The following is a 115,343-nucleotide window of genomic DNA, read 5'->3' on the forward strand; positions in this document are numbered from 1 at the left end:
GCGTCGTCACCGCCCCGCCTCCGGCCCGGGTGGTGGACCGGGGCGAGTACGGCCCCGGCTTCCTGGCCCACGTCGTGGTTTCCAAGTGCGCCGACGCGATGCCACTGCACCGGCTGGCCCAGCGGATGGAGCGCGGTGGGGTGCCCATGAGTCGCAGCACCCTGACGGACCTCTTCCACCAGGCCGCCTCGGTGCTGCTGCCTCTGTCCCAGCACCTCTTGCAAGTCATTGCCGCCGCCGAGGTGGTGTGGGCCGACGAGACGCCGCTTCGCGTGCTGGACGTGAAGAAGACGCGCCAGGGCTACCTCTGGACTTTCCTCACCCAGACGCCCGCGGGCGAGTGGCTGCTGGGCTACCGCTTCAGCCTGGGCCGGGCCAGCACGACGCCCAAGGAAGTCCTGGGCGGCACCCGGGGCGCCCTCGTGGTGGATGCCTATACGGGCTACAACGCGGTGACGCTGCCCGAGGGGCGCGTCCGCGTGGGCTGCTGGGCCCACGTCAGACGCCGCTTCTTCGAGGCGCTCCCCACCGCGCCCGAGGCCCGCGAGGCCCTGGACTTCATCCTCGCCCTCTACCGCGTGGAGGCGCTGGCCCGCGACGCGGCCGTCGTGCGCACGGACGCACACCGCGAGCTGCGTCAGCAGCGGAGTCTCCCCGTCCTCTGGGCGCTGCGTGCGTGGATGGAATCGCAGACTCCGCGCCACCTGCCCAAGGGCCCCATGGGCCAGGCCCTCTCCTACGCCCTGAAGCAATGGGACGCCCTGACGCGATTCTCTTCCGACGCGCGCCTGCCTCTGGACAACAACCGCTCGGAGGCGGCGCTGCGCAAGGCGGCCCTGGGCCGGAAGAATTTCCTCTTCGTCGGCCACGAAGCCGCGGGGGAGAATCTCGCCGGCCTCTACGCCCTTGTCGCCACCTGCGAGGCCAACCAAGTCAATCCCGAAGACTACCTGGCCGACGTGCTGCTGCGTGTGCAGACGCATCCCCACTCGTGCATCGGTGAGCTGCTACCTCACGAGTGGAAGCGGCGACGCACCGCCGACCCGCCCGAGTCGCCCCTCCAGCTCAGTCCCTGAACAACTCGCTCCTCGCGGCGCCCGCCGAGCACGGCCGGGGCCTGTCTTCAAGCGTCCCGGCACGACGTCCACCGGACGGTTACGGGCTACGACACGGCGGACTTCGTCGCTGACTGTCGGCGCATGGGAGTCACGCCTCACATTGCGCAGACGACGGACCCTCGGCGCCGCTCGGCCATCGATAAGCGTACGACGAGGCCCGCCGGCTACGCCATCAGCCAGCGGGCACGGAAGCGAATCGAAGAAGTGTGGGGCTGGATGAAGACGGTGGGCGGCTTCCGCAAGACGCGTTTCAAAGGCAGGGAGCGGACGGAGTTGGCGGCCTACCTGGTGGGCGCCGCGTACAACCTGGTGCGGATGGCACGGCTGGCCGCCGCATAGGCGCTCACTGCCCGCCGCCTCCCCCCGATGACAAGGTTGAGATTGAACTCAACGAGAAGCCCGGCCTCGTGCCAGCAAACCGGGCTTCTTCAACAGACTGCTAGGGGCTGTCCCTGATCTCCGGTCCGAAAATTCAACCTGCCGGATCGAGCATTGGGGTTGGACCCGGCTTCGAGGTGTATCAAGAGGTTGCCAGGCAGCGTCGGGCATGATCAACGCTGGCTGTGCGCCGACATGAATTGAGCGATGCCCAGTGGAGCCGCATCGAGCCCCTGCTGGGCTCCCGCAGCGGCCCGCCCTCGAAGCGTGGGGACCGCGACTTCATCAACGCCGTCATCTGGCGCGTGAAGACGGGTGTGCAGTGGCGGGACCTGCCCGAGAGGTTCGGCCACTGGAAGACCGTCTACAACCGCTTTCACCGCTGGGCGAAAACCGGACGCTGGGAAGCCATCTTCACAGCGCTGCGACTCGACGTGGATGAGCTCGGCTCGCTCGCGGATGCCTCTGTCGTCCGGGCACATCAGGATGCCTCGGGCGGAAAAGGGGGGTCCGAAGCAATGCTCTGGGGCGTTCTCGAGGAGGTTTTTCAACGAAGGTTCACGCCGTCACAACGACGGGCGGTAAGCCGCTCTACCTCGCGCTGACGCCCGGCCAGCAGCACGAGTCCACGATGGCCGAGGAGCTACTGGTGCGCGCCGAAGGCAACGCCTTCATCGCGGACACGGGCTACGACGCCGAACGGATTCGCGGCAACGTTCGCAATGTGGGGATGACTCCCGTCATCCATCCACACCCCAGTCGCAACCAGCCGCCACCCCTGGACCGCACCCTCTACCGGCTGCGCTACCGGGTGGAGTGCTTCTTCCACGACCTCAAGCGCTTTCGCGCCGCTGCCACCCGCTACGATAAGACGGCGACCTGCTACCTCGCCGTCCTCCACGTCGCCTCCATGCTTCTCTGGCTGCGTTAATCAGGGACAGCCCCTAGGCAGTCGACTTCACCGATTCGGCTCAACGCCTGAAGAAAAGCAGCAGGGCCGAAGTGAATCCAAGCAATCGAAATCCGCCTAGGGCAAGCCGATCAATTTTTCCAAAAATGCCTGCCCGCCCTTGGCGAATCAGGACACCACGCCTTGCCAAGTAGAACACAAAAACAGCGACATGCGCGGCCCATGCATACCAGAAGAGGTGAACCCCGCTGAAGACCCTGCTGCTCGCAATGCCCGCTGCAACAGCAGCGGTACCAATCATCGCGACAGCCAATCCAGCCCACTCCCCGAATGTGGAGGGCGCCATTGGAATTCGCCTTGCGGTCATTTCCAGATCTCCTCCGCGGTAGTCACGCACGCCAAGGTGCCGCCACCTATCGGGAAACCACCACCAACTCCCACGACGAGACCAGCGGTATCTGGGGTCAAGGGATCATGACCTTCGACAAAGAGAGTGGCAGGCCCCACGGTCACGAAGCCTCCAAAGCTCCATCCCTTGAAGTCATCCACGTCCTTGGTGTTAATCGCCCCTCCAGCTCCCACCTCGCAAGCTTGATGAAGCCCGCCGCCCTTGGCCTTTGCAACCGCAGCTGGCTTGAGGTCCTTGATTCCCGCCCCAAACAAGCAAACGCTGCCAACAGCTACAGTGACGGGGGCAGAAGTGCAATTGTAGATTCCAGCAAAAACGATTCCTCCAAAAGCACCGTAAGACGCTTCATAAAGAAAAAGGGGAGCGCCAACCCAGTTGCCTCCCGGACAGCGGGCAGCAAGGCCATCTGGGTCAACAAAGGCAACCGGATTATTGAACGCATAGGAATAAGCCGGAGCCATACCAGCATTTCGAGCTGCCTCAACGACGTAGCTTGGCTTTGACAACAAGGGCTCTGGCTGAAGGTAGCGACCCACACTCGGGTCGTAGTACCTGTTCCGGTTCTCAAAGAGATCGGTTTCCGCGTCGTAGTAGTGCCCGGCGAAGCGCAGCGGCGTCCAGAACGGCTGAGCCCCTGTCTGATATCGTTGGTACTCGTAGCCCTCCAAGGCCATGCCACTGGAGGCGTTCGGCCCCGAAGCATCCGCTGGACCTGCCACAAAGTTCAGGATGATGCGCCCGGCTGCCGGATGCAGCCAGGGCGTCGTCACGCGGCCAAGTTCCTGCCCCGTTACCCGGGCCAGCAAGGTGTCCGTATCTGGATCCCAGAGTTCAGCTCCGTCGTCGCTGTCATGCGTATCCATGTACTGGAACAACGGCCGCACTCGGACTTGAACCTGTGCATTCTCTGGTGGCTGAACGAAGCTGGAGATCGTCTCACCATCATCGTCGTTGTACGGATGCAGCGTATTGTCCTTGACTGAGAGCCTGTTGACATGACCGAAAGGCTGGTAGTCCGCGACTCCTGACACCCGTCCCGCACCATCCAACATCACGACCGGCTTACCCACGTTGTCCATGATGGGGAAGTAAATACCGCAAGCGGCGGCCTCTCCGTTGCGACGGCAGTCCGCGGTAGCATCGGACGCACGAATGTCCGTGGTCGCATCCAGCCTGCCTCGAAGGAGGATGATCGGACGGCCCCCCAGCCAGACGTAGTCGTCCACGACCCGGAAGGTGGATTGGAAGACATCACTCCATCCCTGATCAACCAGGAGTTCGCTTCGAGTGTCATGAAAGAACTCGTCGCGCTGGTTGAAGGGATTGACTTTCGCGCGCCGCCGCCCCAGTGCGTCGTAGAAATAGCTATAAGTCGCACCATTGACGCGGACTGCACGGAAGACGGACTCGCGAGCGGATCCCTGTCCCTCGGAAGCATCGAAGGGGCTGTAGCGCAGGTCCATCACGTTGGCTGGAGTGCCTGAGACATAAAGCCCCATCTGCTTCCCCACGACTCGCCCGTCAGCATCATAGGAAAAAGCGACCTTCTGGGACGGATCAGACTGGGGCTTCGTATATAGCAAGCGATCCGCAAGCCGTCCCAAATCGTAAACAAAATGATTGACTTCAGATCCATACCACTGAGTGAGCGAACTCCGATTGCCACGCGAATCATAACCAAATGTCTGATCGTGGAAAGAGCCCCCCGTTGCCCCATCATTCCCCTGCGGGCGGGTCGCGGAAACCAGCCGCAGCATCGAGTCATAGTTGAAGAGCTCGGTCCTGGGCGTGGTCGCCCCCAGCACGCACGTATCCGTGCGAACCACCTGATCCGCCATCCAGGTGTACGTACGTTTATAGATGTCACCACTTCCGGTGCCGGGCGTGAACCCACCTGAGGACACCCGGAGCGAGCGCAGCCGCCCTGTCAGGTCCGAAGCGGACGCGGACGGGAACCCTACGGAGCAGTCCGTAGGGGGCTGTGCCCCATTGTCCCCCAGAGCATACTCCACCGCGCGCGAGATAGTGTCCGTGGGATTGGCTTGGTAGCCTCGAAGGCCGCCAAATGGCTCCCAGACAATGTTGCTCACAAGTCGTCGCGTCTGGATGCCCGAGCCTGTGAACAAGCCCACATCAATGCTGGACACACGATGCGCGTTGGCCCCCACGCCATAGATGTAAGTCACGAGGCGGCCATACGGATAGCGGACCATCGACAAGCGCCCTGTACTGTCATACGAGTATTGCGTTTCGAGCGCAGGGGAGCAGTCCGACATGCCTTGACGCTGTCGCACCTCACCCACCAACCGCCTCTGTGTGTCGTAACGATACCAGGTGCGCCCGAATGAGTCTTCCCGGAAGCGCGGAAGGCCATAAGAGTTCAGCTCGTTGTTGCCGCAGGAGCCCCCCATGACAGCATCCGCATCATAACCAAACTGGTAAAGCACCTCGGTCGCGGGAGAGCTTCCTCCCGTCCGGCGCGCAGCACTCTTCGGCCGGCCTACGAGGTCGTAGCCATACTCCATCCACTCCCCCGACTGACGCATCATCGCCGACTGCTTAATATGCAATTGACCCGCGGCATCGTATTCCAGCATGATCGGGCCCGTCGCATGGGGAAGCAGGATCTTGACAATACTGCCAAAATCATCATGCTGATACGAGTTGTCGATATCACATCCACCCTTTGACACTTCACAGCCAATGCGGATGTCATCCACGTTTCCCTGACCGTCGTAACCAAACTTCGAATACTGTGTTTGCCCTGATAGGGTGCTTGAAACCCGCGTGAGTCGGTCCGCCGGGTCATACTCCATGGATGTACAAAGGCTAGAAATGGCGAGGTTCGGATCTCGGCAGAAGTCCGGCGGGCTGTTGAATGGGCGCCCGGACGCAACGAGGTTGTTGTTGACATCGAACCCCTTGACCGAGGCCATGCTTCCCAGTCCCTGTCCAATCCTGGAATAGGTGTCCCGGCCCTGGGGATCTGGGTGGCGGGTGATGAGCGTCCGGCTCTCCTCAGCGCCATTCCGGCGCGAACGCGTCTCTTCTGACTTCGGCGAACCGTTTGGCCAGTAGGTCCGGATGATTTTCTCGCTCCAGTCGACCCCCAATTCATCGCTGGCGATCGCACTCCATTGAAGGAGCGTGGTCTTCTGTCCTCCGGAACATCCCTGGCCTGCGAGAGTCCCCGTTCTGTAGCAATTGACCGTATAATTGCCTGTCGGCAACCGTGAGGCTCGCTGTACCGCCCCATCATAAAGATAGGTTGTCTCCAACCCCTGGCTCATCGAACTGACAACACGACCGCCCTGGTACTGAAGCGTCGTCACCACGCCATGCGGCGACGTAATCTGTGTTGCGTTGCCCCGCGCGTCGTATTGACTATAAGTTGTTGTAAGTCCAGGATATCCAGAGCATCCAAAATAGAACTTTGAAACCGACTGCAGTCGCCCAGCACTGGCGCTCTGTTCGGCGGACGGGGGCCCATAATACTGGTAGCGGGTGAGTGGATACTCACTGCTCGAACAATCCGTCGCATCCGGTCCGTCCACGAAGCATGGGCCATGGACCTCCTTCAGGCGGGTATCCCCATTATCTGGCTCGCCAAAACATCCACCATGGTTGAAATAGAAGACTCCTACATGGCGAAGCACGTTCGACCATGTCCCGCTCGTGGAATTGAAGACCTGGGTATAGCCTGATCGGATGACTGATTTCTGGAACCGAGTTGTTTCGTCATACGCAGTGCGAGTCACCGCCACGGCGCCCGACTGAATGACAGAGGGAACTGTATCCGTGGTGTACCGCACCGGTTTCCAGGGATTGGCTGTCGCCCCCGATGGAAAGCTGGCATAGACGTAATCCGTTGTTACGCCTGGAATGCCATTGCTACCAGACAGGTCCTGGCCGACGACTCGTGACACATGGCTCTCGGGGCTGACAACTCCTGGAACCGACTGCGTGCCGGCCGCAGCAAAAGACTTGTTGGTGACAGCATAGCGCCCCAACTTGTTCCGAGCGGACTGGAGATACAGAGTCCCGTCCGGCGGTGTCGCATAGCTATAGGCGATGTACCCCTCAGCAAAACTGATGCAGTTACCCGTCTCCGGCAGGCAGATATCCCGAACGGAACTCAAAAGGGCATGAGGGGCGTAAGGAGAAGAGCGCGGAACGAATGTACGGCGGTATTGCACTGAACTTCCCGACGAGTCTCCCGAAGGGGCCGTCAAGGCTTCTGCGGCAGGAGGAGTGCAGCCACTACCGGACCCCATCGCATCAGGCCCATCACAGTTCCCGGTCCCCGCGCTCATCGCCACAGCGGAAGTCGACCCGCCGCCCATCGCGGTAATCTTCCCTGCTTGGTACTGGTGCTCTTTCAGGATCAACTGATTGACCGAAACCTTCCAACTCGTTGACTGCGCCGAAGAGGTGGTGGTGTCCGTGTAACTGACACTGTCACCAGTCTCAGGGTAGTCAACCCCCGCGAGAAGGCCTGCGGTCTCCAAATCAGGCAGCAACGGGTACTTGTATTCAGCGACAACCGACTCCTGTGGACTCTCGACAGAGTCGGCGTTCGGGTTCGTCCTCAGGACGAGCTGCTTGATCACACACTCATAAAAAGGACCGGGAAGCTTCGCATCGATCTGTCGATAGACCAACCGAAGCGTGCCGCCCTCCTCCGTAGTCACCGTCGACAGATAGGGCACGCCATTGCCCAATGCACTCGCGCCGGGGCAGGAGATGGCGACGTTCGTAGGCGTTGCGTACCCCAAACTGAACCGGACACGAGGAGTCCCGGCCAGGCGGTCTTCCTCTACACGTGTCAGGAAGTACCGGCTCACGACTCCATTCGCCATCCACTTAGAGGCATAGACGAAGCGGCCTTCACCCGGCTTTACGAGGACGAACGTGCCATCCGCCGCTCGGTAGAGGCTTGCATTGGACCAGCGGCTCGTAACTCGCGGCGCAGCAAAACACCCAGCCCCAGAGGGGTTGCATGCGGCAAACTCCAACACCTCTCCTTCGGCATCGCGCACCGCCCAGGTGCTGACCCCCGGAATCGTCCCCTTGACGTAGATAAAGCTATAGAGTGTGTGCCACCAACGGAGCGAGGTGCGTCGACTTGGACTGGAGCCGAAAGGCTTCGGCAAGAAGGGCTCATTACCTTCGCCCAACATGGATTGATATGACCAGAAGTTGTCGGTGGAGACGTACTTACGCACGAAGTTCATTCCACCGAGATCGCCATGAAGCCCCACGTCCGTGTGGGTGTATCGCGTCGTAAAATCCTTCAAGTTTACGCGCGGAGACGCCATCGCGGAAACACCGGCTCCGGCAACTGAGCTAGCAGGTGTCTTGCAGACATCTTCTGTGGGGTCTGGTTCTTCAGTAGTGTCATCGTCATTATCACTGCCACTACTCCCGCCACTTCCGACTCCTCGCCCTCCGCCGGCTCGGCCTGGCTCACCTGAGCCTGGCAGGTGCTCACGAGGAGGCACTGCCAAGGTGAATCCGGGGATCGGAGTCCCTTCTACGCGTGGAGCACCACCACAGCCGTGGATTCCCGCGATAGGAGTTCCATCTGGGTGAGTCTGACTCCCGCAGTCATCATCCTGGGCGCTTGCACTTACATTCGATCCAGGACTACCAAACCCGCCTTGAGCATTGGCACACACCGAACCTGCCGCACAGTAGGCACCACTGACGGTACGCGCCCCCGTCAGCACGTTGATCATGGGCTTGATTCCTACGCATGTATTTCCGCAAGCGTTGCTGTCGTCACAGGATGAACCCGGCGTACATTCAAAGTTCTGGGAATCCAAAGAGGCGCAGTGCAATCCACCTGTGACGTAGCCCTCCGTATCGCACGACTTGCTCGACACGCAGCACTGATAATTGCCTCCCGCCTGGATGTTGCCGTAGGCGCCAAACATGGGCGCTTTGAGGCACCCATTCGGGCTGCTGCAGGACGCTTGCGAGTCACTGGATCCCAGGCAGTAGCCGACGTTCAGCCCGTCACCGCAGCCACATGTCCAGCGAACATAGGCACCGCTTGGCTGACGCTCGCAGTAGTCGAACGTGGAACTTCCGGCGCACCCTTCATCAATCTCGCCGTCGCGGTCATCGTCACATGCATTGCCGCAGACATCGATTGCCTGCGCAGTGGCGGGCTGGCAGGGCCCCAGGTTCTCACCATCCAGGCACATTGCAGTACCACCCGCGCCACATGTGCCGCAGGCCTGGGGCTGGGTGCCGGCCATGCATTCGCCCCACTCTCCTACGTCTCCAGGAGGCGCCGAGCACTGCTTGATGCCCATGCACCCCCCACTGGTGGTGCATGAAGTGGTGTCACCAGAGGAGCACGTGGGAGCAGCCTCCGCCACTCTCCAGGAAACCAAGCAAAGGACACACAACAATATCCGGACAGACAAAGACATCGCCGCCTCCGGCGGAAAGGGCTCTTCAGAAATGGAAAGACATTCAACTCAGCCGCGAGAGGGAATTGACAAGGGATTCCAGTCCACGGGCGGAACGCAGACGCGTGCCTCAGCAGAGGGATGGACCTGTGCGCACTTCCATCGGGCAGGACACTCCGACGCAGCAACGCACTTCTGGCTGCAAAAGTAGCCTTCATCGGGCGAGGCGCCTGAATGCAGGCAGAGGCCGGACTTGCATTCGGAAGCGCCGTACCGATTGCATTCCTCGCCAACCGCCTTCAAAGCGGCCTCGGCAAGTGCCGTGCGATGCTCGCCCAGAACGGGCGATGGCGCTTCGACAGGGGAAGGAACCTGCTCCGCACTACACGCCAGGAGGCCTGCCAATGCCCCCCCCACAAGCCAGGATGCAAGGGGCTTCACACGCCAAAGGACTTTCAAGACGCCTTCCTGGTCAGAAATGGATTCGAGGGCGCCGACAGTTCGGAATGTCACACCCTCAACAGATCGACTTAGAGGAAATCCAAGTTGACTGTCAAGAACATGGACAGACACTGCCGGCGACAGAAAGGCTCACGGCCAGTCCTGAGTCCTGCCTCTCCTTGACCCCAGGCGATCCGTCAGTGCGTCACTGGCGGCGGACCGACCATGCGCCGGACCATGCCAAGCAATTGCTCGATGTCGAAGGGCTTGGGCAAAAAGCCCGCGCACGGCAGGTGCTGCCAGAAGTCCGGCGGGCTGGCACTCATCATCACCACCGGGACGTCGCGCAGCGCCGGGTCCTTCTGCATGGACTCCAGTACCCCGGGCCCGTTGAGCACCGGCATCATGTAGTCGAGCAGGATCATCGACGGGCGCTCCTGGCGCATCCTCTCCAGGGCCTCGCGGCCATTGAGCGCCGTGGCCGTGCGGTAGCCTTCGTCGGACAGGAGGTCCCGGACGGCCTCCACGATGCCGAACTCGTCGTCGACGATGAGGACGGGCCCCATGGTCAAGTGCCTCGGCGCTTGCGGACGTTGCGGCGCGGCTTCGACGGTGTCCCCGCCTTGGCGGTAGACCTGTTGCCCGCGCGCGGTTTGCTGCGCGGCTTCGGCAAGGGGGTCGGATCCGGAGTCCGCGTACGCGCGAGCCCCGTCATCAACATCTGCCCTTCCGCGAAGGGCTCGCCGACCTTGAGTCCCTTGTTCGTGATCTCCAGCTCGCGAAGGGCGGGATCGTAGGCGCTGTTGCGCACCTTGAGCGCCGCGATGAAGCGACGCAGCCCGGAGTGCAGTTCCACCATGCGCAGGAACAGGATGTTCTCCGCCACCATGGAGATGCCCTTGAGCGGGAACTTCACCTCCGGGCCGAAGGCGGAAGTGGCCTCGGCGGTGTAGACGAGGGTCACCTCGCGCACCCGGCACTCGTTGACGAGCGCCGCCAGGAAGCGCGCCACCCGCGAATTGCGCGTGGAGGCGCGGCGGAGCGCTTCGTAGCCGTCCAGGAAGATGCGGCGCACCCGGCCGCTGCGCACGATGGTCAACAGCTCCGTGCCCAGCTTGTCGAGGATGTTCTCCGTGGGCGGCCGGAAGCTCACCTCCAGGTCCCCGCGCTCCATCAGGGGCTGCAGGTGCAGGCCCACGCCCGCAGCCTGCGCGAGCATCCGCTCCGGCGCGTCGTAGAAGGCGAAGTAGTGGCTGCGCTCCCCCTGGCGGGCGCCTTCCGCCAGGAAGCACAGGCCCAGCAGCGTCTTGCCGCTGCCCGGAGGCCCCAGGAGGATGGTGGTGGAGCCCGAGGGCACGCCCCCCTTGAGCATCGAGTCCAGGCCGGCCACACCGAAGGCGTCGCGATCGCGCTTCCCCGCGCCGGGCACCAGGTTGCCGTCCACCATGGACTCCAGACGGGGATAGACGGTGAGGCCGTCACCGGTGATCTCGAAGCCGTGCTGCCCCAGCTTGTACGCGCTGCCCCGGAACTTGCTCACGCGCAGCTCGCGCAGGGTGCGCACTCCGAAGTTCTTCTGCTGGAGCACCAACAGGCCGTCCACCATGGTGTGCTCCGCGCGCAGGCCCTTGTCGCCCCCGGTGGTGAGCACCACCGTGGTGCAGCCGATGAGGCCCGTCACGACCTGGAGGCCGTGGATGAACTTCTTGAGGGCCTGCCGCGACGGCGCCAGCTCCTCCGCCGCCAGCAGTCCATCCAGCACGAGCAGCGAGGCCTTGTGCGCCTTGATCTCCTTGCGGATCAGCTCCGCGAGCGCTTCCAGCCCGCCCTGCTCCAGGATGGTGAAGGCGCTCAGGTAGCTGATCTTCCCCGGCACGCAGGCCGGGTCGAAGAACGACAGCGTCTGGAGGTTGCTCACCAGCTCCGTGTGCGACTCGGCCAGGAGCGTGAGGTAGAGGACCCGGTGGCCCTGGGCCGCCTGATGGAAGCAGATCTGGTTGGCGAGGATGGTCTTGCCCGCGCCCGGCAGGCCCAGGACCATGTACATGCGGCCCTTGCGCAGGCCGCCGCACAGCACGGTGTCCAGACCGGGAATGCCCGTGGACACCCGCTGCTCTTCACGTGGACCGCCCGGCGTCATCACGCGCTTCCTTCCTGGGCGCCAGGCGCCGAGCCGGACCGAGAGAACCGGCCCCGGGTGGACTCCATAGTCCAGACCTTGATTGAAGGCTCAACAATCTGGGCAGCGTGCGTTCCTGGACAAACACGCATGCCCCGGCCCGCCGGCCGCTCAGCGGGCGGCGTTGGCGTCCGCCGCCGACACGGAGGCCGAGCCCCCCGTCAGCGGCTTGAGCGAAGCGCGCAGGGCTTCAATCTGGGCGCGCGCCTGGTTCTTGAGCGACTCCACGTCGTCCATCGTCATCCCCTTGGTGGAGATGGGCGTGCCCACCGTCACCAGCCCGCGCGACGTGGCGAAGCGCCACGAGTGCTTGGGCAGCGCGAGCCGCGTGCCGCTCACCGCCAGGGGCAGCACGTCCGCCTGCATCTCGATGGCGAGCCGGAAGGCGCCGTCCTTGAACGGCAGCAGCTCATCCGTCTTGGAGCGCGTGCCCTCCGGGAAGATCATCACCGGCATCCCCTTGAGCATCCACTCCTTGCAGCGCGCCATGGCGCCGGTGGCCGAGTCGCGGTCGCCGCGCTCCACCGAGACGTCCCCGGCGAGGCTCATCATCCAGCCCACCACGGGCACCTTGAAGAGGCTCCGCTTGCCCAGCCACTTCATCTCCCACGGCAGGAAGGAGATGAGGAAGCAGTCCGCGTTGGACTCGTGGTTGCTCACCACCACGGTGTTGGGCGCCACGCGGTCCGGCACGTTCCCATGCACGCCAAAGCGCCAGAACGGCGTGAGCTTCGCGGCGGTGACACCCACCAAACGGAAGCAGCGGCCCGCCACGTAGCGGCGCTTGTCGAACAGGAACGTGAGGATGAACAGGGTGAGTTGGATGAAGAAGCCCACCAGGGCGACGAGGGCCACCTCGAGCCAGGTCCAGATGGAGAGCAGTGCGTTCATGAGGGGTGTCCCTTGGGCATGAGGGGGTTCAGGTGAGGACCGCGGAGTCCAGATCCACGCTCACCGGGCAGTGATCCGACCCGTGGACGTCCGAGTGCACGGAGGCCTTCTTCACGAAGGCGAGCGCCGCGGGGGTGGCAAGCACGTAGTCGATGCGCCAGCCGATGTTCTTCTCGCGCACGCCGGCGCGCTGGCTCCACCAGGAGTAGTGTCCGCCCTCCGCGTTGAAGTGGCGGAAGGTGTCCACCCAGCCCGCGCGGATCCACCGGTCGAACTCCTCGCGCTCCTCCGGGCGGAAGCCGCTCGTCTCGCGGTTCTCGCGCGGGCGCGCCAGGTCGATGTCGCGGTGGGCGGTGTTGAAGTCCCCCATCACCAGCACGCGCTCTTTGTCGCGCAGGGGCTTCTCCAGGCGCGCGAAGAGGCGGCGGTAGAAGTCCAGCTTGAAGGGGATGCGGGAGAGGTCCCGGTCCTTCCCGTTGCCGTTGGGGAAGTAGCCGTTGACCACGGTGAGCTTGCCGTAGCGGGCGAACTGGAGGCGGCCCTCCGCGTCCATCTCCGGCGCGTCCAGGGTGGTGGTGAGGTCGTCCGGTTCGTGGCGGCTGAAGAGGCCCACGCCGCTGTAGCCGGGGCGCTCCGCGGCCACGAAGTGGGTCTTCCAACGGCGGGGGGCGCGCACCTCCGCGGGGAGTTGCTCCACGCGGGCGCGCACCTCCTGCAGCCCCACGATGTCCGCCCGGGCCTTGGACAGCCACGGGAGGAAACCCTTGCGGTGGATGGAGCGCAGACCGTTGACGTTCCAGGAGACGACTCGCACGCCCCCGCTTATGGCGAAAGCGCGCGGGTATTTCCAGCCCCCACCGTTCCTGGACGGACGGTGGGGGCCGTTCACTGCTCAGTGCGTCAAGGCGTTTCCGTGCCGCTCGCCTTGTTCTGCGGGCCGCGCGTGGTGCGGAGGATGAAGTCCGCGCTGTTCACGTCCGTGTCCTGGCTGTTGCCCTTCGTCGCGTCCACACCGCTCTCCATGGTCGCGGCGGACGAGCCGGCGTTGGCCCTGCGCTCGTAGCTGCCGGCCTTGGCGGGCGTGGTCGTGATGGCCTCGCCTTCAGGATTGTCACCCGTGCCGTAACCCAGCTTGTCCACGACGTTGGGATCCGCGAGGGCTGCGGTGAGCGAGTTGGGTCCGATGCGCACGTGCCCGCCACCCGCGGCCATGGTGATGCCCGTGCCCCACTTCGCGTCGGGCGTCACGGTGCCCTGGTAGGTGTCCCGGGCGATCAGGAAGAAGCCATGGGCCGCGATGCGGGCGGTCGTCGGCAACGTGTAGCTGCCGGTGTAGGTGCCATCCACGGCCTTCTTGTACTGGAGCTTCCAGCCTCCGATGTTCACCTCCGCGTTCGTCGGGTTGTAGAGCTCGACGAACTCGTCGTTGTCGCCAGTGGTGCCGGAGGCCGGGCCCGCGGCGGCGACCTCACTGATGACGACGTGGTTCGTCGTGGGGGCGGCGGTGATCTGCGCCTGGGCGGACACGGACTGGCCGTTGAGCGTGGCCACGATGGTGCCCGTCGAACCGGCCGCGCCGGCGGTGAAGACGAACTTCGCGGAGAGCTCGTTGGCCGGGATGGTCACGGTGGCCGGCACGGAGCCCACGTTGCCCGTCGTGGACAGCGCCACGGACGTGGCCGCCGCGGCAGGGATGTCGAGCGTCACGGTGACGTTGGCCGTCTGACCGGCGGCCAGGGACACCGTCTCCGGCGACAGGAACGCCAGCGAGGCCGCTTCCGTCGCACCGAGCACGCGCACGGTGGCGGTGCGCGAGTCACCCCCCAGCGTGGCCGTCAGCGTCGCCTTGGCGGAGCCCGCCGCGTCGTTCGCCGTCACGATGATCGCCGCAGAGCGCGAGCCCGCGGGCACCGTCACCTGGCCGTTGTTGGCGATGACGATCGAGGGGCTGGACGAGGAGACCTGGACCACGACGTCCGTGGTGGCCTCGGCGCTCAGCGACACCGCGAGCGGCTCCGGAATCGTCTCACCCGTGGTGCCCGAGCGCGCGAAGACCGCGGCCGGCTCCAGCGCGCTCAGCGTCGCCGTGGTGCCCGCGTCGGTGCCCGTGCCCGCGTCGGTGCCCGTGCCCGCGTCCGGAGCCGGGCCGCCGTCCGTGGCGCCGCCGTCCGTCTCCGTGCCGGCATCCGTGCCCGCGTCGATGGTGCCCGCGTCCGTCTCCGTGCCGGCGTCCGTGCCCGCGTCGATGGTGCCCGCGTCCGTCTCGGTGCCCGCGTCCGTGCCCGCGTCGACCGGGCCGGAGCCGCCGTCCGTCACCGTGCCGGCGTCCGTCTCGGTTCCCGCGTCGGTGGTCGTGCCGGCGTCCGTCTCAGTGCCCGCGTCGGTGGTCGTGCCGGCGTCCGTCTCCGTGCCCGCGTCGGTGGTCGTGCCGGCGTCCGTCTCAGTGCCCGCGTCGGTGGTCGTGCCGGCGTCCGTCTCGGTGCCCGCGTCCGTCTCCGTGCCGGCGTCCGTCTCGGTGCCAGCGTCAGTGTTGGTGCCCGCGTCGGTTGTGGGCGTGGTCACCTGACAGCTGTTGTTGCAGCGGTCGCCTTCGACGCGGTTGCCGTCGTCGCACGCCTCGCCACTCTCGATGATGCCGTTGCCGCAGACAGGGTTCTTGTCGTCATCACCACCGCACGCCGACAACACCAACAGCACCGCTGACAAAGGGACCAGCAGGTGCCGGGAAGACCAGGACATGGAGACTCCGTGTTGAGTACTGAGCCTCCTCACAAACCACAAAATTACAGGCCGACGCAAACCCCTCCCGGTGACTTCTGGCTCACGGCCATGGAACCTTCCGGGTCACGGATTTCTCAAGACCTGGCAGTGCGGATGGGTCATCTGGACCAGCCCGGCTTCAGCCAGGAGTCCCGGGGGTTTGCGGGGAGGCTGAATCCTCCAATCCATGCGCATCCAGGAAGCCCCGAATGGACTGGGCAATCTCCGTCCCGGCCTCCAGGAGGCCCGCGTGGCCGGCGTCATCCACCTGGAGCCAGGAGGCCTGGGGCAGCGCGCGGTGCAGCCGCTGCACTTCCGACAGGGGCACGAGGACGTCATCGCTCGCGGCGATGATCAGCACGGGCACCCGGATGGAGGGGAGGACGTCCCAGGCGTGGCCCTCCGTGAGGCCTCGCAGCGTGCGCCAATAGGCCTGCGCGCTCATGTGGTAGAGCGCGTCCAGGAACTCGGCGATGTCCTCGCGCGGAGCCCGGGGCCGCAGCGCGCCCACGGCCCGCGCCAGCGGATCCGCCAGCGGGGTGGCGAGGAAGGCCTTCACCGCGGGCGCCACCACCGGCACCCAGGGCGTCCCCGCGGCCAGCACTCCCTTCGCGGCGGACAACACGAAGCGGGATCCCCAGCGCGGATCCGCCGAGCCCGGCACGCCCGGCGTCCCCGCGATGAGCGTCATGGACGGCACCAGGTCCGGCCGGCGGCGGTAGAGCTCCAGCAGGATGCGCACGCCCATGGAGAAGGCGATGTGGTGCGGGGGCTTGCCGTCGCCGCGCGCCATGGCCGCTTCGGTGACGCGCTCCAGGTCGTCCACGTGCACCTGGACGCGGTAGTCGTTGTCGCGCGACTCCTCGCTCATGCCGTGGCCGCGGTAGTCCCAGTGCACCACGCGGTGGTCCTGCTCCAGGTCGGCGACGATGTGGCGCCAGAAGTTCTCCGACGTGCCAATGCCGTTGGTCAGCAACACCGTGGAGCGGTCCGCGAGCGCGGCATCGCGGCCTTCCTCCGGCTTGCCCGAGCTGTGGGTGTGGACCGCCACCCGAGTGCCATCCGGGGCGGAGACGAGGTGCGTGGCGCGACGGTAGGGCATCCCTGCCCACCATGCGGCCGGGCAGGCGCGGGTGCAAGGGCCGACAGCCCCTCCCACGAGTGCGCCCTCTCCTGTCCGCGCAGGCCGGGCTGGACGCGCCCGGTCCTCCAGGCAATGGTGCGCGCGATGCTCAGCGTGGAGGCGGAAGGGTTGGACGTGGCGGCCGTGCTCGCCCACTACGAGGCGCACGGCTTCGCGCGCCTGGGCCGGGTGCTGGACGACGCGGGCGTGGAGGCCCTGCGCGAGCGGGCTGACGACCTGATGCTCGGCCGCGTGGTGTACCCGGGGATGTTCTTCCAGCCGGACGCCACCACCGGCCGCTACGAGGACGCGCCCCTGGGGCTGGGCTGGCAGGGCCCGTCCCTGGACTACCGCAAGCTGGAGAAGCTGGAGAAGGATCCGTGCTTCCTCGAGTGGATGGAGAACCCGCTGTTCGAGCGGATCACCCGCGCGCGCATCCCCGGCGACATCGTCCTGTACCGCGCCATCCTCTTCCACAAGGGCCCCGCGGGCGGCAGCAACCTGCCCTTCCACCAGGACGGCGGAAAGCTGTGGGGCCTCACGCGCGAACCGGACCTTCAAATCTGGACCGCGCTGGATGACGCGCCGGAGGGCGGCGGATGTCTGGAGGTGATTCCGGGCAGCCACCGCGCGGGACTGGTGACGTCACTGGGCGGAGTGATTCCTCCGGACCGCGTGGAGGCGGCGGACGCGGAAGGACACGTGGTGCCCCTGCCGGTGCGGGCCGGAGAGGCGCTGCTCGTGCACAACCACGTCTGGCACCGCTCCGGTCGCGGCAGGCCCGGACAGCGGCGGCGCGCGTTCTCCGCCTGTTACATGAGCGCGGACACCACCTGCGTGCGCAAGAAGAAGGCCCCGCGCGTGTTCCCTCCGATGTTCCGTCACCCGGTGCGCGGCGGCTGAAAGGCCCTATCATCCCAGGCGTGTCCGGACACCCTGGAGTCCTCGTCGCCGAGCAGCCCCACTACCTGCCGTGGGTGGACTTCTACGAGCAGGTGGCCCGCGCCGGTACGCTGGTGGTGCTGGACGACGTGCAGTGGCTCCGGCGCGGTTGGCAGCGCCGCACGCGCGTCGCCCTGCCCCACGGCGTGCCCACGCCGCCCCCGTCCGAGCCGGGCTTCCAGTGGCTGTCCATTCCGCTGGAGGATCCGCACCGCGACACGCGCATCCGCGACCTGACGGTGGATCAGAGCCAGCCCTGGGCGCGCAAGCACCTCCAGGCGATGGTGACGCTCTACGGAGGCCGGCCGCACTTCCGCGCGCAGGTGCTGCCGCTGCTGGAGCCCTTCTACGACGCCGCCGCGCGCGAGTCCGGCCCGGGGTCGCTGTTGCGCGTGCTCCTGTCCAGCATGGCGCTGTTCCACGCACCGCTGGGCCTGGAGCCGAACCTGGTGCTTTCGTCCACGCTGGAGCGCCGGGGCGAGGACAAGACGCAGCGGCTGGTGGAGTACTGCCTCCAGACGGGCGCGCACACGTACTACTCGGGGACGGGCTCCACGGTGTACCTGAAGCCGGAGCGCTTCCGCGCGGTGGACGTGCGCCTCTTGTGGCAGCGCTTTCGCCACCCGGACTACGCGCAGGGGCGAGAGGGCCGCTTCGTGACGGGGCTGTCCATCGTGGACGTGCTGGCCAACGTGCCCGTGGAGACGGTGCGCACGTGGCTCCAGCCGTCGCCGTGGGGGCCGTTCGCGGGGGACGGCCCCCAGCCGCTTCAGCGGGCGGACGCGGCGGTGGGCGAGGAGTCCGCCGGCTTGTCGAAGCGCACGAAGTAGCTGCGCACGGCGGCGTCCAGCAGCGCGGGATCCAGGCGCGGCGTCTGGCCCTGGTAGTTCGCCATGTCGATGACCTGATCCAACAGGTCGCGAGGCTGGCACGCGGCGAAGGGCCGGTGGTGCGGGCGATAGTGCTCGTCGATGAGGTAGTCCACGGCGCGCGCGTCGTAGGGCACGCCGCGCTTCCTGCACATCACCTGGAAGATCTCGTGGAACTGCTCCTCGTCCGGGCGCTGCACCTCCAGCTTGTATCGGACGCGGCGCAGGAAGGCGTCATCCACCAGGGCGCTGGGATCCAGGTTCGTGGAGAACGCGGCGAACACGTCGAAGGGCACCTGGAGCTTCTTGCCGGTATGGAGCGTGAGGATGTCCACGTCGCTCTCCAGCGGGACGATCCACCGGTTGAGCAGGTCCTTGGGGGACACCTTCTGCCGGCCGAAGTCGTCGATGAGGAGCATCCCGTTGGACGCCTTCATCTGGAACGGCGCCTCGTAGTACTTCACCTCCGGCGTGTAGACGAGGTCGAGCATCTCCAGCGTGAGCTCACCGCCCACCACCACAAGCGGGCGGCGGCAGCGCACCCAGCGGCGGTCATACGACGGCATGCCGGGTTCGTCCTCCACCGCGCGGTGGATGTTCGCGTCGAACATCTTCACGACGAAGTCGTCAACGAGCAGCGCGTGCGGAACGAAGATGTCTCCCTCGTAGCAGTTGACCATGCCCTGGCAGATGGCCGTCTTGCCGTTGCCCGGGGGGCCATAGAAGAAGATGGCGCGCCCGGAGTTCATCGCCGGACCGATGCCGTCGAAGATGTAGTCGCGGATGATCAGGTCGCCGAACTTGTCCTGCATGCGATGGCGGGTGATGCGATTGCCACGCACGGTCTGCTGCTTCACGGCGGCGACCCACTCGTTGAACGGCACGGGCGCCGGACCGTTGTAGCGGTTGCGGTCCAGGATCTGCCGCAGCACGTCCGTCACGAAGGTCGTGAGCTGGTAGATCATCGTGGACCGGCCCACGCCGGATCCACCACCGCCACGGATGTCGATGTACTTCTGTCGGCGCAGTCCTTCGATGACCTCGTCCACCAGCGCGCTGGGCAGTTGCAGGCGCGTGGCCACGTCCATGCCGCGCATCTCGCCCGCGAAGAAGATGGCCTTGAGGACCAGCTCCTCCACGAAGGTCGCGTTGAGGCCGGACTCCTGGAGCGTCTTGGGTTGGGCGGGCCAGAAGCGGTTCGTCGCCGAGGCGTCCGAGCCATCGGCGCGCCGGACGCCGCGCCGCTCCGGGCCTGCGTAGCCCTGCTGCGGCGCCGGGGCGGCACCACGACGGTCAGGGCCCGCCGGGGGGCCACGGCGGTCCGCCTCTGGGGGACCGCGGCGCTCCATGCCGGGGGCCGCGCGACGTTCGGGCTCCTGCGCGGGGGGAGGCGGGCCGGGGGGCGCGGTGCGCCGCTCGGTCTGTACGTCGAGCATCTCCTCGCTGAAGGGCGGCGGCGCACCCGGCGGGGCCACGCCCGCGGACTGCGCGGGAGGCACGCGGGGACGCGGCATCGGATCGAAGATGACGGACGGCAGCGGCGCGGACTGTGCCGGCCTGGAGCGGGTGGGCTCCGGACGTGGCTCTCCGCCCAGGGGCGCCCCGGCCGGGGCGGGCGGGCGCGGACGCGGCGGCGCGGAGAAGACGGAATTCGCCGTCGCGGCGGGCGTCTCCAGCGGGGTGATGTTGCGATTCAGGTCCTGCTCCGCGTCGTGGGAAGACGGACCTGGGCCAGGGGGGGGCCTGCGGGTGAAGTCAGCCATCACGGCTCCGGCGGGAGGGAGAGGCCACTGTACCCCACCGTCGTGTCAGCGGTGTTAACTTCGGGCCATGAGCTTCTTCCAGGCGCCCCCCGGTCTTGGCAACCAGTACGACGACGACGCGTTCCTGCAGGGCTACCTCGCCCGTACCCTTCCGGAGGACATGTTTCGTTCGCTCCAGGATGACTTCCGCGAGCTGGGAGAGCTGGGAGGCAAGTACTTCTACGAGTTCCAGCAGCGCGACCGGCTGAACGAGCCCGTGCTCACGCAGTGGGGCCCGTGGGGTCAGCGCATTGATCACATCGAGGTGTCTCCGTTGTGGAAGGAGGCGGAGGCACTGACCGCGAAGAAGGGCCTGGTCGCGGTGGCCTACGAGCAGAAGAGCGGCGCGCTCAGCCGCGTGCACCAGTTCGCGTTGAACTACCTGGTGCAGCCATCGCTGGACGTCTACTCGTGCCCGCTGGCGATGACGGATGGCGCGGCGCGGTCGCTCCTGTCGCTGGGCAACCAGGCGCTCATCGACCACGCCCTGCCCCACCTGACGTCGCGCGATCCGGCGACGTTCTGGACGTCGGGCCAGTGGATGACGGAGCGCACGGGTGGCTCGGACGTGGGGCTGACGCTGACGGAGGCGCGGCAGTCCCCCGAGGGCTGGCGGCTGCACGGCACGAAGTGGTTCACGTCCGCGACGACGGCGCAGATGGCGCTGACGCTGGCGAGGCCCACGGGCAACGGCCCCGGCGGCAAGGGGCTGGCGCTCTTCTTCGTGGAGACGCGGGACGCGCAGGGCCGTCTCAACGGCATCCAGATCAACCGCCTGAAGGACAAGATGGGCACGCGCAAGGTGCCCACGGCGGAGCTGACGCTGGACGGGACGCTGGCGGTGCCGGTGGCGGGGCTGACGGACGGCATCCGCAACATGGCGATGATGCTGAACGTGACGCGCACCTGGAACGCGATGGGCGCGACGTGGAGCATGCGCCGAGCCATGGCGCTGGCGCACGATTACGCGAAGCGCCGGGTGCAGTTCGGCGCGCCGCTGTCGGAGAAGCCGCTGCACATGGACACGCTGGCGGGGCTGGAGGCGGAGTTCCAGGCGGGCTTCCTGCTGGCGTTCCGCGGAGTGGAGCTGCTCGGCAAGCTGGAGACGCGCACGGCGACGGAGCAGGAGATTCTGTTGCAGCGGCTGGTGACGCCGCTGGCGAAGCTGACCACGGGCCGGCAGGTGGTGCACATCACGTCGGAGGTGACGGAGTCCTTCGGCGGCGCGGGCTACGTGGAGGACACGGGCCTGCCGCGCATCCAGGCGGACGCGCAGGTGCTGTCCATCTGGGAGGGCACGACGAACGTGTTGTCGTTGGACTCGCTGCGCGCGCTGGCGAAGGAAGGCACGCTGGAGGCGTTCTTCCACGAGGTGGAGGGCCGGCTGTCGAAGGTGACGGACGCGGGCCTGCGGCCGTGCGTGAAGACGGCGCACGACGCGCTGGAGCACGCGCGGGCCTGGGTGTCCGGCGCGATGGCGAACCCCACCACGATGGAGGCGGGGGCGCGGCGCTTCTCCCTGACGCTGGGCCGCACGCTGGAGTTGGCGCTGCTCAGCGAGCACGCGCAGTGGTGCCTGGAGCACGGGCACGGCCCGCGCAGCCGGGCGGCGGCGCGGCGGTTCCGGCAGAACGGCGTGGACCTCATCCAGGATGAAATCGACCTGGATGATTCGCGGCTGCTGAGCTGAGGCATCGCGACAGGTGCATGCGGCGGGCGCCGCCATTAAGAAGCGGGCGCCATGTCCGTCCTGAGCCCCGAGCAGTGCCAGCGCTTCGCCAACGATGGGTATCTCGTCCTGCCGTCCTTCGTGGAGGGCGGGACGTGTGAGCGGATGCGGGCCGTCATCCAGGAGCAGCTCGCCTCCGGTGACGGCCCGGTGGAGTACGAGGCCGAAGTCGCCTATCCGGGCTCACCGGCGAGCATCGATGCCGAGGGCGGGCGGACGGTGAGGCGGTTGCTGAAGGCGCATGGGCGCTCTTCTGTGTTCGGGGCGTGGTTCGACGACGCGCGGATGCTGGAGGCGCTGGGGCAGTTGCTGGACGGTCCGGTGGTGCAGGCGCGGGCGCACCACAACTGCGTGATGACGAAGCAGCCGCGCTTCTCATCGGACACGGGGTGGCACCAGGACGTGCGCTACTGGGCCTTCACGCGGCCGGAGCTGATCTCCACGTGGTTGGCATTGGGCCCGGAGACGCCGGAGAACGGTGGCCTGAAGGTGCTGCCCGGCACGCACCGGATGCAGTTCGCGCCGGAGCGCTACGACGCGCGGCTGTTCCTGCGGTCGGACCTGCCAGAGAACGCGGCGCTCATCGAAGGCGCGCAATACGTGAGGTTGTCCCCCGGGGACGTGCTGCTCTTCCACGCGCGGCTGTTCCACGCGGCGAGCCGGAACCACACGGCGGACACGAAGTACTCCGTGGTGGCCACATACCGGCGGACGGACAACCTGCCGGTTCCGGGCTCACGCTCCGCGAGGGATTGAGGGCAACGTCAAGGCACGTACTGATAGCGCTCGATGATCCGGCCCTCAGGCGAGACGGCATAGAGCTCAAACCAGTCGAGCTCGAAGTTGCCACCAGATCCGATTCCCTCACAGTGGTCGACGCGCCGGTTCACCCGGACGATGTAGATGCCCTTCCCCTCGCCGACGACGACCTCCAGGGCTCGCGCCGTGAAGATGCATTCATTCCGGCGCGCCTTGGGAAAACGGCTCACGACATCCTGGAGGGCCGCATGGGATGCCAAGATGGCAGGTCCATCCAGCGTCGCCATGGGCTCCAGGTTCTCTGGCCAGTCCAAGACAGCAGAAGGAATGGCTTCGCTTGAGTCAGCCTGAGTCTTCGGCTGAAGCCCAGTCGTGGCGCAAGACACCATGCAAGCCATCGCTGCCCATGCCCAAACACGGCGGATGCCGTGCTTGAGTGGGCAGCGTAGACGCGGCATCTGGCCCGGCAGGAGCTACTTCGCGGCCTGCGTGAGGGCGTCTTCCACGTAGCGGACGCCCTTGGCGGTGATGGCCTTGCCCTTCTTGGTGTCCTGGGCGTAGCCGGCGTGCAGGCGCAGCGCCTTGGCCGCGTTCGGCGCGGCGTACGTCACGCCCAGCCCGCTCCAGAAGCGCGACGTCGTTCCGGACGTCACCTCCACGTCCAGCGACTTCGCCAGGTAGAGCGGGATCAGCGAGCGCAGGAGCTGGTCCTTCTCCTTACCCGCGGAGACCAGGTCCTTCTGGCGCGCGTGGCCTCGCAGCGCGGTCTCCAGCACCGACACCGCGTCCTCGCTCGCGGCTCCGGACGAGGCCGCCTTCTTCGCGGCCGGGGCCTTCTTCGCCGCGCTCTTCTTCTTCGCGGGCGCCGCCTTCTTCGCGGCCGGGGCCTTCTTCGCCGCGCTCTTCTTGCTCGCGGACTTCTTCGCCTTGGGCGCCGTCTTGCGGCGGGCGGCTTGCGCCAGCTCCATGCGGCCCTCGAAGGGGACCCCCACCACCGTCGCGTCCACCTGGCGCTCCGGAATCGCGTTGCGCAGGGACTCGATCACCTCATGCACGGACGCGCGCGGGGCCTCGGAGTGCACCGGGCGAGAGACGCGGGTCCGAGCAGGCTCGCTCACGGGCGGCTTGCCCTGCGCGTAGTACCGAACCCAATCGCTCGCCTCCTCCACCACTTCAGACAGGCCCACGCGATCGAGCAGCGACCCCAACCACCGAAGACTGTTGCGCACTGAGTACCCTCCCGTTCTGATCCACGCTACTACACTCCAGACAGAAGCAACCTATATCGCTAGCAATACGGGTTGTTCCATGCCCCCGTGGGTATTCCTGCCCATCCCTCCACGGATCACGGGAACAGACGTGCAGATGTAGCTGGGTGTTCCTACGTCTCACTGCTTCACGGACACCACGCTGCGCGTCTTCACGTTCGTCACCTTCCCCGAGCGCTCCAGCATCCCCTCCCCCACGAGGAACAGCGCGCCGTGGATCTCCTGCCTGCACCGCGCATACACCTCCGAGGGCACCACCAGGTTGGCGATCCCCGTCTCGTCCTCCAGCGAGATGAAGCAGATCCCCTTCGCCGTGGGCGGCATCTGCCGGCAGATCATCATCCCCCCCACCTTCACCGGCCGCCCCGCCGACACCCGCTTCAACCCCTCCGCCGTCACCGCCCCCATCCGCTTCAACGTGGGCCGGAGCAACTCCATGGGGTGCTTTTCCAGCGACAACCCCACCGTGTCGTAATCCGCCACCACCCGCTCCTGGACGCCCATGGGAGGCAATTGGACCGCCGTGCCATCCATGGGCATGCCGAAGAACAGGTCGTCCGCGTCCAGCGGCCCCAGCGCCTGGATCTCCCACAGCGCCTGCCTCCGCGCCCCGCACAGCGACGCCAGCGCCCCGGACAACGCCAGCCGCGTCAAGTCATGCCGGGGAATGCGCGCCCGCCGCGCCAGGTCTCCCACGCTCGTGTAGTCCCCCCGCCTCGCGGTCTCCACCGCCCGGCCCGAGGACTCGCCCAGCCCCCGCACCATCCGCAACCCCAGTCGCACCGCCCCGTCCTCCAACGTGCAGTCCCAGCTCGAACGGCGCACGTCCACCGGCCGCACCTCCACGCCGTGCCGCTGCACGTCCGCCACCAGCGTGTGCGGCGCGTAGAACCCCATGGGCTGTGAATTGAGCAGCGCCGCCGTGAAGGCCGCCGGGTAGTGGCACTTCAGCCAGCTGGACGCATAGGCAATCAACGCGAAGCTCGCGGAGTGGCTCTCCGGGAACCCGTAGTGCGCGAACCCCCGGAAGTGGTCGAACCACTCCTCCGCCTGCTTTCGCGTGTAGCCCTTCGCCTCGCAGCCCTCCACGAAGCGGCCCCGGTACGGGAGGATGCGCGCCTCCGCCTGCTTGTGGCTCAGCGCCCGCCGCAAGCCGTCCGCCTCTCCCGCGCTGAAGCCCGCCGCCACCATCGCGAGCCGCATCGCCTGCTCCTGGAAGAGCGGCACGCCCAGCGTCTTCTGGAGGATGCCGCGCACCTCGTCGCTCGGGTACGTCACAGCCTCCTGGCCGTGCCGCCTGCGCAGGTACGGGTGCACCATGTTGCCCACGATGGGCCCCGGCCGGATGAGCGCGATCTGCACCACCAGGTCGTAGAACTCCCGGGGCTGGAGCCGGGGCAGCATGTTCATCTGCGCGCGGCTCTCAATCTGGAACACGCCCACCGTGTCCGCATTGCACAGCATGTCGTAGACCTTCGGATCCTCCGGCGGCACCGTGGCCAGGGACAGCTCGCGGCCGTAGTGCTTGTGGATCAGGGCGAAGCAGCGCGACAGCGCCGTCAGCATGCCCAGCGCCAGCAGGTCCACCTTCAGGAGCCCCACCGCGTTGATGTCGTCCTTCTCCCATTGGATGACCGTGCGGCCCGGCATCGCCGCGTTCTCCACCGGCACCAGGTCCACCAGCGGCTCGCGCGTCATCACGAAGCCGCCCACGTGGATGGACAGGTGCCGGGGCACGCCCTCCAGCTCCTTCGCCACCGACAGCGTCCGCAGCACCCGCCCATCCGTGGGTGACAGCCCCGCCTCCTGGAGCACGTCCGGCGTCACCTGGAAGCCGTGCGACGACGCCACCCGCGACAGCCGGTCCACCTGATCCAACGACAGCCCCAGCGCCTTGCCCGCCTCGCGCAGCGCGAGCCGTCCCCGGTAGCAGATCACTTCGCACACCATGCCCGCGTGGCGACGGCCGTGCTTCTCGTAGACGTACTGGAGCACCTCCTCGCGCCGCTCGTGCTCAAAGTCCACGTCGATGTCCGGCGGCTCCTTGCGCTCCATGCTGAGGAAGCGCTCGAACAACAGCCCCATCCGCACCGGATCAATGGCCGTGATGCCCAGCGCGTAGCAGACCGCCGAGTTCGCCGCGCTGCCCCGCCCCTGGCACAGGATGCCCCGCCCCCGCGCGAACATCACGATGTCCCACAGCGACAGGAAGTACCCCGCGAAGTCCAACGCCGCGATGAGCCGCAGCTCGTGGTCGATCTGCTTCGTCACCGCCGGCGGCACGCCCCCCGGATAGCGCGTGCGCAGGCCTGCCTCCGTGAGCACCCGCAGGTGCGCGTCCGCCGTGCGGCCTTCCGGCAGGTCCTCCTCCGGGAAGCGGTAGTGCAGCGCGTCCAGGGACGCCTCGCAGCGCGACGCCAGCTCCACCGTGCGCGCCAGCGCCTCCGGCCGATCCGCGAACAGCCGCGCCATGTCCCCGGGCGACTTCAACGTCCGCTCAGCGTTCGGAAACAGCCGCGTGCCCGCCTGATCCACCGTCACCCCGTGGCGAATGGACGTGAGCACGTCCTGGAGCACCTGCCGGTCCCGGTGGTGCGTGTGCACGTCGTTGTGCACCACCAGCGGCACGCCCAGCGCGCGGGCCAGCGCTTCCGCTCGCGCCTCCCGAGCCGCGTCCCCCGCCGACAGCGAGCGGCTCAGGCCCACGTGGAAGCGCCCGGGAAACGCCTCCGCCAGTGGGGCCACCGCCTCCAGCGGTGCGGGCCCCGGGAGCAGCGCGAGCAACCCCGACGCGTGCTCCGCCACCTTGCGCCAGGGCACGCCCGCCTCGCCCTTGGGGTGCGTCATCCGGCCGTGGGACACCAGCCGGCACAGGTTCGAGTACCCGGTCGCGTCCCTCGCGTACACCACCACCGGAGGGCCGTCCTCCAGCGTCAGCTCCGCGGCGAGGAGCAGCTTCACGCCGTGCTCCTTCGCCGCGTGGTGCGCCTTCACCACGCCGTAGAGCCCGTCCCTGTCCGTCAGCGCCAGCGCGGACAGCCCCAGCCGGGCCGCGGTGGCCACCAGCTCCTCCGGATGGGAGGCGCCGTGCAGGAAGGAGAAGTGGGATCGGCACACCAACTCGGCGTAGCTCACGCCTGATCAGGATACTGAGCAGACGTTCAGGCGCTAGATTGGATCTCCGTTTCGCGAGCGGGCGACTTCTTGGGTTGTGCCGGGCCCGAGTCCGGGCTCAGTACGGGTCCTGGCGGGGGCACCGGGTGACGTTCAAGAAGTTGCGGATGCCCGTCAGTTCCCCCCGTAGGTGTAGTTGTAGGACTCCGTGCTGGAATAGGGGCAGACGCAGCTTTCGAAGCCCACCCGCACCGTGCGCGTGTTGTCGCTCCAGTGGGGCGCGTACCACTGCAAGGTCCCGTTGCAGGGATAGGCCAGTTGGCTCCGCGTCCCAGACTCCTCGGGGGCTTCCGCCTCTTCCTTCGGCAAACAATGGCAAATCAAACGCAACCTCTGTCGCCATCACTTGCCACCTGAGGCGGAATGCGCGGATTCAACTGTCTTCCGCATGGCAATCCAATTTCATGGAATCTGGCTTGTTATTGAAAGGCGGAAGGACTTCCCGCAGGGTGGCGGCCTCCCTTCCCCTGGAGACACGACATGAACCAGCGTTCGAAGCTGCTGCTCGCCGCCGCAAGCATGCTCCTCCTTCCGCTGACCGCCAGCGCGCGGCCGCCCGAATGTGACAACCAGTGCAGCCCCACCCGGTCCTGTACCCTGCTGTGCACCATGGGCAGTTCGGTCATCACCTGCGGCGAATTCGGCGTCTGCAGTGGCGCCCTGCCGGTGCAGCCGTCCGAACCGCAGGCCTCCGCGCAGCAGCCCGCGCCCGCCCAGGCCGACGACGCGGAAGCCGTCTGCCGCGCCCCCGACGTTCAGGCCCAGGGCTGATATCCGTTACGCTTCCTCCTCCTGGAGCGGTGTCTCCACCCGCTCCAGGAGACGCTTCCGGTCGAACCCAGGGCTCAGTTAGGAGTCCTCCGGGGACAGGTGGAGTAGTTCAAGAAGGTTCGGATGTATGTCAACTCACCCCCGTAGGTGTACGTCTCCTGGCCGGGCTGATAACAGACGCAGCTTTCGAAGCCCACCCGCACCGTGCGCGTTTGATCGCTGAAATGAGGCGCGTACCACTGTGAGGTCCCATTGCAGGGATAGCCCAGTTGTCCGCGCGTCCCGGACTCCTCCTGGGCGGGTTCCGCGCTCGCCTCCTCCTTTGACTCCACGCCGCCGCATCCGCTCAGGACCCCAAGCACCCACAGCGCTCCCATGACACGCATCCGCATGCATCCCTCCGTGGCTGGGCCGTCCAATCGGACGGCCATGCAAGGATAGACGCGGACAATGGCAAATCAAACCACGACCTCTGCCGCCATCATTTGCCGCTGCAAGCGGAAGACGCTCCTCGATTATTGTCTTCTCATCCATGGCCACGCCTGTTGCCTGATGAGGCATTGAGGCAAACGCCCGTCGAGTGGACCCAGGGCTGATATCCGTCGCGGCCCCTGCTCCTGGATCGGTGTCCCCTCCGACTCCAGGAGCGAGGTTTGATCTGTCATCGGGTTCCGGGCGAGCATGCGCCGGGCTGTCTTCGTCTCACCGACAGCCTTCAGCCGCAGTGGTGCTACTCGTTCCCGAGGTGCCTCATGACGCTGCTCCGCCGATCCCTCCTCCTGGTCCCCGCCCTCCTCCTCGCGCCGCTGACCGCCAGCGCCCGTCCGCCGGATTGCACCAACACCTACTGTGAACAGGAGTCGTGCGCCGCCCTCTGTCTGGAGGCCGGACACATCATCACCTGTGGTGATTACGGCGTCTGCATCGGCTCGCCGGTGGCGCAGCCCTCCGAGCCGCAGGCCTCCGTGCAACCCGCGGACACCGACGACGCGTCGGAAGCCGTCTGCCGCGAGCCCGAGGCCCGGGGCTAGTTCACCGCTGCTTCCTGGAGCGAGGTGCGCTCCACCTCCTCCAGGAAGCCCTGGCGATCCCTGGCGAAGGACGGTCATGTTCATCACCGATCCAGAGAAGTTCATCCATCAGCAGATCATCCTGATGGGGGGCAGCATCCAGTCGAACGACCTGTTCACCCGGAAGGGGGACCTCGTCAGCTACGAAGGACAGCTGCTCAGTTTCGGGGCGACGGAAGGCCGTCACCGGGTCTTCGTGAAGCACTGGTTCCAGGAACCCGAGGACTCGGATGAGGACGAGCCGGATCTGGAATGGGAAAAGGAGAAGGCCCAGCTCCAGGCGCTGCGTGGCTACACCGTGGTCCCGCGGACCTTCGGTTGGACGCCTCGCGCTTCCGTGACGATCGACGCCGACCCGTCCGACGGCTTCGTCTCCGCGCAGACCTTCAACCTGGAGGGCAACGAAGGGGGCCAGGGCAAACGGGCCTACCTGCTGCCCTGGCACGAGGATGGCGTCTGTTGGATGCAGCTGGGGGCTGAAGCCAATTTCTTCTTCACCGACGTGATGACGGGCTGCACGTTTGGCGTGGGCGGAGATTCGCGCAAGCCCGTCGTGCTCCACAGCAACGTCGGAGACAGCAAGCTCCGCGACGCCCAGACGCGGGAGCATCTCAAATACGTCACCCAGCGGCTGCCGGTGGGCGCTCAGGCCTCTCCCGTGACGCTCTATGGCAAGGATGCGTGGCTAACCGGACGCGCACTGGAGTCCGTCCTCCTGGAGCGAGGTGCGCTCCACCTCCTCCAGGAAGTCCCCCAGCGCGACGTTCACCGCTTGGGGCTGCTCCAGGATGCACATGTGCCCGCCGCAGCGCAGCCGCTTGAGCCGCGCGCCCCGGATGCGCTGATGCAGCCGCTCCGACACCTCCGGCACCGTCACCGCGTCCTCCTCCCCCACCAACACCAACGTCGGCGTCTGGATGCGGTGCAGCTCCCCCTCCACGCTGCGGCGGTGGATGACGCCCTGCATCGCCCGCCACACCGCGCGTGGGTTCGCCACCAGCTGCCGGCGCAGCAACGCCCGCTCCGCGGACCGCTCCGGGTCCCGCATGAACGTGCGCCCGAAGTAGAGAGACATGATCCGATCCACCACCGGCCTCAGACCCAGCCAGTGCGTGAGCGTCGTCAGCACCCGGTAGCGCGCCAGTGTCAGCGGCAGCTCCGCCGCGGCGGAGGAGTCCAGCAGCGCCAGTGAGCGCAGGAGCTCCGGGTGCCTCGCGGCCAGCCGCAAGCCCACGAAGCCCCCCATGGACTGGCCCACGAAGTGACACGGCGCCAGCCCCAGCGCCTGGATGACCGCCACCGCGTCCTCGTACACGGTGCGCAGGTCGATGACCGAGTCGCCAGGCGGGGGCTCGCTCTGCCCCTGGCCCCGGTGGTCGTACACGATGCAGCGGTAGTGGCCCCTCAGGGCTTCCACCTGCCGGTGGAACAGACGGGAGTCCCAGAGCAGCCCGTGGCTGAAAAGCACCGGCTCCCCGCTCCCCCCTGTGTCCTCGTAGTACAGTCGTGCACCACGGATGGACAGGTATGGCATCTGCTTTTCCCCCGGCTTGGACCCCCTTAGGGCCTTCCCGGAACCCACCCTCCGTTTTGATTGATTCCGGATGCCCGGCCGCCCGGTTTGACAGGGGGCTGAAGCCGCTGCCAAACAAGGACCCCATGGACACCACCGCCTGGCAGCTCTGGTTGATCGCCGCCATCGTCCTGGGCGCGCTGGAGATCAAACTCTCCGGCTTCGTGACGCTCTGGTTCGCCGTGGGCGCGCTGATGGCCTCCCTGATGGCCGGGGTGGGCCTGGGCCTCAACAGCCAGCTCTTCGCCTTCATCCTGGTGTCCGCCGCCCTCTTCGGTGCGTCCCGCACCATCTTCAAACACGTTTTCATGCGGGACGCCGTGCATTTGAAGACGGGCGTGGAGGCGATGCTGGGCCAGGAGGCCGTGGTGATGGAGGCGCTGGCGGACGGACACGGCGGCACCGTGCGCATCAACGGCGAGCTGTGGATGGCGCGCTCCCTGTCCGGGCCCCTGCCCGAGGGCGAGCGCGTCACCGTGGAGCAGATTGAAGGCCTCAAGTTGTGGGTGCGACGCCCATCGGCGTCCAACGAAGTCGCGCTGCAACCGGCGCGTCGCAAGAAGAAGGAGAACGCAGGATGGGACTGACCATTGTTCTGCTCGTCGCGGCCGCGGCCGTCGTGATCGGGCTCGTCACCGGTGTGCGCATCGTTCCCCAGGCCAAGGTGATGGTCGTGGAGCGGCTGGGGAAGTTCCACCACGTGGCCTCCAGCGGCCTCAACATCCTCATCCCCTTCATGGACAGCCCTCGCGCCATGGAGATGCGCGCCGGCAACCGCTTCACGCGCAACACCCTGGTGGACCTGCGTGAGCAGGTCATGGGTTTCGAGACCGTCCAGGTCATCACCCATGACAACGTCAACATGGAAGTGGGCTCGGTCATCTACTACCAGATCGTCGATCCGGGCCGGGCGCTCTACCAGGTGGAGAACCTGGCGCTCGCCATCGAGCAGCTCACCATGACGAACCTGCGCAACGTCATGGGCGGCCTCACGCTGGATCAGACGCTCACCAGCCGCGAGACGGTCAACACCAAGCTGCGCATGGTGCTGGACGAGGCCACGGAGAAGTGGGGCGTGAAGGTCACCCGCGTGGAGCTGCGCGAGATTGAACCGCCCCAGGCCATCAAGGCCGCCATGGCCAAGCAGATGACCGCCGAGCGCGAGCGCCGCGCCGAGGTCACCAAGGCCGAAGGTGACAAGGCCGCCGCCATCCTCCAGGCCGAAGGCGAGAAGATCTCCCGCATCCTGCGCGCGGAGGCCGAGCGCGACGCGGAGATCGCCCGCGCCGAAGGCCACAAGCGCGCCGTGATGCTGGAGGCCGAGGGCAAGGCCGAGGCCACCCGCCTCACCTTCGAGGCCATCCACACCGGCCGCGCCACGCCGGAGGTGCTCGCGCTGCGCTACCTGGAGACGCTCCAGGAGCTGGGCAAGGGCGAAAACAAGATGTTCATCCCCTACGAGGCCACCGCCGCGCTGGGCTCCATCGCCACGCTGAAGGAGGTGTTCGCCAAGGACGCCGCCCCGGCCGCCGCGCCCCAGCCCCAGCTTCCGCCCCGCGCCCCGTCGGCCGCCGCGCTGAGCGCCCAGGCCCTGGCCCGGAACGCCGCCGCGAGCGCCACCATCCCGGCCACCCGCCGGGTGCAGCCGCCCTCGGACGAGTAGCCCGCCCCTTTTCGGGGAATCGTTGTCAGGGCACCGGCGTTCTTTCCGTCGGTGCCCTGAGTCACGGCACGCGCCCGGACTTGCCATCCGCCCGGGCCGCGCCGCATGCTCCACCTGAGAAGCACCGGCTGTCGGCTTTACACGTGGGGAGATGTCACAGGTCTTCCCCTGAACGAGGTTCGCAGACCCTTGAAGCTGTTCGCCTGAAACCCCGGTCCCCAGCTGTACCCCGCCGCCGCGCGTCCTGACGGACGTGTGCGCTGGCTTCCGGTTTCAGGAGTCGCTTCAACATGCCCTCGTCCTCTTCCGTGCGCGCGCACCGCGTCTGCTTTTCGTTCACTGATGCCATCCCCGTCCTCACCGACGTGGAGTTCCACCTCGCCTCCGGCTGGACGGGCCTCGTCGGCCCCAACGGCGCCGGCAAGTCCACCCTGCTGCGCCTGTTGTCCGGGGAGCTGAAGCCCACGTCCGGGCAGCTCCAGTTCGAACCGGACTCGCCGCTCGTGTGCCTGTGTCCGCAGGGCGTGGAGGCGCTCACGCCCGACATCACCGCCTTCGCGGACGCCTGGGACGCGCTGGCGCGCAGGCTCCAGGGCCAGCTGGGCCTGGACGTCACCGCGCTGGAGCGCTGGCCCACGTTGTCCCCGGGTGAGCGCAAGCGCTGGCAGGTGGGCGCGGCGCTCGCCCGCGAGCCGGACGTGCTGCTGTTGGATGAACCCACCAACCACCTGGACGCGGAGGCACGCACCTGGCTGGTGGCCGCGCTGCGCCGCTTCCGGGGCGTGGGCGTCGTCGTGTCCCATGACCGCGAGCTGCTGGAGACGCTCACCCAGGCCACGCTGCGCGTGCACGGTGGCGAGGCGCACCTGTACCCGGGCGCCTACTCCGCCGCGAAGGGCCACTGGGAGGCGGAGCGCGAGTCGGAGGTCGCCGCCCACCAGCAGTCCAAGGCGGAGCGAGACCGGGCCGCGCAGCTGTTGGACAGCGCCCGGCGCGAACACCAGGGCGCCACCCTGTCGCGCAGCACGTCGCGGCGGATGCGCAACAAGTACGACAGCGACGCGCGCGGCCTGGGGCCCTCCACGCTGGCGAGCTGGGCCGAGTCCCGCCTGGGCCACCAGGTCACCGTGAAGCGCCGCGAACTGGAGCGCGCGGAGGCCGCGGTGGGCACCTTCACCGTGGACAAGACCGTGGGCCGCTCCGTGTTCGTGGACTACGTGCGCTCGCCCAACCCGTGGCTCTTCACCTTCGACACACCGGGCCTGAAGGCCGGCGACGTGGAGGTGCTGGGCCCCACGCGCCTGGACGTGGACCGCGAGGCGCGCATCCGCATCGAGGGCCCCAACGGCGCCGGCAAGACGACGCTCCTGAAGGCCCTGCTGGAACAGGCGCGCGTGCCTCGGGAGAAGCTCCTGTACCTGCCCCAGGACCTGGGCGCGGAGGAGACGCGCGCCCTGATAGACGCGGTGCGTGAGCTGCCCTCCGATGAGCGCGGCCGGGTGATGTCCCTGGTGGCCGCGCTGGGGGTGGATCCGCACCGGCTGCTCGCGTCCGAACAGCCGTCGCCCGGCGAGGCGCGCAAGCTGGCCATCGCGCGCGGCCTGGGCCAGCACGCCTGGGCCCTGGTGCTGGACGAACCCACCAACCACCTGGACCTGCCGTCCATCGAACGGCTGGAGGCGGCGCTGCACGACTACCCGGGCGCGCTGCTGCTCGTCACCCACGACGCGCCCTTCGCCCGCTCCTGCACCACCACGCGGTGGCTGGTGGCGAACGGACGTGTGGAGGTGGAATGAGCCACCTGACCGCCGGGATGGAGTGAAGACAGACCTCCCCGCGAAATAACGCTGAAACTTGTTTTTCGCGCCGGTGTTCCACTCCTAGGAAAGACCTGCAGTCCCGGTGGATGTCACACCGGGCCTGTATCGTCTTCTTCCCCCCATTCCAGGAGTCCGTATGTCTCGGCGTACGCCGCCATGGCGGCATTCGTGTCTCTTCATCACGGGCGCGCTCGCGCTCACTGGCTGTTCCAGCGGTTCCACCCCGGAGGAAGCGCCTCCGCTGGAGCAGCAGGCCAGCGCGCTCATCCCCGGACCGGACCTGCGCATCACGGAGCTGACGGCTCCGGACAACGCGAAGCCCGGCCAGTCCGTCACCGTCACCGCGAAGGTCTGCAACACCGGTGACCAGGCCGTGTACTCCAACACCACGCTCCAGGTGTACCTGTCCACCACGCCCACGCAGCAGGTGCCGGGGCCGGGGACGCAGCCGCCTCCCACCCAGCAACTCACCCAGGGCCAGACGGACGTGGGAACGGTGTACGCGGGCCAGTGCGTCAGCCGTTCGTTCACCATCTACGTCAGCCCTCCCTCGGGCTTCACGGGCAACGGCACCTACTACCTGGGGGCCAGCATCGACACGCTGAAGGTGGTGACGGAGTCCGACGAGACGAACAACGGCTTCGTGAAGGGCCTGATGGGCGTGGGCAACTGGCCGGACCTGGTCGTCACGCGGGTGGACGCACCGCCCAACCTGGCGCCGGGCCAGCCCTTCAGCGCGTCCGCGACGGTGTGCAACGTGGGCACGGAGTACAGCTCCGGCGGCTCCGTGGAGCTGTACCTGTCCTCGGTGAACGGGCTGACGCTGCCGCCGCAGTCCGGCCCGCCCCCCGTCCCCGTCACGCAGGTGATGGTCGGGAGCGCCCTCATGGGCAGCCTGGATCCGGGCCAGTGCCGCGCGGTGCCGCTCACCGGCTACGCCCAGAGGCCGCCCTCCGCGCCGCCGGGCACGCCGCTGTACCTGGGCACCATCGTGGACGCGTCGCGGAGCGTGATGGAGCTGCGCGAGGACAACAACACGTTCGTGCAGGGCCTGGTGGGCGTGGGCAATGGCCCGGACCTGTCCATCCGCTCCGTGACGGGGCCCGCGAGCGCGCGTCAGGGCGACTCCTTCCCTGCGACGGTGACGGTGTGCAACGAGGGCACCGCGTCTTCTCCCCAGGCCGACGTGAGGGTGTTCCTGTCCACGGTGCCGTCTCTGGCGGCACCGGGAACACAGCCCCGCCCCTTGACTGAATTCCCGGTGACGAACTTCAGCGTGCCGGCGCTGGTGAGCGGCCAGTGCGCCACCCGCACGGTGCAGGGCCCCGCCAACCGCCCGCCCGCGAATCCCAGCGAGCAGCCCCTGTATCTGGGGGCCATCGTGGACCTGCCGCAGGGCGTGGTGGAGCTGCGCGAGGACAACAACACCCGCGCGGACACGCTGATGGGCATGGGCGCGCGGCCCGACCTCACCGTCGTCTCGCTGGACGCCCCCTCCAACGCGCCGTCCTACGGGCCGCTCGCGGTGTCCGCGAAGGTCTGCAACGTGGGCACGACGCGGTCCACCGACGTGCCGGTGGAGGTGTACGTCACCAATGAGCCCTCGCTGAATGTCGTGTCCGGTCCGCCGCCCATGTCCCGCATGCCGGTGGGCATGGTCAACGTGCCGGCGCTGGAGCCCCTGGAGTGCGTCACGCGGCTGGTGAGCGGCTACTCCAACGTGCCGGGCGGGACGGCCATGCCGAACCCCGTGCTGTACGTGGGCGCCATCGTGGACCCGATGTCGTCTCTCCAGGAGCTGCGCGAGGACAACAACGTGTCTCCGCTGTCCCGCATCGGCCTGGGGTATGGCCCGGACCTCGTCGTGCGCACGCTGACGGCGCCCTCGAGCGTCAAGCCCGGCACCTCGCTGTCGACGGACGTGAAGGTCTGCAACGAGGGCACCCAGCCCTCGTCGGCTTCGACGGTGGGCCTCTTCCTGTCCACCACGGCCTCCGTGACGTCGCCCATGCAGTACCCGCCGTCACCGTCCCAGGTGATGGTGGGCACGGTGGAGGTGTCGTCGCTTTCGCAGGGCACCTGCGTGCTGTACCCGAAGACGGTGTACGCCACCCTCCCCCCGGCGGCCACGCCCACGCAGCCGCTGTACCTGGTGGCCGTGGCGGACGTGCACCAGCAGCAGATAGAGCTGCGCGAGGACAACAACACCCGCGTCGCCGGCACCCTCATCGTGGGCAATGGCCCGGACCTGGTGGTGACGGACGTCACCGGCCCCTCCAGCGCCACCCCGGGCGGCCCCCTCACCCTCAACGTCAAGGTTTGCAACGTGGGGACCGAGCCGGCGGGGCCCTCGTATGTGATGGGCGTCCTGGCCATGGAGGAGATGCAGTCCAATCCGTACCTGCCTCCCGCGTCCTCGGAGTCCTATGTCGGAATGACCTCCGTGTCCTCGCTCGCCGTGGGCCAGTGCGTGACGACGGCCGTGAGCGGCTCCGCGTCCACGGGGCCCAACGCGGACCCCGCTTCCCCGCGCTACCTGGGAGCCCGCGTGGACATGTCCAATCAGGTGGTGGAGCTGCGCGAGGACAACAACACCCGCATGACGTCGCGGATCGTCGTGGGCAGCGGCCCGGACCTGGTCGTCCGCTCGGTGACGGCACCCCCGGCCCTGCCGCAGTACGGCTCCTTCACCGCGCAGGTGCAGGTCTGCAACGAGGGCAACGTGTCCACGTACGGCTCCGTGCCGCTGGACCTGGTCATCACCACGGAGACGTCCCTCTACACGCCCGGACAGGGGCAGCCTCCGTTCACCCAGGTCCAGATCCCCGTGGGAGGCACCATGGTGCCCGCACTGTCCGCGGGCCAGTGCACCACGCTGTCGATCCCGAGCTCCGTGGTCCGCCCCTCCGCGGCCACCTCCGGACAGTCCCTGTACGTGGGCGCTCTCGTCGACGGGCCGAACTCGCTGCTGGAGCTGCGTGAGGACAACAACACCTTGACGCGGGCCACGCCCATCGGTCAGGCGCAGTAAAGGAATTCCTCCAAAAGGAAATCCCTATCGTTTGATTTGGAGTTCGCCGGCCGGAGGCCTTCATGCCTCCGGCCGGCGTTTGTCTTTTCTGGCTGGAGAATCTTCGTGGCTGGTTTGAATTTCATCGGCGTTGAGCCGTTAAGGAAGTCCCTTGGATGTCCCCGCGACGTTGAACCGGGCCCGGCGGCCAGCGCGCGTGGGGATGTTGAATCCTCACATCCATCAGGAGAATCACATGTCACGGCTCATGCCGGCATGGAGGCACGCGTGTCTGCTCGTCGCAGGCACGCTCGTCGTTACCGGCTGCGGAAGTGAAGGCGCGTCGTCCGACGCGGCTGTCATCCGGAGTCAGGGTTCCGCCCTTCAGCAGGGCGCGGACCTGGTCATCACCGAGGTGAAGACGCCGCCCGACGCGCGGCTGAACGCGTCCTTCGTCGCGGACGTGCGCGTCTGCAACAGGGGGACGGTCTCCTCGCCCCCGGCGGAGGCGGCGATCGTCATCTCCACACAGGCCACCCTGAACGCGCCAACCTCCGGCCCCATCCCGCCAACGCAGGCGCGCGTGGGACAGTCGCTGGTGCCGTCGCTCAACGCGGGCCACTGCGTGCTCATCCGCACGCAGGCGTCCGCGCAGCGGCCTCCCGACGCCTTCACGCCCGGACAGCCGCTGTACGTGGGCGCCATCGTGGACCCTTCCGCGTCCATCCCGGAGCTGCGGGAGGACAACAACACGCACGTCGCGGGACGGATGGGCGTGGGTGACGGTCCCGACCTGGTGGTCACCGACGTGACGGGGCCCACCAGCTTCCAGCAGGGCTTCACGAGCCCCCTGTCCGTGACGGTGTGCAACGTCGGCTCGGAGCGGGCGCCGGAGGTGAGCGGGGACGTGCTCCTGTCCACCCTGCCCACGATGCCGCCGCAGGGGCAGACGCCGGCCCCGGAGAGCGCGCTCACGATCACCCCCTACGTCCACACGCAGGGGCTGGACGCCGGTCGGTGCGTCACGCTGTCCAGGGCGGGCTCCGCGATCGCGCCCACCTCCTGGCAGCCGAACACGCCGCTGTACCTGGGCGCGCGCGTGGAGGAGCCGCGGTTCGTCCCGGAGCTGCGGACGGACAACAACACCTTCGTGAAGGGACGGGTGGGCCTGGGCAACGGCCCGGACCTGGTGGTCAGGTCGCTGAAGGCGGCGGCCAACGTCGCACCGGGGATGCACTTCCCTGTCGAGGCGACGGTCTGCAACGTGGGAACGGCCGACACCGGCCCCTCCGCCCAGTTGCAGCTGGCGCTCACCACGGAGAGCGCCGTGGTCTTCCCGTCGCAGTCCGGGCCCCTCGACTCACGGACCCAGGTCCCCGTGGGGGGCACGAACGTGCCGGCCCTCTCCGCCGGCCAGTGCAAGACGCTGACGGTGGACGCCATCGCCTCCCGGCCCCAGGAGGCAGGGCCGTACCAGGCGCTGGCCCTGGGCGCGGTCATCGACGCGAACCGGACCGTGCCGGAGCTGCGTGAGGACAACAACGTCTTCACCCAGGGCCTGGTGGGCATGGGCTTCGACGCGGACCTCGTCATCACGGACGTGAAGGCTCCCGCGAACCTGCGCGACGGCCAGCCGTTCACCGCGAGCTACACGGTCTGCAACGTGGGCCTCAGCCCCGCGTCCTCCACCGGCGTGTCGATGTACCTCTCCGTGGACGCGACGCCGCCCGCGGTGGCCCCCTGGCAGTCCCAGGGCCCCCTCCCCGGGTACGCGCCCCTGGGCCGGTCCTCCATCAACACGGAGCTGACGCCGGGCCAGTGCACCACGCAGAGCGGGACGTTCCATGCCATGCGCCCCATGGAGCTGGGGCCCCTGCCCCTGTCCTCCACGCTGAACCTGAGCGCGGTGGTGGACGGCCCGCCTGACGCGCGCACGGACAACAACGGCTTCGCCGTGGGTCCCGTGGGCGTGGGCAACGGGCCGGACCTGGTCGTCACCGAGCTCCAGGGTCCTGCCAGCGCGCGGCCCAACGAGTCGTTCACCAGCAGCGTGCGCGTCTGCAACGTGGGTACGCAGCCGTCGCCCGGGACCTCGCAGGTGGCCGTCTACCTGGGCACGGGCAACACGCTGCCGGCGCCCCTGGCGCAGAGCGGCTCGCCGTCGTCTCCCGACGGCACCGTGGCGCTCGTGGGCACGGTGAGCGTGCCGTCCCTGGGTGAAGGGGCCTGCGTCACGCAGAGCCTCACCGGACCGGCGGCGCGGCCGGCGCAGGCCACGCCGTTGCAGCCGCTGTACCTGGGCGCCGTCGTCGACCCGGGGGCGACCCTGCAGGAGCTGCGCGAGGACAACAACACGTTCGTCGCGGGCCTGATGGGCGTGGGGCACGGCGCGGACCTGGTGGTCACCGGGCTGACGTTCCCGGACACCGTCGCGCCGATGGAGTCGTTCACCGCCACCGCGCGCCTCTGCAACACGGGCACGGAAGGCTCGTCCCTGACCCCGGTGATGTTCGTGGTGTCCGCGGAGGCGAACGGGACGATGCCCGCGCCGGGTACGCTGTTCCCTTCGATGGACCAGTACCTGGCGGGTCAGCTGAACGCTCCGTCGCTTCAGGCCGGCCAGTGCCAGGACGCGCCGGTGACGCTGCACGCGAACCGGCCGTGGAGTGCGCCCGTGGACGCGCCGCTGTACCTGAGCGCCGTCGTGGATCCGTTCCAGAACCAGCTGGAGCTGCGCCGGGACAACAACGTGTCCCCGGGGCGGAGGCTGGGCGTGGGCACCGGGCCGGACCTGATCATCACGTCGCTGACGGGTCCCGCGAGCGCTTTCGGTCCGCTCGACCTGGGCGTCACCGTCTGCAACCTGGGCTCCCAGGCCGTGCCTGCGCCCCGGGTGACCCTGCACCTGCTGACGAAGCCCTCGCTGACGCTGCCGGCCCCGAACATGCCCGTCCCACTGGAGGAGCTGCTGGGTGAAGCCACCCTTCCGCCCGTGGCGGCGCACGCCTGCGTCACGCAGACGGTGAACGCGTTCATCTCCGGAGCCGGCATCGGGATACCGGGCACGCAGACGTTCTTCCTGGGCGCCAGCGTGGACCGCGCCCAGGATCTGCCGGAGGTGCGCGAGGACAACAACACGTTCGTCGGTCCGCGCATCGGCGTGGGGTTCGCCGCGGACGTCGTCATCACCGCCATGGGCGGGCCGGCTCAGGTCCAGCCGTGGGCGGCGATGCAGGTGCCCGTCACCGTCTGCAACCAGGGCACGATGCTCGCGCCGCCTCACTCGGTGGACCTGCTGCTCTCCACGGTGGCCACACTGCCGGCATCCGCCGTCCAGGGTGAGCCCATCGAGTCGCCCACCCTGTCTCGGCTGGGCTCCGTGCAGGTGCCGCCGCTGGCTGCCGGTGAGTGCGTCTCGGTGGAGGGATCCGTCAACGCCGTCCCTCCGCAGGCGGCACAGCCGGGCGCGGCCCTCTACCTGGGGGCCTCCGCGAGGCTTTACGACTCCGAGCTGCGCAAGGACAACAATGGCTTCGTGCGCGGCACCCTCGTGGTGAGCAACACGCCGTAACCGCGCTTCACGGCACGCAGGACACGCGGGAGCCGGCCGGGGTCTTCATGAACCCGGCCGGCGTTTGCCTTTCCAGGCCACGCATCCAACACGCTGGGTTTGAAGCACATTGGCTTTTCGTATGTCAGGGCATCCCTTTAGTGTCGTCATCGCACCAGACCTGGCCCAGCGGCCGGCGTCTGGTTGATTGAACATTCCCCCAAGGAGAACACATGCAACGGCTCTCGCCGTCATGGAGACACGCGTGTCTGCTCATTACTGGCACGCTCGTCATCACCGGCTGCGGAAGTGAAGGCGCGTCTACCCACGCGCCCTCCGCCCGCGGTCAAAGCCATTCACTGGACCACGGCTCGGACCTGATCATCACCGAGCTTCGCGCCCCTGACAGCGTTCGGGACGGGAATGACTTCACCGCCACCGTGAAGGTCTGCAACCAGGGCTCCGCGGCCGCGTACCCCCAGGGCAGCGGCACGTTCCTGCAGCTGTACCTGTCCACGACCCCCACCCAGCAGGTGCCTGACCCCAACGCTCCGCCCCCGACCCAGCAGATCACCGTGGGCCAGAAGGACGTGGGCCCGCTGGAGCCCCTCCAGTGCGTCACGCGCACCGTGACCGCCAACGCGATGCCGCCTCCGGGGCAGCCCGGCACCGCCTTCTATCTGGGCGCCAGCATCGACACGGGGCAGTCCGTGACGGAGCTGGATGAGACGAACAACGGCTTCGTCCGCGGCCTGATGGGCGTGGGCCTGGGCCCGGACCTCGTGGTGTCCGAAGTGCACATGCCCGCGAGCGTCCGGCCGGGAACGGCCCTCCTCGCCGACGTGCGCGTCTGCAACGTGGGCACGGAGGAGTCGCCCCATTCCGAGGCGGAGCTCTACATCTCCACGCTGGACACCCTGAGCCTTCCCACACCGGGCGCGCCGGTGGATGTTCAGGCGCCGATGGGCATCGTCCCCGTGCCGCCGCTGGAGGCGGGCCGCTGCTTCACGGTCCGGACGCAGGCGTTCCCGCAGAGTCCCCCGGCGGCCACCCAGCCCGGGCAGCCGCTGTACGTGGGCGCCATCATCGACCCGCGGCAGCAGCGCCCCGAACTGCGCGAGGACAACAACACGCGCGTCGCGGGCCGGCTGAGCGTGGGCGACAAGGCCGACCTGGTGGTCACCGACATGACGGGGCCCACGAACATCGGCCCGGGGCACTCGTTCTCCGGCTCCGTGACGGTGTGCAACGTGGGCACGGACCGGGCCATGGATGTACGCGCGGACGTGCTGCTGTCCACGGAGTCCCCGCTGCCTGCTTCGCAGCAGCCCGGCGCCCTGACGGAGTCCTTCGTCGGACAGGCGCAGGCGCCGGGGTTGGATGCGGGACGGTGCGTCACGCTGCCGGTGTTCGGCGTCACGTACCCGCCCCCGGCCTTCCAGCATGGCGGTCCGCTGTACCTGGGCGCGCGCGTGGACGGACTGCTGTACGTCCCGGAGCTGCGTGACGACAACAACACCTTCACGAAGGGCACCGTGCGCGAGGGCTATCGCCCCGACCTGGTGGTGCGGTCGCTGAAGGGCCCCACCCACCTCCCGGATTCCTATTCGTTCCCCGTCGAGGCGCAGGTCTGCAACGTGGGCACGGCCAACCTGTCTGGCTACGCCCACCTGGAGCTCTTCCTCTCCACGGAAGCCTCGGTGACGCTCGCGCCGTTGTACGGGCCCTACCCCACGCAGACCCAGGCCCCGGTGGGCGGAGCGGACGTGACCTACCTCCCCGCCGGCCAGTGCCAGACGGTGCAGGTGAACGCCTACCGCAACCTGCCCATGGAGGCGCAGCCGGGTCAGCCCCTGTACCTGGGCGCGGCCATCGACACGGTCCATAACGTCCAGGAGATGGACGAGGACAACAACACGTTCATCCAGGGACTGGTGGGCACGGGACCGGACGCGGACGTGGTGATCACCGACGTACGCGCCCCCGCGGACCTCCAGGACGGCCAGCCCTTCAGCGCGACCTATACGGTCTGCAACCAGGGCACGGCCCCCGTGTATAGCTACGGGGTCTCGCTGTTCCTCTCCACGGAGACCGCGCCGCCCGTGTCGCGGCCGTATCCGGCGCCCCCCGTGTTCGCGGAGCTCCCGCGGGCCTACGCCTTCCAGGGCCGCGCCCAGGCCTACGCGATGCTGGCGGCCGGGCAGTGCACGACCCAGCGCTCCACGTTCCAGGCCTCGCGTCCGGTGGACTCGATGCTCTCGCCGTTCGAGCGGCCCCTGAACCTGAGCGCGGTCGTGGACATGCAGCAGTTCGAGCCGCGCGTGGACAACAACGGCTTCGCCGCGGGCATCGTTGGCGTGGGCAACGGGCCGGACCTCGTCATCACCGAGCTGCAGGGGCCCGCCAGCGTGCGGCCCGGGGAGACCTTCACCAGCAAGGTGAAGGTCTGCAACGTGGGCACGGGGCCGCTGAGCGGCGGCTCGCGCGTGGCGGTCTACTTGAGCGTGGACGACACGCTGCCGGCGCCGGATCCGCTGGCGTTCCCGCCCATGCCCATGGGCGGCCAGAGGTTCGTGGGTGACGCGTCCCTGCCGTCGCTGGGCGCGGGAGCCTGCACCACGCGGCAGATCTCCGGGTGGGCGGATGCGCCGCCCGACGCGGTTCCGTTCCGCCCGCTGTACCTGGGGGCCGTCGTCAACCGGGAGGCGATGCCGCAGGAGCTGCGCTGGGACAACAACACCCGCGTGGCGGGCGCCATTGGCGTGGGCAACGGGCCGGACCTGGTGGTCACCGCGGTGACGGCCCCCTCCACCGTCGCGCCATGGGAGCCGTTCGCCGCCACCGTGCGCGTCTGCAACGTGGGCACCGATTCCGTGAGCTCCACCGAGGTGGCGCTCGTCGTGTCCACGGAGGAGACCTGGAACCTGCCTCCGCCGGGCTCACCGCCGCCGTCCCCCAACGATCCCAACCAGTTCATGGCGGGGTACCTGAACGTCGCGCCGCTCGATGCCGGACAGTGCGTGAGCGCCATGGGGATGGTGTCCGTCGACCGGCCCTCGGGAGCGTCGCCGCAGCAGCCCCTGTACCTGAGCGCCGTCGTGGATCCGTTCCAGGGCCGGACGGAGCTGCTCGAGGACAACAACGTCTTCGTGAAGGGGCGCCTGGGCGTGGGGTCGGGGGCCGACCTGATCATCACCGCGCTGACGGCGCCCGCCAGCATCCGGTACGGCCAGTCCTTCACCGCCACCGTCACCGTCTGCAACCAGGGCTCCCTGGCCTCGTGGGACAGCCTGCCGGTGACGCTGCAACTGCTGTCCCATCCCCAGCTGTCCCTGCCTCCGCAGGGCGGCGCGCACCAGGTGCCCCTGGATGAGTTCCTGGGCGAGTTCTTCATTCCCCAACTGGCCGGGCACACCTGCCTCACCCTGCCGGTGACCGGCAACTTCTACGGGTACACGAGCTCGGAGCCGCTCACGTACTACGTGGGGGCCACCGTGGACCGGTACTGGAGCACGTCGGAGGTGCGCAAGGACAACAACACGTTCGTCGGGCCGCGCGTCGGCGTGGGGAACGCGCCGGACCTCGTCATCACCGCGATGGGCGGGCCGGAGAACCTCGAGCCTTATGGACAGGCGCAGCTCCCCGTCACCGTCTGCAACCAGGGCACTCAGCCCTCTTCCACCCAGACGGTGGAGTTCTTCCTCTCCACGTCGTCCACGCCGCCGGAGCTGACCTTCCCCGGTGGAGATCCGGCCTCCAGCGTGTCCCTGGCGGGAGCGGTGGAGATTCCGTCCCTGCCCGAGAACGCGTGCGTCACGCGGGAAGGCACCCTCCACGCCAATCCGCCCGCTGCGGATCCGGAAGAGTCCCTCTTCGTGGGGGCCTTCATTCGCGCATGGTCTCCCAACGACGAGCTGCGCACGGACAACAACGCCTTCGTGCGGGGCCGCATCGGCGTGGGGTTCGGGCCGGACCTGGTCGTCACGGAAGTCGTCGCGCCGTTCGCCGTGCGCGGGGGTGAGATGTTCAGCACCACCGTGACGGTCTGCAACCAGGGCACGCAGCCCTCGGGGTGGAACAGCCAGGTGGAGCTCCTCCTCTCCACCCAGCCCACCCTGGCGTTCCCGGACGAGATGCCGTCCTCCTCCACCCAGGTGACCCTGGGCGCGCTGGACGTGGACAATCTGGAGGCGGGGAGCTGCACGACGCGCCAGCTCTTCACCACCGCGAACACGCTGCCCGGCTACCAGGGCTCCGGGCTGTTCTACCTGGGCGCGCTGGTGGACGCTCAGCGGTGGGTGACGGAGCTGCGCGAGGACAACAACGCCTTCGTCGAGAACTTCCTCGCGGTGCTGCCGTAGCCGCATTCCGCCGCACGTAGGACACGCGGGCGTCGGCCGGGGTCTTCACGAGCCCCGGGCGGCGCCCGCCGCCGTTTCACATGAACCTCAGCGGGTGGCGCTCCACTCGCGGAACCACGCCACCAGCCGGGCCACGCCCGCGTCCACGGACACGCGCGGCCTGAAGCCCGTCTCCGCCTCCAGCCGCGAGGTGTCCGCCCACGTGGAGACCATCTCCGCGGGCACCGAGGGCACGGACGTCACGCGGGCCTTCGTACCCCAGTGCCGCTCCAGCAGGCCCACGAAGTCCCCCAGCGCCACCGGCTCGCCGTGGCCCACGTTGAGCAGCCGGTGCGGCGGGCTCCCCGTCGGAGGGCGGTCCAACACGCGCAGCACGGCCTCCGCCACGTCGTCCACGAAGGTGAAGTCGCGCCGCATCCGCCCGTCGCCGTGCAGCCGCAGGGGCTCACCCTTCGCCAGCGCGCGCAGGAAGAGCAGCGGCGCCATGTCCGGACGTCCCCACGGCCCGTACACCGTGAAGAAGCGCAGGCCGCTCGTGGGCAGCCGGTGCAGGTGGCTGTACGCGTGCGCCATCAACTCGTTGGCGCGCTTGGTGGCGCCGTAGAGGTTGAGCGGTTGATCCACAGGCGCGTCCTCGCGGAACGGAGCGGGCGTGGCCGCGCCGTACACGGAGCTGGAGGACGCGTAGACCAGGTGCTGGACGCGCGCCTCGCGGCAGGCCTCCAGCACGCGCACGAAGCCCGTCACGTTGGTGTCCGAGTACGCCGGAGCCTCCGCGTCCGGGGCCCGCACGCCCACCCGAGCGGCCAGGTGCACCACGCCCTCCGGACGCGCGGCCGTGAACGCTTCGCCCAGCCGGGCCGCGTCGGTGATGTCCCCGGACAGAAAGGTAAAGCCACGCGCACCGGACAGCCGCTGGAGGCGTGCGCGCCGCAGCGCCACGTCCCCAGGGGCCGCGTCCAGCGCGTCCAGCCCCACCACCGTGTCGCCTCGGGAGAGGAGCCGCTCGCAGACGTGGGCGCCGATGAAGCCCGCCGCGCCCGTCACCAGGACCCGCATGCCCCCCTCGTCACGCGCGAAGGAAGGACGACCGCCGTCACGGCACCACCTGCACCGCGTCGATGACGGCCCGGCGCAGGAACGAGTTCCAGTCCGTCGCGGACTGGTAGGCGCTCACCACAGGCTGCGAACGGAACGTGTCCGTCCAGAGCACCTGGCCGGTGGGGTCCACCATGCCCAGCCGCAGCACCACGTCCACCCGGCCCAGCACCGTCGCGCCGGATACGTCCAGCCAGTCCAGGATGACCACCACCGCGGCCTCGGCCTTGTTCTGCTGGACGAAGGAGGACACCTCGTCCGTGAGCGGCACCGGGGCCTGGGACTGGCGCGTGGCCACGACCTCGAAGCCGCGCGAGAGGAGCTCCGCCTCCGTCTGGCGGGCCAGCACCGTGCGCGGGTTGCTCTCTCCGATGATGTCCTGGCGGAACGTGCCCGTGGGCAGCACGTCCACGCGCGAGCCCGCCACTACCACCACCTTGCGGATGCTCCCCTCCGGGCGCACCTGCCGTGCGGCGCAGGCCGGAAGGACGAGGGACACGAGCAGCAGCGGGAGGAGTCGTGCGGGGCGCATGCCATCACGCTAGGCCACAAGCGGCGGGGCCTCCACCCCGACCGCACCCGCCCGCCCCTCAATCGAACAACCCCTGCAGGTAGAAGTCCCCGTCCCGCCCGTCCCGGTACACCCAGGCGGGCCCCAGCCCCTCGAAGTGCACGCGGTAGTAGTCCCTCTGGTACGGGGTGTCCGTCCACCATTCGCCACCCAGTCGCTCCGGCCCCGCCATCGCCGTCACCCGGTGCCGCCGTCCCGAGATCCGCGCCGCCAGCATCTCCCCGGACGCCGTCACCTCCGCGTCCAGCCGGGCCGGCTGGGCCAGCAGCCGCGACGGCCGCTCCCGGGCGGCCCCCGCCTCGCGCCAGACGGTGATGGGCGCGGCGGACTCCGGCGCCGGAGCCAGTGGGCCCGACGGGGACAGCAGGCCGCGCCGCGCCTCTGGAGGATGGAAGGCGCGGGGCGTATGCGCGGACTCCGGCCGGTGCACGGCCTCCAGGGACGCGGCGAACAGCGCCCCCTCGCCCAGCGTCGTCGCCAGCCGCGACAGCACGCCCTCCAGGGCCGCGTCCCCCTCCGGCGCATCTCCCAGCGCCAGCTGCTGACCCAGGTCCTCGTCGTGCGCGTCCACCCGCACGGAGACCTCCGCCACCGGCCGCTCCAGCCGCAATTCACCCAGCCGGTGCCGAGCCAGGTCCAACAGCAGCTTCGCTTGCGCCGTGGGCCGCGCCAGCAGGAGCGGCACCTGGGCCTCGCCGGTGGGGTCCAGGCGCAGCACGAAGGTGAGCCGCACCGCCGCCCGCTGCCGCCCGGACAGCCGCGCGCCCAGCCTGTCGAGCAGCGTCTTGAGCGCGAACTGCACGGGTTCGAAGGTGTCCGCGGGCGCGTCCAACACCACCCGATCCTCCAGCGCCTCCTCCAACGGATCCGGCGTGAAGGGCGTGTCGTCCACGCCCCGGCACCGCGCATGGACCCGGGCCGCACCGGCGCCTCCTCGCGCCGTCACCGCCCCGGCCGGCAGCGCCGCCACCTCTCCCAACGTGGATAGCCCCAGGACGGAGAAGGCCTTCGCCGCCGAGTCCTCCAGCGCTCCCAGCGGCAGGGGCGCCAACGCCCGAGCGCCCTGCCCCTCCGACACCACCGCCACCCGCTGGGAGCCATACCGCGCCAGCACTCGCGAGGTGAACGCCTCCGACGCCACCGTCACGTGCGCCCGGTAGCCCTGCTCGCCGCAGACCTCCAGCACGCGCGCGCCCAACTCCCTTTCGCCGCCCACCAGGTGCGCCGCGCTCGCGTCGAACCACAGCCCGTCCGGCGAGTCGCGTTGGAAGCCAGGACACAGGCCGAGCAGCGACTCCCCCAGCGAGGCCAGCGCCTGGGCCTCGTCCTTCAACCGGTACGGGAAGTTCCGCAGCTCGGGCTCCAACGCGGTGGCCGCCGTCAGCGTCATCCCCGTCCGCACGCCAGCCTTCAGCGCGCGCGTGGAGGCGAAGGCTACCCGGCGCTGGCCGCGCACCTCTTCCACCAGCACCAGCGGCTGGCCCGCGAGCGCGGGCGACTCAATGACCTTTCGCTGTACCGGGAAGCGCGTGACGTGCAGGTAGCCCCTCCGCATGGCCCACCCTCTTTCCTGTCAGCGGCCGGCCGGGGACAGCGCGCCACCCAGCGAAGGCATGGGCGCGTCCCGGCCGGGGCGCTGACCCAGGATGCCCATGCCGTTGCGCACGCGGTCGGCGGGGTCCCGGTAGAAGTCCGGTCCCGCGTCCCCAGACGCTTCCACGTCCGCGTCTAGCAGCCGCGCCCCGGCATCCAGCCCCACCTCCGGGTAGAGCTCCCGCCAGGGGCTCACGACGCGTGTCCCCACGCCCCCTCCACGGCTGCGCTCCAACTCCACGGACCAGCCCTGGACGCCCCGGGCCTCCAGCCGCAGCCGCGCGAGCCCGTCCGCGGGCGCCTCCGGCGACGTCAGCAGCAACACCAGCGTCCCGCCCCGCGCCGCCGCGTCCGCGAGCTTGCGCGCCTCCGTCAGGGCCAGCCGCTCCGGACGGCCCGGAGCGCCCACGCCGAGCGTCAGATCCACCACCACCGCCGTGAAGGCACCACTGCGCGCCAGCTGCACGGCGGCCCACACCCGCTGCGCGAAGGCCTGGGGCCGCACGACGAGCAGCCGCTCCAGGTCCACGCCCAGCGCCGCCGCCGCGGGGGGATAGAGCTCCTTCGGACCATCCACCCACGCGCACAAGCGCAGCTCCCGGTGCGCGGCCGCCACCGCTCGCAACGCCAGGCTGGTGCGTCCCGACGCCGCCTCGCCGCACAGCTCCACGGAGTGCCCCAACGGCAGGCCACCTTGAGGCAGCAGCGCGTCCACCGCGTCCACGCCCGTGCGCAGCACCGACAGCGCGCGACGGGGCGCCGCCTGCAACTGGCGGATCCGTTCGCGCAGCTCCTCCACCACCGCCAACCCCGACCGTTCGATCGCCGCGCCCATGTGGCCTCCTCGCCTCGCGCACCGCGCGCATGGGGCCAGTATCCGAAGCCTTCTGACACCCAAACAGGCTGCATTCCGAGTGCATCGGACCTGTCGCGTCGGGTGCTCCACTCGACGGAAGGAGGCGGATCCGCGCGCATTCTTTTTTTGGCACCGGACATGACAGGTCACGTGCGGACCCACGAAAAAGGGCCCCGCGTCCTTCGCGGGGCCCTTCGGGTGATGCGCGGCGGATCAGCCCCGGGCTATCCGGCGCACAGCACCTTCACCTCCACCTTCGTGTCGCCCACGCGCCGGAGGCACGGCCCCAGGAAGAAGATGCGCGCGGAGCGGTCGCCACTGGGGGGCTCGTAGCGGAAGTCGCCGTTGCCCGCCGTGCACGTCTGCACGGATCCATCCGCGCGCGTGACGTTCACCACCGCGAGCCGCGGATCCGGCAGGTTCACCACGGCCACGCTCTGCGCCACCGTGGCCAGGTCCGCGATGTCCAGCAGCGTCTGCTGGTAGCTCGTCCTGCAAATGGAATCCAGGTTCGCCCGGGTCGCGTCGAACGCCTTCGCCATGTCGCTCTGCCGGTAGCCGGGCCCGTAGGACGTCGGGCAGTCGACGTTGCGCACGTAGGTGGTGCCGCTCGTCGTGTCCACGATCAGCTCCGCGCGCTTGTCCGTCACCGCCACCGGCCCGATGGTCGCCCACAGCACCTCACGCGACACGCCCTGGCTGTCACGCAGGCTCTGGAAGGCCTGGTAGTACTCCGACACCGGCGTCAGCTTGTCCCCCTGCTCCGTGCACGAGTCCACGGCCCGGTCCTCGCCCAGCGCCACCGGGGGCGGCCGCTGGGTGGAGCTGCAGTCCTCCTCGTCGGACACCACCACCACCAGCAGGCGGGCGTCGTCCCGCAGGAAGCCCCCGTTGCCCCCTTCCGCCAGGGGCTGGGTGGCCAGGGGCGAAGCGACCGCCAGCCGCACCGCCTCGAAGGGCGCTTCTTGGCCGCTGCCAGAGGTTCCCTGGTCCACCAGCCGCTGGAACTTGGGCAGCAGCAGCGGATCCGACCCCTCGATGAAGCGCTCGGCGGTGGGCTGGTTCGACTCGTCCCTCACCGGCCGCAGCCGGCCTTCCTGATCCGGGAAGGAGCGGATGACGTCCGCCCCGTCCGCGAAGCGCTGGCGTTGGTACACGGAGGTGGTGATGACCCCCACGCGGAAGTCCTGGGACACACCGTTGCCCTCCTTCAGCGCGGCCAGGAAGGCGGGCAGTTCCGTCGCGATTCCCTGCTGCTCCTCGCTCATGGATCCGGAGTTGTCGATGACGAAGAGGATGTCCGTCTTCTGGGGGGCCACCAACGGAGGGGTCGCCTCGCAGGCGTCCGGGACCGTGGAGCCATCGTCATCCACGGGGGAGTGGCATCCGAGCGCCAGGAGCGCGGACAGCGACATCAGGTGGGCGCAGGTGTGGAGCTTCACATCGTCCTCCAGTGCGGGGACGCGCGCTCGCGCACCGCATCAGGCGTGAGAGGGGGCAAGCATGCCCCACCCCTTCACCGGACGCGAGACTTCTGGGCCGTTACATAGAGGAGAGTCGTACAGCCGACGAGGCACGGAAATAACGCACATCGCGTTTGCCATGTCCCGTTTGGTTGTTACGTTGGTTCATCCGCCGCAGAAAACAACCGGATGGTTCACCGGCCCGGCCGCTTGCTGACCGGGTTCAAGCAAGGAAGAGGCCGAACTCCCATGTCTGACGAGAAGAAGAAGGGCACCGCGGCCAGCGCCATGCCCACCGCGATGGCCCCTCCGGGGCTCATCAACAAGGAAGACATTCCGCAGGTGCTGCCCATCCTGCCGCTGCGCAACAGTGTCTTCTTCCCTGGCGGCGTGCTGCCCCTGGCCGTCGGCCGCCAGAAGACGATTGCGCTGATCAAGGACGCCGTCCGTGACGACCAGGTCATCGGCGTCGTGACGCAGCGCCGCGCCGAGGAAGAGGATCCGGGCGCGTCCGACCTGTACACGATGGGCACCGTCGCCCGCATCGTGAAGCTCTTGAAGATGGGCGAGGACAACTACTCGCTCGTGGTCCAGGGCCTCGCGCGCTTCCGCGTGATGGAGCTGGTCCAGGAAGCCCCCTACCTGAAGGCCCGCGTCGACGCGGTCGAGGACAAGACCTCCTCCGAGAACGTCGAGGTCGAGGCCCTGGGCATCAACCTGAAGAAGCTGGCGCGCGAGGTCATCGAGCTGATGCCCGAGCTGCCCGCCGCCGCCACGGAGCTGGTGGAGAGCATCACGCATCCGGGCCACCTGGCGGACCTCATCGCCGCCAACGTGGACGTGCCCATCGAGGAGAAGCAGGCCGTGCTGGAGACGGTCGACCTCAAGGCACGCATGAAGCTCGTCCTGGAGCTGCTCAACCGCAAGCGCGAGATCCTCAAGCTCTCCAACAAGATCGACTCCGCCGTGAAGGGCGAGATGTCGAAGACCCAGCGCGAGTACTACCTGCGCCAGCAGCTCAAGGCGATCAAGGAAGAGCTCGGCGAGATGGGCGAAGAGGAAGAGGAGCTGGACGAGCTCCAGGAGCGCCTGAAGAAGGCCGCCCTGCCCCCCGAGGTGGAGAAGGTCGCCCAGAAGGAGCTCAACCGCCTGAAGACGATTCCGGCGGCCTCCAGCGAGTACACCGTCGCGCGCACCTACCTGGACTGGATCGCGGACCTGCCGTGGTCGAAGATCAGCGAGGACAACCTCGACATCGAGAACGCGCGCCAGCAGCTGGACAAGGATCACTTCGGCATCAAGAAGGTGAAGAAGCGCATCCTGGAGTACCTGGCCGTCCGCAAGCTGAAGAACGACATGCGCGGGCCCATCCTGTGCCTCGTCGGTCCCCCGGGCGTCGGCAAGACGTCGCTGGGCCAGAGCGTGGCCAAGGCCACGGGCCGCAAGTTCGTGCGCCTGTCGCTGGGCGGCGTGCGTGACGAGGCCGAAATCCGTGGCCACCGCCGCACGTACGTGGGCGCGCTGCCGGGCCGCTTCATCCAGAGCATGAAGAAGGCCGGGACGAAGAACCCGGTCATGATGCTGGACGAAATCGACAAGCTGGGCGCGGACTTCCGCGGCGACCCGAGCGCGGCGCTGCTGGAGGTGCTGGACCCGGAGCAGAACAGCACGTTCAGCGACCACTACCTGGACGTGGCGTTCGACCTGTCGAAGGTCATGTTCGTCGCCACGGCGAACCAGCTGGATCCCATCCCCGGGCCGCTCCGCGACCGCATGGAGATCATCGAGCTGACGGGCTACACGTTCGAGGAGAAGCAGGCCATCGCCCGCATCCACCTCGTGCCGAAGCAGCTCAAGGAGCACGGCCTCAACGGGGACCACATCGAGGTGCAGGACGAGGCGCTGCTCATCCTGACCACGTCGTACACCCGCGAGGCGGGCGTGCGTAACCTGGAGCGCCGCATCGCGGACATCTGCCGCGCGGTGGCGGTGGAAGTGGCCGGCGGCAAGATGGAGAAGCAGACCATCGGCGCGGAGCGGGTGAAGGAGATCCTCGGGCCCGAGATGTTCTACTCGGAGGTCGCGGAGCGCACGGAGGTTCCCGGTGTGGCGACGGGCCTCGCGTGGACCGCGGCGGGCGGCGATCTGCTCTTCATCGAAGCGACCAAGATGGCGGGCAAGGGTGGCATGACCCTGACCGGCCAGCTGGGCGACGTGATGAAGGAGTCCGCCACGGCGGCTCTGAGCTACCTGCGCAGCAAGGCGGAGGCGCTGGGCATCCCGTCCAACTTCCTGGAGAAGACGGACCTGCACCTGCACTTCCCCGCGGGCTCCATCCCCAAGGATGGTCCTTCGGCCGGCGTCACCATCCTGACCGCGCTCACCAGCCTGCTGACGGGCATCCGGGTGCGGCACGACACGGCGATGACGGGCGAGGCCACGCTGCGTGGCCTGGTGCTGCCGGTGGGCGGCATCAAGGAGAAGGTCCTGGCGGCGCACCGCGCGGGCATCAAGCGCGTCATCCTGCCGGAGCGTTGCCGCAAGGACCTGATCGACGTGCCGGATCAGGCCAAGAACGAGCTGGAGTTCATCTTCGCCACGAAGATGGACGAGGTCCTCAACGCCGCGCTGGAGACGTCTCCGTTCAAGGAGGGCGCCGCGATCGCCGCGCCCACCACGGACACGCCCCCGGCGGAAGTCCGGGCGTAAGACCCTGAAGTGAAGCAGTGACGCGGGCAGGTTCCCTTCATCGGGGACCTGCCCGTCGTCTTTGCGGGGCCGCCCTGCCCTGCTTCGCTTCAATGCGGGTGCAGGATGAGCGGCAGCGTGGCGGGCCCGCGCACCACCAGCGTCCTGTGCCACGTCATGGGCTCCGGGGCGGCCTGCAGGTGGCGGAAGGCGTCCAGCAGGGCCTCCAGCGCGAGGCGGCCCTCCATGCGCGCCAGCTGCGCGCCCAGGCAGAAGTGGACGCCGTGGCCGAAGGGCAGGTTCTGCGGGCCGGGGCGGGACAGGTTGAAGCGGTCCGCGTCCGGGAAGTGCGCCTCGTCGTGCGCGGCAGAGCCCAGGAGTACGAGCACCGGAGCGCCCTTGGGCAGGCGCACCCCGCCCAGCTCCACCGCCTCCGTGGTGAGGCGCGGCGCGGCCTGGGCGGGCGGTTCGTAGCGCAGCACCTCGTCGATGAACGCGGGGATGCGCGAGCGGTCCGAGCGCAGCTGGGCCCAGATCTCCGGGTGCTCCCTCAGCACGACGAGCGACGCACCCAGCAGGTGCACCACCGTCTCGATTCCGCCCACCAGCAGGAGCGCCATGAAGGCGATGAGCTCGTCCTTCGACAGGGCCTCGCCGTCCACGCGGGCCTGTTGCAGCTCGCTGACCAGGTCCGTGCCGGGCGCGCGGGCGCGGGCGTCCAGCACCTCGCCGAAGTACTGGCGCAGCTCCGCCACCGCGTCGCGGGCCTTCTGCTTGCGGTCCTCTTCGTCCGGCCGGACGGTGGTGACGCCACCCGTGATCAGATCCGCCCACTGCTTCAGGCGCGTGGTGCGCGCGGGGTCCAGGCCCAGCAGCTCGCTGATGACGGCGGCAGGAATCCGCAGCGCGTACGGCGGCATCAGGTCCACCGGCACTCCGCGAGGCAGCTCCGCCACCGCCTGCCGGCAGATGTCGCGCACGCGGGGCTCCAGCCGGGCCATGGCGACGGCGCCGAACGCCTTCTGCACCAGCACCCGCAGGCGGCCTTGTTGGGGCGGGTCCATGGTGAGCATGGACTCGGAGAAGGGATTGCCGCCCAGCCATGGCGGGTTGGTGGCCACGCGGAAGCCCTGCGAGGAGAAGCGCTGGGGGTCCTTGAGGACGCGCAGCACGTCTTCATGGCGCGACACGGCCCACATGCCACCGGGCTCCACCTGACACACGGGGGCCTCGTGGCGCATGCGGGCGTAGGTGGGATAGGGGTTGGCCTTCACTTCCGGCGACAAGAGGTTGAAGCGCTCGCTCATGCTGGGCATACGCAAGCTGCGAACGTCTCTGGCAACACACGCGAAGGAGCGGACCCATGAAGTACGCCAACCTGGGACACACCGGCCTGCGGGTCTCCCGCATCTGCCTGGGCTGCATGAGCTACGGCACTCCGAAGTGGCGCCCGTGGGTGCTGGACGAAGAGGCGGCGCAGCCCTTCTTCCGCCGCGCGGTGGAGCTGGGCGTCACCTTCTTCGACACCGCGAACATGTACTCGGACGGAGTCAGTGAAGAGGTGACGGGCCGCGCGCTGCGCAAGTACGCGAAGCTGGACGAGGTGGTGCTGGCCACGAAGGTCTACTTCCCCACGGGTAGCGGCCAGAACGAGCGCGGCCTGTCGCGCAAAGCCATCACGCAAGCGTGCGAGGCGAGCCTCAAGCGGCTGGGCGTGGACACCATCGACCTCTACCAAATCCACCGGATGGATCCGAACACGCCCATCGAGGAGACGCTGGCCGCGTTGGATCAGCTCGTGCGCCAGGGGAAGGTGCGCTACCTGGGCGCGAGCTCCGCGTACGCGTGGCAGTTCATGCGCGCGCTCAGCGTGTCCGAGCGCAACGGCTGGGCGCGCTTCGTGTCCATGCAGAACCACTACAACCTGGTCTACCGCGAGGAGGAGCGGGAGATGCTGCCCCTCTGCGAGGCGGAAGGCGTGGGCGTCATCCCGTGGTCTCCGCTGGCGCGAGGGCTGCTCGCGGGTTCACGCAAATCGCTGGACGACAAGGAGGCCACGACGCGCGCGGGCTCCGACACGCTGTCGCCCATCCTCTACAACCAGCCCGGAGACTGGGACGTGGTGGAGGCGGTGAAGCAGGTGGCGGAAGCGCGCAAGGCCCCGCCCGCGCAGGTGGCCCTGGCGTGGCTGTTGTCCAAGCCCGTCGTCACCGCGCCCATCATCGGCGCGACGAAGCCCGAGCACCTGGAGGACGCGGTGAAGGCCGTGAGCCTCAAGCTCGCGCCGGAAGAAGTGAAGGCGTTGGAGGCTCCCTACAAGCCGCACGCGGTGCGCGGCCTGTAGGCGGTGCCAGGGGTGGACGCGCTTCAGCGCTCCTTCACGAGCGCGTCCACCTTCTTCTCCAGCGGCTTCACGTCCTCGAAGAACGAATCCATGGAGTGCGCCGGAGCCACGCGCAGCACCGGCGGCAGGAGCGAGCGGGGGAACTCCAGCTCCTCGCTGAAGGGCTCATTGCCCAGCACCTCCGACGCGTTCGTGAGGATCAGCACGCCCACCGACGCGATGATGAGCCCGCGAACCACCCGCTTGCCGCTCCAGCGCGTCACGTAGCGCAGGTGCCAGTAGAGCCCCCACCCCACCAGTCCCAACACGGCCAGCATGCGCCCGAAGGCCAGCCACGAGCCCAGCGAGAAGCTGAAGCTCACGAGCGCGAACAGGGGCGGTAGAAGCGAGAAGCCCAGCAGCACCAGGGCGGCGATGGTGGTGTGCACGCGGAAGTGGAAGCGCTTGCGCGCGATGCGGCTCGCCAGCGACCAGCCCCCGGCCCACAGGAGCGCCAGTCCCAGGGGCACCACCGCGGACATCAGCAGATCGCCCCAGTCCGTCTTCCGGAACTGGGTCACCCGCTCGGAGATGAAGGACGTCACGACCAGCGCCTGCAGCGTGAACGCGAAGGCCCGAGGCCGCTCGATCAGGCGCTCGCTGGGGGCTTCGGGGGCTTCGTTGACGACCGTGTCCTCCACCACGAAGGAGCGGGGCCGGAAGCGCAGCACCGTGTCCCCCACGGACACGCGCGCGTCCGGGGTGATGACCAGCTCCTTCAGCGGCGCCCACGGCTCCACGCTGAAGGTGCCGTTGACGCTGCCCACGTCATGCAGCACCACCGCGCCGTCCTCGCGCCGCTCCAGGCGCAGGTGTTCGGCGGAGACCTTCGGGTCGTCCAGGATGATGTCGTTGGCGTAGCCACGCCCCACCGTCACCGGCAGCGTGTCCAGCCGGTGACGGGACTGGACGGCGTCCCCTTCCAGCACCTCCAGGAAGATCACTTCGCCCATGACAGGCCCTCCAGGTAGCGGCGCGCCAGCTTGCGAGCGTTCTCCGCGGAGAAACCGCCCAGCGTGAGGCTGGTGTCCACGCCGTGCGTGGATGCGTTCAGCGTGGCCGCGCGCAGCACCAGGTCATAGAGGCCCGGGAAGCGGCGGTAGGCGCGCATGCAGATGGCGGCGCGCACAGTGAGGCCGTTCACGTCCACGAACTCCGACTTGCAGCGGAAGTTGGTGACGTCCTCGCGCGTGGCGGCCACCGCGTCCGGGTCCTGAGAGAAGAGCGTGCTGTAGAGCGCGGAGAAGCGCATCGCGCCCAGCTTCTGGCTTTCCACGTGCTGGTGCAGGTAGGCCACTACGCCCGTGCGGTGGCTGGAGGACAGGAAGATGTCCTCCTCGGAGGAGCACTGGTAGCTCGTCACCGTGTAGGGCGTCTCCGGATCATGTGGCGTGTCGCCCCAGCACTTGAGGAACGGGCTCCAGCGGCCGGGGACGCGGTACTCCCCCAGCGACTGCTTCGGCAGGTCCGTGGCCATCAGCCGATCGGTGATGCGCTGCTGGTTGGCCAGCAACTGGTCCTTCACGGACGTCATCAGCGCGGCCGGATCCGGAGGCGCTTCCTGCTCCAGCGCCCGGTCGAGCAGCGCGCGCGCGCGGGCCACCGGCACCAGGAAGCCCACCTGGTTGCCCATGGTGGCCACGTTGACGCCCACGACGCCGCCCTCGCCGCTGAGCGTAGGCCCGCCGCTCATGCCGGGGTTGATGGCGCCGGTGAAGTGGACGCGCTCGTAGAGGGCGTCGCGCACCAGGCCGTTGTAGGTGCCCTCCACGATGGTGGTGCCCAGGTCGCGCGGGTTGCCCATGGCGAACAGGCGCGTGCCCTGCGGCGGTTCGTGTTCCTCCAGCTTGAAGTAGTCGCTGACGGGCGTGTCCACCTGGATGGCGGCCAGGTCGCTCGACACGTCCACCGCGAGCAGGCGCACCGGCACCGTCGCGTCGCCGCGGTCCAGCTCCGCAGTGTAGTCCTCCGGGTGGAGCACCAGGTCGGAGACGACATGGTAGTTCGTGAGGGCGTGGCCCTTCGCGCTCACGAAGAACGCGGAGCCGATGGAGGACTTCGTCCCGGAGCGGCGCTCGATGATGCGCACCTGCGAGACGCGGCCCTGGATGCGGCGGAACAGCTCGTGCGTGGCCGGAGGCAACGAGGCCACCGGCAAGGGCGGCACCACCACGTCCGCGACGCCAGCGTCGGGCGCTGGAAGGGCCGGCGGGGCTGGAGACGCCGAGGGCGCCGGAGGAGCCACGGGCCCCTGCGCGAGCACGGCGACAAGAAGAAGGGAGAACATGGGCGGCGGCACCGTATCCCACCGCGAGCCCCACCGGGGGACGCCTTGGCCCTCCTGTCAGCCCGCGCTACGAAGTGGCCGGACCCTCTCCCTGCCGGCGGCGGCGCCAGGCCGCGTACGACACCAACAGGGCCCCGGCCAGGGTGCCCGCCAGCGCCCCCGCGAGCCGCCGGGAGACGACGCCCGTCACGGGGGCCTCCATGCGGAAGGTCTCCAGCGAGGCGCGCACCCCAGGGGCAAGGGCGTCCCAGCGGGCGGCGGGCGCGCTGACCGTCACCACGGCGTGGCGGCCTTCGGAGGCCAGCCCCGTCACCAGCACCGTGCGCACCTGCCCTGCTTCACGCAGCGTCCCCAGCACCTCCACCCGGGGCACGGGCCCGCCCACGCGGTCCACCCGCTCCGGCGTCAGCGCCACGCCCAGCTCCCGTTGGAAGTGCTGGACCACGGCGGTGGAGAAGGAGTCGCGCTCGGAAGGACTGGCGGAGAAGCCTCCGTCCACCACGGCGATGAGGAACGTGGCCGCGTCCGGGCCCTCTCCGTCCGACAGCGCCGCGGACAGGGCGCGCGTGCGCACGCCGTCCTCCGACACCGCGCCCACCTGCGAGCCGGTGTAGCGCTCCCAGCGTGCCATCCGGAACGTGTCCGGAGGCCGGAAGCTGTAGCCATCCCGCCGCAGCTCCGTGCCGAGCGAACCGGACAGCGACAACCACACACCGGTGAGGACGGGCAGGAGCACGGGCCCCGAGGATAACCCCGAAGCCCGCGCCACGCCCGCTCCCCTGCCCCGCCGCTACCCGATCTTCTTCTTCAGATCGTCCACCGGCGTCGTGTGCGTGACGATGCGGGACTGGAGCTCCCGCGCCACGTTGGTGATGAGCGGCTTGCGCATCATCGTCATGTGCGTGCCCGGCATGTCCACGACCTCCACGCCGCCGGTGACGAACTCCTCCCAGCCGGTGTGCTCACGCGTGTCCGGCCGCTGGCTGGCGCGCAGCAGCACGATCTTCCCGTCGAGCGGCTTCGCGTCGTACTGCGTGAAGGCGCGCGAGGTGGACTCGAACACCCGGTACAGGTTGCGCACGCGCTCCACGCCCACGTCGGCGATCTGCGTGTCACCCTGGCTGCCCACTTCGTAGAAGTAGTTCACACGCTCCGCCTGCGTCATCTGGCTGATGCGCTCGCGCAGCTCCAACGGGTCGCGGCCCGTGGTGGCCGCCAGCATCATGGTGAGCTCGGAGGTGAGCATGTCCTCCAGCACCTGCTCCGGCGTCTTGTCCGGCACCATGTGCTGCACGGTGTACGCGTCGATGCTCGCCAGCAGCGCCACCTCTTCGCCCACGGCGCGCAGCTGCCGCGCCATCTCGAAGGCGATGATGCCGCCCAGCGACCAGCCCGCCAGGTGGTAGGGCCCGTGAGGCTGCACCTCGCGCACGGACGCCAGGTACAGCGCGGCCATCTCCGCCACGGTGCCCAGGGGCTCCTCGCCCTCGGTGCCCCGGGCCTGCAGGCCGTAGCACGGCTGATCCGCGTCCAGCTCACGCGCCAGGTCCACGTAGCAGAGGACGCCGCCGCCCGCCGGGTGGATGGCGAACAGCGGAGGCTTGGTGCCCTCCGGCTTCAGCGCCACCAGCGGAGACCAGGCGCGTGACTCGGCCTCCAGCAGCGCGGCCAACTGCTCCACTGTCGACGCCTGGAACAGCGACGCCAGGGGCAGGTTCTTGCCGGTGAGCTGCTGGATGCGGCCCATGAGCTGCACCGCCAGCATGGAGTGGCCGCCCAGGTCGAAGAAGTCGTCGCGGATGCCAATGGGCGACATCCCCAGCGTCTCCTCCCAGACTCGGACCAACTGCAGCTGCAGCGGCGTGCGCGCCACCACCAACGTGGAGCCTTCCGCGCGAGCGGTGTCCGGCGCGGGCAGCGCGCGGCGATCCACCTTGCCGTTGGACGTGAGAGGCAGCGACTCCAACGTCATGAAGGCGGACGGCACCATGTACTCAGGCAGCGTGCGCCGCAGCTGCTCGCGCAGCTCCGGGACTCCCGCCACGCTCTGACCCGGCGCGCCCACCAGGTACGCCACCAGGCGCTTGTCGCCCGGCACGTCCTCGCGCACCAGCACCACGGCCTCGCGCACGCTCGGGTGCGAGAGCAGGCCTGCTTCGATTTCACCCAGCTCGATGCGGAAGCCACGCACCTTCACCTGGAAGTCCGCACGGCCCAGGTACTCCAGCGTGCCGTCAGGACGCCACCGCGCCAGGTCGCCGGAGCGGTAGAGCCGCGCGCCCGGAACAGTGCTGAACGGATCCGGGATGAAGCGCTGCGCGGTCAGCTCCGGCCGGCCCAGGTAGCCACGGCTCAGGCCGTCGCCGCCCACGTACATCTCACCCGTGACGCCTGGAGGCACCGGCTGTCCGTGCGCATCCAGCACGTACACCTGGAGGTCCGGAATCGCGACGCCGACCTCGCTGCCGCGCCCGCCCTCCGCGTCCGCCGCCTTGAGTGCGCGGTAGGTCACGTGAACGGTCGTCTCGGTGATGCCGTACATGTTGACGAGCACCGGCGCGTTGTCCGCGTGGCGCGCGTACCACGGACGCAGGCTGCCGAACTCCAGCGCCTCGCCGCCGAACACGACCGTGCGCAGGGACAGGCCCTCGTGGTCGCCTGTGCGCTCCTCGTGTTGGATGAGCTGACGGAACGCGGACGGCGTCTGGTTGAGCACCGTGACGCCCTCGCGCTTGAGCAGCGCGTGGAAGTCCGCGGGCGTGCGGCTGACTTCGTACGGCACCACCACCAGCTTGCCGCCGTACAGCAGCGCGCCCCACATCTCCCAGACGGAGAAGTCGAAGGCGTACGAGTGGAACAGCGTCCACACGTCGTTCGCGCCGAAGTTGAACCAGTGCTTCGTGCCGTCGAAGAGGCGCACCACCTGGTCGTGCTCAATCTGCGCGCCCTTGGGACGGCCCGTGGAGCCGGACGTGTAGATGACGTACGCCAGGTGATGCGGCGCCACGCCGCTGTCCGGCGTCGTCGTGGGCGCGGAGGCCCAAGAGGCGGCATCCGAGTCCAGGCACAGGCGCTTCGCCGCGCCCGACGGCACCACGTCCAGCAGGTGCTGCTGCGTGAGCACCACCGGCACGCGAGCGTCCTCCACCATGAACTCCAGGCGATCCCGCGGGTACGCCGGATCCATGGGCAGGTACGCGCCGCCGGCCTTGAGGATGGCCAGCAGGCCCACCATCAACTCCAGCGAACGCTCCACCGCGAGGCCCACCAGGACCTCCGGCCCCACGCCCAGTGTGCGCAGGTGATGCGCCAGCTGGTTCGCCCGCGTGTCCAGCTCGCGGTACGTGAGGCGCTGTTCGGCGTAGGTGACCGCGATGGCGTCCGGAGTACGGGCCGCCTGACGCTCGAACAGCGTGTGCAGGCACGCGTCCACGGGGAAGCGGAAGGACGTGTTCCAGTCCGTCACCACCTCCGTGCGGTCCTCCGCCGTGAGCAGCGGCAACTGGTGCAGCCGCGCGTCGGGGTTGGCCCCGATGCCCGCCAGCAACACGCCCAGGTGACGGGCGAGCCGCTCGGCGGTGCTCGCATCGAACAGGTCGGTGTTGAACTCGAGCCCGCCCTCGATGCCGTTCGCCGTCTCCGTGAGGCCCAGCGACAGGTCGAACTTCGCGGTGCGGTGCTCCACCTCAACGCCTTCCAGGCTGAGGTCGGTCAGACTGAACGCCCCTTCCGGCGCGTTCTGCAGCGTCATGGACACCTGGAACAGCGGCGTGCGGCTGGTGTCGCGCGTGGGCGCCAGCTCCTCCACCAGCTTCTCGAACGGCACCTCCTGGTGCGCGTACGCGCCCAGCGTCGTCTCCCGCACGCGGCCCAGCAGCTCGCGGAACGTGGGGTCGCCGTCCAGCTTCGTGCGCAGCACCAGCGTGTTGACGAAGAAGCCGATGAGGCCCTCCGTCTCCGCGCGCTGGCGGCCCGCGATGGGCGTGCCCACGCTGATGTCATCCTGCCCGGAGTAGCGAGACAGCAGCGTCTGCCACGCGGCCAGCAGGACCATGAAGGGCGTGGTGCCCTCCTTGAGCGCCAAGGCCCTGAGCGTCTCCGTCAGCTCCCGGCTGACCTTCACCGGAACGCTGGAGCCGTGCGACGTCTGCACCGCCGGACGAGGACGGTCCGTGGGCAGCTCCATCGCGGATGGAGCACCGGACAGCTGCTGCTTCCAGTATCCGAGCTGCTTCTCCAGCACCTCGCCCTGGAGCCAGCCGCGCTGCCAGCCCGCGTAGTCCGCGTACTGCACCGGCAGCTCCGGCAGGGACGGCGTGCCGCCGTTGGAGAAGGCCTCGTAGGACGCGGCCATCTCGCGCACCAGCACGCCCATGGACCAACCGTCGGAGACGATGTGGTGCATGACGAGCAGGAGGATGTGCTCCTCCTCATCCAGCTTGAGCAGCTTCACGCGCAACAGCGGACCGGTGGCCAGCTGGAACGGCTGCACCGCTTCGTCGTCCGCGAGCCGGCGGGCCTCGTCATGGCGCTCCGGATCCGCGATGTCGGAGAGGTCCACCACCGGGAGCGGCAGCGACACCGCCGGGTGGATGACCTGCGTGGCCTGTCCGTTGTCCAGGTGGAACGACGTGCGCAGCGATTCGTGCCGACGCACCAACTCCGTGAAGCTCTGCTCCAGCGCCATCACGTCCAGCGAGCCCTTCAGGCGAAGGACCATGGGCACGTTGTAGGCCGGGCTGGACGCGTCCAGCTGGTGCAGGAACCACAAGCGCTGCTGCGCGAACGACAGCGGCAGGCGGCCCTCGCGCGGCAGCGGCACGATGGCGGGCGCCTGGGTGCCCGCACCGGCCTGGAGCGCCTGGTCGATGAGGACGGACAGCTTCTGCACCGTGGGCGCGTTGAAGACGTCCCGCAGCTGCAGGTCGATCCGGAAGATGCTCCGGACGCGTGACAGCACCTGCGTGGCCAGCAGCGAGTGTCCACCCAGCTCGAAGAAGTCGTCCGTCGAGCCCACGCGGTCCACGTTGAGCAGCTCGCTCCATGCTCCGGCGAGCAGCTGTTCGGTGGGGGTGCGCGGCGCGATGAACGCGTCGTCCTGCGCGCGCTCGTCGCTGGGGACGGGCAGCGCCTTGCGGTCCACCTTGCCGTTGGAGGTCACCGGCAGCGCCTCCATCACCACGAAGGCGGACGGCACCATGTACTCGGGCAGCGTGCGCTCCAGGTGCTCGCGCAGGCCCTTGCGGTCCAGGGACTCCACGTCACCCGCGACGTAGGCCACCAGCCGCTTGTCGCCGGCCACGTCCTCGCGGACGACGACGACGGACTCGCGCACGCCGTAGGCGCCCATGAGGGCGGATTCGATCTCCCCCAGCTCGATGCGGTAGCCACGCACCTTCACCTGGTGGTCGACGCGGCCCATGTATTCCAGCGTGCCGTCGGCGCGCCAGCGGGCCAGGTCGCCGGAGCGGTACAGCCGCGCGCCCGCGTCGGTGCTGAACGCATCCGGGACGAACTTCTCCGCCGTGAGCTCCGGGCGGCCCAGGTAGCCGCGGCCCACCTGCACGCCGCCGATGTACAGCTCACCCGGCACACCCACCGGCACGGGTTGCAGCTGCGCATCCAGCACGTACATCCGCGTGTTGGGCAGCGGCTTGCCGATGCGCACCGCGCCGGAGGCGGAATCCTCCGGGGCCACGACGTGCACCGAGCAGCCCACCACCGTCTCCGTGGGGCCGTACTCGTTGATGAGCCGCGTGGCCGGCGCATGCTTGCGCCAGAACGCCAGCTCCTCCGAGAAGAGCGCCTCGCCGCCGATGACGAAGGCACCCGTGCGCCCCGCCGCCGCGTCCGCGCCCAGCAGGTCCGACAACAACCGCAGGTGGCTGGGCGTCAGCTTCACCAGGCTGAAGCCCGTGCCTTCACGCAGCACGTCCGCCAGGCCTTCCACACCCCGCGTCTCGGACACCATCACCACGCCCCGGCCCGCGACCAGCGGCGCCAGCATGCTGGTGACGGTCAGGTCGAACGCGAGCGACGAGTGCACCGGCGCGCCCGCACCCGTATCCAGCCCGTACGCGGACAAGCACCACGTCAGGTAGTTGGACACGCCGCGGTGTTCGATGGCCACGCCCTTGGGCTTGCCCGTCGAACCGGACGTGTAGATGACGTACGCCAGGTTGCCGGCCGTCACCGCCGTCACGGGCGCGTCCTCGCGCTCGCGGGAGATGCTCCGCTTCCAGTCGCCATCCAGGCTGATCAGCTGCTGGGTGGTGACGGGCAGCTCGTCCGCCAGCGAATCCTGCGTCAGCACCACCGGCACCTGCGTGTCCTCCAGCATGAAGGACAGGCGATCCAGCGGGTACTTCGGGTCGAGCGGCACGTAGGCGCCGCCGGCCTTGAGCACGCCCATCACGGCGATGACCATCTCCAGCGAGCGCTCCAGGCACAGGGCGACCTTCACCTCGGGCCCCACGCCCAGCCGGCGCAGGTGGTGCGCCAGCTGGTTGGCCTTCGCGTCCAGCTGCCGGTACGTGAGCTGCTCACCCTCGAAGGTCGCGGCGATCGCGTCCGGGGTGCGGGCCACCTGCTCCTCGAAGCGCTGGTGGATGCAGGCGTCGCGCGGGAAGTCGGCCCGCGTGTCGTTCCACGTCGTCAGCAACTGCGTCCGCTCGCCCTCGGTGAGCAGCGGCAGGCGCTGCACGGGCACGTCCGGCTGGGACGCCACGCCCTCCAGCAGGACGCGGAGGTGCTCCAGCATCCGCTCGGCGGTGCCGGCGTCGAACAGGTCGGAGTTGTACTCCATGGCGCCGCGCAGTTCGCCGTCCACCTCCGACAGCGTCATGTTCAGATCGAACTGCGCGGTGCGGTGCTCCAGCGGGACGGCGCGCAGCGTGAGGCCCTTGACCTCCAGCTCCGGCACCGGCGCGTTCTGGAACGACAGCAGCACCTGGAACAGCGGCGTGCGGCTGGTGTCGCGCGTGGGCGCGAGCTCCTCCACCAGCTTCTCGAAGGGCACCTCCTGGTGCGCGTACGCGCCCAGCGTCGTCTCCTTCACCTGGGCCAACAGCGCGCGGAAGGACGGGTTGCCCTCCAGCTTCGTACGCAGCACCAGCGTGTTGACGAAGAAACCGATGAGGCCTTCCGTCTCCGTGCGGCCACGGCCCGCGATGGGCGTGCCCACGCTCACGTCGTCCTGACCGGAGTAGCGCGCGAGCAGCACCTGCCACGCGGCCAGCAGCACCATGAAGGGCGTGGCGCCTTCCTTCAGCGCCAGGGCCTTCAGCGTGTTCGTCACCGGCTTGCCCACGCGCAGGTTCACGCTGGCGCCCCGGTACGTCTGCACCGCCGGACGCGGACGGTCCGTGGGCAGCTCCAGCGCGGCGGGCGCGCCGGTCAGCTGCTGCTTCCAGTACGCCATCTGCTGGGCCAGCACGTCACCCTGCAGCCAGCCGCGCTGCCAGCCCGCGTAGTCCGCGTACTGCACCGGCAGCTCCGGCAGCGACGGCGCGCGGCCAGAGGCGAAGGCCTCGTAGAGGGCCGCCATCTCCCGCACCAGCACGCCCATGGACCAGCCGTCGGAGACGATGTGGTGCATCGTCGCGAGCAGCACGTGCCGCTGGGCCTCCAGCTTGAGCAGCTTCACGCGCAACAGCGGGCCGTTCGCCAGGTGGAACGGACGCTGCGCCTCTTCGTTGGCCCGACGCTGGGCCTCGGCCTCGCGGACGTCCTCGGGCTGGCCGGACAGGTCCACCACCTGAATCGGCAGCGTCGCGGCCGGGTGGACGACCTGCGCGGGCTGGCCATCGCGCATGGGGAACGTGGTGCGCAGCGATTCGTGGCGGCGCACCAGCTCCGTGAAGGCGCGCTCCAGCGCGGACACGTCCAGCGTGCCCTCCAGCCGCACCGGCAGCGGGAGGTTGTAGAAGGCGCTGTCCGGCTCCAGCTGATTGAGGAACCACAGACGCTGCTGGGCGAACGACAGCGGCATCCGCTCCGCGCGCGGCAGCGGCACGAGCGGCGGAGCCCTCACGCCCCTGCCCTGCGCCACGAGCGCGTCCACGCGCCGGGCCAGGTCCGACACCGTGGGCGCCTCGAAGAGCGTGCGCAGCGGCAGCTCCACGTCGAAGGCCTCGCGGATGCGCGACGCCAGCCGCGTGGCCATGAGCGAGTGGCCACCCATCTCGAAGAAGTGGTCCTCCACGCCCATTCGCTCCACGCCCAACAACTGCGCGAAGAGGGCCGCGAGCAGCTCCTCCGTCGGCGTGCGCGGGGCCACGAAGGTGCGCGTGCGCGACACCTCGCCCGTCGGCGCGGGCAGGGCCTTGCGGTCAATCTTGCCGGCGGGCGTCAGCGGCAGCGCTTCCAGCACCACGAAGGCCGAAGGCACCATGTACTCCGGCACCTCGGTCTTCAGATGGCGGCGCAGCTCCACCGCGTCCAGTGTGCCCGCGGCCTGGGGCACGACGTACGCCACCAGGCGCTTGTCGCCCGGCGCGTCCTCGCGCACCACCACCGCCGCCTCACGCACCTCCGCGTGGTGCAGCAGCACGGACTCGACCTCGCCCAGCTCGATGCGGAAGCCTCGCACCTTCACCTGGGAGTCGATGCGGCCCAGGTACTCGAGCTCGGCCAGGGACGTCCACCGCACGCGATCGCCCGTACGGTACAGCCGTGCGCCGGGCTCCTGGCTGAACGGGTTCGGGACGAACCGCTCCGCCGTCAGGTCCGGCCGGCCCTGGTAGCCACGCGCCAGGCCCGCGCCCGCCACGTACAGCTCGCCCGGGACGCCCGTCGGCTGGGGCCGGAGCGCGTCATCCAGCACGTACACCTGCACGTTCGCCCACGGCTTACCGATGGTGAGCCGCTCCGGGTTCGCGCCGTTCTCGGTCAGCGTCGCGCAGACCGTGGCCTCCGTGGGGCCGTAGGCGTTGATCATCAAGCGCCCTTCGCCCCACTTGCGCGCCAGCTCCACGCTCAGCGCTTCGCCGGCGGAGATGACGGTGCGCAGGCCTTCCAGCCCTTCCGTGCCCAGCTGCGCGAGCACCGACGGCGTCAGGGTGATGGCGGTGATGCGCTGCTCCTGGAGCAGCGTGCGCAGCGGTTCATCCGGCAGCAGCCGGTCGCGCGGCGCGAGTACCAGCGTGGCCCCGGCGACGAGCGTGCCGAACACCTCGCACACGCTGGCGTCGAAGCTGGACGCCGCGTACTGCAGCACCCGGCTGCCCGGCGCGTAGCGGTGCGCGCGGCCCGCCTGGATGGCGGTGTTCACCAGGCCCTGGTGCTGGAGCAGCGTGCCCTTGGGACGACCCGTGGAGCCGGACGTGTAGATGACGTACGCCAGGTTGGCGGAGGTCATGTTCACGGACGGCGCCGTGGTGGGCAGTGCCTGGAGGACACTCCGAACGTCATCCAGGTGCAGCCCGACACGGTCTTCCGCGTGCAGGCCCGGCATGGGCTCGCCGCGCGTCACGAGCACCGTGGCGCCGCTGTCCTCCAGCATGTAGTCGAGCCGGTCGATGGGGTACGCCGGGTCGAGCGGCACGAACGCGCCGCCGGCCTTGAGCACGCCCAGCATGCCGACCACCAGGTCCAGCGAGCGGTCCAGGCAGAGCGCCACGCGCACTTCCGGCGCGACGCCCAGGGTGCGCAGGTGGTGCGCCAGCTGGTTCGCCTTCGCGTCCAACTGCGCGAACGTGAGCGACGTGTCCTCGTAGACGAGCGCCACGGCGTCCGGCGTGGCGCGGGCATGCGCCTCGATGAACGACTGGATGCACGCCTCGCGCGGGAACTCCACGCGGGTGTCGTTCCACACCACCAACTCCTGCCGCGCCTCGTCCTCCGTCATCAGCGGCAGCGCCATCACGCGCTGGTCCATGTCCGTGGCGATGCCTTCCAGCATCATCACCAGGTGCTGCACCAGCCGTTCGGCGGTGGCGCGGGAGTACAGGTCGGAGTTGTACGCGAGCCGGCCCAGGAAGCCCTCGGACGCGTCCGCCAGCGACAGGGACATGTCGAACTTCGCCGTGCGCGCTTCGGCCTCGAACGTCTTCAGCGTGAGGCCGGCCACGGACACCTGACCGGACAGGTCCTCCGCCTGGAGCACGAACATGGCCTGGAAGAGCGGCGAGCGGCTGGTGTCGCGCACCGGGTGCAGCTCCTCCACCAGCTTCTCGAAGGGCACTTCCTGGTGGACGTGCGCGGACAGCACCGTGTCACGCACCTGGGTCAGCACGTCGCGGAAGGACGGGTTGCCCTCCAGCTTCGCGCGCAGCACCAGCGTGTTGACGAAGAAGCCGATGATGCCCTCCGTCGACGAGTGCCCGCGGCCCGCGGCCGGAGAACCCACGCTGATGTCATCCTGGCCCGCGTGGCGCGCCAGGAGCACCTGCCACGCCGCCAGCAGGAACATGAACGGCGTCACGCCCTTCTCGCGGCACAGCGCCTTGATCCGCTGCGACAGCGGCTGCGGCACCTTCACCGCCACGCCGCCGCCCGAGTACGTCATCACCGCCGGGCGCGGGAAGTCCGTGGGCAGCTCCAGCGCGGAGGGCGCGCCGGACAGCTGCTGCCGCCAGTACTCCACGTGCTTGCCCATGACGTCGCTGCGCAGCCAGTCGCGCTGCCAGCCCGCGTAGTCCGCGTACTGCACCGGCAGCTCCGGCAGCGGCGACGGCTTGTCCTCACGGAAGGCCGCGTAGAGCGCGGCGATCTCGCGGACGAGCAGGCTCATGGACCAGCCGTCCGTGATGATGTGGTGCAGCGACAGGAGCAACACGTGCTCCGTCTGGGACATGCGCAGGATGAGGGCGCGCATGAGCGGCCCCGTGGCCAGCTTGAAGCCGCGATTGGTCTCCGCGTCGGCCAGGCGCTTCGCCTCGGCCTCGCGCTCCGCGTCCGGCAGGCTGCTCAGGTCCACGACGTTGAGCGACGCAGGCGTGGGCGCGTGGATGCGCTGCACGGGCTGATCGCCTTCCGCGTGGAACGTGGTGCGCAGCGATTCATGCCGGCGCACCAGCTCCGTGAAGGTCCGCTCCAGCACTCCCAGGTCCAGCTCGCCCTCCAGACGGACGGGCAGCACGATGTTGTAGAACGCGCTGTCCGGCTCCATCTGGTCCAGGAACCACAGCCGCTGCTGGGCAAGACCCAGCGGCAGCGAGCCCTCGCGCGACAGCGGCACGATGGGCGGCGCCTGGAGTCCCCGCTCCGAACGCACGGACTGATCCACGCGCTGGGCCAGGTCCGCGATGGTGGGCGCCTCGAAGAGCGCGCGCAGCGGCAACTCCACGCCGAACGCCTCGCGGATGCGCGAAGCGACCTGCGTGGCCAGCAGCGAGTGCCCGCCCAGGTCGAAGAAGTTGTCGCGCACCCCTACCCGCTTCACGTCCAGGATCTCCGTCCAGACCGTGGCGAGCATCTCCTCCGTCGGCGTGCGCGGCGCGGCGAACTCCGCCTCGCTGCGCTCCGTGCGGGAGTCGGACGGCGCGGGCAGCGCCTTGCGATCCACCTTGCCCGCGGGCGTCATCGGCAGCGCCTCCAGCACCACGAAGGCGGACGGCACCATGTACTCCGGCACCTCGCCCTTCAGGTGGCGCCGCAGCTCCGCCACGTCCAGCTCCGTGTCCTCTTGCGCGACGACGTAGGCCACCAGGCGCTTGTCGCCCGGCACGTCCTCGCGCACCACCACCGCCGCCTCACGGATGTCCGTGTGGTGCAGCAGCACGGACTCGACTTCGCCCAGTTCGATGCGGAAGCCGCGCACCTTCACCTGGAAGTCGATGCGGCCCAGGTACTCCAGCTCGCCCGTGGCCAGCCAGCGCACGCGGTCACCCGTGCGGTACAGCCGCGCGCCCGCGTCGGTGCTGAACGGATGCGGCACGAACTTCTCCGCCGTCAGGTCCGGCCGGCCCTGGTAGCCACGCGCCAGCGCCACGCCGCCGATGTAGAGCTCACCGCCCACGCCCACCGGCACCGGACGCTGCGACGCGTCCAGCACGTACACCTGCGCGTTCGCCCAGGGCTTGCCGATGGTGATCCGCTCGGGGTTCACGCCGCCTTCGGTCAGCGTCGCGCAGACCGTGGCCTCGGTGGGGCCGTAGGCGTTGATCATGAGGCGCCCCGCGCCCCACTTGCGCGCCAGCTCCACGCTCAGCGCTTCACCGGCGGACACCACGCTGCGCAGGCCCTCCAGCCCTTCCGTGCTCAGCTGCGCGAGCACCGACGGGGTCAGCGTGGCGGTGGTGATGCCCTGCTCCTTCAACAGCGTGCGCAGCGGCTCGTCCGGCATCAGCCGGTCGCGCGGCGCGAGCACCAGCGTGGCGCCCGCGGCCAGGGTGCTGAAGATCTCCCAGACGCTGGCATCGAAGCTGGACGCCGCGTACTGCAACACGCGGCTGCCCGGGCCCACCCGCTTCGCCGCGGCTGCGCGCAGGGCCGTGTTCACCAGGCCCTGGTGCTGGAGCAGCGTGCCCTTGGGACGGCCCGTGGAGCCGGACGTGTAGATGACGTACGCCAGGTTGTGGGCGGACACGCCCGTGCGCGGCGCCTCCTCCGGCATCCGCTCGATGGCGTCCACGTCCATGTCCAGCTGGATGGTCAGGCGGCCGTCGGTGGGCAGCGAGTCCATCAGAGACTCCTGCGTCACCAGCACCGGCGCGCCCGAGTCCGACAGCATGTAGTCGAGCCGCTCCACCGGGTACGACGGATCCAACGGGATGAACGCGCCGCCGGCCTTGAGGATGCCGAGCATGCCCACCACGAGATCCAGCGAGCGCTCCAGGCAGAGCGCCACGCGCACCTCGCGTCCGACGTACCGGCGGCGCAGGTGGTGCGCCAGCTGGTTCGCCTTCACGTCCAGCTCCGCGTACGTGAGCGACTGGTCCTCGTACACGAGGGCCACCGCGTCCGGCGTGGCCTCCGCGTGCGCTTCGATGAGCGAGTGGATGGTCGCCTCGCTCGGCAGCTCCGCGCGGACGTTGTTCCAGCCCACCAGCACCTGATGCCGCTCCTCGGCGGACAGCAGGGGCAGCTCGCCCACGGGCGACTCAGGCTGGGTGACGATGCCCGCCAGCAGCACGTGCAGGCGCGCCATCATCCCCTCCGCGGTCGCGCGGGCGAACAGGTCGGAGTTGTACTCCAGGCGGCCCACGAAGCCGTCCGCCGCGTCCAGCATGGACAGGGCCAGGTCGAACTTCGCGGTGCGCGCTTCCGCCTCGTAGGCGCTCAGCGTGAGGCCCGGCACGGACAGCTTCGCCGCCAACTCCTGGTGCAGCACGAACCACACCTGGAAGAGCGGCGAGCGGCTGGTGTCGCGCACCGGCTGCAGCTCCTCCACCAGCTTCTCGAAGGGCACTTCCTGGTGCGCGTGCGCGCCCAGCACCGACTCCCGCACCCGCGCGAGCACCTGGCGGAACGAGGGGTCCCCTTCCAGCCGCGTGCGCAGCACGAGCGTGTTGATGAAGAAGCCGATGAGGCCTTCGGTCTCCATGCGGCCACGGCCGGCCACGGGCGAACCCACCGTGACGTCGTCCTGGCCCGCGTGGCGCGCCAGCAGCACCTGCCACGCGGTGAGCAGCAGCATGTACGGCGTGACGCCTTCCTTCAGCGCCAGGGCGCGCAAGGCATCCGACAGCTCGCGCGGCAGCGTGAAGGGCAGCGTCTCACCGCGGTACGTCTGCACCGCCGGGCGCGGGAAGTCCGTGGGCAGCTCCAGCGCGGAGGGCGCGCCGGTCAGCTGCTGCTTCCAGTAGCCGACCTGCTTCTTCAGCACGTCGCCCTGGAGCCAGCCACGCTGCCAGCCCGAGTAGTCCGCGTACTGCACCGGCAGCTCCGGCAGCGGCGACGGCTTGCCCTGACGGAAGGACTCGTAGAGCGCGGCGACTTCACGCACGAGCACGCCGCGCGACCAGCCGTCGGACACGATGTGGTGCACCGTGAGCAGCAGCATGTGGCGCACGTCCGAGATGCGCACCAGCGTGGCGCGCAGCAGCGGGCCCGTAGCCAGGTTGAACGGCTTGCCCGCGTCCTCGTCCGCCAGCCGCTGCGCCTTCGCCTCGCGCTCCGCCTCCGGCAGGTGCGTGAGGTCCACGAGCGGCAACGGCATGCGGGCCGCCGGGTGGACGACCTGCACCGGGTTGCCACCCTCCGCGCGGAAGGTGGTGCGCAGCACTTCATGCCGGCGCACCAGCTCCGTGAAGGCCTGCTCCAGCGGGGCCACTTCCAGCGCGCCGTCCAGCATCACCGGCGCGGCGATGTTGTAGAACGCGCTGTCCGGCTCCAGCTGATCCAGGAACCACAAGCGCTGCTGCGCGAACGACAGCGGCAGCGTGTTCTCGCGAGACAGCGGCACGATGGCCGGCGCCTCCAGGCCGAAGCCCTGGCGGACCGCCTCGTCCACGCGAGCGGAGAGCGTCTCCACCGTGGTCGCCTCGAAGAGCGCGCGCAGGGGCAGCTCCACGCGGAACGCGCTCCGGATGCGGGAGATCATCTGCGTCGCCAGCAGCGAGTGGCCGCCGAGCACGAAGAAGTCGTCCTTCGCACCCACGCGCTCCACGCCCAGGAGCTTGGACCACAGGCCCGCGATGAGCTCCTCGGTGGGAGTGCGCGGGGCCACGTGGGCGCGGCCCGCTTCGGTCTCCTGCTCCGGCGCGGGCAGCGCGCGGCGGTCCACCTTGCCGTTGGACGTGAGCGGGAGCGCGTCCAGCATGACGAAGGCGGACGGCACCATGTAGTCCGGCAGCCGCGTCTTCAGGCCCTGGCGCAGCGCACCGGCCTCCAGCGTGTGGCCGGGCACCGCGACGACGTAGGCCACCAGGCGCTTGTCGCCCGGCACATCCTCGCGCGCCAGCACGACGACTTCCGCCACGCCGGGCAGGCCGCTCATCGCGGCTTCAATCTCCGGCAGCTCGATGCGGAAGCCGCGCACCTTCACCTGGAAGTCGACGCGGCCCAGGAACTCCAGCGCGCCGTCCGGCAGGTAGCGCACGCGGTCGCCCGTGCGGTACACGCGCGCGCCGGGCTCCGCGTGGAACGGATCCGCCAGGAAGCGCTCCATCGTGAGACCGGGCTGTCCCAGGTAGCCCCGGGCCACGCCCGCGCCGCCGATGAACAGCTCGCCGGGCACGCCCACGGGGACGGGCTGCAGCGCCGCGTCCAGCACGTACATCCGCGCGTTGGGCAGCGGCCGGCCCAGCGGCACGGAGGCCGTGGCGGCAAGCGCAGTGCCCCGCTCCACCTTCCACGTCAGCACGCCGACCGTGGTCTCGGTGGGGCCGTAGTGGTTGAAGACTTCGAGCCCGGGCACCAGCGCGTGCACGCGCGCCACGAGCGCCGGATCAGACGCCTCACCGCCCAGCACCAGCCGCTTGCGAGGCAGGACGCGCTCGGGCGACGGCGACGACAGGAGCGCCGTCAGGTGCGAGGGGACGATCTTCAAGCAGTCCACCGCGTGGCGCTGGAAGTAGTCGCCCAGCGCGGCCGGGTCGGAGGCGCGGTCGCGGGAGATGAGGTGCAGCGTGCCGCCACCGCTCAGCGTCGGGAAGACGGCGGTGTGGCCCAGGTCCGCGGCCAGCGTGGACACCGACGCGAAGCTCGCCGCCGGGGGCAGCTCCAGGCGCAGCGTCACGCCCTCCACGTAGTGGTTGAGCTGACGGTGCTCGATGGCCACGCCCTTGGGCCGGCCCGTGGAGCCGGACGTGAAGATGACGTAGGCCAGCGAGCCCGCGTCGCCCAGGCGCTCCGGGTCGTCCTCACGCTCGCGTGAGAGCAGCCCAGCGTCGGAGTCCAGGCACACGTGTCCCCTGGAGGCGTCCGCCACGTGCTCGGCGAGCGAGGCCTGGGTGACCACGAGCGAAGCCGCCGCGTCCTCCAGCACCGTGCGCAGGCGCTCCGGCGGGTGCGACGGATCCAGCGGCACGTACGCGCCGCCGGCCTTGAGGATGCCCAGCATGCCGACGATGGCGTCCGGGGTGCGCTCGGTGAGCAGACCCACGCGCGCATCCGGGCCCACGCCGCGCGCGCGCAGCCAGTGCGCGAGCTGGTTGGCCCTGCGGTTCAGCTCCCCGTAGGTGAGCTGGCCGTCGTCGCAGACCACCGCCACGGCGTCCGGCGTGCGGGCCGCGTGAACGGCGAAGCGCTCATGGACGAAGGTGTCGCCCGCGGACGCCGCGCCCGTGGCGTTCCAATCCACCAGCAGCTTCTGGCGCTCCGCGTCCGGCAGCAGCCGCGCGTGTTCGTGACGCGCGTGCGGGTTGGCGGCCATCGCTTCGAGGGCGCGGAAGTAGTAGCCCGCCAGCGCCTCCGTCTGGTCCGCGTCGCGCTGCGTGCCGTTGGTGCGCAGCACGAGCATCAGCGCGCCGGTGTCCGGGCGCTGGAGGAACAGCGTGCTCAGCGGAAGCTCCATCCACGCGGTGGACGGCGTCTCCTCCAGCAGGCGCACGCCTTCGAGCTGCGACAGGCCTCCGGCCACGTGGAAGTGGACGAAGTTGAAGATGGTCTCGAACAGCCGCTGGCCCCCCAGCTGCTGCTGCAACCGGCCCATGGGGTAGCGGCGGTGCGGCCAGATGTCGCCGTCCGCCTTCGAGACCTGGCGCACCAGGTCCAGCCACGAGCCGTCCGCCAGCGTCACCGGGAACGGGATGCTGTTGAGGAACAGGCCCACCATGCGCTCACTGTCGGCCGTCTCCGGACGGCCGTTGGAGACCACGCCCGTCACCACCGAGCGCTGTCCCTCCATCAGCGCACGCACGCGCAGGTGCGCCGCCAGCAGCACGGTCTTCAGCGGCACGTTGACCGCCTGTGCCACGCGCTGCAGTCCTTCCTGGAGCGCGGCGGGCACGTCCACCTGCCGCATGCTCAGCACCGGCTCCTGGCCCGCGGGCAGCGGCGCGCGAGGAGCAGGACGGTCCACTTCCGACAGGCGCGACTTCCAGAACTGCTCTCCCTCGCCGGAGGTGAGCGACTGGTGCTCCAGCGCGACGAACTGGCGGTAGGTGACAGCCAGCGGCGCCGCCTCCGGGGCCGGCGTGCCGCGCAGCAGGTTCACGTAGCCGCGGAACAGCTCGGACAACAGCGTCGCGAGGCTCCAACCATCCAGGATGGCGTGGTGGAAGATGAGTGAGAACTGGAGCGTCTTCTCCGTGCGCCGGTAGATCGCGAAGCGCAGCAGCGGCGCGCGGTTCCAGTCGAACGGACGGCAGCGGTCCGCTTCCACGAGCCTGCGCAACAGCGCGTCCTGCTCCGCGGCGGGCACGTGGCGCACGTCGTGGAGCTCCAGCGGCACCTGGGCTTCGCGGTGCACGAACTGCAACGGCTGCTCGTAACCGGTGAGGTCGAACGACGTGCGCAGGATGGCGTGGCGGCGGGCCAGCTCGGCCAGCAACTGGCGCATCTTCGCCTCATCGAGCGCCATCTCCAGGTGGTAGCTGGTGGCGTCGTGGTACATGCCGGACGCCTGGTCCAGCTCGCTCTGGAAGAGCATGCCGGCCTGGAGCACGGCCACCGGGTACGCATCCTCCACATCCGAGGGCAGCCGCGCGCGGTCCGCTTCGGACAGCAGGCTGAAGGGCTCCGAGCCTGGGACGGCCTGTGCCGCGCCCTTCGACGGGGCCGCGTGAACCAGATTGCCCAGCGCGCGGATGGTGGGCTGACGCAGCAGCTCCACCATGGGCAGATCCAACCCGCGCTCACGCAGCTTCGCGATGAGCTGGATGCTGCGGATGGAGTCACCGCCCAGGTCGTAGAAGCTGTCGTCGATACCGACGCGCTCCACGCCCAGCACCTCCGCCCAGACCTCGCACAGCGCGGTCTCCTCCATGGTGCGAGGCGCGGCGTACGCGGTGGACATCTGCGGACGCTCGGTGCCTGGCACGGGCAGCGCGCGGCGGTCCACCTTGCCGTTGGGCGTGAGCGGCAGCGCGTCCAGCGCCATCAGCGCCGTGGGCACCATGTACGCGGGCAGCTTGTCGTGCAGGAACGCACGCATCGTGTCCACGCCCAGCGGCTCCGCGCCCTCTTCCGTGACGACGTAGGCCACCAGGGCCTTCTCGCCCGCGACCTCCTGCACGGCGACGGTGACGTCGAGCACGGACGCGTGTCCGCGCAGCGCCGTTTCAATCTCGCCCGGCTCGATGCGGAAGCCGCGCACCTTCACCTGCTGGTCGATGCGGCCCAGGAACTCCAAGGCGCCGTCCGCGCGGAAGCGGACCTGGTCGCCGGTGCGGTACAGCCGCGCACCCGGCACGGTGCTGAACGGATCCGGAATGAACTTCTCCGCCGTCAGCTCCGGCTGGTTCAGGTAGCCATGTGCCAGGCCGTCGCCGCCCGCGAACAGTTCGCCGGGGGCGCCCAGGGGCACGGGCTGCAGGGACGCGTTGAGGACGTGCACACGCGTGCCGTTGATGGGACGGCCGATGGGCACGGAGATGCCCAGCGTGCCCGCGTTCTCCACTGGGTAGCACGCGGTGAACGTCGTGTTCTCCGTGGGGCCGTAGCCGTTGATGACGCGGCAGCCGGGCAGCTGCTCCATCACGCGCAGCACGTGCGCGGGGGACAGCACGTCACCACCCGCCAGGAGCTGGCGCACGGGGCGCAGGCCGTCCAGGTTGCCGTCCACCATCTGGTGGAACAGACCGGCGGTGAGCCACAGGGTGCTCACGCCCTCGCGGTTGATGACCTCGCCCAGTTCGTCGAGGGTGGGCGCGCGCGGCGGGAACACGGCGAGCTTCGCGCCGTTGAGCATCGCGCCCCACAGCTCGAAGGTGGACGCGTCGAACGCGAGCGGCGCCAGCTGGAGGAACACGTCCTTCGACGACAGGCTCACCCACTCCGGGCCGCATACCAGGCGCACCACGGCGCGGTGGGGCACGGACACGCCCTTGGGCCGGCCCGTGGAGCCGGAGGTGTAGAGGACGTACAGCTCGTCCTCGCCGCTCGGCGCGGTTTCGAGGTTGGCGTCCGAACGCTTCGCGAGCGCGGCCGCGTCGTCATCCAGGCAGATCACCTGGAGCCACTGCGCGGGCAGCTCGTCCGCGATCGCGGAGACGCTGACGAGCGCGGACAGGCCCGCGTCCTCGATGAGCATCGAGAGGCGCTCAGTGGGGAAGCTGGGGTCGAGCGGCACGTACGCGCCGCCCGCCTTGGCGATGCCCAGCACCGCCACGACGAGGTCCAGCGAACGCTCCAGGGATACGCCCACGCGCTTGCCGGGCTTGACGCCCAGGGCACGCAGGTGGTGCGCGAGCTGGTTGGCGCGCGCGTTGAGCTGCGCGGCGGTGAGCGTTTCACCCTCGAAGCTCACGGACACCGCGTCCGGGGCGCGGGCGGCCTGCGCCTCGAAGACGCGCGACACGGGCTGGCCGTGCGGGTACGTCCGCGGGCGGTCGTTCCACGCGGCGAGCGTGCTGCGCTCATCCGGCGTGAGCAACGGCAGCGTGCCGATGCGGAGCTCGGGATCGTCCACGACGGCGCGCAGCAGCGACTCGAAGTGGGCGAACAGGCGCTCCACCGACGCGCGGTCGAGCACGTCCGTGTTGTGCTCCACCGTGACGGTGAGCCCGCCCTGCCACGGGAACACGACGACGAGCAGGTCCCACTTGGCGGTCCCGTTCGTCTCCGCGTCCAGGAGGCTCAGCTCCAGGCCAGGGAGCTGGAGCGGCGGCAGCGGCGCGTTCTCCAGCACGAACTTCACGTTGAACAGCTGGCCACCCGGCTCGCGCGGCGGCTTGAGCGCCTGCACCAGCGTGCCGAAGGGCAGGTCCTGGTGCTCGTAGGCGTCCAGGGTCCCCTTGCGCACGCGGTCCAGCAGCGAGCGGAAGGACTGGTCGCCCGACACCTGAGTGCGCAGGACGAGCTGGTTGGTGAAGAAGCCGACCAGGGACTCCAGCTCCTCGCGGGCGCGGTTCGCGATGTCCGTGCCCACGACGATGTCGTCCTGGCCGGTGCGGCGGTGCAGGAGCGCGTCGAACGCGGCGAGCAGCACCATGAACAGCGTGGCGCCCTCCCCTCGTCCCAGCGCCTCGATGCGGGACGTGAGGTCCGGCGACAGGTGGAAGCGGCGGCTGTCACCGTGGAAGCGGTCGCCCGCGGGACGCGGCGCATCCGTGCGCAGCGCGATGCGGGGCGCTCCGGCGAGCTGCTTCTTCCACCAGGAGATCTGCTGCTCCAGCACGTCGCCGCTCAGCCACTGGCGGTGCCAGAGGGTGTAGTCCGCGTACTGCACGGGCAGCGCGGGCAGCGGCGAGGGCTCTCCGCGCGAGAACGCGGTGTAGAGCGCCTGGAGCTCGTTCATGAACACGCCCACGGCCCAGCCATCCACCACGATGTGGTGCATGGCGAGGCACAGCACGTGCTCGCGCGCGCTCAGCTTCAGGAGCTGGGCGCGCAGGAGCGGGCCCTGCACCAGGTCGAAGGGCCGAGCGGCCTCCGCGTTCAGGTGCTTCCGGGCCTCGGCCTCCGCCTGGTCGGCGGGCAGCGAGGACAGGTCCACCACGGGCAGCACGAACGGCTTCGCCGGCAGGATGACCTGCACGGGCGCGCCGGACGCGTCCTGATGGAAGACGGTGCGCAGCGCCTCGTGGCGCCGGACGATCTCCTCCAGGCCACGGCGGAGCACGTCGACGTCCAGGTCGCCAGTCAAACGCGCCGCGCTGGGCACGTTGTAGATGGGCGTGCCCGGCGTGAGCTGCTCGAAGAGCCAGAGGCGCTCCTGGTCGAACGACAGCGGCAGCGAGCCCTCACGCGACGCGGGCTTGAGCGGCGGCGTTTTGAACTTCCGCTCGGCGCCGGTGGCCTCGTCCACGCGGGCGGCCAGGGCGGCCACCGTCGGAGACTCGAAGAGCGCGCGCAGGGGCAGCTCCACCTGGAACTCGCCGCGCAGACGCGACACCAGCTGCGTGGCCATCAGCGAGTGGCCGCCCAGTTCGAAGAACGAATCCTCCGCGCCCACCCGCTCCACGGTGAGCACGCGCGCGAAGAGAGCCGCCACGCGCGTCTCCGTCTGCGTGCGAGGGGCCACGTAGGCATCCGGACGCGTGAGCGCGCCGGTGGGGGCCGGCAGGGCCTTGCGGTCCACCTTGCCGGCGGGCGTCATCGGCAGTGCGTCCAGCACCACGAACGCCGACGGCACCATGTACTCCGGCACGCCGTCCTTCAGGTGCTTGCGCAGCGAGGCCGCGTCCACCGTCCGACCCGGCTGCGGCACGACGTAGCCGACGAGCCGCTTGTCGCCCGGCACGTCCTCGCGCACCACGACCGCCGCCTCACGCACGTCCGCGTGGCGCAGCAGCACGGCCTCGATTTCACCCAGTTCGATGCGGAAGCCGCGCACCTTCACCTGGTGGTCGATGCGGCCCAGGTATTCGATCTCGCCCTCGGCCAGCCAGCGCACGCGGTCGCCGGTGCGGTACAGCCGCGCGCCGGGATCCTGGCTGAACGGGTTGGGGACGAACTTCTCCGCCGTCATGTCCGGCCGGCCCTGGTAGCCGCGCGCCAGGCCTTCGCCCGCGACGTACAGCTCGCCCGCGACGCCCACGGGCACCGGATGGTGCAGGGCATCCAGCACGTACACCTGCACGTTCGCCAGCGGCTTGCCGATGGTCAGGCGCTCCGCCCGGACACCGCCGTGCGTAAGGGTCGCGCAGACCGTGGTCTCGGTGGGGCCGTACGCGTTGATCAGCGTCCTCCCCTGCCCCCACTTGCGAGCCATCTCCACGCTCAGCGCCTCACCGGCGGAGACGATGGTGGACAGCCCGTCCAGCCCGTCCGTGCTCAACTGCGCGAGCACCGACGGCGTCAACGTCACGGTGGTGATGCGCTGCGACTTCAGCAGCGTGCGCAGCGGCTCGTCCGGCAGCAGGCGGTCGCGCGGCGCGAGCACCAGCGTGGCCCCGGACACGAGCGTGCTGAACACCTCCCACACGCTGGCGTCGAAGCTGGACGCCGCGTACTGCAACGCACGGCGGCCCGTGCCCAGGCCCTTCGCCGCGGCGGCCTGCCGGGCGGTGTTGTTGAGGCCCCTGTGCGGCAGAAGCGTGCCCTTGGGGCGGCCCGTGGAGCCGGACGTGTAGATAACGTACGCCAGGGCGTCGGCGTTGGCGCCGGAAGCCGGAGCGGTCTCCGGCAGCGTCCGGAGGTGCGCCGCCTCCACATCCATGCGCACGACGCGCAGGCCGTCGGAGGGCAGCTGCTGGCTCAGCGAGTCCTGCGTCACCAGCACGGGCGCGCCGCTGTCCTCCAACATGAAGGACAGGCGCTCACGCGGGTAGGACGGATCCAACGGCACGAAGGCGCCACCGGCCTTCTGGATGCCGAGCATCGCCACCGCCAGCTCCAGCGAACGCTCCACGCAGAGCGCCACACGCACCTCGGGCCCGACGCCCAGCGTGCGCAGGTGGTGCGCCAGCTGGTTCGCCCGCGCATCCAACTGCGCGTACGTGAGCGACGCATCCTCGAACACCAGCGCCTGCGAGTCCGGCGCACGACGCACCTGGGCCTCGAAGAGCGTCGGGAACGTCACGTCACCCGTGACGTCGCCGCGCGTATCGTTCCACGCCACCAGCACCTGGTGACGCTCCTGCGCGCCCATCAGCGCGAGGTCGGACAGCTTCGCCGAGGGACGCGCCGCCACGGACTCCAGCATCACCCGCAGGTGCTCCGTCATCCGCTGCGCCGTCGCCGCCGCGAACAGGTCGGTGTTGTACTCGAGCGTCCCTTCCAGTCCGCCCGCCGTCTCCGTCAGCGACAGCGTCAGGTCGAACTTCGCCGACTTCGCGTCCACTTCGTACGGCGACAGCTCCACGCCCGACAGCTTCAGGTGCGGCAGCACGTCCTGCTGCAGCGCGAACATCACCTGGAACAACGGCGCATGGCTCAGGCTGCGCTGAGGCTGCAGCTCCTCCACCAGCTTCTCGAACGGCACGTCCTGGTGCGCGTACGCGCCCAGCGTCGTCTCACGCACCTGCTTCAGCACCTGCTGGAAGCTCGGGTTGCCCGAAAGCTTCGTGCGCAGCACCAGCGTGTTGACGAAGAAGCCGATAAGGCCCTCCGTCTCCGCCTGCGTGCGGCCCGCGATGGGCGAACCCACCGAGATGTCGTCCTGCCCGCTGTAGCGGGACAGCAGCACCTGGAACGCAGCCAGCAACAACTGGTACGGCGTGACGCCTTCCTGCTTCGCCAGCGCGTTCAGCGTGCGGCTCAGGTCCGCGCCCAGCTTCACCGGCACCGTCGCGCCGCGGTACGTCTGCACCGCGGGGCGTGCGAAGTCCGTCGGCAGCTCCAGCACCGCAGGAGCCCCGGCCAGCTGCTGCTTCCAGTAGCCGACCTGCTTCTCCAGCACTCCGCCCAGCAGCCACTCCCGCTGCCACTGCGCGAAGTCCGCGTACTGCACCGCCAGCTCCGGCAGCGGCGACTTCTGGTTGAGGACCTGGGCCTCGTAGAGCGCGGCGACCTCGCGCACGAGCACGCCCATGGACCAGCCGTCGGAGACGATGTGGTGCATCGTCACCAGCAGCACGTGCTTCGCGTCGCCCAGCTTCAGCAGCTTCGCGCGGAAGAGCGGGCCCGTGCCCAGCTCGAACGGGCGCGCGGCTTCTTCCTCCGCCAGCCGCCGCGCTTCCGCGTCCTGTGCACCGGAGACGTCCACCACCGGCAGCTCGAAGGCCTTCGCCGGGTGGATGACCTGCACCGCCTGACCGTTCTCATCGCGGAAGGTCGTGCGCAGCGACTCATGCCGGCGGACGATCTCTTCCAGGGCCCGCCGCATGGCTTCCACATGCAGCGCGCCCTCCAGCTTCACACCACCCGCCACGTTGTAGAAGGCGCTGCCCTGCTCCAGCTGGTCCAGGAACCACAGACGCTGCTGCGCGAACGACAGCGACTCCGTGGCGCTCCGGGGCCGAGGCGTGATCGCCGGGGCCTTGGACGCATCACGGCCTGACACGGCCGTATCCACGAACGCCGCAAGCGAAGCCACCGTGCTCAGCTCGAAGAGCGAACGCAGCGGGACCTCGGCGCCGAAGGCCGTGCGCAGCCGGGAGACCAGCTGCATCGCCAGGAGCGAGTGGCCGCCCAGCTCGAAGAACGAGTCCTCCGCACCCACGCGCTCCACGCGCAGCAGCTGCGCGAAGATCGTGGCCACCTGCTCTTCCGTCGCCGTGCGCGGAGCCACGTACTGGCCCTGCGCCGTCTGGGCCTCCGGCACTGGCAGTGACTTGCGGTCCACCTTCCCGTTCGGATTCAGAGGCAGTGCGCTCAACACCACGAACGCCGACGGCACCATGTACTCCGGCAGCCGCGCCTTCAGACCCTTGCGCAGCTCCGCCACGTCCAGAGACGCACCCGCCACGTACGCCACCAGGCGCCTGTCGCCGGGCACGTCCTCGCGCACCATCACCACGGACTCGCGCACGCCGGGCTGCGTGGACAGCACCGACTCCACTTCGCCCAGTTCGATGCGGAAGCCACGCACCTTCACCTGGAAGTCGATGCGGCCCAGGTACTCCAGCTCGCCATTCGGCAACCAGCGGATGCGGTCGCCCGTGCGGTACATCCGCGCCCCGGGCTCCTGGCTGAAGGGATTGGGGATGTACCTCTCCGCCGTCAGAGCAGGCTTCGCCAGGTAGCCTCGCGAGAGGCCCGCACCCGCGATGTACAGCTCGCCCGGCACGCCCTGCGGCACCGGACGCAGCCACGCATCCAGCACGTACCCCCGCGAGCCCGTCAGGAGACGGCCCACCGTCGGCTCCCGCGTCGCGCCCTTCTCCACGCACAAGTACGTCGAATACGTCGTGTCTTCCGTCGGGCCGTAGAAGTTGTAGACGGCCTCCACGTTCTTCAGCCCGTAGACGGCCTGCGCCAGCCGGTTCAGCAACGGCTCACCGGCGAGGTTCACCGTGCGCACCGTCTCCGGCACGCCCTGGCTGCGCAGCAGCTCCGCCATCGCGGAGGGCACCGTGTTCACCAGCGTCACCCGGCTCGCGTCCTTCATCGTCGGGAGCGCCAGTGCGTTCTCAGCGACGATGACGGAACCACCGATGCTCAGCGGCGCGAAGACTTCAAACACCGAGATGTCGAAGTTCAGCGACGTCGACGCCAACATGCCCGACAGCTGCTCCGGCGTGAAGAACGTCGTCGCCCAGTGCAGGAAGGCCACCACGCTGCGCTGCTCGATGGCCACGCCCTTCGGACGGCCCGTCGAACCCGACGTGTACAGCACGTACGCCAGGTTCCTCACGCCCGTGCGCGCATCGACGCGCGAAGCAGGGTTCTTGGAGATGTTCTCCCAATCCGTATCCAGGAACACGTTGCGCGCCGAGTGCTTGGGCAGCACGCCCAGCAACTTCTGCTGCGTCAGCACCACCGTCGCCTGCGCGTCCTCCAACATCCAGCCCAGACGATCCTGCGGGTACGCCGGATCCAACGGCACGTAGGCGCCACCCGCCTTCAGCACGCCCAGCAGCGCCACCACCATCCGTGCGGAGCGCTCCAGGCTCACGCCCACCAGCATGTCCGGGCCCACGCCCAGGCCACGCAGGTGATGCGCCAGCTGGTTCGACTGCGCCTCCAGCTGCGCGTACGTCAGCACCTCTCCATCGAAGTAGACGGCCGCTGCATCCGGCGTGCGCGCGACCTGCGCCTCGAAGAGCGCCTGCATCGTCCCGGTCACCGGAGCCGGCAGGTCCGTCCCCGACACGTCCAGCAGCAGCGTCTGCTTCTCCTGCGCGCCCATCAGCGACAGGTCGAACACCTTCGCCATGGGCCGCACCGCCACGGACTCCAGCAGCACCCGCAGGTGCTCCGTCATCCGCCGCGCCGTCGCCGCCGTGAACAGGTCCGAGTTGTACTCGAGCGTCCCTTCCAGTCCGCCCGCCGTCTCCGTGAGGAAGAGCGTGAGGTCGAACTTCGCCGTCTTCGACTCCACCTCGTACGGCGACAACTCCATGCCCGACAGCTTCAGGTGCGGCAGCACGTCCTGCTGCAACGCGAACATCACCTGGAACAACGGCGCATGGCTCAGGCTGCGCTGCGGCTGGAGTTCTTCCACCAGCTTCTCGAACGGCACGTCCTGGTGCGCATACGCGCCCAGCGTCGTCTCGCGCACCTGCTTCAGCAGCTGCTGGAAGCTCGGGTTGCCCGAAAGCTTCGTGCGCAGCACCAGAGTGTTGACGAAGAAGCCGATGAGGCCCTCCGTCTCCGCCTGCGTCCGGCCCGCGATGGGCGAACCCACCGAGATGTCGTCCTGGCCCGTGTAACGAGCCAGCAGCACCTGGAACGCAGCCAGCAGCAACTGGTACGGCGTGACGCCTTCCTGCTTCGCCAGCGCGTTCAGCGTGCGGCTCAGGTCCGCGCCCAGCTTCACCGGCACCGTCGCGCCACGGTACGTCTGCACCGCGGGACGCGCGAAGTCCGTCTGCAGCTCCAACATCGCCGGAGCCCCGGCCAGCTGCTGCTTCCAGTAGCCGACCTGCTTCTCCAGCGCCCCGCCCAGCAGCCATTCCCGCTGCCACTGCGCGAAGTCCGCGTACTGCACCGCCAGCTCCGGCAGCGGCATGGCGCGGCCCTGCGAGTGCGCCTCGTAGAGCGCGGCCATCTCGCGCACGAGGACCCCCAGGGACCAACCGTCGGAGACGATGTGGTGCATCGTCACCAGCAGCACGTGCTTCGCGTCACCCAGCTTCAGCAACTGAGCGCGGAAGAGCGGGCCCGTGCCCAGATCGAACGGACGCACGGCCTCTTCGTTGACGCAGCGCTGGGTCTCCGTCTCGCGTGCCGCTTCGGCCACGGTCGACAGGTCCACCACGGGCAGGTCCATCCGGCCCGCGGCCTGGATGATCTGCACCGCCTGACCGTTGTCCTCACGGAACGTCGTGCGCAGCGACTCGTGCCGCGCGACGATCTCCTGGAGCGTCAGCCGCAGGGCTTCCACATCCAGCGTGCCATCCAGACGCACCGCGCCCGGCACGTTGTAGAGCGCGCTCCCTTGCTCCAACCGGTCCAGGAACCACAGGCGCTGCTGCGCGAACGACAGCGGCAGCACGCCCTCACGCGACACCCGCTTCAGCGGCGGCAGGTTCGCGGCCTCCGCCTGCTGCTTCTTCCCGTCGACGAACGACGCGAGCGAGGCCACCGAGTTCAGCTCGAACAGCGAACGCAGCGGGACCTCGATGCCGAAGGCCGTACGCAGCCGGGAGACCAACTGCATCGCCAGCAGCGAGTGACCGCCCAGTTCGAAGAACGAGTCCTCCGCGCCCACGCGCTCCACGCGCAGCAACTGCGCGAAGAGCGAGGCCACCTGCTCCTCCGTCGCCGTGCGCGGCGCTACGTACTGGCTCTGCGACTGGGCCTCCGGCACCGGCAGCGCCTTGCGGTCCACCTTCCCGTTCGGCGTCAGCGGCAGCGCGTTCAGCACCACGAACGCCGACGGCACCATGTACTCCGGCAGCCGCGCCTTCAGGCCCTTGCGCAATTCCGCCACGTCCAGAGACGCGCCCGCCACATACGCCACCAGGCGCTTGTCGCCGGGCACGTCCTCACGCACCACCACCACCGACTCACGCACGCCGGGCTGCGACGCGAGCGCCGACTCCACCTCGCCCAGTTCGATGCGGAAGCCACGCACCTTCACCTGGAAGTCGATGCGGCCCAGGTACTCCAGCTCGCCCGTCGCCAGCCACCGCACGCGGTCACCCGTGCGGTACATCCGCGCGCCCGCGTCGGTGCTGAACGGGTTCGGCACGAAGCGCTCCGCCGTCAGCGAAGGCTTGGCCAGGTAGCCTCGCGCGAGGCCTGCGCCCGCGATGTACAGCTCGCCCGGCACGCCCTGCGGCACCGGGCGCAGCCACGCGTCCAGCACGTACGCACGCGAGCCCGTCAGCGGACGGCCAATCGTCGGCTCACGCGCGGCGCCCTTCTCCACTCGCGTGTACGTCGAATACGTCGTGTCTTCCGTCGGGCCGTAGAGGTTGTAGACGCCCTCCACGTGCTTCAGTCCGTACAGCGGCTGCGCCAGCCGGTTCAGCAGCGGCTCGCCCGCGAGGTTCACCGTGCGCACCGACTCCGGCACGCCCTGGCTGCGCACCAACTCCGCCATCGCGGAGGGCACCGTGTTCACCAGCGTCACGCGGCCCGCGTCCTTCAGCGTCGGCAGCGCCAGCGCGTTCTCCGCGACGATGACGGCACCACCGCTGGTCAGCGGCGCGAAGACTTCGAACACCGACAGGTCGAAGTTCAGCGACGTCGCCGCCAGCACACCCGCCAGCTGCTGCGAAGTGAAGGCCGCCGTCGCCCAGTGCAGGAAGGCCACCACGCTGCGCTGCTCGATGGCCACGCCCTTCGGACGGCCCGTCGAACCCGACGTGTACAGCACGTAGGCCAGGTTCCCCTCGCCCGTGCTCGTCGCGACCGGCGTGGTCGGCTGCCGCGCGATCACGGCCCAGTCCGTGTCCACGCAGACGGCCTTCGCGGAGTGCTCCGGCAGCACGCCCAGCAGCTTCTGCTGCGTCAGCAGCACCGGCGCCTGCGCGTCCTCCAGCATCCAGCCCAGGCGCTCACGCGGGTACGCCGGATCCAACGGCACGTAGGCGCCGCCCGCCTTCAGCACGCCCAGCAGCGCCACCACCATCCGAGCCGAACGCTCCAGGCTCACGCCCACCAGCGTGTCCGGGCCCACGCCCATGCCGCGCAGGTGGTGCGCCAGCTGATTCGCCTGCGCGTCCAGCTGCGCGTACGTCAGCGCCTGTCCATCGAAGTGGACCGCGGGCGCATCCGGCGTGCGAGCCACCTGCGCCTCGAACAGGGCCTGCATCGTCCCGCTCACCGGGGCCGACAGGTCCGTCCCCGACACGTCCTTCAGCAGCGTCTGCTTCTCCTGCGCGCCCATCAGCGACAGGTCGGACAGCTTCGCTCCCGGATCCGTGAGCAGCGACTCCAGCAGCACCCGCAGGTGCTCCATCATCCGCTGCGCCGTCGCCGCGGCGAACAGGTCCGTGTTGTACTCGAGTGTCCCGTCCAGCCCGCCCGCCGTCTCCGTCAGGTAGAGCGTCAGGTCGAACTTCGCCGTCTTCGACTCCACCTCGTACGGCGACAGCTCCACGCCCGGCAGACGGAAGTGCGGCAGCACGTCCTGCTGCAACACGAACATCACCTGGAACAGCGGCGCGTGGCTCAGGCTGCGCTGCGGCTGCAGTTCCTCCACCAGCTTCTCGAACGGCACGTCCTGGTGCGCGTACGCACCCAGCGTCGTCTCCTTCACCTGGGCCAGCAGCGCGCGGAAGGACGGATTGCCCTCCAGCTTCGTGCGCAGCACCAGCGTGTTGACGAAGAAGCCGATGAGGCCCTCCGTCTCCGCGCGCGTGCGGCCCGTGATGGGCGAACCCACCGAGATGTCGTCCTGCCCCGAGTAGCGCCCCAGCAGCACCTGGAACGCCGCCAGCAGCAGCATGTACGGCGTGACGCCTTCCTTCTTCGCCAGCGCGCCCAGCGCCTTGCTCAGCTCCGCTCCCAGCTTCACCGGCACCGTCGCGCCGCGGTACGTCTGCGCCGCCGGACGTGCGAAGTCCGTGGGCAGCTCCAGCACCGCGGGCGCTCCGGACAGCCGCTGCTTCCAGTAGCCGACCTGCTTCTCCAACACGCCGCCCAGCAGCCACTCCCGCTGCCACTGCGCGAAGTCCGCGTACTGCACCTTCAGCGCCGGCAGCGGAGAACCCCGTCCGCCACGGAACGCGTCGTAGAGCGCGGCGACCTCACGCACGAGCACGCCCATGGACCAGCCGTCGGAGACGATGTGGTGCATCGTCACCAGCAACACGTGCTTCGCTTCGCCCAGCTTCAGCAACCGCGCGCGCACCAGCGGACCCGCGCCCAGGTCGAACGGGCGCACGGCCTCTTCATCCACGCACCGCCGCGCCTCCGCCTCGCGCGATGCCTCCTCGAACCCCGTCAGGTCCACCACCGGCAGCTCGAAGGCCTTCGCCGGGTGGATGAGCTGCACTGCCTCGCCGTTCTCCTCGCGGAACGTCGTGCGCAGCGACTCGTGCCGGCGGACGATCTCCTCCAGGCTCCGGCGCATCGACTCCGCGTCCAGCGCTCCGTCCAGACGCACCGCGCCCGGGATGCTGTAGAGCGCGCTGCCCTGCTCCAACCGGTCCAGGAACCACAGGCGCTGCTGCGCGAACGACAGCGGCTGCGTGGCTCCCCTCGGCCGGGGCGCGAGCACCGCTGCCTTCGGCTCCTGCTTCGAGGCCGTGATGCGCTTGGCCAGATCCACCAGGTTCGGCCCCTGGAGCAGCAGCTCCATGGGCAGCGCGATCCCCAGCCCCTTCTCCACCGTGTGCGCCAGCTCCACCGCGCTCAACGAATCCAGGCCGTAGCGCGTGATGGGCTCACGCACGTCCACCATCTTCGCCGGCATCTTCAGCTGCTCCGCCACGCGCTCCACCAGCCACGTCAGCGTGGCCCTCGCGGCCTCCGGCACGTCCTCACGCACCGGCGCCTGGGCAGGCTCCGAGGACTCGGCGGCTTCGGTCTCCTCCGCCTCCTCGAACCCCGGCTCGCGCCACACCAGCACCGTGCGCAGCTCGTCCGCGAGGAACTGCGCCTTGCTCGCGTGCCGCTGGATCTTCCCGCTGGAGGTCTTCGGGATGCTGCCGGGCTCGATCAGCGCCACGGCGTGCACCTGCACCTCGTGCCGCTCGGCGATGCGCTGGCGGATCTCCTTCACCGCCGCCTCCGCCATGTCCACCTGCTTGCGCAGGTTGCCCGCCTTGCGCAGGTCGATCTCCTGCACCACCACCAGGCGCTCCTCGCCCGCAACCTCCAGCGACACCGCCGCGACGCTGCCAGCGCGCAGCGCGGGGTGGCTCTCCTCCACCGTCTGCTCGATGTCCTGCGGGTAGTGGTTGCGGCCCCGGATGATGATCAGGTCCTTGGCCCGGCCGGTGACGTACAGCTCGCCGTCTCGCATGAAGCCCAGGTCGCCCGTGCGCAGGAACGGGCCTTCGTCCGTGCCCTTCACGCGCGCATGGAACGCCTCCGCCGTCGCCTCCGGCTTGTTCCAGTAGCCCAGCGCCACGCTGGGGCCGCGCACCCAGATTTCGCCCACGCCGCCGGGCGCGCACGCCTCGCGCGTCTGGGGATCCACGATGGCCACGGGGTGTCCCGGCCGCTCGTCGCCGCAGCCCACCAGGACGCGCGCTTCCGGCTTCGCCGCGTCCACCAGCACCGCCCGGCGCTGCTCCAACGCCGGAGCATCCAGCGCGCAGCGCACCGGCGGCGCCTCCACGCGCCCGCCCGACACCAGCAGCGTCGCCTCCGCCAGGCCGTAGCACGGGAAGAAGAACTCACGCTTGAAGCCTTGCGGCCCGAAGGCCTGCTCGAAGCGATCCAGCGTCGCCGGACGGATGGGCTCCGCGCCGGTGAACGCCACCCGCCACGAGCTCAGGTCCAACGACTGACGCTCCTCCGCCGGGATGCGCCGGATGCACAGGTCGAACGCGAAGTTCGGCCCGCCGCTGATGGTGGCCTTGTAGCGGGTGATGGCCTCCAGCCACACGCGCGGGTTCTTGAGCATCGTCATCGGCGACATCAGCGCCGCGTGGAACGTCGCGTACAGCGGCGTGAGGATGCCGCCGATGAGCCCCATGTCGTGGTACGGCGGCAGCCAGATGACGGCCGAGCTGCTGGGGCCCAGCTCGAACGCGTCGGTGATCAGCGCCAGGTTGTGAGCCAGGTTGCCGTGGCTCAGCATCACGCCCTTGGGCGAGCCCGTGGATCCCGACGTGTACTGGAGGAACGCCAGCGTCGACGCGTCCACCGCCGGCGGCGTCCACTCCGCTTCCCCACCCGCCGGAATCTCGTCCGTCCCCACCCAGTGCAGCGAGCGCAGATCCGGCGCCTGCTCGAAGACGAACTCCGTCATGGACAGGATGCCGGACGTGGTGAGCACCACCGTCGCGTTCGCGTCCTGGATGATCGCGCGCAGTCGCGGCAGCGTCCGCTCCAGCCGCATCGGATCCGGCGGATACGCCGGCACCGCGATGAGCCCCGCGTAGAGGCACCCGAAGAACCCCGCCACGTACTCCAGCCCGGGCGGGTACAGCAGCATCACGCGCTCGCCCGGCTTCGCCACCTTCCGCAGCGCCACCGCGATCCGTCGCGCCCGCGCATCCAGTCCCGCGTAGCTCAGCGCTCCGTCTTCCTGCCCCGCGTCGTCCAGGAACGTGTACAGCGGCTGATCGGGTCGTGATTCAGCCCGGCTCCGCAAGATTTCGACGAGAGTGGAATGCGAGGGCGTCAGCTCAGGGGAACGCGGCAAGGAAGAACCCATGTGGAAAGCCGGAGATCACCGCAAAGGCTTCAGTGGGCCGACTTCCTGTGCGACGCACACGCACGATGTGCGTGACACAGGCGCCCTTGCAATGTGTCCGGGGGAGCAGAACTGGATACGAGAATACCACTAGGAATGGGTTCTACTGAACTTGAACAAATTGCTCGAATCGCTCAGATTCGCTCGTCAGCCCTGCTTCCTGGTCTTCAGCACTCACTCCGCCCTCCCTTGACTCCGCGAGTTCCCTTCTTCGAACCGCCGTGAATCGAGTGCGGGTGCGGAGACTCCCTGATCGCACACCATGACTGCTCCCCTGTATCGCCTCGCGGACGCCACTCTCGTTGAACCGCTCGTCCAGGACTTCCAGGCCTGGTGGATGACGGTGGCGCCCATGCCCGCGAGCCTGCATCTGCAGGCCTATCTGCTGCCGCTGCTGAAGGCCTACCTGCAGACGCCGGACTTCCACGCGAAGGCGGCGAAGGATCCGGAGCTGAGCGGCAGCTCCTTCGTGGGCATCGCGCCGGAGCGCGCGGAAGAGGTGCGCGCGCTCATGCAGCGGATGACCACCGCGCAGGAGGACAACATCAAGCTGGCGGAGGCGTTCGACGAGTTCCAGACGCAGCTGCTGGCGGAGGCCAAGGGCCAGTCCCTGGAGCCGCTGTACGCGCGGCTGCCGGACGTGCTCAAGGGCAAGGTGGAGCTGGTCTATGACTACGTGAACCGCCCGTCGATGCGCGTGCACGAGGGCCTGCTGTACCGCGGCCCTCACCACAAGACGGAGCTCCAGTCGATGCGGCTCCGCCGGCTGAAGGCGGACGCGGAGCGCGACTCGCTGCTCACCACGCCGCGCCTGATGGAGGCGGGGCAGCTGGACTGGAAGGTGCCCTTCCACGACGAGCGCCTGGACAAGCTGTTCAGCCTGGACGTGGAGCCCAAGCCGCTGGAGTGGATCCGCGACCTGCTGGGCGACGCGGTGAAGTCCGACGCGGACCTGATGCCCCTGCTCACGGAGGCGACGCAGACCCTTCCCGAGACCTGGAACGGGCCAGGGGTGCGTATCCGCTACGTGGGCCACGCCTGCGTGCTGGTGGAGTGGAAGGGAACGTCCATCCTCATCGACGCGGTGGTGCCGGTGCGGCCGGAGAAGGTGGCGGTCCCGCTGGAGCGCATGTCCTTCGCGGACCTGCCCCGCCGCATCGACTACGTGGTCATCACCCACAGCCACCCGGATCACCTGGACATCGAAACGCTGCTGCGCCTGCGCCACCGCATCGGCACGTTGATGGTGCCGCGCGCGAGCGGCGCCCTGGCGGGTGACTACTCGCCGCGGCTGTTGGGCAAGGCGCTCGGCTTCAAGAACGTGCTGGAGCCCTACTTCTACGAGTCCCTGCCCATCCCGGACGGAGAGATCATCGCCGCGCCGTTCATGGGCGAGCACGGCGACGTGGCCCACGCCAAGTCCGCGTGGATCATCCGCACGGGCGAGGAGCGGCTGTTCTTCGCCGCCGACTCCATGTGCGTGGACGAGACGACGTACCGCGACCTGCGCAGCACGGTGGGCGATCTGCACACGGTCTTCATGAACACGGAGATCGTCGGCGCGCCGCACACGTGGATGCTGGAGGGCTTCTTCCCCAAGAAGCGCGACCGCAAGCTGGAGAAGAACCGCCGGTGCCGCGGCAGCAACTCCGCTGAAGGCCTGCGCCTCTTGGAGCTCGTGGGCGCGAAGCGGATCTTCAACTACGCCATGGGCCTGGAGCCCTGGATGGAGCACATCATCGGGCCCGCCGCCACGCCGGAGACGCCCCGCATGAAGGAGTCGGATCTGCTGCTCACCACCGCTCGCGAGCGCGGCCTCCAGGCCGAACGACTCGAGGGCGCGCGGCAGGTCCACCTCAAGGGCTGATTCGCACGCGGGCGCTGGGCGGCCTGGCCGCCCTCCCCTCGTACGTTGGGCTCGACGGGACGAGCCCAACCGGTATGCTCCGGAACATGAGGAATCCCCGGAAAGAAACCCTCACATTCATCGCGGTGACGCTCGCGGTGAGCTGGACGATGGCCGTGGCGTTCATCGCTGGCGGCGAGAAGTCCGTGTGGCTGATGCGCTGGATGATGTGCGTTCCGGGCATCGTGGGCCTCGCGTGCTCGTGGTTCTTCCGTCGTGAGCCTCCCTCCGCGGTGGGCTTCGCCTTCCCCGGCTGGAAGTGGTGGTTCCTGGGGCTGGCGCTGCCGCTGGCGTATGGCGCTGTCATCGCGCCGCTGGCCTACGCGATCCGGTTCGCGACCGGGGACGCGTCCTTCATCACGTTCCAGCCGCAGCTGCTCAAGGGCCCGTTCGGAGTGACGGGCGTGGCGACGGTGCCGGTGATGATCCTCCTGTTCTGGGCGCTGACGGTGACGTGGTGGCTGGCCGCCGCGTCCGTGCGCTGGCGCTGGGTGGAGAAGCTGGGCGCGAAGCTGCCCGAGCGCTGGCGCTGGCTGCGCTACGGCCTGGCCGCGCTGGTTTGGGGGCCCGTCGTGGGCTTCGGCGTCCCCAGCGAGTTGGGTGAAGAGGTGGGCTGGCGCGGGACGCTGGTGCGCTGGTGGATGCACCGGCCGGCGCTGGCCGCGGCCATCACCATGCCGGTGTGGGCCGCGTTCCACCTGCCCCTCATCTTCTCCTCCACGCAGCGCGGGCACGTGGGGCAGAACGTGACGTTCCTCCTGTCCATCGCCGTGGCCGCGGTGGTGTTCGCGCAGCTCTACATGGCGTCGCGCTCCATCTGGCCGCCCGCCCTCTTCCACATCAGCTGGAACATCATCAACCCGCTGCTCTTCGGCAGCGTCTACAACGGCCGGCCGGGGCTCTTCGGCGGTCAGGTCTGGGTCTTCAACGGAGAGGGCGTCTTCGGCCTCCTGCTCCACGGGCTGGTGGCCGTGTGGCTCTTCCGCCATTGGAAGCGGAGCGCTCGGACCACGGAAAGCGCGGTATTGCCGGAGTCCTCCGCGACGCCTGCCTGAGGCCTTGCGGCCCGGCGAGCGCAGGCTTTTCCGCATGTGACATCCCGGGCGGGCAACAGTTACTCTCCCGCGCGAGATGACCCCTGCCGTCCGGGCCGACATGGAAGCACGTGCCGACCGCGCCCTGCGCCGGGGCGAGCTGGCGGAGGCGTTCGAGCTCTTCGAGCACCTCCTGGCCGCCTTTCCGCGCGAAGAGAGCCTGGCCGCCAGGCTGGCCCAGCTGCGCGACAGCCTCCAGCCGGAGGAGCTGCAGCACCTGAAGAATCGCGTGCGCGAACCCCAGCGCCTCCCGCTGGGCCCGCCGTCGCCCATGCAGGAGGGCGAGCGACTCTTCACGTTGGGTGATTACGTGGGCGCCGCCGCCGCGTACCGCCGGGCACTTCAGGAGCGCCCCGGCAATGAGCTGGTGCTGGAGCGGCTGGAAGAGTTGTACCGGATGGCCCGCGAGATGCCTGTGCAGTCCCCCACGGACCGGGCCCTTCCGGAGCAGAAGGAGGATCGCCTCCAGGCCCTCCTGGACCGGCTGGCCTCCCGGCGTCGCCTCAAGCGCGACTGAGGGGCCGCCCCCGCGTCCCAGCGAGCGCGGATCCGACGCAACCGCTGATTCGCGCGTTGCACCCCCCTGGGGTGGCACCTACAATCCGCACCGACGTTGCTGTCATAGTGTCGCCCGTTCCCACTGACACCCGCGTCCGACTTTTTTCGCTCCTATGGCTCGACCTCTTCGACTCGGCGTCCTCACCGGCGGTGGCGACTGCCCGGGACTCAATGCGCTCATCCGTGGCCTCGTCCGTCGAGGCGTGCACGAGTTCGGCCACTCGTTTGTCGGCATCGAGAATGGCTACATGGGCCTGGTGGAGCCGGAGCTCGTCCGCCCGCTCGGGGTGGAGGACACGCGCGGCATCCTGCCCAAGGGCGGCACCATCCTCGGCACGTCCAACAAGGCGAACCCGTTCTCCTACCCGGTGCGTGAGGGTGATGCCTGGGTGGATCGGGACGTGTCGGATTCGGTCCTGCGCCGCTGCGAGGAGTTGCGGCTGGACGGACTGGTCGCGATTGGCGGGGACGGCACGCTGTCCATCGCGCACCAGCTGGCGGACAAGGGGCTGAAGGTCGTCGGGTGTCCGAAGACCATCGACAATGATTTGTCCGGCACGGACCAGACGTTCGGGTTCGACACCGCGCGGCTCATCGTCACGGAGGCGCTGGACCGGCTGCACTCCACCGCGGAGGCGCACGACCGCGTGATGGTGGTGGAGATCATGGGCCGCCACGCGGGCTTCCTCACGCTGGAGAGCGGCATCGCCGGCGGCGCGGACCTCATCCTCATCCCGGAGATTCCGTACCGCGTGGAGTCCCTGCTGGAGACGCTGAAGCGGCGGGCCACGCGGCGGCGCAGCTTCTCCATCATCGCGATTTCGGAGGGCGCGTATCCGGAGGGCGGCGCGCTGTCCGTGCTGGCGGAGGCCGCGGACATCCGGGGCCGGGGCGTGGTGCGGCTGGGCGGCTCCGGCAAGGTGTGCGCGGATCTGCTGGCGAGCCACATCGACGCGGAGATCCGCGTGACGGTGCTGGGCCACCTGCAGCGCGGCGGCAGCCCGAGCGCGGCGGACCGGGTGCTGGCCACGCGCTACGGATGCAAGGTGCTGGACCTGGTGCGGGACAACCAGTGGGGGCACATGGTGGCGCTTCGGAACAACGAAGTCGTTCCCGTGCCGCTGAGTGAGTCTCGCAAGGAGCGACGCGTGGACGTCCAGGGAGACCTGGTGCGGTTCGCGCGGAGCATGGGCATCGGGTTCGGGGACTGAGGGGAGTGCGCGCGCTAACGCCATGACGCTCGTCGGCCGCCATATCGGTCGCTATCGCATCCTGGAGGAGCTGGGCTCCGGGGGCATGAGCGTCGTGTACAAGGGCCTGGACACGGCCCTGGACCGTGAAGTCGCGGTGAAGGTGCTGCACCCGCACCTGGCCGGCAAGGACGAGTCGCGTCGCCGCCTGGCACGCGAGGCCCGCGCGGTGGCGAAGCTGCACCACCCCAACATCCTGGAGGTGTTCGACTTCTCCTCGGCGGAGGCGCACGACGCCTTCATCGTCACCGAGTACATCCGCGGCCGGACGCTCAAGACGTACCTGGATGAAGGCCCGCTGGAGCCGCCGGAGCTGGCGGCGATGATCATCCACGAGCTGGCGGCGGCGCTGGCGCACGCGCACGAAGCGGGCGTCATCCACCGCGACCTGAAGCCGGAGAACGTCATGGTGCGCGAGGACGGGGTCCTCAAGCTCATGGACTTCGGCATCGCGCGACTGCTGGACATCGAGGACCGGATGACGGTGACCGGCGCGCTGGTGGGTTCGCCCGCGCACATGTCGCCGGAGATCATCGAGGGCCTGGAGGCCGGGCCGGAGGCGGACGTCTTCAGCCTGGGGATCATGTTCTACGCGCTGATGACGGGCCGCCTGCCCTTCACCGCGTCGAACACCACGGCGACGCTCAAGCGCATCCTGGATGGAGCGTATGAAGACCCGCGCCGCCGCGTGCCCGCGCTGTCGGATGAGCTGGCGGAGATCTGCGCGACGTGCCTCCAGCGCGACCCTGCGCGGCGCTACCCGAACGCGGGGAAGCTGCGCGACGCGCTGGCGGATGCGCTCGCGGGGCTCGGGTTCTCTCGCGTGGGAGAGGAGCTGATTTCGTTCTTCGCGGATCCGCCGTCGTACCAGCGGCTCGCGCGCCAGCGCATCGTCGCGGCGCTGCTGGAGCGTGGGGAGCGGCAGCTCGCGGAGAAGCGGACGCCGCGCGCGCTGGCGTGTCTCAATCACGTGCTCGCGCTGGACGCGACGAATGAACGGGCGCTGAGACTGCTCAAGGGCATCCAGCGTCAGCAGCGGCGGCGCACGTGGCGCAGGCGCGGCATCCGCGCGGGCATCGCGGCGGGCGTGGCGCTCGCTTTGGGGCTGGGCGGCTGGCAGCTGTACCAGATGAACGCGAGCGCGCCCGAGACTCCGAAGGTGCAGACGGAGGATCCGCGCGCCGAGGGCTCGAAGACCCCGGGTTCCCAGTCCGCGGCTGGCGGTACGCAGGGCACGGGCGCCCTCAACGGCGCGCAGGGCACCGGTGGCGCGACGGGTTCGCCCGACGGTACGGGCCCCCTTCACGGCGGCCAGGGCACGGGCGGCACGGCGGGTTCGTCCGACGGTACGGGCACCCCTCAGGGCACGCAGGCCACGGGCCCGCGTCCCACCGGTACGGGCACGCCCGGCCGAGACGCGCTCCTGCCTCCCACCGACCTCAACCCTCGCGTCCCCTCCCCTCCGGATCGCACGCCCTCGCGCCCCACGGTGGTCGCCAGCCTCGACCCGCAGGACGACTCCAAGCCCGCGCGCAACGGCAAGCTCCCCGTGTCCATCCTCGTGCGCCCCTACGGCTCCATCCGCGTGGACGGCGGCCCCGCGGGCACGAAGCAGCTCGCGCAGCACGACGTGCAGCTGTCCCCTGGCGAGCACACCATCATCGTCTCCTGCGACTACTGCGAGGACGCCACGGAGACCATCGACGTGAAGCCGGACCGCGAGAATGTCTTCCGCCTGCGCGCCCAGCTGAAGGCCTCGCAGCTGGCCATGGACTACCAACCGCCGGACGCCACCGTGCGCGTGGGCGACGTGGAGCGCGCCGCGAACGACAGCCTCCAGCACCCCTTCGACATCCGCTCCCCCCGAGGCCCCGCCAGCTTCCAGCACCGCGTGGAGGTGGAGATCTCCTCCCCCGGCTACAAGACCGAGAAGCGCGTCGTCCTGCTGGAGCCCGGCAAGCCCACCACCCTGCGCGGGAGCCTGGCGCCCGAATGAGCCGAGGCCCGCTGCTTCTCGTCGTCCTCCTGCTGGCCGCCCTGCTCGGCCCCGCGTCCGCGCGCGCCCAGATCCCCATGGGCGCGGATCCGGAGGTCGCAGCGCTGCGCTCGTCGTTCGAATACGGCAAGTACGCGGAGGTGCTGGAGCGCGCCGGTCAGCGCATCGACCGGGGCGACCTGCCCGAAGAGGACCTGGTGGAGCTGCACAAGCTCGCGGGCCTGTCCGCCTTCAACCTCAACAAGACGGACGACGCCGAGCGCCACCTGCGCGCCGTGCTCCGGTTGGATCCCGACTTCAGCCTGGACCCCTTCGTCGTCCCGCCCCCGGCCGTCGCCTACTTCGAGGACCTCAAGAACCAGATGTCCGGCGAGCGCGAGTTCCTCCGCCAGGAACAGCGCCTGCGCGTGGAGCGCGAGAAGACCGAACAGGAGCGCCGGGAACAGGAGCGCGTCGCCCTGGAGACGCAGCGCCGCCGCGCGGAGGAACTGGCCCGTCAGGTCACCGTGCGCACCGTGGAGAAGCACAACTTCCTGGTCAACTTCGTCCCGTTCGGCGCCGGCCAGTTCCAACAGGGCCGCAACGGCATGGGCATCGCCTTCGCCGCGACAGAAGGCGTGCTGGCCATCACCAGCATCATCGCGTTTTTCGCATACGACTCGCTCTTCGAGGAGCGGCTCATCAACCTGGACAACGTGCTGGACGAGGACGGTCGCGCGTCCATCCCGGTGCGCTACATCCCCACGGACCGCGCCCGGCAGGCGGACACCTGGCAGCTGCTCAAGCTCGCGTCCGCCACCGGCTTCTACACCGTCTACACCCTGGGCGTGGTGGACGCCGTCTACCACCACGAGGACCAGGTGGTGACCAGCACCACCGTCGAGTCCCGCCCCGAACCGAAGCCCTCTCCTCCCGTCTCCCAGGCCGCGCCGCCGCGCGTGCGGCTGTACTCCACCCGTGGTGGGCTGGGCGCCGGCTTCTCCCTCACGTTCTAGCCCCGAACCCCAAAGTCCACCCATGGCCAGCCTCACCGTTCGCACCCCCGATGGAAAGGTCCGCACGGTCTCCCTGCTCAAGCGCATCACCAGCCTGGGGCGGGGATCCGACAACGACGTGCCACTGGAGGACGCCAGCGTCCCCTCCAACGCCCTGCACGTCACCTTCGACGGCTCCCGCTACGAAGTGGGCAGCCTGGGCGCCACCTTCCACGTCAACGGCAAGCGGCGCGACAATCACGCGCTCGCCACCGGTGACGTAGTCAAGGTCGGCGGCACCGAGCTGACCTTCTCCCGCGAGGACGCCCCCCGCGAGCCCGTGCGCCGCGAGGTGCCCGAGCGCGAGGTGTCCCTCCTCCCCTCCCCCGCCACGGCCTCGTCGGATTCGCACACGGCGGAGCTGCCCGGCGTGGTGGGCCGCGAGCTGGTGCTGCTCAAGCGGCTCACCGCGTTCAGCGAGCGGCTCTTCGGCAGCTACGACGTGGACCGCATCCTGGAGAGCCTGCTGGACGAGGCCATCGAGGTCACCCGCGCCGACAAGGGCTTCCTCATCCTGATGGAGAGCGGCGAGCCTCGCGTGAAGGCCGCGCGCAACGTGGCCCGGGAGAACATCGAGGACGCGGTGGAGAAGCTGTCCGACTCCATCATCGCGAAGGTGGTGAAGGACCAGAAGGCCATCATCGTCGCGGACGCGCTGGACGCGCCGGAGTTCAAGGCCAGCGAGTCCGTGGTGAACCTCAAGGTCCACTCCGTCATGTGCGTGCCGGTGATGCACAAGGGCGACCTGTTCGGCGTGCTCTACGTGGGCAACGACCGGCTGGTGAACCGCTTCGAGCCCAAGAGCATGGACATGCTCACCGTGTTCGCGGCGCAGGCGTCCCTGCTCTTGCAGAACGCGCTGCTCGTGAATGACCTCAAGCTCGACAACACGGAGCTGCGCCGCAAGCTGGAGGACCAGCGCTACGGCGACATCGTGGGCGCGTGTCAGGGCATGCGGGACGTGTACAAGCGCATCGACAAGATCGCGCCCACGGACATCTCCGTGTTGATTACGGGCGAGACGGGCACCGGCAAGGAGCTCATCGCCCGGGAGGTCCACCGCCGCTCGCCGCGCACCAAGGGCCCGTTCATCACGGTGAACTGCGGCGCCATCCCGGAGAACCTGCTGGAGAGCGAGCTGTTCGGTCACGCCAAGGGCGCCTTCACCGGCGCGGTGGCCACGCGGCCCGGCAAGTTCCAGGCGGCCATCGGCGGCACGCTCTTCCTGGACGAAATCGGCGAGATGCCGCTCCAGCTCCAGGTGAAGCTGCTGCGCGCGCTCCAGGACAAGATTGTCTACAAGGTCGGCGAGAACCGCGGCGAGGCGGTGGACATCCGCGTGGTGGCCGCGACGAACAAGATCCTGGAGGACGAGGTGAAGCGGAACACGTTCCGCGAGGATCTCTACTACCGGCTCAACGTCGTCACCGTGAAGTTGCCGCCCCTGCGCGAGCGCGGCGAGGACGTCATCGTCCTGGGCCGCTTCTTCCTCCAGAAGTACGCGCGCGAGTTCAACTCCAAGGCGCGCGGTTTCACGCCCGCGGCAGCCGTGTCGATGAAGAAGTACGGCTGGCCGGGCAACATCCGGGAGCTGGAGAACCGCCTGAAGAAGGCGGTCGTGCTGGCGGACAAGCCGCTGCTCGGCGCGGACGACCTGGACCTCAAGCCGGAGAACCTGGAGCCCATCATGCCGCTGCTCCAGGCGAAGGAAGAGTTCCAGAAGCGTTACATCAACGAAGTCCTCGCCCGGAACAACGGCAACCGCACCAAGACGGCCAAGGACCTGGGCGTGGACCCCCGCACCATCTTCCGCCACCTGGAGAAACTGGAGGCGGAGAAGACGGGCGGTCCGCTTCCTCCCGAGGAGAACGAGGAACTGCTATAGCGTTCCCTCAAGCCACGCCATGCACCGTCACGCGACGCGACAGTCCCGGGGCATCCTCCAGCCGTTGGTGACGGCCCTGGGGCTCGCGGCGCTCGCGACGGGCTCCGGGTGCCTCATCCCCCAGGACGTGGCGCTGCTGGAGAGCCTGCCCGAGTTCAGGAACCGGCCGCCCCGCATCGTGGAGGAGCAGGTGGAGCCCTCCGAGCGCATCCTGCGCGCCTTCGGCGTGGGCAGCTGCACCCAGGACTTCAACGTGGTGGTGGAGGACCTGGACGTCGACGACCGCATCACCGTGGAGTGGTACGTGGACTACAACCCGTCCAACCCCACGGGCTACTACCGGCAGATCGTCCTCGCCAACACCGGCCAGCCTCGCCGTGACGACCGCGGCACGCTGCGCATGGACCTGCGCTCGGCCAACAACCCGCTGGCCCCGCCGGGCATCCACCTCATCGAGGCGTTCGTCACCGACCGGCACCTCACCAACCGCCAGCCGGATCCTCCGGACGAAGTCATCCTCGCGGACGGCGGCGTGGTGAAGAACCCGGGCTTCGTCACTTCGTACGCGTGGGTGGTGAACACGGTGGCGGGGGACTGCCAGTGAGGCGCGCGCTCCGGGCCCTGGCGCTGGCGCTCGGGCTGACCGGGGCCGGGTGCGGCTTCCTGGATGACGAGCCGCCCCCGGAGCAGCTGGTGTGCCGCTCCGACGCGGAGTGCGCCGCCGGCCAGGTGTGCTTCGTGGACGGCTGCGGCAACCCCGGCGGCGACATCGTCGTGGAGGTGCAGCCCCATCCCAAGGCGGGCCTGCTCGCGCAGGACTTCCCGGTGGACCGGCTGCGGGCCGAGCAGAACCTGGAGCTCTTCAGCCCCGTGCGCCTGACGGGCACCGTCACGCGCGGCGCCACCGCCACGGAGGACGGTGGCACCGAGCCCGTCCCCTACCGCGCCCCCATCCACCTGCTGGCCACGGGCGACAGCCGCCTCATCCCGGGCGTGGCGCGGCGCTACGAGACGACGCTCACCCCGGACGACGGCGCGTGGGTGCTGCCCGTGGGCAGTGGCCAGTACACCGTGACGCTCACGCCGGTGGACCCGTCCCTGCCGCCGCTGTCGCGCGATGCCTTCGTGGATCCCTCGTCGGGCGGCATGGTGGCCTTCGACCTGCCCACCGCGTCGCGCGTGGTGACGGTGACCGGGACGCTGATGCTCCAGGGTTCGAAGCGGGTGGACGCGGACATGGAGGTGCAGGTGCTGGATGAGTCCCTGCGCCCGCTGTCCCAACGCGCCCGCGTGGCCCGCGACACGGGCGCGTTCCAGTTGGTGCTGGGCGCGGATGACGCCCGGCGCGCCACGGTGCTCGTGCGCGCGACGCCCGTGAACGCCGGGGACCTGGTGCCCTGGAAGACCTTCGTGGTGGATCCGTCCACCATCCTCCCCATCCCGCTGGAGCTGGGCGACCCCGGCGCGGCCGTGACGGTGGAGGGCCGCGTGCTGGAGATGAACGGCCAGACGCCCATGGCCGGCGCGCGCGTGTCGCTCCAGGGCCGAGTGGCCGGCGGTGGCACCTTCAAGGGCGTGCCGGTGCTGACGGACGCGCAGGGGCGCTACCAGCTCACGTCCCTGCCCGGCGTCGCGGAGTCCCCACTCACGCTGGTCATCGTCCCGCCGCCCAGCTCGTCCTCGCGTCTGACGCCCCAGCAGGTGGCGGTGGCGGCGGTGGACACGGTGCTGCCAGACGTGACGTGCCCGGAGCGAATGACGGTGGTGGGCAGCGTGAAGAACCCGGAGGGCACCGGCCCGGCGTCGGGCGTGCGCGTCGTGGTGGAGCCGGTGGGGGCGCTCGAAGGCTATCCGCAGCCGCCCCTGGGCTTCGAGTCGCCCCTCACCACCAGCAGCGACGGCAACTTCGCGCTGGCCCTGGATCCGGGCGAGTACCGGCTGGACTTCCTGCCTGGGGAGAACCTGCCGCGCGTCAGCCGCTTCGTCACCGTGCCGGCCGGCACCGCCGATTCAGAGGTGATGACGCTGGCGGCCTTCACGCTGTCACGGGGCCGTTCGTTGAGCGGCCGCATCACCCTGCCCCCGGACCCCGCGCTGGCGCCGGACGGAATCGCGGCGAACGCGTCCGTGCGCTTCTTCCGCGTGGTGACGGTGGGAGGACGGCCGGAGTCCATCCTGCTGGCGCAGACGGTGTCCGACAGCACGGGGCGCTACTCCACCGTGCTGCCCACGCGCTGAAGCCGTGACTACCGGCCGCTGTCCTTGCGGCGCGCGGTGTCGAAGGCGGCGTGCAGCGCGTCCACCGCGCCGCCCACCTCGCCCGCGTACTGCACCGCGTGGATGGTGTAGAGGTCCTGCACCCGCGTGAGGTGGCGGTACACGGAGCGCAGCTCCACGCGCGCCGGATCCCTCGACTCCAGGGCGCACTCGGACTCGGACTTGCGCACGCGCGTCAGCCAGTCCGTGCGGAAGCGCATCCACTCCTGGTCGACCTTGCGTGCGGGGAGGACGTGCACGAGCTTCTCGCGCTCGGACTCCAGGTCCTTCCAGTGCGCGTCCGCGGCGTCCAGGCATTCGCGCACGGTGAGCGGTGGCGTCACGGCCGGGGGCCTCGCGGGCGTCATCGCCGCGACGGAGTGCCCCACGTTCCAGATCATCCACAGCGAGACCAGCGAGGCCAGCGTGATGTGGACCGCGTACGCGGCGCCACGGTAGCGGCGGAAGCGGGGGTCTTTCTGCGAGTCGGGAGCGGACACGGGGCCCAGGTCTTACGACCCTGGACCCCGGGTGGCAATGCTTCCCTTGCACACCGTCCGGAAGGCGAACCCTGGCCGGACGGCGGCGGTGTGGGGACTACTGGCCCGCGGCGGGGGCGGCCACGGCCGGAGCGGCCTGGGGCGCTGCGGCAGGGGCGGCGGCGGGCACCGCGGCGGCGTCACCACCGGCGGCGGCGCGCTTGGCGGAGTTCAGCCGGCCGCGGAACTGCGTCAGGTACTGGGTGGCCGGGTACGTGGCCAGCGCGTCACGCACCGTGTCCGCCGCCTTATCGAACGCGCCCGTCTCCTGGTACGACTGGGCGAGCAGCAGCATGGCGTAGTCACGCGTCTTGGACTTCTTGTCGCCTTCCACGAAGCGGGCCAGCAGCGGCACGGCCTTCTCGTGCTGACGCAGCTGGTTGTAGGCGGTGCCCAGGAAGAAGGACGCGTCCAGCGCCTCTGCCTCGGCCGGGTTCATGGCCAGGAAGCGCGACAGGTCCTCCACCACGGCGTTCATCTCGTTCTTGCGGAAGGCGATCTTCCCGCGCTCGAAGGCGGCGTCGCCCGTCTCGCGGCGCAGGATGGCGGCGCGGTCGTTGAGGGCCTGGCGCTCCAGCGAGGACAGCTTCTGCGTGTCCAGCTTCACCAGCGCGTCGATGCCCTTGAGGCGCTCGTCGCCCGGCAGCGTGGTCATCATCTTGTAGACTTCGTTCGCGGCGCGCTGGGCCGTCAGGTGCGCCGTCGTGTCCGTGCGCTGCTTCTCCAGCTGCCCGGAGAGGTCCGCGACCTGCTTCTCCAACCGCTCGCGCTCGTTGGTGTTGCTGGAACTGCGCGCGCCGTTCACCAGCACCGCGCCACCGACCGCCAGAATCGCGAAGAGCGCGTAAGCCACCGCCGAGGAGATCCACTGCCGCTTCTGGAAGTCCTCGTGACGCTTGCCCACCGCCTTCACCTCCGCATGGAGGTTCTTGAGCAGGTTGTCCGTCTTGATGACGAGGTTGCGCGACTCGATGACCTCGCGGCGGAGCTCGGAGAGCTCCTTCTCGAGGTCAGTCTTCGGCTGTTCAGAGGGGGGCATGGACATCTTCCTGGGACCGGAAATGACTTCGGCCGACTCACGCATGCTAGGGGACTCTCCGGGATGAGGGGCGGGTTCTTTTTCCGCTCCCAAACAGGGCCCTTGGTGGCCACCATTCCCCGAAAGTCCCTGCTCCGCGCGCTCGCCTGCTTTCGTGTTGGAACTTTCCCAGGCCTCTAGAACGAGGCGATGGGACGGGACGGATTCGGCGGGAACGTATACGTCACGCCGAGCGCGAACCAATTGCCTCCGTGGCTGAAACTGAAGGGCCCGGGCCACTTCACCGCGTCCGGGGACTCCACGGGGCCGCGCAGGAACATGAAGCGGTATTCAGCGGTGATACCCCACTCCGCGGACAGGCGAAGCGTGGCGCCGAGCGAGCCCACCCAGGCCTGGGTGACGTTCTCCTTGATGGACGAGCCCTCGCGCGTCGAGGAGACGACCGTGGGCCCCGTGAGCACGCCCGCGAAGGGCACCAACCCCTGCGGCCCGATGTCGAGCACGCCCTGAAAGCGCAGCCCGAGGAGCGCGCCGTACGACACGGTGCTGACCTTGCGGAACACGGTGCCGTCCGCGCCGGGCTCGGACAGGCGCAGGTTCTGCGCGGTGCCAAACAGGTCGATGCCCACCTCCACCAGGTCCGACACCGCGTACGCGAACGAGGCCGCGCCGAAGGGCCCCCCCGAGGACTCCGGCGCGCGCTCCAGGCCGTTGCCTGGCCCCTTGGTCCCATACCAGGCGTCGTAGAGCGTGCCGTTGGAGGTGAGCCGGTAGCCGGCCTGCACGGTGATGCGGCCCACGCCGTCCAAATTGGCGGGAGCCCGCCCCGCGCTCCAATCGCCGTCATCCTGGGCAAGGGCGAGGGCTGGCGCGGCGACGAGGGCGAAGACGAGCGGCAGACGGCGGAGCATCAAGGCGCGGATCCCGGGGCTTTCTGCCGGCACGGGCGCTCGCGGCCCGGTGCTACAGGCGTGTCGCACACCGTATCCGGGGGCCATGCCGCGTCAATTTTCCGGCCGCCCCCCACCGTGTCGATTTCGCGCCCTACCATTCGTCGCCATTTTGAACCCGACGTTCCAGGAGAACTCCCCATGCGCTTCATGATGATCGTCAAGGCCAACAGCGACAGCGAGACCGGTCGCATGCCCTCCACGGAGGAGCTGACCGAGATGGGCAAGTACAACGAGGAGCTGGTGAAGGCCGGCATCCTGCTCGCGGGTGAAGGGCTGCATCCCAGCTCCAAGGGCGCCCGCGTCGCGTTCTCCACCAAGGGCACCACGGTGACGGATGGCCCCTTCTCCGAGACGAAGGAGCTGGTCGCCGGCTTCTGGATCATCGAGGTGAAGTCGCGCGAGGAGGCCATCGCCTGGGCGCGCCGCATCCCCTTCAAGGAGGGCGAGGTGGAGATCCGCCAGGTGGCCTCCGCCGAGGACTTCGCGGAAAGCGACCCCACGGGCGAGCTGCGCGCGAAGGAGGAGGCGCTGCGCGTGCAGGTCGAGGCGAAGGCCAAGGCCTGAGCCGTCAGCGAGCGCGCCGCTCCAGCTCCAGCAGCGGCATCTCCAACACCACCACCGTGCCGTGCGTGCACGGGGGGGTGAAGTCCGCGCGATCCAACTCGCCCAACAGCGCGCGCAGCTGCGCGTCGGTGAGCGGCGAAGACGATGCGCGCCGCGCGGCGTGACAGGCCATCACGCGCACGGCCTCCGCCAGGCTCGTCACGTCCAGCGGAGCGCTGCGCGGAGGCAACGCGCGCGACAGGGCTTCCAGAAGTGCGCGGGGATCCACGCCCTCCAGGCCCGCCGGCACCGACTTGAGCGCGAGCGCCGTGCCTCCGAAGGGCTCCACGTCCACGCCTAGCTTGAGCAGCGCCTCGCGGCCGTCCACCAGCGCCTTTACCGCCGCCAGGGACAGGTCCACCGTGGTGCCGAACAGCGATGGCGGCGGCGCCTTCGTCTCGTCCTCCAACCGGCGCAGGTACGCGGTGAGGCGCGCGCGCTCCAGCGCGGCGTGAGGGTCCAGCACCACCAGCGTGCCGCCGGGGCCCTCGCAGACATGGAAGCGGCTGCCCAACAGGCCCATGGGGCGCAGCGCCGCGAAGTAGCCCGGAGGCGGCGCTTCGTTGAGCTGCGGCTGGGCCTCACCGAACCCAAGCGTGCGGCCCGGCACCTGGGGGCCCTGGAACGGACCGGGGAACGCACTTCCCTGCGCTCCACCGTTCGGCGAGAAATAGGACGGCGTCAGCGGGCGCGCGGGCGTGGAGCCGCCGGGGCCCGGAGCGTCCATCGCGGTGGGCAGCGGCGCGCCCCAGGTGGCCTCCTGCGCGCGGGTGAGGAAGCGCTCCACGGCGTGCGCGTAGTGCGCGGCGTCCCGGGGCTGGGGGTTCGCGGCCTGCTCTTCCGGCGAACCCAGCCACGGGGCCGCGCGCAGCACGCGTGAGAGGGCGGCGCTGATCGCGTCCTGCACGCCTCGGGCGTCCGCGAAGCGCACCTCCATCTTCTGCGGGTGCACGTTGACGTCCACCGCGGCGGGCTCCACGTCGATGTGCAGCACCACCACCGGCTGACGGCCCGCGGGCAGGAAGTCCTGGAACGCGCGCTGCACGGTGCTGATGAGGCCACGGTCGCGGATGTAGCGGCGGTTGACGAGGGTGTAGAGGCCGCGCGCGTTGGGCAGCGTGTACTCCGGCGACGCGAGGTAGCCCGTGACGACGACGCCCAGCCGGCGCTCCTCCACCGGGAACAGGTGCGGGAAGGACGCGGGGCCCAGGGCCGCGGCGATGCGCTCGCGCGGATCATGTTCGGCGGCGGGGCTGGAGAAGAGCTCGTTGCCCTCGTGCGAGGCGAAGAAGCCGACCTCCGGGTGCGCGAGCGCCAGGCGCACCACGGCCTCCTCGCAGTGCTTGAGCTCGGTGGCGCCCTGGCGCATGAACTTGCGGCGCGCGGGCACGTTGAAGAACAGGTCCTCGATGGTGATGACCGTGCCCACGCGGGGCGGCGCGGCCTCCACCGTGGGCGGGCCGCCGCCCTCCACCATGACCTGGGTGCCCTCGTGCGCGTCCGGCTCCGCGGTGTGCAGCGTGAAGCGGGACACGGAGGCGATGGCGGGGATGGCCTCGCCCCGGAACCCCATGGAGTCGATGTGGAAGAGGTCGTCCAGTTCGCGCAGCTTGCTGGTGGCGTGGCGCTCCAGGCAGAGCGTGGCGTCCTCGCGGCTCATGCCGTGGCCATCGTCGGAGATGGTGATGCGGCCCACGCCCCCGGCCTCCAGCTCCACGCGCACGGTGCGGGCCCCGGCGTCGAGCGAGTTCTCGCACAGCTCCTTCACCACGGAGGCGGGGCGCTCCACCACCTCGCCGGCGGCGATCTTGTTGATGAGCACGTCGCTCAGGCGCGCGATTCGGGACATGGCGATCAACCACCCTCCGCCACCTGGATGACGTTGTCCAGAACATCACGGGCACACGCGGCTGACATTCCTGGACGGCTGGGCTAACACCCGCCCCTGCGAATGGAAGTGATCCGAGCAGGCAAGGGCCCGATGCGTATCGCGGTGACAGGCGCCAGTGGCGACTACGGCAAGCTGCTCCTGCCGAGGCTGGAAGCGGACCCCGGCGTGGAGAGCATCCTCGTGCTGGACACGAAGGAGCCCCACCCGATGAGCAAGGTGGAGTTCCACCGGGTGGACCTCACCCGCTACGACGCGGAAGGTGAGCTGACGGACGCGCTCACCGAGCGCCCCGTGGACGCCCTCTTCCACCTGGCGTTCCTCTTCGGCCCCATCCTCAACGGCCCGCTGGCGCACGAACTGGAAGTCATTGGCACCATGAACGTGCTGACGGCGGTGGGCCGCGCCCGGCTGCCCCGGCTGGTGGTGCCGTCGCTGACGGTGACGTACGGCGCGCGGGGCAACAACCCGGCGCTCCTGCGCGAGGGCTCCCCGCTGTTCGGCTGTCCGCACAGCCGTTTCGTGAACGACAAGGTGGAGGTGGAGGGACAGGTGCGGGCGTTCCGCGAGCGCAATCCCGACACCCGCACGCTGGTGTTGCGGTTCGCTCCCCTGCTCGGCCCGAGCCTGGACAATCCGGCGACGCGGTTGCTGTCTCACGCGGTGGTGCCCACGCTTCTGGGATTCGACCCGCTCTGGCAGGCGATCCACGAGGACGACGCGGGCCGGGCGCTGCACCTGGCCCTGCGGGCGGACGCGGCGGGAGAGTTCAACGTCGTGGGGCGCGGGGTGTTGCCTTTGTCGGGGCTCATCCGCCAGGCGGGCGCGCAACCGCTCCCCCTGCCGGGGCCGTTGTTTCGTGGAGCACTTCGCGCGCTCGGGGCGGTGGGGGCGGGCACGTTGCCGGTGGCCCTGCTCGACTACATGCATTACTCCTGGGTCGCGGACGGGGAGCGCGCCGAGTCCGCGTTGGGGTTCGTGCCCCTCCACCATGTCAGGGACGCCGCCTCGGCGCTCAGAAGGAGCCAGTCATGACCAAGGGTGTCCTCGGGAATGATCCCTTCCAGCGGGGCGCCGCGCCTCGCACGGGCGAGGTGAAGGACGACGCGGCCAACCCGAAGGCCGCGAAGAAGTCCGCGGCGTCGAAGTCCGCGAAGGGTGCGAAGTCAGCGGGCAAGGCGAAGAGCGCCAAGGGTGGCGCTTCGAAGTCCGGCGCCCAGGCGAAGGCGCCCAAGGGCGGCAAGGCCGCGGAGGCGAAGCAGGCCTCCGCGACGCCGAAGACGCCCGCCGCCAAGGTCCACATGTTCGAGGCCCGCCCGGACGGACGCGGGAGCGCGAGGCACGAGCAGGACGCGCGCGACGTGGAGCACGCCTCGGAAGCGAAGCACGGGCGTTCGTCCGCGAAGGACCCGCACGCTTCGGGAGGGGCACCGGCCGCGAGGCCTGGCGCCCACGACGCCGTGCACGCTTCGGGACAGCCTCCCGCCGGTGAGGAGGTCTCGCCCCTGCGCGAGCCCTCCGTGCCGGCCCCCGCCGCCGAGCCCCGGCCGTCGCGTCCCCAGGTGCTCGCGGACGAGGTGCGCGGCTCGCGTCCCCAGGAGCGCAAGGTGGACCGCGCGCTGACGGAAGCCCTCGCGTCGGACGCGGCGGAGGCCGCGGCGAAGACGGCCGTGGACGAGCTGTTCGAGGGGCGTAAGGAGCCGGACCGAGATATCGAGCGCGTCCTCGCGACGGAGCTCGTCGCCGAGGTGGCCGAGTCCGCCGTGCGGCAGGTGCTGGATGACGGCAATGGCGACGCCGCCGAGCGGCAGGTCGCCACCGCCATCGCGACCCAGGTTGCCGAGGCCACCGCGGGCGTCGCCGTGGACCAGGTGATGGACCGCCACGCCATCAGCCCCGAGGAGCGCGCCCTGTCCTCCGCCAGCGGTGGCGATGCGCAGGACGACGACGGCGATGAGGCCTGGCCTGGCGACGCCTGGATCCGCGACCCGAAGGACGTGCCTCCTCCCGAGGACACCGAGGACCTCTGGACCGCGGACGCCTGGCGCCGCGACCCGGAGGGCATGTCCGCGCCGGAGGACCCGGATGAGGACGACGACCTGGTCACCGGCGTCGAGCGCGTCGAGGAGAATGGCGTGCACATCTCCGTCTCCATCATCGAGGGCGCCGCCCCCACGGACGTGGAGCCGGAGGTGGAGCTGCCCGACGAGACCCACGACGAGCTGCCTCCCAGCCGCCGGCCCCTATCGCTGGTGAGCGACCACGGCGAGGTGCCCCTCCCGGAGGAAACGGAGCGGGACGCGCAGGCCTTCGACCGTCCGGAGGAATCGGCCCCGCCGTCCGGCTTCGCGGGCCGCGCCGCGGGCATGTTCTCGCTGGCGAAGGAGATCGCCGGCCAGGCGCTCGCGAGCGACGGCCTGGGCCGCGCCGTGGGCGCCATGCACGGCCTGATGGAGGCCGTGCGCACCAGCCTGGGCGCTGGCGGCGGCAGCCGGTTGGACGACTACGGCAAGGACGAGGGGCTGGTGGAGAGCCTCCAGCCCGTCCTCGACTTCCTCTACGAGCAGTACTGGCGCGTCTCCGTGGAGGGCGTGGATCAGGTGCCGCGCGGCGCCTCCATCCTCGTCGCCAACCACTCCGGCGCCCTGCCCTACGACGGCCTGGTGATGGCGCAGGCGCTCCTGCGAGAGCGCCCGGATCTGCTCGAGACCCGCTGGCTGGTGGAGGATCAGGTCTTCCACGCGCCCATGCTCGGCACCCTCTTCAACCGCCTGGGCGCCGTGCGCGCCTCTCCGGAGAACGCGCTGCGGCTGCTCGACGAGCACCGGCCGCTCGTCGTCTTCCCGGAGGGCTACCAGGGCGCGAGCAAGCCGTTCGCGGAGCGCTACCGCCTCAAGCGCTTCGGCCGCGGCGGCTTCGTGAAGCTGGCCCTGCGCACGGGCGCGCCCATCGTCCCGGTGGCCATCGTCGGCGCGGAGGAGACGTCTCCGCTGCTGGGCCGCCTCCCAGGTGGCTTCCTCGGGTTCCCGTCGCTGCCGCTCACCGCGCCGGGCCCGCTGCCCGCCAAGTGGACCATCCGCTTCGGCGAGCCGCTGACCATGGAGGGCCTGTCTCCGGAGGACGCGGACGACCTGGGCGAAGTGCAGCGGCTCACCGAGCGCACCCGCGAGTCCATCCAGGGCATGCTCCAGGCCCTGCTGCGCGAGCGCCGCTCCGTGTTCACGGGGTGAAGGCTGAAGGCGAGACACCCGGGGGCGTCAGCCGCAGATGCGGTTGCGCCCCTGGCTCTTCGCGGCGAAGAGGTGCTCGTCCGCCGTGCGCACCATCTCCGCGGGCTCGCGGTGGTGCGGCTCCAGCGCGGCCACGCCCATCGACAGCGTGACGGGGATGACCTGCTTGTCGAACTCGAAGCGCTGCCGCTCCACCAGCTTGCGCACCTTCTCCGCGAGCTGACGGGCGCCGGCCAGGTTGATCTCCGGCAGGAGCAGCGCGAACTCCTCACCGCCGTAGCGAGCGAAGACGTCCTCGCGCCGGATGCGCGTGCGCACCGTGGACGCCAGCTGCTTGAGCACCGAGTCCCCGGCCAGGTGCCCGTACGTGTCGTTCACGTCCTTGAAATGATCCAGGTCGAACATCACCAGCGACAGCGTGCGCTCGTAGCGGCGGCTGCGGGAGATTTCGCGGTCCAGCTGCTCGTCGAAGTAGCGGCGGTTGTAGATCTGCGTGAGGCCGTCCATGGTGGTCAGCCGGTAGATCTCGTCGTGGTACGCCGCCTCGATGTTGCCGCCCGCGATGAACTTGAAGATGGTGCGGCCAATCTTCACCAGGTCGCCGTTCTGCAGCGATCGCGCCGACGACGCGACGTCGTCATTGACGAACGTGCCGTTGGTGGACCCCAGGTCCTCGATGCGCACGCCCTTGGTGGTGTTGGTGATGCGCGCGTGGTTGCGGCTCACCGCTTCCTGATCAATCTGGACGTCCGCCTTGGACGACCGGCCAATCAGCGTCTCCTCGCGCGCCAGGTCGTACTTACGCCCCAGGTCCAGGCCGTAGATGACCACCAGCGCCGCGTCCAGGTTGACGGGGCGCTCGGAGATCTTCGAGATGACGGTGACGACCGTCTCCTTCTGGCCCATGAAGCCAAACGTATCACCGCGCAATTCGCGAAAGCGAATTCACGGCCGGAACGAGTGCCCCGCCAGGTCGCAGACGCACTGACACCCCAGCACGTCAGGGCACCCGCACCGTGCGCGCGGCGCTGACGGCGGGCCGCAGCGGCAACCCGAGCCCGTCCACCAGCGACGCCACCAGTGTGATCTCCATCCCGGAGCAGGCGGAGGGAAGGGAGAGCGCCACCTCGCCCGACCGCGTGGCCATGTCGCCGATCACCACCGAGAGGTCGCATGCCGGGCCGCCATCACGAACGGTGAGCAGCACCCCGCCCTCGTCGCCATTGCCTGCGTCCGTCCCCACCTGGAAGCCGTCCACCCGCACGCGCACGGTGGCGCCGCGAGCCAGCGACGCGCCTTCAGCAGGCGCCAGCCACGTCACCTGGGGCCGGCCATAATTCAGCGTGGACGCGGCGCGCACCGACGAGGCGAGCAGCTCGGGCGCCATGCCCCCAGACTCCGCCAGCGTGGAGAGGTTCATCGAACGGCCGTCGGACATGGCCACGTTCAACGCCTCCACCGACAGCGATGCGCGCGAACCCTCCGTGTCGCCCTGGAAGGTGCGGTCCTCCAGGCCCGAGGGAGGCAGCGGCAGGCGCACGCCAGTCACCGAGCGGCGGCTGTCCGCCCAGACCGTCCAGCGCCGACCGGCCGCGTTGGTGAAGGTCGCGCGCACGATCGTCGCACCCAGCAAGGAGGTGTCCATGCGCCACTCGCGCGGTAGCAGGCCGTGCCACGGAGATGCGTCCGGGTTGTAGTGGGCGCCCTCCGGGATGCCGAGGAACGCGTCCGCGAGCGTCACCGGCGTCGTGCCCTCTGGATCGAAGTGGGGCGCATCCAGCGGGGTCATCACCGCGCTGGTGGCGAGGCCCACGGGCTCCTCACCGCCCAGCGCTCCCGACGACGCGACCGCGACCAGCCGGTACGCCTGTCCCTCCAGGCCGTGATGGGCCGGCGCCATGCGCACGCGCACGAGGCCCGGAGAGGACAACAAGGGCTGCGTGTCCGTGTTCGGATCCACCGGGTTGGCGTTGACGGCGGCGCCCAGGCCCAGAGGCACCGTGCCCTGTCCGGGCGCGGTCACCGAGCCCACCACCATCGCGCGCGACAGGTAGCTGTCACGGAAGCGCGGAAGCGGCGGGACTCGCACCACGAACGGGAAGGCCAGCGGCACCTGCTGGAAGTCCAGCGACGTGAGCGGCCCGCTGGGAGGAATCTTCCCCTCGATTGGCGCATAGAGGGGGAAGCGCACGTCGCGCTGGACGGCGGAGGAGAACCGCCCGGACTGCGGCAGCACGCGCGCCAGAAGCAGCAGCGGATCCGCGCCCGGATCCATCATCCCCGCCGGAAGCTCGCCGGACGGCACCTGCGCGGTGAGGGCCCAGGCGGTGCGAGTGCCACAGGTCCCCGAGCGCGTGGCCGTCTCCGGATCCGTTCCGTCCGCGAGGGCCGTGTCGCACACCCCGGAGATGCCCGGCACCTCCACGGACTCCGGTGGCAGGACGCCGAGCCCGTTCACCCAGACGCTGGCGGGCATCTGGAACTGGCGCGTCACCCCGCGGAGCGTGAGGTCCACATCCCGGTCGGGCCCCTGCACCTGGGCGGAGGCAGACTCGGACAGGAGGCCCGGCACGGACAGCCCCGCCATACCCAGGGACAGCGCGCCGCCCACGCCCACGGGCGCCAGGTGGGTGAACCGGGCGCGCACTCCGCCCACGCGGTCCGCCGGGTTGCGGCGCAATGGCAACCGCAGGTCCCGCGTGCCGGTCATGTCGTAGTTCGCCACGGTGAGGTAGCCGAAGTCCGGGTGGAAGACGGACACCGTCGAATCGCTCCGGGCCACCAGTACGGCCACGCCCAGCGCATCCGTGGACTCGCGCGCCGTCGCGCCGCCCAGCGCATCCGCCACCACCACCGAGGCCCCTTCCACGGGGTAGCCCGTGAGCGCGTCCGTCACCACCACCCGCACCTGCCCCGAGGCCGTATGCGGGGGCAGCACGGTGACGCGCGCACGGCACGTGACGTTGCCCAGCCGAGCCTCCACCGCCTCCACCTCCACGCCCGCCGACTCCAGCGTGAACGTGGCCCCGGAGCCCGTGCCCCCGCCCTTCACGCGCGCCGAAATGGAGGACCAGGCGAGCCCGTTTCGAGGGACGAAGGGCTGGCCCGTGACATCGGACATCCAGGCTTCGAAGCGCAGGGTCGTGCCCACGGGCGCGATGATGCGCTCGGGCACCACGCGGCAAGCCGCTACGGTGGACGACGGCGGGGGCGGCCTACAGGCGCCATCGCGGCACAGCTCCCCGTCCTCGCAGTCACTGTCTCCGGTGCAGAGAGCTGGGACGCAGCGGCTGGCGTCACAGCGGCAGCCCAGCGCCTGCGACTCACAGGCGGCGATGGCGTTCACCTCCCCGCGGCGCTTCACCGAACAGTCGAGGTCCGTCCGGCACGAGGGCTCACAGCGCGACAGGGCGGTGTTGCAGAAGAACAGCGCCGGATCCCCGCAGTCCTGATCCACCGTGCAGAACGTGTCCGCCCAGCCGCCGTGGATGAACGGCGCCTCCATGTCGGACATCGCGCAGCCCATGGCGCACGCCAGCAGGCATACGAACACGAGGCCGGGGGACCGGACCGGATGGGGGATGGAACTCATGGGAACTCCGAGGGGGACCGGCCTTGCCCCGACCTTACAGGGGGAAGGGCCGCGACGCGACCGGCGATGGCACCTGAACCGCTTTCGCTGGAAGCCTGGAACCGGGGCGGAACCGGGGTCCTGGGAAAATCAGACGGGCGGGCAGGCAAGTGTCGGTTGGCTTCCGTCGCCAGGGGTTCCAGAATCGGACCGACGATGGCACGCGCTGAACCGAAGACCTTGGAGAGCCTGCTGCCCCGGGTGCTGGCACGCCTGGCGGGAGAGTCAGGCCGCGCGTCGTCGCTGATGCCGCTCTGGACCGCCGCGGTGGGAGAGAACATCGCGCGCCACAGCCGTCCTCACCAGTTGGACGGAAGCACGCTGATCATCACCGTGGAGAGCGCCGAGTGGGCCCAGGTCCTCTCCCGCCAGGCCGACTCCCTGCGTGAGCGGTTCAACGAGAAGCTGGGCGCTGGCACCGTGAAGACGCTCGTCTTCCAGTTGGAGTCGCGATGAAGCGTGCGCTCCTGGGACTGCTTCTCGCGGGCGCCGCCGTCCTCCCCGCATCCGCCGCGCCGCCATCCCCGGCGGTGGCCTCCGTGTCCGTTCCCGCCCAGGAGGGACAGGACAGTCCGCCCCGTGTCTCGGAGGAGACGCCCCGGGCCCAGGAGGCCCGGGCCCGGCTGCACGTGCAGCGCGAATTCGAACGCGTGGGCCGCCGCGCCCCCACGAACGACAAGGCACTGGAGGCCGCGGCCCGGAGGCTCGCGCGCGAGGCCCTGAGCAAGTTCACCACCGGCGCCCCGGACCTGCTCACGTTGACGGCGGCGGTCAGCGAATCGGGCGCCGCGGATCCGTCCCCGAAGGTGCTGGTCATCCGCGCCTGGGTGCACTCGCACGCCATCGAGACGTTCCTCGCCCGCACGGACTTCAACGACGAGCGCGTGAGCCATTTCGGCGTGGGCGTGGCCTTCCTGGACGAGCGCGCCGCGCTGGTGCTGCTCGTCGCGGACCGCAAGGCGGAGGTGCTCCCCTTCCCCCGCTTCATCGCCAAGGCCGGGATTGAGAAGCGCGTGTGCGGCCGGCTCGTGCCGCCGCTGCTGAGCCCGCAGGTCTTCGTCACCCGGCCGGATGGCGAGGTGGATGCCGTGGCCCTGAGCCGCGCCCCATCCGGCACGAATGGCTTCTGCGCCCTGGTGGGCTTCGAGGCCCCCGGCAGATACACCGTGGAGGTGGTGGGCCAGGCGAACGCGGGGCCGG

Annotated in this window: 59 protein-coding genes and 2 pseudogenes (1 of these 61 running past the window's edge); 31 read left to right on the top strand and 30 right to left on the bottom strand. The window is 69.5% G+C overall.

The genetic code is table 11. The features are described 5' to 3' along the window. From D7Y04_RS28865 to D7Y04_RS45865, 3 genes and pseudogenes are all read left to right on the top strand, one after another. Nucleotides 1-1,076, top strand: a 1,076-nt coding sequence (locus D7Y04_RS28865) for an IS66 family transposase (RefSeq protein ID WP_121761366.1), incomplete at its 5' end; no start/stop codon positions are given. A 21-nt stretch (nt 1,077-1,097) separates the two neighbouring features. Further along, nucleotides 1,098-1,457 (top strand): annotated as a pseudogene (locus D7Y04_RS28870) (transposase); the annotation flags it as partial. 238 nt (nt 1,458-1,695) lie between these two features. Next, nucleotides 1,696-2,427 (top strand): annotated as a pseudogene (locus tag D7Y04_RS45865) (IS5 family transposase); the annotation flags it as partial. A gap of 40 nt (nt 2,428-2,467) precedes the next feature. On the opposite strand, the gene D7Y04_RS44140 reads toward D7Y04_RS45865, so the two are convergent. The 8 genes from D7Y04_RS44140 to D7Y04_RS28915 all read right to left on the bottom strand — a co-directional run bounded on the left by D7Y04_RS44140 (nt 2,468) and on the right by D7Y04_RS28915 (nt 16,607). Then, nucleotides 2,468-2,707 carry a hypothetical protein gene (locus D7Y04_RS44140; protein WP_158627604.1) on the bottom strand — a complete coding sequence of 80 codons (240 nt, stop codon included), beginning with the start codon at nt 2,705-2,707 and terminating at the stop codon, nt 2,468-2,470. 62 nt (nt 2,708-2,769) lie between these two features. Continuing rightward, nucleotides 2,770-8,049, bottom strand: a complete 5,280-nt coding sequence (locus D7Y04_RS45225; RefSeq protein ID WP_199749748.1) for an RHS repeat-associated core domain-containing protein — start codon at nt 8,047-8,049, stop codon at nt 2,770-2,772. 1,823 nt (nt 8,050-9,872) lie between these two features. Further along, nucleotides 9,873-10,241, bottom strand: a complete 369-nt coding sequence (locus tag D7Y04_RS28890) for a response regulator (protein WP_120599321.1) — start codon at nt 10,239-10,241, stop codon at nt 9,873-9,875. A 2-nt stretch (nt 10,242-10,243) separates the two neighbouring features. Continuing rightward, nucleotides 10,244-11,815 carry an ATPase domain-containing protein gene (locus tag D7Y04_RS28895; RefSeq protein ID WP_121761370.1) on the bottom strand — a complete coding sequence of 524 codons (1,572 nt, stop codon included), beginning with the start codon at nt 11,813-11,815 and terminating at the stop codon, nt 10,244-10,246. Nucleotides 11,816-11,965: 150 nt separating this feature from the next. Beyond that, nucleotides 11,966-12,745 (bottom strand): 1-acyl-sn-glycerol-3-phosphate acyltransferase, encoded by a 780-nt coding sequence (locus D7Y04_RS28900; RefSeq protein ID WP_120599323.1) that lies wholly within the window; start codon nt 12,743-12,745, stop codon nt 11,966-11,968. A gap of 28 nt (nt 12,746-12,773) precedes the next feature. After that, nucleotides 12,774-13,559 (bottom strand): exodeoxyribonuclease III, encoded by a 786-nt coding sequence (locus D7Y04_RS28905; protein WP_121761371.1) that lies wholly within the window; start codon nt 13,557-13,559, stop codon nt 12,774-12,776. A gap of 86 nt (nt 13,560-13,645) precedes the next feature. Beyond that, nucleotides 13,646-15,484, bottom strand: a complete 1,839-nt coding sequence (locus D7Y04_RS28910; protein WP_121761372.1) for a lamin tail domain-containing protein — start codon at nt 15,482-15,484, stop codon at nt 13,646-13,648. A gap of 160 nt (nt 15,485-15,644) precedes the next feature. Then, entirely contained in the window at nt 15,645-16,607 is a 963-nt protein-coding gene (locus D7Y04_RS28915; protein WP_121761373.1) for an alpha/beta fold hydrolase, read from the bottom strand. Between the two features lie 126 nt (nt 16,608-16,733). Between D7Y04_RS28915 and D7Y04_RS28920 the strand changes: the two genes are divergently transcribed. Together D7Y04_RS28920 and D7Y04_RS28925 are read left to right on the top strand one after the other, a co-directional pair. Then, the gene (locus D7Y04_RS28920) at nt 16,734-17,531 is read left to right on the top strand and encodes a phytanoyl-CoA dioxygenase family protein (RefSeq protein WP_121761530.1); all 798 of its coding nucleotides are present in this window, start codon (nt 16,734-16,736) and stop codon (nt 17,529-17,531) included. Nucleotides 17,532-17,551: 20 nt separating this feature from the next. Continuing rightward, on the top strand, nt 17,552-18,400 hold the full coding sequence (locus tag D7Y04_RS28925; RefSeq protein ID WP_121755430.1) for a WbqC family protein: 849 nt from the start codon (nt 17,552-17,554) through the stop codon (nt 18,398-18,400). On the opposite strand, the gene D7Y04_RS28930 is transcribed toward D7Y04_RS28925, so the two are convergent. Then, a complete protein-coding gene (locus D7Y04_RS28930; protein ID WP_121761374.1) occupies nt 18,340-20,202 on the bottom strand; it encodes an ATPase in 1,863 nt (620 codons plus the stop codon). The two genes, D7Y04_RS28925 and D7Y04_RS28930, sit on opposite strands and share 61 nt — an antisense overlap. A gap of 67 nt (nt 20,203-20,269) precedes the next feature. On the opposite strand from D7Y04_RS28930, the gene D7Y04_RS28935 reads away from it, so the two are divergent. Together D7Y04_RS28935 and D7Y04_RS28940 are read left to right on the top strand one after the other, a co-directional pair. After that, nucleotides 20,270-21,931, top strand: coding sequence for an acyl-CoA dehydrogenase family protein (locus tag D7Y04_RS28935; RefSeq protein ID WP_121761375.1), 1,662 nt, complete (start codon nt 20,270-20,272; stop codon nt 21,929-21,931). A gap of 51 nt (nt 21,932-21,982) precedes the next feature. Continuing rightward, nucleotides 21,983-22,726, top strand: coding sequence for a phytanoyl-CoA dioxygenase family protein (locus D7Y04_RS28940; RefSeq protein WP_121761376.1), 744 nt, complete (start codon nt 21,983-21,985; stop codon nt 22,724-22,726). Nucleotides 22,727-22,734: 8 nt separating this feature from the next. Here D7Y04_RS28940 and D7Y04_RS28945 read toward each other — a convergent pair whose 3' ends face one another. From D7Y04_RS28945 to D7Y04_RS28965, 4 genes are all read right to left on the bottom strand, one after another. After that, nucleotides 22,735-23,016 (bottom strand): hypothetical protein, encoded by a 282-nt coding sequence (locus D7Y04_RS28945; RefSeq protein WP_121761531.1) that lies wholly within the window; start codon nt 23,014-23,016, stop codon nt 22,735-22,737. Nucleotides 23,017-23,202: 186 nt separating this feature from the next. Continuing rightward, the gene (locus D7Y04_RS45230) at nt 23,203-23,958 is read right to left on the bottom strand and encodes a hypothetical protein (RefSeq protein ID WP_233601622.1); all 756 of its coding nucleotides are present in this window, start codon (nt 23,956-23,958) and stop codon (nt 23,203-23,205) included. A gap of 159 nt (nt 23,959-24,117) precedes the next feature. After that, nucleotides 24,118-27,132: an error-prone DNA polymerase gene (locus D7Y04_RS28960; protein ID WP_121761378.1), complete on the bottom strand. Its 3,015-nt coding sequence runs from the start codon at nt 27,130-27,132 to the stop codon at nt 24,118-24,120. A gap of 153 nt (nt 27,133-27,285) precedes the next feature. Continuing rightward, on the bottom strand, nt 27,286-27,480 hold the full coding sequence (locus D7Y04_RS28965) for a hypothetical protein (protein WP_121761379.1): 195 nt from the start codon (nt 27,478-27,480) through the stop codon (nt 27,286-27,288). 171 nt (nt 27,481-27,651) lie between these two features. Between D7Y04_RS28965 and D7Y04_RS28970 the strand changes: the two genes are divergently transcribed. Both D7Y04_RS28970 and D7Y04_RS28980 read left to right on the top strand, forming a co-directional pair. Next, a complete protein-coding gene (locus D7Y04_RS28970) occupies nt 27,652-27,942 on the top strand; it encodes a hypothetical protein (RefSeq protein WP_121761380.1) in 291 nt (96 codons plus the stop codon). 752 nt (nt 27,943-28,694) lie between these two features. Continuing rightward, nucleotides 28,695-28,973 (top strand): hypothetical protein, encoded by a 279-nt coding sequence (locus D7Y04_RS28980; RefSeq protein WP_121761382.1) that lies wholly within the window; start codon nt 28,695-28,697, stop codon nt 28,971-28,973. A gap of 724 nt (nt 28,974-29,697) precedes the next feature. On the opposite strand, the gene D7Y04_RS28990 is transcribed toward D7Y04_RS28980, so the two are convergent. Next, complete coding sequence (locus tag D7Y04_RS28990; protein WP_121761384.1) at nt 29,698-30,546, bottom strand: alpha/beta fold hydrolase; 849 nt, start codon at nt 30,544-30,546, stop codon at nt 29,698-29,700. Nucleotides 30,547-30,671: 125 nt separating this feature from the next. Here D7Y04_RS28990 and D7Y04_RS28995 point away from each other — a divergent pair, with 125 nt between their 5' ends. The 6 genes from D7Y04_RS28995 (at nt 30,672) to D7Y04_RS29020 (ending at nt 44,989) form a co-directional block, all read left to right on the top strand. Continuing rightward, a complete protein-coding gene (locus tag D7Y04_RS28995; RefSeq protein WP_120579570.1) occupies nt 30,672-31,172 on the top strand; it encodes an NfeD family protein in 501 nt (166 codons plus the stop codon). After that, nucleotides 31,163-32,248 carry an SPFH domain-containing protein gene (locus D7Y04_RS29000; protein WP_121761385.1) on the top strand — a complete coding sequence of 362 codons (1,086 nt, stop codon included), beginning with the start codon at nt 31,163-31,165 and terminating at the stop codon, nt 32,246-32,248. Before D7Y04_RS28995 ends, D7Y04_RS29000 begins: the two co-directional genes overlap by 10 nt. A 290-nt stretch (nt 32,249-32,538) precedes the next feature. Continuing rightward, nucleotides 32,539-34,044, top strand: a complete 1,506-nt coding sequence (locus tag D7Y04_RS29005; protein WP_121761386.1) for an ATP-binding cassette domain-containing protein — start codon at nt 32,539-32,541, stop codon at nt 34,042-34,044. Nucleotides 34,045-34,204: 160 nt separating this feature from the next. Beyond that, on the top strand, nt 34,205-37,099 hold the full coding sequence (locus D7Y04_RS29010) for a CARDB domain-containing protein (protein WP_121761387.1): 2,895 nt from the start codon (nt 34,205-34,207) through the stop codon (nt 37,097-37,099). Between the two features lie 235 nt (nt 37,100-37,334). Beyond that, nucleotides 37,335-40,649: a CARDB domain-containing protein gene (locus tag D7Y04_RS29015; RefSeq protein WP_158627605.1), complete on the top strand. Its 3,315-nt coding sequence runs from the start codon at nt 37,335-37,337 to the stop codon at nt 40,647-40,649. Between the two features lie 212 nt (nt 40,650-40,861). Next, the gene (locus tag D7Y04_RS29020; protein ID WP_121761389.1) at nt 40,862-44,989 is read left to right on the top strand and encodes a CARDB domain-containing protein; all 4,128 of its coding nucleotides are present in this window, start codon (nt 40,862-40,864) and stop codon (nt 44,987-44,989) included. An 87-nt stretch (nt 44,990-45,076) separates the two neighbouring features. On the opposite strand, the gene D7Y04_RS29025 is transcribed toward D7Y04_RS29020, so the two are convergent. The 5 genes from D7Y04_RS29025 to D7Y04_RS29045 all read right to left on the bottom strand — a co-directional run bounded on the left by D7Y04_RS29025 (nt 45,077) and on the right by D7Y04_RS29045 (nt 50,549). Continuing rightward, nucleotides 45,077-46,048 carry an NAD-dependent epimerase/dehydratase family protein gene (locus D7Y04_RS29025; RefSeq protein WP_121761390.1) on the bottom strand — a complete coding sequence of 324 codons (972 nt, stop codon included), beginning with the start codon at nt 46,046-46,048 and terminating at the stop codon, nt 45,077-45,079. Between the two features lie 37 nt (nt 46,049-46,085). Further along, on the bottom strand, nt 46,086-46,619 hold the full coding sequence (locus D7Y04_RS29030) for a hypothetical protein (RefSeq protein ID WP_120579563.1): 534 nt from the start codon (nt 46,617-46,619) through the stop codon (nt 46,086-46,088). Nucleotides 46,620-46,677: 58 nt separating this feature from the next. Next, nucleotides 46,678-48,213, bottom strand: coding sequence for a DNA polymerase Y family protein (locus D7Y04_RS29035; RefSeq protein WP_121761391.1), 1,536 nt, complete (start codon nt 48,211-48,213; stop codon nt 46,678-46,680). An 18-nt stretch (nt 48,214-48,231) separates the two neighbouring features. Beyond that, complete coding sequence (locus tag D7Y04_RS29040) at nt 48,232-49,086, bottom strand: ImuA family protein (protein WP_121761392.1); 855 nt, start codon at nt 49,084-49,086, stop codon at nt 48,232-48,234. A gap of 245 nt (nt 49,087-49,331) precedes the next feature. Next, nucleotides 49,332-50,549, bottom strand: a complete 1,218-nt coding sequence (locus D7Y04_RS29045; protein WP_121761393.1) for a VWA domain-containing protein — start codon at nt 50,547-50,549, stop codon at nt 49,332-49,334. 270 nt (nt 50,550-50,819) lie between these two features. Between D7Y04_RS29045 and lon the strand changes: the two genes are divergently transcribed. After that, on the top strand, nt 50,820-53,279 hold the full coding sequence (lon, locus tag D7Y04_RS29050; protein WP_121761394.1) for an endopeptidase La: 2,460 nt from the start codon (nt 50,820-50,822) through the stop codon (nt 53,277-53,279). A gap of 89 nt (nt 53,280-53,368) precedes the next feature. Here lon and D7Y04_RS29055 read toward each other — a convergent pair whose 3' ends face one another. After that, entirely contained in the window at nt 53,369-54,565 is a 1,197-nt protein-coding gene (locus D7Y04_RS29055; protein ID WP_121761532.1) for a cytochrome P450, read from the bottom strand. Between the two features lie 56 nt (nt 54,566-54,621). Between D7Y04_RS29055 and D7Y04_RS29060 the strand changes: the two genes are divergently transcribed. After that, complete coding sequence (locus D7Y04_RS29060; RefSeq protein ID WP_120575385.1) at nt 54,622-55,602, top strand: aldo/keto reductase; 981 nt, start codon at nt 54,622-54,624, stop codon at nt 55,600-55,602. A gap of 23 nt (nt 55,603-55,625) precedes the next feature. Here D7Y04_RS29060 and D7Y04_RS29065 read toward each other — a convergent pair whose 3' ends face one another. The 4 genes from D7Y04_RS29065 to D7Y04_RS29080 form a co-directional block, all read right to left on the bottom strand. Then, the gene (locus D7Y04_RS29065) at nt 55,626-56,594 is read right to left on the bottom strand and encodes an FHA domain-containing protein (protein WP_120593867.1); all 969 of its coding nucleotides are present in this window, start codon (nt 56,592-56,594) and stop codon (nt 55,626-55,628) included. Next, complete coding sequence (locus tag D7Y04_RS29070; protein WP_121761395.1) at nt 56,582-57,928, bottom strand: serine protease; 1,347 nt, start codon at nt 57,926-57,928, stop codon at nt 56,582-56,584. Before D7Y04_RS29070 ends, D7Y04_RS29065 begins: the two co-directional genes overlap by 13 nt. Nucleotides 57,929-57,995: 67 nt before the next feature. Continuing rightward, complete coding sequence (locus D7Y04_RS29075) at nt 57,996-58,664, bottom strand: hypothetical protein (RefSeq protein ID WP_121761396.1); 669 nt, start codon at nt 58,662-58,664, stop codon at nt 57,996-57,998. A gap of 54 nt (nt 58,665-58,718) precedes the next feature. Beyond that, nucleotides 58,719-90,230, bottom strand: a complete 31,512-nt coding sequence (locus D7Y04_RS29080) for a non-ribosomal peptide synthetase (RefSeq protein ID WP_158627606.1) — start codon at nt 90,228-90,230, stop codon at nt 58,719-58,721. Between the two features lie 313 nt (nt 90,231-90,543). On the opposite strand from D7Y04_RS29080, the gene D7Y04_RS29085 reads away from it, so the two are divergent. The 9 genes from D7Y04_RS29085 (at nt 90,544) to D7Y04_RS29125 (ending at nt 102,242) form a co-directional block, all read left to right on the top strand. Next, nucleotides 90,544-92,148, top strand: coding sequence for an MBL fold metallo-hydrolase (locus tag D7Y04_RS29085; RefSeq protein ID WP_121761398.1), 1,605 nt, complete (start codon nt 90,544-90,546; stop codon nt 92,146-92,148). A gap of 86 nt (nt 92,149-92,234) precedes the next feature. Next, complete coding sequence (locus D7Y04_RS29090) at nt 92,235-93,242, top strand: CPBP family intramembrane glutamic endopeptidase (protein ID WP_158620557.1); 1,008 nt, start codon at nt 92,235-92,237, stop codon at nt 93,240-93,242. 76 nt (nt 93,243-93,318) lie between these two features. Continuing rightward, a complete protein-coding gene (locus D7Y04_RS29095) occupies nt 93,319-93,798 on the top strand; it encodes a hypothetical protein (RefSeq protein ID WP_120593861.1) in 480 nt (159 codons plus the stop codon). Between the two features lie 154 nt (nt 93,799-93,952). Further along, on the top strand, nt 93,953-95,050 hold the full coding sequence (locus D7Y04_RS29100) for a 6-phosphofructokinase (protein WP_120593860.1): 1,098 nt from the start codon (nt 93,953-93,955) through the stop codon (nt 95,048-95,050). A gap of 22 nt (nt 95,051-95,072) precedes the next feature. Next, complete coding sequence (locus D7Y04_RS29105; RefSeq protein WP_120593859.1) at nt 95,073-97,085, top strand: serine/threonine-protein kinase; 2,013 nt, start codon at nt 95,073-95,075, stop codon at nt 97,083-97,085. Then, the gene (locus D7Y04_RS29110) at nt 97,082-98,080 is read left to right on the top strand and encodes a hypothetical protein (protein WP_121761399.1); all 999 of its coding nucleotides are present in this window, start codon (nt 97,082-97,084) and stop codon (nt 98,078-98,080) included. The genes D7Y04_RS29105 and D7Y04_RS29110 overlap by 4 nt, the downstream gene beginning before the upstream one ends. A 22-nt stretch (nt 98,081-98,102) precedes the next feature. Beyond that, nucleotides 98,103-100,004 carry a sigma 54-interacting transcriptional regulator gene (locus tag D7Y04_RS29115; RefSeq protein WP_121761400.1) on the top strand — a complete coding sequence of 634 codons (1,902 nt, stop codon included), beginning with the start codon at nt 98,103-98,105 and terminating at the stop codon, nt 100,002-100,004. A gap of 19 nt (nt 100,005-100,023) precedes the next feature. Then, nucleotides 100,024-100,608, top strand: a complete 585-nt coding sequence (locus D7Y04_RS29120; protein ID WP_120575373.1) for a hypothetical protein — start codon at nt 100,024-100,026, stop codon at nt 100,606-100,608. Continuing rightward, the gene (locus D7Y04_RS29125; protein ID WP_233601623.1) at nt 100,605-102,242 is read left to right on the top strand and encodes a carboxypeptidase regulatory-like domain-containing protein; all 1,638 of its coding nucleotides are present in this window, start codon (nt 100,605-100,607) and stop codon (nt 102,240-102,242) included. Before D7Y04_RS29120 ends, D7Y04_RS29125 begins: the two co-directional genes overlap by 4 nt. An 8-nt stretch (nt 102,243-102,250) precedes the next feature. Here D7Y04_RS29125 and D7Y04_RS29130 read toward each other — a convergent pair whose 3' ends face one another. The 3 genes from D7Y04_RS29130 to D7Y04_RS29140 form a co-directional block, all read right to left on the bottom strand. Continuing rightward, nucleotides 102,251-102,760, bottom strand: coding sequence for a hypothetical protein (locus tag D7Y04_RS29130; protein ID WP_171806606.1), 510 nt, complete (start codon nt 102,758-102,760; stop codon nt 102,251-102,253). A 97-nt stretch (nt 102,761-102,857) separates the two neighbouring features. Then, the gene (locus tag D7Y04_RS29135) at nt 102,858-103,883 is read right to left on the bottom strand and encodes a tol-pal system YbgF family protein (protein WP_120593854.1); all 1,026 of its coding nucleotides are present in this window, start codon (nt 103,881-103,883) and stop codon (nt 102,858-102,860) included. Nucleotides 103,884-104,014: 131 nt separating this feature from the next. Further along, nucleotides 104,015-104,749 carry a hypothetical protein gene (locus D7Y04_RS29140; protein WP_121761402.1) on the bottom strand — a complete coding sequence of 245 codons (735 nt, stop codon included), beginning with the start codon at nt 104,747-104,749 and terminating at the stop codon, nt 104,015-104,017. Between the two features lie 180 nt (nt 104,750-104,929). Here D7Y04_RS29140 and D7Y04_RS29145 point away from each other — a divergent pair, with 180 nt between their 5' ends. Next, nucleotides 104,930-105,355, top strand: a complete 426-nt coding sequence (locus D7Y04_RS29145; RefSeq protein WP_121761403.1) for a YciI family protein — start codon at nt 104,930-104,932, stop codon at nt 105,353-105,355. 4 nt (nt 105,356-105,359) lie between these two features. Here D7Y04_RS29145 and mutL read toward each other — a convergent pair whose 3' ends face one another. Beyond that, a complete protein-coding gene (gene mutL / locus D7Y04_RS29150) occupies nt 105,360-107,243 on the bottom strand; it encodes a DNA mismatch repair endonuclease MutL (protein ID WP_121761533.1) in 1,884 nt (627 codons plus the stop codon). Between the two features lie 102 nt (nt 107,244-107,345). On the opposite strand from mutL, the gene D7Y04_RS29155 reads away from it, so the two are divergent. Next, on the top strand, nt 107,346-108,317 hold the full coding sequence (locus D7Y04_RS29155) for an SDR family oxidoreductase (protein ID WP_121761404.1): 972 nt from the start codon (nt 107,346-107,348) through the stop codon (nt 108,315-108,317). Further along, complete coding sequence (locus D7Y04_RS29160; RefSeq protein ID WP_121761405.1) at nt 108,314-110,512, top strand: lysophospholipid acyltransferase family protein; 2,199 nt, start codon at nt 108,314-108,316, stop codon at nt 110,510-110,512. The genes D7Y04_RS29155 and D7Y04_RS29160 overlap by 4 nt, the downstream gene beginning before the upstream one ends. A gap of 27 nt (nt 110,513-110,539) precedes the next feature. On the opposite strand, the gene D7Y04_RS29165 is transcribed toward D7Y04_RS29160, so the two are convergent. Together D7Y04_RS29165 and D7Y04_RS29170 are read right to left on the bottom strand one after the other, a co-directional pair. Next, nucleotides 110,540-111,418 carry a GGDEF domain-containing protein gene (locus D7Y04_RS29165; RefSeq protein WP_121761406.1) on the bottom strand — a complete coding sequence of 293 codons (879 nt, stop codon included), beginning with the start codon at nt 111,416-111,418 and terminating at the stop codon, nt 110,540-110,542. Nucleotides 111,419-111,512: 94 nt separating this feature from the next. Further along, a complete protein-coding gene (locus D7Y04_RS29170) occupies nt 111,513-114,104 on the bottom strand; it encodes a carboxypeptidase regulatory-like domain-containing protein (RefSeq protein WP_147477215.1) in 2,592 nt (863 codons plus the stop codon). A 195-nt stretch (nt 114,105-114,299) separates the two neighbouring features. Between D7Y04_RS29170 and D7Y04_RS29175 the strand changes: the two genes are divergently transcribed. Both D7Y04_RS29175 and D7Y04_RS29180 read left to right on the top strand, forming a co-directional pair. Then, nucleotides 114,300-114,599, top strand: coding sequence for a DciA family protein (locus tag D7Y04_RS29175; protein WP_120577696.1), 300 nt, complete (start codon nt 114,300-114,302; stop codon nt 114,597-114,599). After that, nucleotides 114,596-115,343, top strand: the beginning of a protein-coding gene (locus tag D7Y04_RS29180; RefSeq protein ID WP_199749749.1) for a CAP domain-containing protein. 863 nt of this gene lie beyond the right edge of the window; 748 of the gene's 1,611 nt are visible here — the first part of the coding sequence; it begins with the start codon at nt 114,596-114,598; the stop codon falls past the right edge of the window. Before D7Y04_RS29175 ends, D7Y04_RS29180 begins: the two co-directional genes overlap by 4 nt.

Origin of the sequence: Corallococcus sp. AB038B (assembly GCF_003668955.1) — a bacterium.
Taxonomy (GTDB): domain Bacteria; phylum Myxococcota; class Myxococcia; order Myxococcales; family Myxococcaceae; genus Corallococcus; species Corallococcus exiguus.

Coding starts and splice junctions, on each gene's coding strand:
- D7Y04_RS44140 (WP_158627604.1), bottom strand. CDS start 2,707: ATGATTGGTACCGCTGCTGTTGCAGCGGGCATTGCGAGCAGCAGGGTC.
- D7Y04_RS45225 (WP_199749748.1), bottom strand. CDS start 8,049: ATGAACTTCGTGCGTAAGTACGTCTCCACCGACAACTTCTGGTCATAT.
- D7Y04_RS28890 (WP_120599321.1), bottom strand. CDS start 10,241: ATGGGGCCCGTCCTCATCGTCGACGACGAGTTCGGCATCGTGGAGGCC.
- D7Y04_RS28895 (WP_121761370.1), bottom strand. CDS start 11,815: ATGACGCCGGGCGGTCCACGTGAAGAGCAGCGGGTGTCCACGGGCATT.
- D7Y04_RS28900 (WP_120599323.1), bottom strand. CDS start 12,745: ATGAACGCACTGCTCTCCATCTGGACCTGGCTCGAGGTGGCCCTCGTC.
- D7Y04_RS28910 (WP_121761372.1), bottom strand. CDS start 15,484: ATGTCCTGGTCTTCCCGGCACCTGCTGGTCCCTTTGTCAGCGGTGCTG.
- D7Y04_RS28915 (WP_121761373.1), bottom strand. CDS start 16,607: ATGCCCTACCGTCGCGCCACGCACCTCGTCTCCGCCCCGGATGGCACT.
- D7Y04_RS28920 (WP_121761530.1), top strand. CDS start 16,734: ATGCTCAGCGTGGAGGCGGAAGGGTTGGACGTGGCGGCCGTGCTCGCC.
- D7Y04_RS28930 (WP_121761374.1), bottom strand. CDS start 20,202: ATGGCTGACTTCACCCGCAGGCCCCCCCCTGGCCCAGGTCCGTCTTCC.
- D7Y04_RS28935 (WP_121761375.1), top strand. CDS start 20,270: ATGAGCTTCTTCCAGGCGCCCCCCGGTCTTGGCAACCAGTACGACGAC.
- D7Y04_RS28940 (WP_121761376.1), top strand. CDS start 21,983: ATGTCCGTCCTGAGCCCCGAGCAGTGCCAGCGCTTCGCCAACGATGGG.
- D7Y04_RS28945 (WP_121761531.1), bottom strand. CDS start 23,016: ATGGCGACGCTGGATGGACCTGCCATCTTGGCATCCCATGCGGCCCTC.
- D7Y04_RS28970 (WP_121761380.1), top strand. CDS start 27,652: ATGAACCAGCGTTCGAAGCTGCTGCTCGCCGCCGCAAGCATGCTCCTC.
- D7Y04_RS28980 (WP_121761382.1), top strand. CDS start 28,695: ATGACGCTGCTCCGCCGATCCCTCCTCCTGGTCCCCGCCCTCCTCCTC.
- D7Y04_RS28990 (WP_121761384.1), bottom strand. CDS start 30,546: ATGCCATACCTGTCCATCCGTGGTGCACGACTGTACTACGAGGACACA.
- D7Y04_RS28995 (WP_120579570.1), top strand. CDS start 30,672: ATGGACACCACCGCCTGGCAGCTCTGGTTGATCGCCGCCATCGTCCTG.
- D7Y04_RS29000 (WP_121761385.1), top strand. CDS start 31,163: ATGGGACTGACCATTGTTCTGCTCGTCGCGGCCGCGGCCGTCGTGATC.
- D7Y04_RS29005 (WP_121761386.1), top strand. CDS start 32,539: ATGCCCTCGTCCTCTTCCGTGCGCGCGCACCGCGTCTGCTTTTCGTTC.
- D7Y04_RS29010 (WP_121761387.1), top strand. CDS start 34,205: ATGTCTCGGCGTACGCCGCCATGGCGGCATTCGTGTCTCTTCATCACG.
- D7Y04_RS29015 (WP_158627605.1), top strand. CDS start 37,335: ATGTCACGGCTCATGCCGGCATGGAGGCACGCGTGTCTGCTCGTCGCA.
- D7Y04_RS29020 (WP_121761389.1), top strand. CDS start 40,862: ATGCAACGGCTCTCGCCGTCATGGAGACACGCGTGTCTGCTCATTACT.
- D7Y04_RS29025 (WP_121761390.1), bottom strand. CDS start 46,048: ATGCGGGTCCTGGTGACGGGCGCGGCGGGCTTCATCGGCGCCCACGTC.
- D7Y04_RS29030 (WP_120579563.1), bottom strand. CDS start 46,619: ATGCGCCCCGCACGACTCCTCCCGCTGCTGCTCGTGTCCCTCGTCCTT.
- D7Y04_RS29035 (WP_121761391.1), bottom strand. CDS start 48,213: ATGCGGAGGGGCTACCTGCACGTCACGCGCTTCCCGGTACAGCGAAAG.
- D7Y04_RS29040 (WP_121761392.1), bottom strand. CDS start 49,086: ATGGGCGCGGCGATCGAACGGTCGGGGTTGGCGGTGGTGGAGGAGCTG.
- lon (WP_121761394.1), top strand. CDS start 50,820: ATGTCTGACGAGAAGAAGAAGGGCACCGCGGCCAGCGCCATGCCCACC.
- D7Y04_RS29055 (WP_121761532.1), bottom strand. CDS start 54,565: ATGAGCGAGCGCTTCAACCTCTTGTCGCCGGAAGTGAAGGCCAACCCC.
- D7Y04_RS29060 (WP_120575385.1), top strand. CDS start 54,622: ATGAAGTACGCCAACCTGGGACACACCGGCCTGCGGGTCTCCCGCATC.
- D7Y04_RS29065 (WP_120593867.1), bottom strand. CDS start 56,594: ATGGGCGAAGTGATCTTCCTGGAGGTGCTGGAAGGGGACGCCGTCCAG.
- D7Y04_RS29070 (WP_121761395.1), bottom strand. CDS start 57,928: ATGTTCTCCCTTCTTCTTGTCGCCGTGCTCGCGCAGGGGCCCGTGGCT.
- D7Y04_RS29085 (WP_121761398.1), top strand. CDS start 90,544: ATGACTGCTCCCCTGTATCGCCTCGCGGACGCCACTCTCGTTGAACCG.
- D7Y04_RS29090 (WP_158620557.1), top strand. CDS start 92,235: ATGAGGAATCCCCGGAAAGAAACCCTCACATTCATCGCGGTGACGCTC.
- D7Y04_RS29095 (WP_120593861.1), top strand. CDS start 93,319: ATGACCCCTGCCGTCCGGGCCGACATGGAAGCACGTGCCGACCGCGCC.
- D7Y04_RS29100 (WP_120593860.1), top strand. CDS start 93,953: ATGGCTCGACCTCTTCGACTCGGCGTCCTCACCGGCGGTGGCGACTGC.
- D7Y04_RS29105 (WP_120593859.1), top strand. CDS start 95,073: ATGACGCTCGTCGGCCGCCATATCGGTCGCTATCGCATCCTGGAGGAG.
- D7Y04_RS29110 (WP_121761399.1), top strand. CDS start 97,082: ATGAGCCGAGGCCCGCTGCTTCTCGTCGTCCTCCTGCTGGCCGCCCTG.
- D7Y04_RS29115 (WP_121761400.1), top strand. CDS start 98,103: ATGGCCAGCCTCACCGTTCGCACCCCCGATGGAAAGGTCCGCACGGTC.
- D7Y04_RS29120 (WP_120575373.1), top strand. CDS start 100,024: ATGCACCGTCACGCGACGCGACAGTCCCGGGGCATCCTCCAGCCGTTG.
- D7Y04_RS29135 (WP_120593854.1), bottom strand. CDS start 103,883: ATGCGTGAGTCGGCCGAAGTCATTTCCGGTCCCAGGAAGATGTCCATG.
- D7Y04_RS29140 (WP_121761402.1), bottom strand. CDS start 104,749: ATGCTCCGCCGTCTGCCGCTCGTCTTCGCCCTCGTCGCCGCGCCAGCC.
- D7Y04_RS29145 (WP_121761403.1), top strand. CDS start 104,930: ATGCGCTTCATGATGATCGTCAAGGCCAACAGCGACAGCGAGACCGGT.
- mutL (WP_121761533.1), bottom strand. CDS start 107,243: ATGTCCCGAATCGCGCGCCTGAGCGACGTGCTCATCAACAAGATCGCC.
- D7Y04_RS29155 (WP_121761404.1), top strand. CDS start 107,346: ATGGAAGTGATCCGAGCAGGCAAGGGCCCGATGCGTATCGCGGTGACA.
- D7Y04_RS29160 (WP_121761405.1), top strand. CDS start 108,314: ATGACCAAGGGTGTCCTCGGGAATGATCCCTTCCAGCGGGGCGCCGCG.
- D7Y04_RS29165 (WP_121761406.1), bottom strand. CDS start 111,418: ATGGGCCAGAAGGAGACGGTCGTCACCGTCATCTCGAAGATCTCCGAG.
- D7Y04_RS29170 (WP_147477215.1), bottom strand. CDS start 114,104: ATGAGTTCCATCCCCCATCCGGTCCGGTCCCCCGGCCTCGTGTTCGTA.
- D7Y04_RS29175 (WP_120577696.1), top strand. CDS start 114,300: ATGGCACGCGCTGAACCGAAGACCTTGGAGAGCCTGCTGCCCCGGGTG.